Origin of the sequence: Bradyrhizobium sp. CCGUVB4N (assembly GCF_024199945.1) — a bacterium.
Classification (GTDB): domain Bacteria; phylum Pseudomonadota; class Alphaproteobacteria; order Rhizobiales; family Xanthobacteraceae; genus Bradyrhizobium.
Window position 1 is genome coordinate 9025003 of sequence record NZ_JANADP010000001.1, and the last position, 115343, is coordinate 9140345.

The 115343-nt window shown below is 64.4% G+C and carries 96 protein-coding genes (2 of these 96 only partly in view); 45 read left to right on the top strand and 51 right to left on the bottom strand.

The features are described from left to right. The 9 genes from soxZ to NLM31_RS42150 all read left to right on the top strand — a co-directional run. Positions 1-168: the 3' portion of a thiosulfate oxidation carrier complex protein SoxZ gene (soxZ, locus tag NLM31_RS42110; RefSeq protein WP_254135025.1), read on the top strand. Its footprint begins 144 nt before the window's first position; 168 of the gene's 312 nt are visible here — the last part of the coding sequence; its start codon lies beyond the left edge, outside the window; its stop codon occupies positions 166-168. Then, the gene (gene soxA / locus NLM31_RS42115) at positions 168-1031 is read left to right on the top strand and encodes a sulfur oxidation c-type cytochrome SoxA (protein ID WP_254196011.1); all 864 of its coding nucleotides are present in this window, start codon (positions 168-170) and stop codon (positions 1029-1031) included. Before soxZ ends, soxA begins: the two co-directional genes overlap by 1 nt. Then, positions 1028-1333 carry a hypothetical protein gene (locus NLM31_RS42120; RefSeq protein WP_254196012.1) on the top strand — a complete coding sequence of 102 codons (306 nt, stop codon included), beginning with the start codon at positions 1028-1030 and terminating at the stop codon, positions 1331-1333. The genes soxA and NLM31_RS42120 overlap by 4 nt, the downstream gene beginning before the upstream one ends. Before the next feature lie 54 nt (positions 1334-1387). After that, entirely contained in the window at positions 1388-3133 is a 1746-nt protein-coding gene (gene soxB / locus NLM31_RS42125) for a thiosulfohydrolase SoxB (protein ID WP_254196013.1), read from the top strand. 5 nt (positions 3134-3138) lie between these two features. Beyond that, positions 3139-3594 carry a hypothetical protein gene (locus NLM31_RS42130; protein WP_375167525.1) on the top strand — a complete coding sequence of 152 codons (456 nt, stop codon included), beginning with the start codon at positions 3139-3141 and terminating at the stop codon, positions 3592-3594. Between the two features lie 318 nt (positions 3595-3912). Then, positions 3913-4953, top strand: coding sequence for an MBL fold metallo-hydrolase (locus NLM31_RS42135; RefSeq protein ID WP_254196014.1), 1041 nt, complete (start codon positions 3913-3915; stop codon positions 4951-4953). 87 nt (positions 4954-5040) lie between these two features. Then, entirely contained in the window at positions 5041-5202 is a 162-nt protein-coding gene (locus NLM31_RS42140) for a hypothetical protein (protein WP_254135030.1), read from the top strand. Between the two features lie 312 nt (positions 5203-5514). Next, entirely contained in the window at positions 5515-6723 is a 1209-nt protein-coding gene (locus NLM31_RS42145) for an MFS transporter (RefSeq protein ID WP_254196015.1), read from the top strand. A 182-nt stretch (positions 6724-6905) separates the two neighbouring features. Further along, positions 6906-8621: an amidohydrolase family protein gene (locus NLM31_RS42150; protein ID WP_254196016.1), complete on the top strand. Its 1716-nt coding sequence runs from the start codon at positions 6906-6908 to the stop codon at positions 8619-8621. A 206-nt stretch (positions 8622-8827) separates the two neighbouring features. Here the strand turns inward: NLM31_RS42150 and NLM31_RS42155 are convergent, their stop codons facing one another. Then, entirely contained in the window at positions 8828-10165 is a 1338-nt protein-coding gene (locus NLM31_RS42155) for an MFS transporter (RefSeq protein WP_254196017.1), read from the bottom strand. Positions 10166-10308: 143 nt separating this feature from the next. On the opposite strand from NLM31_RS42155, the gene NLM31_RS42160 reads away from it, so the two are divergent. From NLM31_RS42160 to NLM31_RS42175, 4 genes are read left to right on the top strand one after another with little or no spacing between them, the layout of a single operon-like run. Further along, positions 10309-10962, top strand: coding sequence for an ABC transporter ATP-binding protein (locus NLM31_RS42160; protein WP_254196018.1), 654 nt, complete (start codon positions 10309-10311; stop codon positions 10960-10962). Continuing rightward, on the top strand, positions 10959-13421 hold the full coding sequence (locus NLM31_RS42165; RefSeq protein ID WP_254196019.1) for an ABC transporter permease: 2463 nt from the start codon (positions 10959-10961) through the stop codon (positions 13419-13421). Before NLM31_RS42160 ends, NLM31_RS42165 begins: the two co-directional genes overlap by 4 nt. Further along, the gene (locus tag NLM31_RS42170) at positions 13411-14493 is read left to right on the top strand and encodes a lipocalin-like domain-containing protein (RefSeq protein ID WP_254196020.1); all 1083 of its coding nucleotides are present in this window, start codon (positions 13411-13413) and stop codon (positions 14491-14493) included. Before NLM31_RS42165 ends, NLM31_RS42170 begins: the two co-directional genes overlap by 11 nt. Before the next feature lie 26 nt (positions 14494-14519). Then, positions 14520-14906, top strand: a complete 387-nt coding sequence (locus NLM31_RS42175; protein WP_254135036.1) for an MAPEG family protein — start codon at positions 14520-14522, stop codon at positions 14904-14906. A 201-nt stretch (positions 14907-15107) separates the two neighbouring features. Here the strand turns inward: NLM31_RS42175 and NLM31_RS42180 are convergent, their stop codons facing one another. The 3 genes from NLM31_RS42180 to NLM31_RS42190 all read right to left on the bottom strand — a co-directional run bounded on the left by NLM31_RS42180 (position 15108) and on the right by NLM31_RS42190 (position 20991). Then, a complete protein-coding gene (locus NLM31_RS42180; protein ID WP_254196021.1) occupies positions 15108-16298 on the bottom strand; it encodes an ABC transporter substrate-binding protein in 1191 nt (396 codons plus the stop codon). A 311-nt stretch (positions 16299-16609) separates the two neighbouring features. Beyond that, the gene (locus NLM31_RS42185; protein WP_254196022.1) at positions 16610-19777 is read right to left on the bottom strand and encodes an efflux RND transporter permease subunit; all 3168 of its coding nucleotides are present in this window, start codon (positions 19775-19777) and stop codon (positions 16610-16612) included. Continuing rightward, a complete protein-coding gene (locus tag NLM31_RS42190; RefSeq protein WP_254196023.1) occupies positions 19774-20991 on the bottom strand; it encodes an efflux RND transporter periplasmic adaptor subunit in 1218 nt (405 codons plus the stop codon). Before NLM31_RS42190 ends, NLM31_RS42185 begins: the two co-directional genes overlap by 4 nt. A gap of 463 nt (positions 20992-21454) precedes the next feature. On the opposite strand from NLM31_RS42190, the gene NLM31_RS42195 reads away from it, so the two are divergent. The 7 genes from NLM31_RS42195 (at position 21455) to NLM31_RS42225 (ending at position 29941) form a co-directional block, all read left to right on the top strand. Further along, positions 21455-22609 carry an iron-containing alcohol dehydrogenase gene (locus NLM31_RS42195; protein WP_254196024.1) on the top strand — a complete coding sequence of 385 codons (1155 nt, stop codon included), beginning with the start codon at positions 21455-21457 and terminating at the stop codon, positions 22607-22609. 19 nt (positions 22610-22628) lie between these two features. After that, complete coding sequence (locus NLM31_RS42200; RefSeq protein ID WP_254196025.1) at positions 22629-24179, top strand: AMP-binding protein; 1551 nt, start codon at positions 22629-22631, stop codon at positions 24177-24179. Between the two features lie 283 nt (positions 24180-24462). Further along, positions 24463-26061 (top strand): ABC transporter substrate-binding protein, encoded by a 1599-nt coding sequence (locus NLM31_RS42205; protein WP_254196026.1) that lies wholly within the window; start codon positions 24463-24465, stop codon positions 26059-26061. A 39-nt stretch (positions 26062-26100) separates the two neighbouring features. Continuing rightward, positions 26101-27048 (top strand): ABC transporter permease, encoded by a 948-nt coding sequence (locus NLM31_RS42210; protein ID WP_254135043.1) that lies wholly within the window; start codon positions 26101-26103, stop codon positions 27046-27048. Between the two features lie 9 nt (positions 27049-27057). Further along, complete coding sequence (locus NLM31_RS42215) at positions 27058-27951, top strand: ABC transporter permease (RefSeq protein ID WP_254135044.1); 894 nt, start codon at positions 27058-27060, stop codon at positions 27949-27951. Then, the gene (locus NLM31_RS42220; protein ID WP_254196027.1) at positions 27951-28958 is read left to right on the top strand and encodes an ABC transporter ATP-binding protein; all 1008 of its coding nucleotides are present in this window, start codon (positions 27951-27953) and stop codon (positions 28956-28958) included. Before NLM31_RS42215 ends, NLM31_RS42220 begins: the two co-directional genes overlap by 1 nt. Beyond that, positions 28955-29941 carry an ABC transporter ATP-binding protein gene (locus NLM31_RS42225; protein WP_254196028.1) on the top strand — a complete coding sequence of 329 codons (987 nt, stop codon included), beginning with the start codon at positions 28955-28957 and terminating at the stop codon, positions 29939-29941. The genes NLM31_RS42220 and NLM31_RS42225 overlap by 4 nt, the downstream gene beginning before the upstream one ends. Here NLM31_RS42225 and NLM31_RS42230 read toward each other — a convergent pair. The 8 genes from NLM31_RS42230 to NLM31_RS42265 form a co-directional block, all read right to left on the bottom strand. Next, the gene (locus NLM31_RS42230; protein ID WP_254196029.1) at positions 29913-30686 is read right to left on the bottom strand and encodes a hypothetical protein; all 774 of its coding nucleotides are present in this window, start codon (positions 30684-30686) and stop codon (positions 29913-29915) included. The genes NLM31_RS42225 and NLM31_RS42230 overlap by 29 nt on opposite strands. 301 nt (positions 30687-30987) lie before the next feature. Continuing rightward, complete coding sequence (locus NLM31_RS42235) at positions 30988-32985, bottom strand: acetyl-CoA carboxylase biotin carboxylase subunit (protein ID WP_254196030.1); 1998 nt, start codon at positions 32983-32985, stop codon at positions 30988-30990. Beyond that, the gene (locus NLM31_RS42240; protein ID WP_254196031.1) at positions 32982-34598 is read right to left on the bottom strand and encodes an acyl-CoA carboxylase subunit beta; all 1617 of its coding nucleotides are present in this window, start codon (positions 34596-34598) and stop codon (positions 32982-32984) included. Before NLM31_RS42240 ends, NLM31_RS42235 begins: the two co-directional genes overlap by 4 nt. A 121-nt stretch (positions 34599-34719) precedes the next feature. Next, positions 34720-35586: a 3-keto-5-aminohexanoate cleavage protein gene (locus NLM31_RS42245; protein ID WP_254196032.1), complete on the bottom strand. Its 867-nt coding sequence runs from the start codon at positions 35584-35586 to the stop codon at positions 34720-34722. Between the two features lie 195 nt (positions 35587-35781). Further along, positions 35782-36582 carry a helix-turn-helix domain-containing protein gene (locus NLM31_RS42250; protein WP_254196033.1) on the bottom strand — a complete coding sequence of 267 codons (801 nt, stop codon included), beginning with the start codon at positions 36580-36582 and terminating at the stop codon, positions 35782-35784. 274 nt (positions 36583-36856) lie between these two features. Beyond that, a complete protein-coding gene (locus NLM31_RS42255) occupies positions 36857-37513 on the bottom strand; it encodes a glutathione S-transferase family protein (protein ID WP_254196034.1) in 657 nt (218 codons plus the stop codon). Next, positions 37510-38676: an acyl-CoA dehydrogenase family protein gene (locus tag NLM31_RS42260; protein WP_254196035.1), complete on the bottom strand. Its 1167-nt coding sequence runs from the start codon at positions 38674-38676 to the stop codon at positions 37510-37512. Before NLM31_RS42260 ends, NLM31_RS42255 begins: the two co-directional genes overlap by 4 nt. Positions 38677-38688: 12 nt before the next feature. After that, a complete protein-coding gene (locus tag NLM31_RS42265) occupies positions 38689-39825 on the bottom strand; it encodes an acyl-CoA dehydrogenase family protein (RefSeq protein ID WP_254196036.1) in 1137 nt (378 codons plus the stop codon). A gap of 264 nt (positions 39826-40089) precedes the next feature. Here NLM31_RS42265 and NLM31_RS42270 point away from each other — a divergent pair, with 264 nt between their 5' ends. Beyond that, the gene (locus tag NLM31_RS42270) at positions 40090-41640 is read left to right on the top strand and encodes a long-chain fatty acid--CoA ligase (protein ID WP_254196037.1); all 1551 of its coding nucleotides are present in this window, start codon (positions 40090-40092) and stop codon (positions 41638-41640) included. Between the two features lie 74 nt (positions 41641-41714). Next, a complete protein-coding gene (locus NLM31_RS42275) occupies positions 41715-42935 on the top strand; it encodes an ABC transporter substrate-binding protein (RefSeq protein WP_254135056.1) in 1221 nt (406 codons plus the stop codon). Here the strand turns inward: NLM31_RS42275 and NLM31_RS42280 are convergent. Continuing rightward, positions 42932-44449, bottom strand: a complete 1518-nt coding sequence (locus tag NLM31_RS42280) for a glycosyltransferase family 2 protein (protein ID WP_254196038.1) — start codon at positions 44447-44449, stop codon at positions 42932-42934. The genes NLM31_RS42275 and NLM31_RS42280 overlap by 4 nt on opposite strands. Positions 44450-44502: 53 nt before the next feature. Further along, entirely contained in the window at positions 44503-45273 is a 771-nt protein-coding gene (locus tag NLM31_RS42285) for a helix-turn-helix transcriptional regulator (RefSeq protein WP_254196039.1), read from the bottom strand. Between the two features lie 185 nt (positions 45274-45458). On the opposite strand from NLM31_RS42285, the gene NLM31_RS42290 reads away from it, so the two are divergent. The 5 genes from NLM31_RS42290 to NLM31_RS42310 all read left to right on the top strand — a co-directional run bounded on the left by NLM31_RS42290 (position 45459) and on the right by NLM31_RS42310 (position 53048). Beyond that, positions 45459-47720, top strand: coding sequence for a marine proteobacterial sortase target protein (locus NLM31_RS42290; protein ID WP_254196040.1), 2262 nt, complete (start codon positions 45459-45461; stop codon positions 47718-47720). A 176-nt stretch (positions 47721-47896) separates the two neighbouring features. Beyond that, positions 47897-48466, top strand: coding sequence for a class GN sortase (locus NLM31_RS42295; RefSeq protein WP_254196041.1), 570 nt, complete (start codon positions 47897-47899; stop codon positions 48464-48466). Positions 48467-48630: 164 nt separating this feature from the next. After that, on the top strand, positions 48631-49623 hold the full coding sequence (locus NLM31_RS42300) for a glycosyltransferase family 2 protein (protein ID WP_254196042.1): 993 nt from the start codon (positions 48631-48633) through the stop codon (positions 49621-49623). A 155-nt stretch (positions 49624-49778) separates the two neighbouring features. Then, positions 49779-52028 carry an acetate--CoA ligase family protein gene (locus tag NLM31_RS42305; protein WP_375167526.1) on the top strand — a complete coding sequence of 750 codons (2250 nt, stop codon included), beginning with the start codon at positions 49779-49781 and terminating at the stop codon, positions 52026-52028. A 189-nt stretch (positions 52029-52217) separates the two neighbouring features. Further along, positions 52218-53048: an MlaD family protein gene (locus NLM31_RS42310; protein ID WP_254196043.1), complete on the top strand. Its 831-nt coding sequence runs from the start codon at positions 52218-52220 to the stop codon at positions 53046-53048. A 3-nt stretch (positions 53049-53051) separates the two neighbouring features. On the opposite strand, the gene NLM31_RS42315 is transcribed toward NLM31_RS42310, so the two are convergent. From NLM31_RS42315 to urtA, 9 genes are all read right to left on the bottom strand, one after another. Next, positions 53052-56030, bottom strand: coding sequence for an autotransporter domain-containing protein (locus NLM31_RS42315; RefSeq protein WP_254196044.1), 2979 nt, complete (start codon positions 56028-56030; stop codon positions 53052-53054). A gap of 328 nt (positions 56031-56358) precedes the next feature. Then, positions 56359-57399, bottom strand: coding sequence for an aliphatic amidase (locus NLM31_RS42320; RefSeq protein WP_254196045.1), 1041 nt, complete (start codon positions 57397-57399; stop codon positions 56359-56361). A gap of 43 nt (positions 57400-57442) precedes the next feature. Beyond that, a complete protein-coding gene (locus NLM31_RS42325; RefSeq protein ID WP_254196046.1) occupies positions 57443-57820 on the bottom strand; it encodes a zinc ribbon domain-containing protein in 378 nt (125 codons plus the stop codon). 93 nt (positions 57821-57913) lie between these two features. Next, a complete protein-coding gene (gene fmdA, locus NLM31_RS42330) occupies positions 57914-59143 on the bottom strand; it encodes a formamidase (RefSeq protein ID WP_018316778.1) in 1230 nt (409 codons plus the stop codon). A 27-nt stretch (positions 59144-59170) separates the two neighbouring features. Further along, entirely contained in the window at positions 59171-59860 is a 690-nt protein-coding gene (urtE, locus tag NLM31_RS42335; protein WP_254135067.1) for an urea ABC transporter ATP-binding subunit UrtE, read from the bottom strand. A 67-nt stretch (positions 59861-59927) separates the two neighbouring features. Next, entirely contained in the window at positions 59928-60683 is a 756-nt protein-coding gene (gene urtD / locus NLM31_RS42340) for an urea ABC transporter ATP-binding protein UrtD (RefSeq protein WP_027531396.1), read from the bottom strand. A gap of 10 nt (positions 60684-60693) precedes the next feature. Then, positions 60694-61836, bottom strand: coding sequence for an urea ABC transporter permease subunit UrtC (gene urtC, locus NLM31_RS42345; protein ID WP_254135068.1), 1143 nt, complete (start codon positions 61834-61836; stop codon positions 60694-60696). An 18-nt stretch (positions 61837-61854) separates the two neighbouring features. Continuing rightward, positions 61855-62781 (bottom strand): urea ABC transporter permease subunit UrtB, encoded by a 927-nt coding sequence (gene urtB / locus NLM31_RS42350; RefSeq protein ID WP_254135069.1) that lies wholly within the window; start codon positions 62779-62781, stop codon positions 61855-61857. A gap of 132 nt (positions 62782-62913) precedes the next feature. Next, positions 62914-64173, bottom strand: a complete 1260-nt coding sequence (gene urtA / locus NLM31_RS42355) for an urea ABC transporter substrate-binding protein (RefSeq protein ID WP_254196047.1) — start codon at positions 64171-64173, stop codon at positions 62914-62916. A 177-nt stretch (positions 64174-64350) separates the two neighbouring features. Here urtA and NLM31_RS42360 point away from each other — a divergent pair, with 177 nt between their 5' ends. After that, complete coding sequence (locus NLM31_RS42360) at positions 64351-67722, top strand: ATP-binding protein (protein WP_254196048.1); 3372 nt, start codon at positions 64351-64353, stop codon at positions 67720-67722. Further along, positions 67706-68632 (top strand): response regulator, encoded by a 927-nt coding sequence (locus NLM31_RS42365; protein WP_375167527.1) that lies wholly within the window; start codon positions 67706-67708, stop codon positions 68630-68632. The genes NLM31_RS42360 and NLM31_RS42365 overlap by 17 nt, the downstream gene beginning before the upstream one ends. A gap of 242 nt (positions 68633-68874) precedes the next feature. Here NLM31_RS42365 and NLM31_RS42370 read toward each other — a convergent pair whose 3' ends face one another. Next, entirely contained in the window at positions 68875-70377 is a 1503-nt protein-coding gene (locus NLM31_RS42370; protein ID WP_254196049.1) for an NAD(P)/FAD-dependent oxidoreductase, read from the bottom strand. 125 nt (positions 70378-70502) lie between these two features. Beyond that, positions 70503-71261, bottom strand: coding sequence for a trypsin-like serine protease (locus NLM31_RS42375; RefSeq protein WP_254135074.1), 759 nt, complete (start codon positions 71259-71261; stop codon positions 70503-70505). Between the two features lie 94 nt (positions 71262-71355). Between NLM31_RS42375 and NLM31_RS42380 the strand changes: the two genes are divergently transcribed. After that, on the top strand, positions 71356-71991 hold the full coding sequence (locus tag NLM31_RS42380) for an HAD-IA family hydrolase (protein ID WP_254196050.1): 636 nt from the start codon (positions 71356-71358) through the stop codon (positions 71989-71991). 112 nt (positions 71992-72103) lie between these two features. On the opposite strand, the gene mtnA is transcribed toward NLM31_RS42380, so the two are convergent. The 3 genes from mtnA to NLM31_RS42395 all read right to left on the bottom strand — a co-directional run bounded on the left by mtnA (position 72104) and on the right by NLM31_RS42395 (position 74672). Further along, positions 72104-73213 carry an S-methyl-5-thioribose-1-phosphate isomerase gene (mtnA, locus tag NLM31_RS42385; RefSeq protein ID WP_254196051.1) on the bottom strand — a complete coding sequence of 370 codons (1110 nt, stop codon included), beginning with the start codon at positions 73211-73213 and terminating at the stop codon, positions 72104-72106. A gap of 32 nt (positions 73214-73245) precedes the next feature. Then, positions 73246-74121: an S-methyl-5'-thioadenosine phosphorylase gene (locus NLM31_RS42390; RefSeq protein WP_254135077.1), complete on the bottom strand. Its 876-nt coding sequence runs from the start codon at positions 74119-74121 to the stop codon at positions 73246-73248. Positions 74122-74399: 278 nt separating this feature from the next. Continuing rightward, a complete protein-coding gene (locus NLM31_RS42395; RefSeq protein ID WP_254135078.1) occupies positions 74400-74672 on the bottom strand; it encodes a phosphopantetheine-binding protein in 273 nt (90 codons plus the stop codon). A 355-nt stretch (positions 74673-75027) separates the two neighbouring features. On the opposite strand from NLM31_RS42395, the gene NLM31_RS42400 reads away from it, so the two are divergent. The 4 genes from NLM31_RS42400 to NLM31_RS42415 all read left to right on the top strand — a co-directional run bounded on the left by NLM31_RS42400 (position 75028) and on the right by NLM31_RS42415 (position 81281). Next, positions 75028-76242 carry an acyl-CoA dehydrogenase family protein gene (locus NLM31_RS42400; protein ID WP_254135079.1) on the top strand — a complete coding sequence of 405 codons (1215 nt, stop codon included), beginning with the start codon at positions 75028-75030 and terminating at the stop codon, positions 76240-76242. 66 nt (positions 76243-76308) lie between these two features. Next, on the top strand, positions 76309-77289 hold the full coding sequence (locus NLM31_RS42405) for an amino acid--[acyl-carrier-protein] ligase (RefSeq protein ID WP_254135080.1): 981 nt from the start codon (positions 76309-76311) through the stop codon (positions 77287-77289). 36 nt (positions 77290-77325) lie between these two features. Continuing rightward, positions 77326-78201: an acyl-CoA acyltransferase gene (locus NLM31_RS42410; RefSeq protein WP_254196052.1), complete on the top strand. Its 876-nt coding sequence runs from the start codon at positions 77326-77328 to the stop codon at positions 78199-78201. 212 nt (positions 78202-78413) lie between these two features. Next, entirely contained in the window at positions 78414-81281 is a 2868-nt protein-coding gene (locus NLM31_RS42415; RefSeq protein WP_254135082.1) for a PAS-domain containing protein, read from the top strand. Positions 81282-81293: 12 nt separating this feature from the next. Here the strand turns inward: NLM31_RS42415 and NLM31_RS42420 are convergent, their stop codons facing one another. Further along, positions 81294-81758 carry a MarR family winged helix-turn-helix transcriptional regulator gene (locus NLM31_RS42420; protein WP_254196053.1) on the bottom strand — a complete coding sequence of 155 codons (465 nt, stop codon included), beginning with the start codon at positions 81756-81758 and terminating at the stop codon, positions 81294-81296. A 97-nt stretch (positions 81759-81855) separates the two neighbouring features. On the opposite strand from NLM31_RS42420, the gene NLM31_RS42425 reads away from it, so the two are divergent. Beyond that, positions 81856-82224, top strand: coding sequence for an antibiotic biosynthesis monooxygenase (locus NLM31_RS42425; RefSeq protein ID WP_254196054.1), 369 nt, complete (start codon positions 81856-81858; stop codon positions 82222-82224). A 16-nt stretch (positions 82225-82240) separates the two neighbouring features. On the opposite strand, the gene NLM31_RS42430 is transcribed toward NLM31_RS42425, so the two are convergent. Continuing rightward, complete coding sequence (locus tag NLM31_RS42430; protein WP_254196055.1) at positions 82241-83935, bottom strand: bifunctional diguanylate cyclase/phosphodiesterase; 1695 nt, start codon at positions 83933-83935, stop codon at positions 82241-82243. 219 nt (positions 83936-84154) lie between these two features. Between NLM31_RS42430 and NLM31_RS42435 the strand changes: the two genes are divergently transcribed. Then, positions 84155-84415, top strand: coding sequence for a hypothetical protein (locus tag NLM31_RS42435; RefSeq protein WP_254135566.1), 261 nt, complete (start codon positions 84155-84157; stop codon positions 84413-84415). A 6-nt stretch (positions 84416-84421) separates the two neighbouring features. Here the strand turns inward: NLM31_RS42435 and NLM31_RS42440 are convergent, their stop codons facing one another. The 3 genes from NLM31_RS42440 to mtgA all read right to left on the bottom strand — a co-directional run bounded on the left by NLM31_RS42440 (position 84422) and on the right by mtgA (position 86243). Beyond that, positions 84422-85063: a hypothetical protein gene (locus NLM31_RS42440; RefSeq protein WP_254135086.1), complete on the bottom strand. Its 642-nt coding sequence runs from the start codon at positions 85061-85063 to the stop codon at positions 84422-84424. A 152-nt stretch (positions 85064-85215) separates the two neighbouring features. Then, positions 85216-85398, bottom strand: coding sequence for a 50S ribosomal protein L32 (gene rpmF / locus NLM31_RS42445; protein ID WP_007598106.1), 183 nt, complete (start codon positions 85396-85398; stop codon positions 85216-85218). 170 nt (positions 85399-85568) lie between these two features. After that, a complete protein-coding gene (gene mtgA / locus NLM31_RS42450; protein WP_254196056.1) occupies positions 85569-86243 on the bottom strand; it encodes a monofunctional biosynthetic peptidoglycan transglycosylase in 675 nt (224 codons plus the stop codon). Positions 86244-86404: 161 nt separating this feature from the next. On the opposite strand from mtgA, the gene NLM31_RS42455 reads away from it, so the two are divergent. Next, positions 86405-87328, top strand: a complete 924-nt coding sequence (locus tag NLM31_RS42455; protein ID WP_254135088.1) for a polyprenyl synthetase family protein — start codon at positions 86405-86407, stop codon at positions 87326-87328. 9 nt (positions 87329-87337) lie between these two features. Further along, a complete protein-coding gene (locus NLM31_RS42460; protein ID WP_254196057.1) occupies positions 87338-88027 on the top strand; it encodes a DUF1345 domain-containing protein in 690 nt (229 codons plus the stop codon). Between the two features lie 54 nt (positions 88028-88081). Here the strand turns inward: NLM31_RS42460 and NLM31_RS42465 are convergent, their stop codons facing one another. Beyond that, positions 88082-89890, bottom strand: a complete 1809-nt coding sequence (locus NLM31_RS42465; protein ID WP_254196058.1) for a caspase family protein — start codon at positions 89888-89890, stop codon at positions 88082-88084. Positions 89891-90072: 182 nt separating this feature from the next. Then, complete coding sequence (locus NLM31_RS42470; RefSeq protein ID WP_254196059.1) at positions 90073-90501, bottom strand: GFA family protein; 429 nt, start codon at positions 90499-90501, stop codon at positions 90073-90075. A 95-nt stretch (positions 90502-90596) separates the two neighbouring features. Between NLM31_RS42470 and NLM31_RS42475 the strand changes: the two genes are divergently transcribed. The 3 genes from NLM31_RS42475 (at position 90597) to NLM31_RS42485 (ending at position 93714) form a co-directional block, all read left to right on the top strand. Next, a complete protein-coding gene (locus tag NLM31_RS42475; protein ID WP_015689302.1) occupies positions 90597-90971 on the top strand; it encodes a nuclear transport factor 2 family protein in 375 nt (124 codons plus the stop codon). 228 nt (positions 90972-91199) lie between these two features. Continuing rightward, entirely contained in the window at positions 91200-92057 is an 858-nt protein-coding gene (gene bla, locus NLM31_RS42480; protein WP_254196060.1) for a class A beta-lactamase, read from the top strand. 46 nt (positions 92058-92103) lie between these two features. Then, positions 92104-93714: a Na+/H+ antiporter gene (locus tag NLM31_RS42485; protein ID WP_254196061.1), complete on the top strand. Its 1611-nt coding sequence runs from the start codon at positions 92104-92106 to the stop codon at positions 93712-93714. 96 nt (positions 93715-93810) lie between these two features. Here the strand turns inward: NLM31_RS42485 and NLM31_RS42490 are convergent, their stop codons facing one another. The 5 genes from NLM31_RS42490 to NLM31_RS42510 form a co-directional block, all read right to left on the bottom strand. Next, positions 93811-94605 (bottom strand): N-acetylmuramoyl-L-alanine amidase, encoded by a 795-nt coding sequence (locus NLM31_RS42490; RefSeq protein WP_375167566.1) that lies wholly within the window; start codon positions 94603-94605, stop codon positions 93811-93813. A gap of 14 nt (positions 94606-94619) precedes the next feature. Next, complete coding sequence (locus NLM31_RS42495; protein WP_254196062.1) at positions 94620-95516, bottom strand: TauD/TfdA family dioxygenase; 897 nt, start codon at positions 95514-95516, stop codon at positions 94620-94622. A 146-nt stretch (positions 95517-95662) separates the two neighbouring features. Continuing rightward, positions 95663-96946, bottom strand: a complete 1284-nt coding sequence (ispG, locus tag NLM31_RS42500) for a flavodoxin-dependent (E)-4-hydroxy-3-methylbut-2-enyl-diphosphate synthase (protein WP_254135097.1) — start codon at positions 96944-96946, stop codon at positions 95663-95665. A gap of 12 nt (positions 96947-96958) precedes the next feature. Next, entirely contained in the window at positions 96959-97912 is a 954-nt protein-coding gene (locus NLM31_RS42505; RefSeq protein ID WP_254196356.1) for a DMT family transporter, read from the bottom strand. Between the two features lie 35 nt (positions 97913-97947). Further along, the gene (locus NLM31_RS42510) at positions 97948-98442 is read right to left on the bottom strand and encodes a Fur family transcriptional regulator (RefSeq protein ID WP_254135098.1); all 495 of its coding nucleotides are present in this window, start codon (positions 98440-98442) and stop codon (positions 97948-97950) included. A 156-nt stretch (positions 98443-98598) separates the two neighbouring features. On the opposite strand from NLM31_RS42510, the gene NLM31_RS42515 reads away from it, so the two are divergent. The 3 genes from NLM31_RS42515 to NLM31_RS42525 are packed head-to-tail and all read left to right on the top strand — an operon-like array spanning position 98599 to position 101789. Next, on the top strand, positions 98599-99081 hold the full coding sequence (locus NLM31_RS42515) for a MarR family winged helix-turn-helix transcriptional regulator (protein ID WP_212303293.1): 483 nt from the start codon (positions 98599-98601) through the stop codon (positions 99079-99081). After that, positions 99074-100237: an HlyD family secretion protein gene (locus NLM31_RS42520; RefSeq protein WP_254196063.1), complete on the top strand. Its 1164-nt coding sequence runs from the start codon at positions 99074-99076 to the stop codon at positions 100235-100237. Before NLM31_RS42515 ends, NLM31_RS42520 begins: the two co-directional genes overlap by 8 nt. A 4-nt stretch (positions 100238-100241) precedes the next feature. Beyond that, entirely contained in the window at positions 100242-101789 is a 1548-nt protein-coding gene (locus tag NLM31_RS42525) for an MDR family MFS transporter (RefSeq protein WP_254196064.1), read from the top strand. 90 nt (positions 101790-101879) lie between these two features. Here NLM31_RS42525 and NLM31_RS42530 read toward each other — a convergent pair whose 3' ends face one another. From NLM31_RS42530 to pcaF, 5 genes are all read right to left on the bottom strand, one after another. Beyond that, a complete protein-coding gene (locus tag NLM31_RS42530; RefSeq protein WP_254196065.1) occupies positions 101880-102941 on the bottom strand; it encodes an ecdysteroid 22-kinase family protein in 1062 nt (353 codons plus the stop codon). Positions 102942-103034: 93 nt separating this feature from the next. Then, on the bottom strand, positions 103035-103637 hold the full coding sequence (gene pcaG, locus NLM31_RS42535; protein WP_254196066.1) for a protocatechuate 3,4-dioxygenase subunit alpha: 603 nt from the start codon (positions 103635-103637) through the stop codon (positions 103035-103037). 1 nt (position 103638) lies between these two features. Continuing rightward, a complete protein-coding gene (pcaH, locus tag NLM31_RS42540; protein ID WP_254196067.1) occupies positions 103639-104340 on the bottom strand; it encodes a protocatechuate 3,4-dioxygenase subunit beta in 702 nt (233 codons plus the stop codon). A gap of 128 nt (positions 104341-104468) precedes the next feature. Beyond that, positions 104469-105362: a dioxygenase gene (locus NLM31_RS42545; protein ID WP_254196068.1), complete on the bottom strand. Its 894-nt coding sequence runs from the start codon at positions 105360-105362 to the stop codon at positions 104469-104471. A 70-nt stretch (positions 105363-105432) separates the two neighbouring features. Beyond that, on the bottom strand, positions 105433-106641 hold the full coding sequence (gene pcaF / locus NLM31_RS42550; protein WP_254196069.1) for a 3-oxoadipyl-CoA thiolase: 1209 nt from the start codon (positions 106639-106641) through the stop codon (positions 105433-105435). A gap of 216 nt (positions 106642-106857) precedes the next feature. Here pcaF and mutS point away from each other — a divergent pair, with 216 nt between their 5' ends. Next, complete coding sequence (mutS, locus tag NLM31_RS42555; RefSeq protein ID WP_254196070.1) at positions 106858-109596, top strand: DNA mismatch repair protein MutS; 2739 nt, start codon at positions 106858-106860, stop codon at positions 109594-109596. A gap of 130 nt (positions 109597-109726) precedes the next feature. Here mutS and NLM31_RS42560 read toward each other — a convergent pair whose 3' ends face one another. The 6 genes from NLM31_RS42560 to NLM31_RS42585 all read right to left on the bottom strand — a co-directional run. Next, positions 109727-111403: a PAS domain-containing methyl-accepting chemotaxis protein gene (locus NLM31_RS42560; protein ID WP_254135107.1), complete on the bottom strand. Its 1677-nt coding sequence runs from the start codon at positions 111401-111403 to the stop codon at positions 109727-109729. Between the two features lie 286 nt (positions 111404-111689). Then, positions 111690-112406, bottom strand: a complete 717-nt coding sequence (locus NLM31_RS42565) for a hypothetical protein (protein ID WP_254196071.1) — start codon at positions 112404-112406, stop codon at positions 111690-111692. 101 nt (positions 112407-112507) lie between these two features. Beyond that, on the bottom strand, positions 112508-113323 hold the full coding sequence (locus NLM31_RS42570) for a hypothetical protein (RefSeq protein WP_254196072.1): 816 nt from the start codon (positions 113321-113323) through the stop codon (positions 112508-112510). A 42-nt stretch (positions 113324-113365) separates the two neighbouring features. Further along, the gene (locus NLM31_RS42575) at positions 113366-113875 is read right to left on the bottom strand and encodes an OsmC family protein (protein ID WP_063686102.1); all 510 of its coding nucleotides are present in this window, start codon (positions 113873-113875) and stop codon (positions 113366-113368) included. Positions 113876-113929: 54 nt separating this feature from the next. Further along, positions 113930-114715: an ABC transporter ATP-binding protein gene (locus tag NLM31_RS42580; protein ID WP_254196073.1), complete on the bottom strand. Its 786-nt coding sequence runs from the start codon at positions 114713-114715 to the stop codon at positions 113930-113932. Between the two features lie 3 nt (positions 114716-114718). Beyond that, on the bottom strand, positions 114719-115343 hold the 3' portion of the coding sequence (locus tag NLM31_RS42585; protein WP_254196074.1) for an ABC transporter permease. The gene runs 221 nt beyond the window's last position; the window shows 625 of its 846 coding nt (coding positions 222-846); its start codon lies off the right edge, out of view; the stop codon is at positions 114719-114721.

Genomic DNA, 115343 nt, shown 5'->3' on the forward strand with positions numbered 1-115343 from the left:
TTCACATGTAACGGCAAGGACGTCTTCGTCGCCGATTGGGGCACCGCGATTTCCAAGGACCCCTACGTCAAGTTCAGCTTCAAGGGCGCCAAGAAGGGCGATGACCTGAAGATCTCCTGGACCGACAACAAGGGTGGGTCCGACCAGACCACCGCGAAGATTGCGTGATGAAGGCCCGCACCGCCCTCCTGCTTGGCTCGTTGAGCGCCGCGCTGGTCGCGTTCGCACTCGCCTCTCCGCGCGTGGTTGCCGCCGACAAGGTCGATCCCGTCGCTGACGCCAAGGCGTTCCAGAACTTCTTCTTCCAGAAGTTTCCGAACGTGAAGCACGAGGATTTCGTCAACGGTCCTTATTCCATGAACGAGGACATGAAGCGGCAATGGCAGGAGAAGGAGGAGTTTCCACCCTACGAGTTCGCGCTCGACGCCGGCAGGGAGATGTTTGCGACGCCGTTCAAGAACGGCAAGACCTACGGCGACTGCTTCCCGAACCGCGGCATCGGCATTCGCCAGAACTATCCTTACTTCGACACCAAGGAAGGCAAGGTCGTCACGCTGGAGCTCGCGCTCAACCGCTGCCGCGAGGCCAATGGCGAGGCACCCTACTCCTACGTCAAGGACGAGATGGCCTCGCTGACCGCTTATATGGCGGTCACGTCGCGTGGCCAGCTGATGGACATCAAGATCCCCGATGATCCGCGCGCACTGGAAGCGTTCGAGAACGGCAAGCGCTATTTCTACACCCGCCGCGGCCAGTTGAACTTCTCCTGCGCGAGCTGCCATGTGCAAAGCCCGGGCGAGCGCATCCGCGCCGAGATCCTGGCGCCGGCGCTCGGCATCCTGAACGCAATGCCGATCTATCGCTCCGAATGGAGTGGCATGGGCACCACCAGCCGCCGCTTCATCACCTGCAACAGCCAGACCCGCGCGGTTCCGCTGGAGCCGCAGGCCGATGAATATCGCGACGTCGAGTATTTCCTCTCCTACGTCGCGAACGGCCTGCCGATTTCAGGACCGGGAGCGCGGCCATGAAGCGGTCACTTCCCCTCGCCATGTTGCTGGCCCTGAGCTCCGCGCCGATGGCGCGCGCGGCAGACGAGGCAGACTACAAGGCGGCCTATGCTGCCGCGGAGGCTGCGTCCAAGGAGGCAGCCGGCATGCGCAACCAGTGGACCACGACCGTCTCGACGCTGGCGGCCGCCAAGAAGGCGGGCGACGGCGGCGATTTCGACCGCGCCGTGGCCGCAGCAAAAGAGGCTGAAGCGCTGGCGAAAGCATCCGTCTTCCAGGCGACCTCTGAAAAAGAGGCCTGGAAGGCGATGGAAATCCGCTAGACTTGATGACACCGGAACCGTCGAACTGCCGAGAATAGGTGCGGAGAATTGGTGATGGCGATCCGCCGCCGCGATTTCCTGAAGAGCTCAGCCATTGCTGCCGCATCGCTTGCGCTGCCGCGGTTTGCGCGCGGCACCGAAGCCGCGAGCATTTACGACATCGAGCGGTTCGGCAACGCGCGGATCCTCCACCTCACCGACACGCATGCGCAGCTCAACCCGGTCTATTTCCGCGAGCCCAGCGTCAATATCGGCATCGGCGAGATGGCGGGACGGCCGCCGCATCTGGTCGGCCGCGCGTTTCTGGAGCACTTCGGCATCCGGCCCGACAGCGCCGACGCCTATGCTTTCAGCTGTGTCGAGTTCGAGAAGTCCGCTGGACGCTTCGGCAAGCTCGGCGGCTTCGCCCATCTGAAGACGTTGATCGACCGCCTGCGCGGCGATGTCGGCGACAAGCACGCGATGCTGGTCGACGGCGGCGATCTCTGGCAGGGCACCGGCCTTGCCAACATCATGCAGGGCCGCGACATGGTCGAGGTCGCCAATCTGCTCGGCATCGAGGCGATGACCGGACACTGGGAATTCACCTATGGCGAGCAGGCGTTGCGGGAGAATCTCGAGCACTTCAAGGGCGAGTTTCTGGCACAGAACGTCTTCCTGACCGAGGAAGCGGCGTTCAACGACGCACCTGCCTTCGACAAGGCGACGGGGCGCGTGTTCAAGCCATCGACCATCAAGGAGCTCGGTGGCCATCGCGTGGCGATCATCGGCCAGGCTTTTCCTTACGTGCCGATCGCGCATCCCAAGCGCTTCACGCCGGACTGGACCTTTGGCATCCGCGAGGAAGAGCTGCAGAAGCATGTCGATGCGTTGCGCGGCGCCGACAAGGTCGATGCGGTGATCCTGCTGTCGCACAACGGCATGGACGTCGACCTCAAGCTCGCCAGCCGCGTCACCGGCATCGACGTCATCCTCGGCGGCCACACCCATGATGCCGTGCCGCAGCCGATCGCCGTGAAGAACGCCAGCGGTACGACACTCGTCACCAATGCCGGCTCCAACGGGAAATTCCTGGGCGTGCTCGATCTCGCGCTCGACAAGGGCAAGGTCAGCGATATCAGGTATCATCTGCTGCCGGTCTATTCCGAGCTGCTGAAGCCCGACCCTGCGATGGCTGAGCTGATCGGAAAGCTGCGCGCGCCGCATGTGACCGACTGGTCGGAGAAGATCGCAACGCCGGATCGCCTGCTCTATCGCCGCGATAATTTCGCTGGTCCCGTCGACGAGCTGATCTGCACCGCGCTGCGCACCGAGCTCGACGCCGAGATCGCGCTGTCGCCGGGCTTCCGCTGGGGCGTCACCGCCTTGTCGGGCCAGCCGATCACCATGGAGGATGTGCTCGCGGAAACCGCGATCACCTATCCCGAGACCTATGTGCAGGAGATGACCGGCGCGCAGATCAAGGACGTGCTGGAGGACATCAGCGACAATCTCTTCAACACCGATCCCTACTACCAGCAAGGCGGCGATATGGTGCGCGCCGGCGGGCTGAGCTACGCCTGCAGCCCCACCAACGCGATCGGCAGCCGCATCTCCGAGCTCAAGCTCACCAATGGCAAGGCGCTCGGTGCCGACCGGCACTACAAGGTCGCCGGCTGGGCTTCCGTCAACGGCCAGCAGGGCGCCCCGGTGTGGGACGTCGTTGGAAAATATCTGCGCTCGGGCCGGATGTTTCAGGAGCGCCTCGGCACCGGCGTCACGCTCAGGGGCGTCGACGGCAATCCAGGCATTGCAGGATAGGCGTGATGCGGCTGCAAATCTTTCGCACAATGCTGCTGGCGCTGCTCGTCCTCGCCGCGCCGACATTGTCTTCAGCGCAACAAGTGCCGCTTCAGGACAAGCCGTTCGCCGAGCACAAGATCGTGCTGCAGCTCTCCGACGGCGACGCGAAAAAGCAGGCGCTGGTGCTGAGCGTCGCCAACAATCTTCTGAAGGCTTACGACCCCGACAAGATCGCGGTGGAGGTCGTCGCCTTCGGTCCCGGCATCGACCTTCTGCTATCCGGCAGCGAGCGCCGCAAGCAGGTCGAGAGCCTGATCGCGCAGGGCGTGCGTTTCGACATCTGCCTCAACACGGTCGATACGATCGAGCGGGAGACGGGCAAGCGGCCGGAGTTCATTCCCGCCGCGACGCCGGTGCAGGTGGGCGTCGGGCAGATCCTGTTTCTGGCGGAGAATGGGTACACGGTGGTGAGGCCGTAGGGCGGCCGTAGCATAGTGTCACCTCACACCCCGCCGTCGTCCCGGCGAAGGCCGGGATCCATACCGCGTGATCTCGCGTTGGTCGCGGTAGGCATACCGAACGCTGATCTTCGCCAAACCACTCCCTGGGGTTATGGGTCCCGGCCCCCGTGCGCAATTGCGCACTAGGCCGGGACGACATCGAGTTTTGGAGACCCGCCTGAGACCGTAAGCCGCAATAAAAATCTTCTAAATTTTCTTATTTCAACAGCACATTACTTCTCTTATCGGCCTCCGGCGTAGTAGAATCGTCGAAACCAGTCCACGCCGGGTGTTGCCATGATCTTTCGCCAGCTCTTTGACAGCGTTTCGGGCACCTACAGCTACGTCCTTGCCAGCCGCCCCGGTGGCGAGGCGCTGATCCTTGATCCCGTGCTGGAGAAGGTCGATCGCTACTGCCAGCTGCTGCGCGAACTCGACCTCAAGCTGGTCAAGGCCGTCGACACCCATCTGCACGCCGACCACGTCACCGGCCTCGGCGAGCTGCGCGACCGCACCCATTGCATGACCGTGATGGGCGATCAGACCAAGGCCGACGTGGTGGCGATGCGGGTCGCCGACGGCGACAAGGTCACCATCGAAGGCCTGTCGCTCGACGTGATGTACACGCCGGGCCACACTGACGATTCCTATTCCTATCTGATGGGCGACCGCGTCTTCACCGGCGATACGCTGCTGATCCGCGGCACCGGCCGCACCGACTTTCAGAACGGTTCGTCGCGCGCGCAGTACGAATCGATCTTCAACCGGCTGCTCAAACTGCCCGACGAGACGATGGTGTTCCCGGCGCATGACTACAAGGGCGACACCGTCTCCACCATCGGCGAGGAGAAGCGCTACAATCCGCGGCTGCAGGTGCGCTCGGTCGACGAATATATCGAGCTGATGGCGAACCTGAAGCTGCCCAATCCGAAGATGATGGACGTGGCGGTGCCCGCCAACATGCGGGTCGGCCTGCATCAGGAAGAGCTGGAAAAAGAGGGCCGCGCGCTCAGCGCAACCGAGGCGATCCGCTCACTCCATCGGCCCGACATCCTGCTGGTGGATCTGCGCGAAACCAATGAGCGGATGAAGCATGGCATGCTCGAAGGCGCGCTGCACACGCCGTATCCGAGCGTGGAGGAAAGCCTCAAGCCCGGCGGCATGCTGCGCGAAGTCGCCGCCGCCACCGGCCGCCGTGTCGTGTTCTTTTGCGCCTTCGGCGAGCGCTCCGCGATGGCTGTTGCGGCTGCCAAGGAGGCCGGCCTTTCCAACACCGCGCATATCGCCGGTGGCATTGACGCCTGGAAGAAGGCGGGCGGGCCGGTGGTGCACGCCTGACGCTATCGTCGCAGCCTTGAGATAAGTCAGGAACCGCTTAGATCTTGCGGTGAGAATCGGGTGACGCATCACCATCCGGGATCAGTCATGGCCAAATCCGCCAAGCCGAGCGAACCGCCGAAAACGAAGCCCGCAGCCGACAAGGCCAAAAAGCCCAGGCCGCCGCGCGACACCGACGACGACTACGAGGATGGCGACATCGCCACCCCGAAGCGCGATCGCGATGGGAATGACGACGAGCCGTTGTGAGGGGGGCACTCTCGCCTCACGAACGGTGCGTCCCCTCCCCCCTTGCGGGGGAGGGTTAGGGAGAGGGGTTCTCACGGGGACTCCATCGATCTTTTCCTCTTGATGACCGACACAATTTTTCCTGGGCTACCCCTCTCCCCCGCCCTCCCCCGCAAGGGGGGAGGGAGCGCAGTGCGCCTCACTGCACCACCGAATAATCCCTCAACGCGGCAGCGCCCCCACCCGCACTACCTGCCATGCGCCTGCGTTCATGGACAAATAACCGGTGTCCCCGATAGTTTGCGCGCTTCCTGAGACTGAATCGGAACTGCAATGGTCGACGTTCTCGCCGCACCGCAACAAGGCAAGGCGGACAGCGCGCTGCGCACGCTGACCGGGATTTCGATCGCGCATTGGGTCAGCCATTTCCATCTGCTGGTCCTGCCGATGCTGTTCCCGTTCCTCAAAGGGCAGCTTGGCGTCGGCTATGTCGAGCTCGGCTTCGCGCTGACCGTGTCCGCCGTCGTCTCCGGGCTGACGCAGGCGCCGACCGGCTATCTCGTCGACCATTTTGGCGCGCGAAGAATCCTGCTTGGCGGACTGACGCTCGGCGGCCTCGCGCTGATCATGCTCGGCCTGAATCTGAGCTACGCCTCGCTGATCGCCTGCGCCTTGCTGCTCGGGCTCGCCAACAGCGTCTACCATCCCGCCGATTACGCGATCCTCGCCGAGCACATGGACGAGGCGCGGATGGGCCGCGCCTTCTCGATCCACACCTTTGCCGGCTATTTCGGTGGCGCCGTTGCGCCGGCGATCGTCGCCGCGCTGATCACCGTGTCCGGCGGCGTCGGCGCGTTGATCGCATCGGGCGCGATCGGCGTGCTGGTGGCGCTCCTGCTGGTCGCCATGAACATTCCCGATGCCGGCGCGCACAAGAGCAAGCCGGGCAACGCTGACATGCCGAAGCAGGCCGTCATCACGCCGGCGCTGATCACGCTGACCGCACTGTTCATGCTGCTCAGCCTGTCGGTGGCCGGCATCAACAATTTCGGCGTGGTGGCGCTGATGAGCGGCTATGGCGCAACCTATTCCGTCGCCAATGTCGCGCTGACCGCGTTCCTCGGCTTTGGCGCCGCGGGCGTGCTCGCGGGCGGTTTCCTCGCCGACCGCACCGAGCGCCATGGCTATGTCGCCGCTGCCTGCTTTGCCGCGAATGCGGCCATCGTGCTGCTGATCGCGCTGGTCACGCTGCCAGGCTGGGCCTTGACCGCCACGATGGCGACCGCGGGTTTTCTCTCCGGCGTGATCGCGCCGTCGCGGGACATGCTGGTGCGCAACGCCGCGCCTCCCGGTGCAGCGGGCCGCGCCTTCGGCATCGTCTCGACCGGTTTCAATCTCGGCGGCATCATCAGCCCGCTGCTGTTCGGCTGGATCATGGACCAGAGCGCACCGCACTGGGTGTTCGGCGCCTCCGTGATCTTCATGATCGCAACAGTCGTGCTGTCGCCGTTTACCGAACGGAAGACGCAAGCCAAGGCGTAGCTACAAGTTAAGCTGTCGTCCCGGCGAAGGCCGGGACCCATACTCACGAAGCTAGTTGTGGCGCGAGCTGGTTATGACCAGTCTTCGCCAAACTAAGGGTTGTGGTTATGGGTCCCGGCCCCCGTGCGCAATTGCGCACTAGGCCGGGACGACAAGCAAAACAACAAAACGGGAAGAAACGCATGAGCACCCCTGATCTCGTGATCCGCGGCGGCACCGTCGCGGACGGCAATGGCGGCGAGCTGTTCGAGGCTGACGTCGCCATCACCGGCGGCAAGATCAGCGAGGTCGGCAAGGTCTCGGCCAAGGGCCGTGAGGAGATCGATGCGCGCGGCAAGCTGGTGACGCCGGGCTTCGTCGACGTGCACACCCATTATGACGGCCAGGTCACCTGGAGCCAGGACATCACGCCGTCGTCGCAGAACGGCGTCACCACCGCGATCATGGGCAATTGCGGCGTCGGTTTTGCGCCGTGCAAGCCGGCCGACCACACCCGCCTGATCCAGCTGATGGAAGGCGTCGAGGACATTCCGGAGCCCGTGCTGAGCGCCGGCATTCCCTGGGCGTGGGAAAGCTTTCCGGATTACATGGACTGGCTGTCGAAGCGCGATTTCGACATCGACGTCGGCGCGCAGCTGCCGCATGCGGCACTTCGGGTCTATGTCATGGGCGAGCGCGGCGCACGCCGCGATCCCTCGACGGCGGAAGACAACGCTGCGATGGCGAAGCTCGCGGGCGAGGCGGTGCGCTCCGGCGCGCTCGGCTTCTCGACCTCGCGCACGCTCAACCACCGCACCTCGACCGGCGATTTCACGCCCACCTTGAAAGCGGGCGAAGACGAGCTCACCGCCATTGCCTGCGCGATGCACAGCCAGGGCCGCAGCGTGCTGCAATTCGTGCTGGATCTCTCCACCATCCACGAAGATCTGCCGATGATGCTGCGGGTTGCGGACAGCACAAGGTGCCCGATCTCGTTCTCGATCACCCAGAACGACAAGTCGCCCAACCGCTGGCGCCAGACGCTGGACGAGATCAATGCGGCGGCCAAGCGCGGCCTCTCCATCACCGCGCAGATCGCGGCGCGCCCGGTTGGCCTCCTGCTCGGGCTCGAGCTGTCGCGCAACCCGTTCCAGACCCATCCGAGCTACAAGGCGATCGCGCATCTGCCGCTCGGGGAGAGGTTGGCGCGGCTGCATCAGAGCGAGGTGCGCAAGGCGATTTTGAGCGAGACGGCGACGTCGACCGACGATCCGCTGTTCTTCCGTCCGAACTACGACAAGATGTTCCTGCTCGGCGATCCCCCGGATTATGAGCAGCCGCCGGAGAACGCACTGGGCCCGCAGGCGCGCAAGCAGGGCCGGCAGCCGGAAGAGCTCGCTTATGACGCGATGCTGTCGGACGAGGGCCGCGGCATGCTCTATGTACCGTTCCTCAACTATGCCGACGGCAATCTGGACGCGACCCGCGAGATGCTGATCGATCCGCAGTCAGTGCCCGGCCTCTCCGACGGTGGCGCGCATTGCGGCATCATCTGCGACGCCAGCTTCCCGACCTATCTGCTGACGCACTGGACCCGTGACCGCAAGCGCGGCGAGAAGCTCTCGATCCCCTTCGTGGTCGCGGCGCAGTCGCGCAAGACCGCGCTGTCGGTCGGGCTGACCGATCGCGGCTTGATCGCGCCCGGCTACAAGGCCGACGTCAACGTGATCGACTACGACCGGCTGCATCTGCATCCGCCGAAGGTGCACTACGACCTGCCGGTCGGCGGCCGTCGGCTGCTGCAGGATGTCGATGGCTATGAGGCCACGATCGTGTCGGGCGTGGTGACGCGGCGGCACGGCGAGGCGACAGGACGCCGGCCGGGGAAGCTGATCCGGGGTGCGCAGGGGGTGAATTAGGCGGAGTACGAGGCGCGAAGGTCGCGCCTCAATCTCTGCTGTCGTCCCGGCGAAGGCCGGGACCCATACGCCGCAGCAATCGTTTTGCGAAGACTCGGAGTTGCCAGCCTCGTCCCAAACCACTCCCTGTGGTTATGGGTCCCGGGCTCGCGCTACGCGCGCCCCGGGACGACAGCTGTGATTGGAGCGGGCTGCTTGCCCGTCGCTTACGTCGGTGACACCGCGCCCTTCAGCCCGGCCTCCCGCGGCGCCGCGCCACGGGTCAGGCGGGCCTTCTCCGTGTTCGGCCAGAGCAGCAGCAGGCCGATGACGCCGGAGCCGACCATCACCACTGCGTTGATGGTGAAGCCGGTCATGTAGCCGTTCAGCATGCTGCCGGCGCGCTGGATCACGGTGCCCATCACCATCGGTGCGATGATGCCGGAGAGCGTGTAGAGCGCCCCGTAGATCGCGATGATGGCGCCGCGCTGCGAGGCCGGGGTGAATTCGCCGAGCATCGGCGGGCAGACCACATAGATCGCGCCGCACAGGCCCGAGCCGACGACGAGCAGCGCGATTTGAAGGCCCGAGCCCTGAACGTGCGGCATCGTCGCCAGGATCAGGCCGCCGATGATCAGCGGCACCGAGCCGAGCACACCGCGCGAGATGCGCGTGGAGTAGCCGCGCGCCATCATGACCTGCGAGATCCAGCCGGTCAGGATGACGATGGTGGCACCGAACACCCAGGGCAGGATCGAGATGTAGCCGGCCTGCTCCTGCGAGAAGCCGAGACCGGTGATGATGAACGCGGTGAACCAGGTCAGCCCGAGCGACAGCGCCCAATAGGCGCCGAAGGTCGCGATCACGCAGCCGAGGAAGGTGCGCGAGGTCAGTAGCTGGATGTAGGGAATTTTCGGCTCATTGGCAGCGAGCGCCTTCGTGTCCTCGAGCGGGCCTTCCTTGCCGAGCGCCAGCCAGGCACAGACCCAGATCAGGCCGACGACACCGAGCGCGCCGAAGGCGTAATGCCAGGAGTGATTGACGATGACCCAGTTCAGCGCCGGCACGGCGAGGATGACGCCGAAGGCCGAGCCCTGCGACAGGATCGCGGTCGGCAGCGTGCGCTTCTCATCCGGGAACCATTTGTAGATCGCGTGCGCGGCGACCGAAAAGGCCGGGCCTTCGCCGGCGCCAAGCACGATGCGGCAGATCAGCAGCGTGGTGAAGGAGACGGTGCCGACCATCGGAAACTGCGCCAGCGCCCAGATCACCGCCAGCGTCAGCAGCACCCAGCGCGTCGGCACCTTGTTGACGATGAAGCCGACCACGATCGCCGAGACCGAGAACAGGATGAAGAACGAGGAGCCGAGCATGCCAAATTGTGCAGGCTCGAGCTTCAGATCGGTCATGATCGGGACGCCGGCGAGGCCGACGACGATCTTGTCCGCGAAGTTCACCACCATGAAGAGAAAGAGGAGAAAAGTGACGGTCCAGGCGCCCTTCGGCGTTTCCTTAGTTACCCCTGCCGTCTTAGCCGCCGCGGACGGCATTCCCTGAGCGCTCATCATTCTCCCCGTATGTCTTTTTTCGGCACTTTTGATCCGGCCGTCTCGTGAGCTAACAACGGCTTGAACGGCAACGCAACCCCGGCATTTCCACAGTAAGTGTGCTACGCAGCATGGAGTTAATTCCGTCCGGCGCATTGATCTTGCTGAGCATCCGCAACCTCTCCAAAACCTTCTCATCGGCCGCAGAGCCGGTCCATGTGCTGCGCGGCGTCGATCTCGACCTCAAGGCCGGCGAGCGCGTCGCGCTGACCGGCGAGTCCGGCAGCGGCAAGAGCACGCTGCTGCACCTGATCGCCGGGCTGGATGCCGCCGATGGCGGCACGATCCGCCTGGAGGACACCGAGGTCACGAAGCTCTCCGATGCCGGCCGCGCCGAGCTGCGACGAGACCGGATCGGCCTGGTTTTTCAGCAGTTCAACCTGATCCCGAGCTTGTCGGTCGCCGACAATCTCGCCTTCCAGGCGCGGATCGCCGGCCGGCACGATGCGGCCTGGACCAGGGAGCTGACCGAACGGCTTGGGCTCGGCAGCCTGCTCAAGCGTTATCCAGAGCAATTATCAGGCGGACAGCAGCAGCGGGTCGCGATCGGCCGGGCGCTGGCGACGAAACCATCGCTGCTGCTCGCGGACGAGCCCACCGGCAATCTCGATGAAGCCACCGCCGACGACGTGCTGGCGCTGACGCGCGACCTCGTCGCGCGCACCGGCTGCGGCTTCCTGATGGTGACGCACAGCCTGCATCTGGCCGGCACGCTCGACCGTCACATCGTCCTCCATGCGGGACGAATCGCATGAGACGCGCGCTGTGGGTGCTCGCCGTACTGCTCAGCCATTGGCGGCGACACCGGATGCAGTTCGCAACGCTGCTGATCGGCCTGATCGCGGCGACAGCGCTGTGGAGCGGCGTCCAGGCGATCAACCAGCAGGCCCGCAGCGCCTATGACCGCGCGGCCGCGACGTTCGGCGGTGTCCGCACCGCGATGCTGGTGGCACCGAACGCGGCGACGTTTCCGCAAGAGCTGTTCGTCAAACTCCGCCGCGCGGGCTGGCCGGTCTCGCCGGTGCTGGAAGGCCGCGTTCAGATCAATGGACGCTCGGTGCGCCTGCTCGGCATCGAGCCGGTGACGCTGCCGGCCGACGTCGGCAACGCGCCGCGCCTCGGCGCGGCCGATCTCGGCAGCTTCGTTGCCGCGCCCGGCCAGACGCTGGTGGCGCAGGAGACGCTGGGCGATTTGCACGAGCAGGACGGCGCGACGCCCGCGATCAGCAGCGGCGCAAAGCTGCCGCCGCTGCATGTGCTGCCCCAGCTCGTGCCCGACGTGCTGGTGGTCGATATCGGCGTGGCGCAGCTTCTGCTGAACAAGCCGGATCAGGTCTCACGCCTCTTGATCGGCAAGGCGAAGGGCAAGCCCGCGCCGCTCGCAAGCATCATCGGCGACCAATTGCAGCTGATAGAGCCGACCGCGGAGACCGAGCTGGAGCGACTGACCGACAGTTTCCATCTCAACCTCACCGCCTTCGGCCTGCTGTCCTTCTTCGTCGGCCTCTTCATCGTCAATTCGGCCGTCGGCCTTGCCTTCGAGCAGCGGCTGCCGATGCTGCGGACCTTGCGCGCCTGCGGCGCCTCGGCGCGACTGGTCAACAGCGTGCTGGTGATCGAGCTGGTGGCACTGGCGCTGGTCGCCGGCCTGATCGGACTCGTCTGCGGCTATTTCATCGCGGCGGCGCTGTTGCCCGACGTGGCGGCGTCGCTGCGCGGGCTCTATGGCGCACAAATCCCCGGGCAGCTCACGCTCCGGCCTGAATGGTGGCTTGCCGGCATCGGCATCAGTGTGGCCGGCGCGATCGTGGCGGCCGCAACCAGCCTGATCAAGGCGATCAGGATGCCGGTGCTGGCGACCGCGCAGCCGCATGCCTGGCAGCAGCGACAGCGCCGCTGGCTGATCCTGCAAAGCGTCGCCGCCTGTGCCGTATTCGCGGTCGCACTGCTGCTGCTCCAATACGGGCAATCGCTGATCGCGGGCTTCGGCCTGCTGGCGGCGCTGATGCTTGGCGCGGCGCTGATCCTGCCTGCCTTCCTCGAGATCCTGCTGCTCGCAGGCCAGCGGTTTGCGCGCGGGCCGTTGGCGCTGTGGTTCTGGGCGGACAGCCGGCAACAGCTGTCGGGATTGTCGCTGGCGCTGATGGCGTTGCTGCTCGCGTTGGCCGTGAATGTCGGTGTGTCTACCATGGTGGAAACGTTCAGCCGCACCTTCGTCGGCTGGCTCGATGGACGGCTCGCCGCCGACGTCTACATCAGCGCCGCCGACAATGCGCAAGGCGCAGCGATCCGCAACTGGCTGAAGGACCGCAGCGAGGTTTTGGCGATCCTGTCGGGCGGGCGCGCGGAGACGCTGGTCGCGGGCCAGCCGGTGGAATTGCTCGGCCTGACCGATCACGCGCTCTATCGCGAGCGCTGGCCGCTGCTGGAGACCGCGCCGCGCGCCTGGACGCGGCTCGTGCCGGGCAATGCCGCCTTCATCAGCGAGCAGCTCAGCCGCCGTCTCAACGTCCGCGTCGGCGATGTCATCGAGGTGCCGGCGCCGGGCGGGACCTGGGAGCTCGACATCGTCGGCATCTATGCCGATTACGGCAACCCCAAGGGACAGCTCGCGGTGAACGTCGCGGCGCTGATCCGGCAGTTTCCGCAAACGCCGCAAACGCGGATCGGGCTGATCGTCCCGCGCGACAAGATTCCCGGATTGATCGCGGCACTGCAGAAGCAGTTCGCGCTCGACGACCGCACCGTGGCCGACCAGGCGACGGTGAAGGCGGAATCGATCCGGATCTTCAACCGCACTTTTGCGGTGACGTCGGCGCTGAATGCCTTCACGCTCGGCGTCGCCGGCATCGCGCTGTTGACCAGCCTGCTGACGCTGGCGAACTCGCGCCTGCCGCAGCTTGCCCCGCTCTGGGCGATCGGCATCACGCGGCCGCGCCTTGCCGCGGTCGAGCTGACCAAGACGCTGTCGGTGGCGCTGTTCACCTCGCTGCTCGCCGTGCCGCTCGGCCTGCTGGTGGCGTGGTGCCTGATCGCGATCGTGAACGTCAAGGCGTTCGGGTGGCGGCTGCCGTTCCATGTCTTCCCGCTGCAACTGGTCGAACTGGTCGCCGTCGCGCTGATCGCCTCGCTGCTCGCGGCGCTGCTGCCGGTGCTACGCCTGGCGCGGATGCAGCCGGCAAGCCTCGTCAAGGTGTTTGCCAATGAGCGCTGACAAACTTTCGCGGCGCGCCTTTGCCGGCGGCATCGCCGCGCTCGCCCTCGCGCGTCGCGCACATGCGCAAGGCTATGCCGGGCTCGGCGAGACCGCCGACGGCTTTGCGAAGGTCACGCCCGGAAAGGCGTTCGCCTTCCCCGGAGATCACGGGCCACACCCGTCATTTCGTATCGAGTGGTGGTATCTCACGGCGAACCTCGTCGACAGCAGTGGCGCGGCTTGCGGGCTACAATGGACGCTGTTTCGCCAGGCGGCAAAGCCGGGACCGCAAGCCGAGGGCTGGGCCAATCAGCAGATTTGGATGGCGCATGCCGCGGTGACGCGTGCCGACACCCACCGCTTCAACGAGCTGTTTTCCCGCGGCGGCATCGGGCAGGCCAACGTCGAAGCAAAACCGTTCGCGGCGTGGATCGACGATTGGGAGATGAAGGGTTCTGAGCGCACCGACGATCGTACCCTGGCGCCGATAACGCTGAAGGCATCCGGCACCGATTTCAGCTACGCGCTCACGCTTGAATCGGATCGCCCCGTCGTCTTGCAAGGCGACGGCGGCTACAGCCGCAAGTCGGAACGCGGGCAAGCGTCCTATTATTACAGCCAGCCGTTCTACCGCGCGCGCGGCACGCTCACCATCGACGACAAGCCGGTCGATGTATCCGGCCAGGCCTGGATGGATCGGGAATGGAGCAGCCAGCCGCTCGACACCGACCAGACCGGTTGGGACTGGCTGTCGCTGCACCTCGCCTCCGGCGACAAGCTGATGCTGTATCGGCTGCGCCAGAAGGACGGCAAGGATTATCCGTTCGGCAACTGGATCAGCGCCTCAGGCGAGACGCAGATGATTGCGGGCAGCGACATCCAGATGGTTCCGAAAGTCACGGCCGAAGTTGCCGGACGCAAGCTGCCGGTGGAATGGCAGATCGCGATCCCGTCACGGTCCTTCTCGATTGCCTGCAAGCCGCTCAATCCGCGGGCGTGGATGGGGACCGGCTTTTCCTACTGGGAAGGACCGATCAGCTTCGCCGGCACGCATGACGGCGTTGGCTATCTCGAGCTGACCGGCTATTGAGCTGCATCTGACTGCCGGAGGCTTCGATGTATCATCTCACCGCCCTCGTCACGCTGCTGGCGATTGCATTCTATCTCTTCGTCACCATCAACGTCTCGCGAGCGCGTTCGAGGACGGGCATCAAGGTGCCGGCGACATCGGGCCATCCGGATTTCGAGCGCGCCTTTCGCATCCAGGCCAACACGCTGGAATGGATGCCAATTGTCCTGCCGTCGCTCTGGCTGTCCGCGGTCTATATCGGCGATACCGTCGCAGCCGCGCTCGGCGCGGTCTGGATCATCGGCCGCGTCGTATACTTCATCGGATATTCGAAGGCGGCAGCGAAGCGCGGCCCGGGGTTTCTGATCCAGGCGCTCGCGGCGCTTGCGCTGTGGGTGGGGGCGCTGGGCGCGGTGGTGTTGCGACTGGTGTGAGGCAGACGGTCTCTACGGATTCCGCCGTCGTCCCGGACAAGCGTAGCGAAGCGGAGCGCCGATCCGGGACCCATACCCACAGGGAGATATTTGGCGAAGACTCGGAGTTACCAGCTCGCGCCACACTCCTCCCTGGGGTTATGGGTCCCGGCGTGCGCCGGGACGACAGCAAGGGTGTGGCGCTAGCGTTGGCTTATCGCCTCACTTCGTCAGCGGGCAGCCGCTTTCCTTGGCGGTGAAGAACGCCTTGTCGCCGGGGACCGTCGCGATCTCCTTGTAATAGTCCCACGGCTTCTTCGATTCCGAGGGCTTCTTCACCTCGAACAAATACATGTCGTGGACCATGCGGCCATTCTCGAGCACCTTGCCCTTGGCGAAGGCATCGTCGACCGGCAGCTCCTTCAGCTTCTTGGCGACGGCTTCGGTGTCCTTGGTGCCGGCGGCCTTCACCGCCTTCAGATAGCTCAACGTCGCCGAATAGGTGCCGGCGTGGATCATGCTCGGCATCCGCCCGGTGCGCTTGAAGAAGCGCTCGGAGAACGCGCGCGTGGTGTCGTCATGATCCCAGTAGAAACCTTCGGTCAGCACCAGGCCTTGCGCCGCCTGCAAGCCTAGACCATGCACCTCGGCGAGCGTCATCAGGAGCCCTGCGAGCTTCTGGCCGCCCTGCACGATGCCGAATTCGGCCGCCTGCTTGATCGAGTTGGTGGTGTCCTGGCCGGCATTGGCGAGACCGACGATCTTCGCCTTTGAGCTCTGCGCCTGGAGCAGGAAGGAGGAGAAGTCCGACGAGTTGAGCGGCACGCGGACCGAGCCCAGCACCTTGCCGCCATTGGCGGTGACGATCTCGCTGGTGTCCTTTTCCAGCGCGTAGCCGAACGCGTAGTCAGCCGTGAGGAAGAACCAGCTGTCGCCGCCGGCCTTGGTCAGCGCGCCGCCGGTCCCGACCGCGAGCGCGTGGGTGTCGAACGCCCAGTGGAAACCATAGGGCGAGCACGCAGACCCGGTGATGCTCGACGTGGCCGCGCCGACCACGATGTCGATCTTCTTCTTTTCCTTCGACAGGTCCTGCACGGCGAGCGCCACCGACGACGTCGTCAGTTCCGTGATCATGTCGACACCATCGGCGTCATACCAGCGCCGCGCGATCGACGTCGCCAGATCTGGCTTGTTCTGGTGATCGGCGGTGACCATCTCGACCTTCTGGCCGAGCACGTCGCCGCCAAAATCCTCGATCGCCATCTTGGCTGCCTCGACCGAATACTTGCCGCCGTAATCGGCGTAGACGCCGGACTGATCGTTCAGGATGCCGATCTTGACGCCTTGCGCGGAGGCCGGCGCGGCCAGCAACAGAGCCGACGTTGCGACAGCGGCCAAAAGTGCTGATTTCATCTGTTAACTCCCAGCAGTGTTCTGTTTTGAAATCGCGCGGATACTAGTGAAGAACGGCGCGCGTGCCCATTGGTTTTGCGTAGGCCGTTAGTATGGGCGGCTGTGCGTCACACAACCGCTGTCGTCCCGGACAAGCGAAGCGCAGATCCGGGACCCATAGCCACAGGGAGATGTTTGGCGAAGACTCGTGGTTACCAGCCTCGCCCACAACTCCTCCCTGGGGTTATGGGTCCCGGCCCCCGTGCGCAATTGCGCACTAGGCCGGGACGACACTGGGGGCGTTGATGCACTTTCTGGCCCCGGAGGCAGCCTTAAGCCACCGCCCCCTCCGGCTTCCCCTCGTTCTTCCCCTCGGCCAGGTTCCGCACCACCACATAGAAGATCGGCGTGAACAGCAGTCCGAACAACGTGACGCCGATCATGCCGAAGAACACGGCGACGCCGACGGCCTGGCGCATCTCCGAGCCGGAGCCGGACGAGATCACCAGCGGCAGCACGCCGAGGATGAAGGCGAAGGACGTCATCAGGATCGGCCGCAGTCGCAACCGACAGGCTTCGATCACGGCCTCGAGCCGCGGCTTGCCTTCCTTTTCGATATCGCGTGCGAACTCGACGATCAGGATCGCGTTTTTCGCCGCCAATCCCACCAGAACGACGAAGCCGATCTGGGTCAGGATGTTGACGTCCTGGCCCATGATGCGCACGCCGATAGTGGCCGCGAGCAGACACATCGGCACGATCAGGATCACCGCGAACGGCAGCGTCCAGCTGCCGTATTGCGCGGCGAGCACGAGATAGACGAATAGCACGCAGATCGGGAACACGTAGAGACCGGCATTGCCGCCGGTGACCTGCTGATAGGACAGGTCCGTCCACTCGAACGTAAACCCGCTCGGCAGGATGTCGTCGGCGAGCTTCTTGATGGTGTTGAGCGCGGTGGTCGAACTCGTCCCCGGCGCCGGCTCACCCTGCAATTCGGACGCCGCGTAGAGATTGTAGCGCGCGACGCGGTCCGGTCCCGAAACATCCTTGAAGTCGACCACGCTGCCGAGCATCACCATGTCGCCGGAGGCATTTCGCGTGCGCAAGCGCGCGAGATCGGCGGGCTCTTTCCGGAACGGGAAATCAGCCTGCGCGGTGACGTGATAGGTACGGCCGAACAGGTTGAAGTCGTTGACATAGGTCGATCCGAAATAGGTCTGGATCGTGTCGTTGATGTTGGCGATGGGCACGCCGAGCTTCTGTGCCTTGGTGCGGTCGATGTCGACGAACAGCTGCGGCGTGTTGGCCGAGAACGGCGAGAACACCGTGGGGCCGAGCAGCAAGGGCGATTTGCGCGCAGCGGCGACGAGTTCGTCGGTCGCCGATGCCAGCAGCTCGGGCCCGCGGCCCTGGCGGTCCTGGATGCGGATGGTGAAGCCGCCGCCGGTGCCGATGCCGGGCACGGCCGGCGGCGGAATGACGATGATGAAGGCGCCCTGGATCGCGGAGAGACGCTTGCGCAGCTCGCCGGTGATCGCGTTCGCCGTCAGCCCCTTCTTCAGCCGCACCTCGGGTTCCTCGAACACCGGGAACAGTGCCGCCGCGTTGCCGGCCTGCGTGCGTGTCGCGCCGGAGAAGCCGGCGAAGGCGGCCACGCGGACGATGCCCGGCGTATCCAGCGAGATCCGCTCGATCTCGCGCACGATCTCGGTCGTGCGCGCCAGCGATGCCGCGCCTGGCAATTGCACCGAGATGATGACGTAGCCGCGGTCCTGTGCCGGGATGAAGCCCTGCGACGTGGTCGCGATCAGCCAGCCGGCGCTGCCGATCAGCACGACATAGATCAGGATCATCACCACCGCGTGTCGGATCACGAAATTGGCGAGGCCGGCATAGCCGTGCGCCAACCGGTCGAACAGACGGTTGAAGGCACCGGTGAAGGCGTTCCAGCCACGCGCGAGCAGATTCCAGGCGGCAGGTGGCCGCTTCTCCTCATGCGGGGTGAGGATCTGCGAGGCCAGCGCCGGCGACAGCGTCAGCGAGCAGAAGCAGGAGATCGCGGTCGCAACCGCGATGGTGACAGCGAATTGCTGGAAGAATTGCCCGGAGATACCGCCCAGGAACGCCGTCGGTACGAACACCGCACAGAGCACCAGCGCAATCGAGACCAGCGCACCGCCGACCTCCTCCATCGTCTTCAGCGCAGCGTCGCGCCGGCTCAAGCCGTGCTCGAGATGCCGTTCGACATTTTCGACCACGACGATGGCATCGTCGACGACGATGCCGACCGCGAGCACGAGCCCGAACAAAGTGAGATTGTTGATGGAGAAGCCGAGCGCCGCCATCACCGCGAAGGTGCCGACCAGCGAGACCGGGATCGCGATGATCGGAATGATCGCGGGACGCCAGCCCTGCAGGAACACCAGCACGACGATGACCACGAGCAGCATGGCTTCGTAGATGGTCTTGATCAGCTCGTGGACGGACTGTGCGATGAACTCGGTCGGATTGTAGCCGATGTTGTAGTCGAGCCCCTTCGGAAAGCTCGTCTTGAGCGTCGCCATCGTGTCGGAGATGTTCTTTGCCGTCGCCAGCGCATTCGATCCCGGCCGCTGCGTCACCAGCATGGCGACCGCGGATTTGCGCAGCAGGAAGCTGTTGGTCGAATAGGCGAGAGCACCGAGCTCGATACGGGCGACGTCGCGCAGCCGCACCGTGCGGCCGTCGGAGCCGGCCTTGATCAGGATGTCCTCGAACTGCTTCTGGTCCTTCAGGCGTCCGGTGAAAACCAGATTGGGTTGAAAGGCGCGGTCGGCGATCGGCGGCTCGGCGATCTGGCCGCCGGCGATCTGCACGTTCTGCGCACGGATCGCGGCCAGCACCTCGGTCGAGGTCAGGCCGAGATTGGCGATGCGGTCGGGATCGAGCCAGAGCCGCATCGAATAGTCGCGCGCGCCGAAGATCTGGATGTCGCCGACGCCGTCGATGCGCAACAGTTGGTCGCGGACCTGGAGCAGCGCGTAGTTGGAGATGTAGAGCTGGTCGAACGTGTCGTCAGGCGACAGCATGAACACGACCATCAAAATGTCGGGCGAGTTCTTGCGGGTGACGACGCCATTGCGCTGCACCTCGTCCGGCAGCTGCGGCTGCGCGATCGCGACGCGGTTTTGCACCAGCACCTGGGCCTTGTCGAGGTCGGTCCCCAGCTTGAAGGTGACGGTGATGGTGAGCTGGCCGTTCGAGGTCGCCTGGCTGTAGAGATACAGCATGTCCTCGACGCCGTTGATCTGCTGCTCGATCGGAGCGGCGACGGTGTCGGACACGGTCTGGGCCGAGGCGCCCGGATATTGCGTGGTGACGACGACGGTCGGCGGCACCACTTGCGGATATTCGGAGACCGGCAGCGTCGAATAGGCGAGCGCACCGACGATCAGGAGCACGATCGACAGCACCATCGCCAGAATGGGCTGGTTGATGGAGAGACGGCCAAGATTCATGACTTGCCACCAGCCGGCGCTTGAGCGGTCTTCGGGGCGACCTTGGCGCCGACGCGGGCGCGCTGGATGCCGTTGACGATGACGCGGTCCTCCGCCGTCAGCCCTTCGCGGATCACGCGCAGGCCGTCGTCGAGGGGACCGAGCACCACCGGCCGCGCTTCCACCGTGTCATCGGGCTTCACCACGAACACGATCTTGCGCGACTGGTCGGTCGCCACCGCGACATCGGGGATCAACAGCGCCTCGTAAGGCGCGCTGCCGATCAGGCGGACGCGGCCGAACTGGCCGGGCAGGATCGAAAGATCGGTGTTCTTGACCACGGCGCGGCTGCGCAGCGTGCCCGTGGAAACATCGAGCCGGTTGTCGAGGAAGTTGATGGCGCCGTCATGCGACGGCTTGGTCTCGCCGGCCAGCGTCACCTGCACCGGGTTCGCGGTATCGCGCGAGCTCGGACGCTTACCCTCGAACCACAGCTTGCTGTATTTGATGAAGGTCGTCTCATCCATGTCGAAATAGATGTAGATCGGGTCGAGCGAGACGATCGAGGTCAGCAGCGTCGAGGTGCCGGTGTCGCTGCCCTGCACGAGGTTGCCGGGGCTGACGAGATGGCGGCTGACACGGCCGGTGAGCGGCGCGGTCACATGCGTGAACTCGATGTTGAGCCGGGCGGCCTTCAACGCGCCTTCGGCCTGGGTCTCGGCAGCGTGCGCGGCCTGCAAGGCCTGGCGGCGCTGGTCGACGACCTGTTCGGACACCGCGCTGGTCTGCACCAGGTTCAGACCGCGATCGAGCTCGCGCTTGGCGAGCTCCACCTTGGCGCGGGCGTCGGAGAGCTGGCCGTCCGCCTGCTCGGCCACCGCCTCGAACGGGCGCGGGTCGATGACATAGAGCAGGTCGCCCTGATGCACGATCGCACCGTCCTGGAACTCGACGGAGTTGACGAAGCCGCCGACGCGGGGGCGCACCTGCACCTCCTCGACCGCCTCGAACCGGCCGGTGTACTCGTCCCAATCGGTGACGGTGCGCTTGACCGGCTGGGCGACAGTCACCGGCGGAGGCGGAGGTGCTGCCGCTTGCGAGCTCGGCTGCCCGCAACCGCTGAGCGCGAAGGCGGCGGCGAGAAGGCCGGCTATGGCGTAAGGCGCAAGATGGGGCCTGGGCTGAACGAAATCGTGCGTTTTGACAAATTGCTCGCTTCCGTCCGGTCCACTCATCCCAGGTCCTCGCATAAAAGCCGCGGAAAATGCAGGGTAGTCCTCCACCCGCGGGCGGCACAAGATGGGTCGCGATGATGAACTCTTCAAGACTACACCACGCGCAATGCTCAAGAGAATGCCCTGGCCTGATGGCGGGTTGACTCCGGGATAGCCGACCTCGCACGCAGACAGGTGTGCTTAAGGTTGGCGATGAACGTGCCGCATTCTCCACCCTCCCCTGGAGGGGGAGGGTCGGCTCACATTGAGCGCAGCGAAATGTGAGACGGGGTGGGGTGACGGTCTCTCCGCGTCCAACAGTGCCGGTGTGGAGAGATCACCCCACCCCGCTCGCGCTTCGCGCGATCGACCCTCCCCCTCCAGGGGAGGGTAAAGAGCCAGCGTCTTCGCACATGACGCGGGACGGCCGCTCGGCTAGATTACCCCTTACAAAAACAAGACGAATTGTCCGGGGAGGACAGGCGTGCATCAGGGACGTGTCGTTTACGGCGCGATCGAGGAGGTCGTATTCGGGCATCCGGCGACTGAGGCCATTGTCGCGCAGATGGACCGGCTGGGAACGCGCTGCGCCTTCCTGATGGTCTCGGGCACGCTGAACCGGGAGACCGACGAGATCACAAAAATCGTCCAGGCGCTGGGGCCGCGCTGCGCCGGGCTGTTCGATGCCATGCCGGCGCACACGCCGCGCGAGGCGGTGATCGCCGCGACCAATGCGGCACGCGAGGCCGGCGCCGACCTGATCGTCACCGTGGGTGGCGGCTCGATCACCGACGGCGCCAAGGCGGTACAGCTCTGTCTCGCCAACGGCATCGACGACATTGACGGCATCGACCGTGTCCGCGTCCACAAGGGCGTCGCACCGGAGATGACGGCACCGACCGTGCGCCAGATCAGCGTGCCGACCACGATCGCCGGCGGCGAGTTCTCGTCAATCGCGGGGGTCACCGACCGCAGCACCCATGTGAAGCAGATGCTGCGGCATCCGCTGACCGTGCCGCGCGCGACCATCCTCGATCCCGCCATCACCGTGCACACGCCCGAATGGCTGTTCCTCTCGACCGGCATTCGCGCCGTCGACCATTGCGTCGAGGCGATCTGCTCGCGCGAGACCCACCCTTACGCCGACGCGCAGTCGGTGAAGGGCCTCGCCATGCTCGCCGATGCGCTGCCGCGGGTGAAGGCCGACGCGAGCGATCTCGACGCGCGGATGGATGCGCAGATCGGCACCTGGCTGTCGATGGGCGCACTCGCCGCCGGCGTGCCGATGGGTGCGAGCCACGGCATCGGTTACGTGCTCGGTGCGGCCTTCGACGTGCCGCATGGCTACACCTCCTGCATCATGCTGCCGGCGGTGATGCGCTGGAACGCGAGCGCCAACGCCGAGCGCCAGATGATCGTCGCTGCCGCCATGGGCTTTCCCGGCCACAACGCCGCCGACGTGCTCGACGCCTTCATCCGTTCGCTCGGCATGCCCCGCAGCCTCGCCGACGTCCGCGTCTCGCCCGAACATTTCGATGCCATCGCCGAACAGGCGATGCGCACCAACTGGATCCCGCGCAATCCGCGCAAGATCGAGGCGCCTGCACAGGTGCGCGAAATCCTGCTTCTCGCCGCATGAGTTCAATCCCGGAGGACTGATGTACCCAGGTCTGCACGCCTGTCTGCGCCCGCTGCAACCCGCCTTCATCATGGCGACGACGGGCGAGGCCGTCACCTATCGCGAGCTCGATGCACGCAGCAACCGGCTGGCGCACCTGTTTCGCAAGCACGGCTTGAGGCGGCTCGATCACTACTCGATCTTCATGGAGAACAATTCCCGCTATCTCGAAGCCTGCGGCGCGGGCGAACGGTCCGGCCTCTACTACACCTGCATCAACTCCTTCCTGACGCCCGGTGAGCTGGCCTATCTCCTCGTCAACAGCCAATCGAAGATCCTGATCACGTCAGTGGCGAAGCTGGACGTCGCGCGCGAAGCGATCCAGGCCTGCCCTGATATCAAGCTCTGCATCGTTGCCGACGGCCCCGGCGAGAGCGACCGCATCGTCGGGCTCGCGGATGTCACCGCCGATCTGCCGAAGACGCCGGTCGCGGATGAATGGCTCGGCACCGCCATGCTCTATTCGTCCGGCACGACCGGACGGCCGAAGGGCATCATTCGGCCGCTGCCGGAAGAACCGCCGAAGCACAATCTGCCGCTGTTCGATTTCCTGCACAAGCTCTGGCATTACCGCGAGGGCATGATCTATCTGTCGCCGGCGCCGCTCTATCACTCGGCGCCGCAGGCCGCCGTGAACCTCACCATCCGCCAGGGCGGCACCGTCGTCATCATGGAGACGTTCGATCCCGAACGTTACCTCCAACTCGTCGAGCAGTGGGGCATCACCCACAGCCAGCTGGTGCCGACGATGTTTTCGCGCATGCTGAAGCTGCCGGAGGAGGTGCGCAATCGCTACAATCTGTCCTCGCTCGAGATCGCGATCCATGCGGCCGCGCCCTGCCCGGCGCTGGTCAAGGACGACATCATCAAATGGTGGGGGCCGATCATTCACGAATATTACGGCGCCACCGAAGGCCTCGGCTTTACCGCCTGCAACAGCGAGGAATGGCTGAGCCACCGCGGCACCGTCGGCAAGGTGCTGCTCGGCGACCTCCACATCCTAGACGAGGACATGCGGCCGTGCCCGACCGGAACGCCCGGCCAGGTCTGGTTCAAGACGGGATCGCCCTTCGAATATTTCAACGATCCCGAAAAGACCAAGGAGGCGCGCTCGGCTGATGGCAGCATGAGCACCGTCGGCGACGTCGGCTATGTCGACGACGACCGCTTCCTCTATCTCACCGACCGCGCCACCTTCATGATCATCTCCGGTGGAGTGAACATCTATCCGCAGGAATGCGAGAATTTGCTGATCACCCATCCGAAGGTCGCCGATGCCGCCGTGTTCGGCGTGCCCAATGCCGATCTCGGCGAGGAGGTGAAGGCCGTGGTGCAGCCGATACCGGGCGTGCGGCCCGACGAAGCGCTCGCGGAGGAGCTGATTGCCTTCTGCGGGGCGTCACTGTCGCGGCAGAAAGTGCCGCGTTCGGTCGATTTCGAGAAGGAGTTGCCGCGGCTGCCGACGGGAAAACTGTACAAGCGGCTGCTAAGGGACCGCTACTGGGGCAACAAGACGTCGAGGATCGTGTGAGAAGCTTGGGCAGTCTCGCGCCTCACTCTCGGTGTCGTCCCGGCCTAGTGCGCAATTGCGCACGGGGGGCCGGTGTTTGTTCGTGCAGTGCTGCACAACATCACGACGGAACCGCCCTTCGCACCTGCACTCTCACATTGTGAGATTATGAAACTCCTGCGGCGTTAAGTCATCCGAATTGCCAAGCCCGCTGAGCAGCTTCGCCCGTTGCCTCCCTCCGCGCGCGTCGGCTATCGTCCGCTCAAACAGGCCGTCAACGGCTGATGTCCAGGGAGGACCGAGGATGCGGAGCGTGTGGGCGCTCGCCGCGACGGCGGCGCTATCTTTGCTGGCGTTTTCGACCAATGCCTTCGCCGGCGAGCCCAAACAGGGCGGAATCCTGCGGATGTATCACCGCGACAGCCCCGGCAACGCCTCGATCCATGAAGGCGCGACCTACTCGCTCAATGTTCCCTTCATGCCGGTCTTCAACAATCTCGTCATCTACAAGCAGGACGAGCCCCAGAACACGATGAACAACATCGTGCCGGAACTCGCGGAGAGCTGGGCCTGGGTCAACGACAACAAGACGCTGACCTTCAAGCTGCGCCAGGGCGTCAAATGGCACGACGGCAAGCCGTTCACCTCGGCGGACGTCAAATGCACCTTCGACATGCTGATGGGCAAGTCGCAGCAGAAGTTCCGGCAGAACCCGCGCAAGAGCTGGTACGACCAGGTCAACGATGTCTCGACCAATGGCGACTTCGAGGTCTCCTTCAATTTGAAGCGCCCGCAGCCGTCGCTGCTGGCGCTGCTCGCCTCCGGCTATACGCCGGTCTATCCCTGCCACGTCTCGCCCGGCGACATGCGCACGCATCCGATCGGCACGGGCCCGTTCAAGTTCGTCGAGTTCAAGGCCAATGAATCGATCAAGCTGACGCGCAACACCGACTATTGGCGCAAGGGCCGGCCCTATCTCGACGGCATCGAGTTCACCATCATCCCGAACCGCTCGACCGCGATCCTCGCCTTCGTCGCCGGCAAGTTCGACATGACCTTCCCGACCGAGGTGAGCATTCCGCTGCTGAAAGACGTGAAGTCGCAGGCGCCGAACGCGATCTGCGAGGTCGAGCCGAACAACGTCGCGACCAACATCATCGTCAATTCATCGGCGCCGCCGTTCGACAACATCGACATCCGCAAGGCCATGGCGCTGTCGCTGGACCGCAAGGCGTTCATCTCGATCATGTTCGAGGGCCAGGGCGATGTCGGCGGCACCATGCTGCCGCCACCGAACGGTCTATGGGGCATGCCGAAGGAGATGCTGGAGACCATTCCGGGGTACGGTCCCGACATCAACGCCAACCGCGAGGAAGCCCGGAAGCTGATGCAGAAAGCCGGCTACGGGCCGGACAAGCACCTCGCCGTCAAGGTCTCGACCCGCAACATTCCGGTCTACCGCGATCCGGCGGTGATCCTGATCGACCAGCTCAAGAGCATCTATATCGACGGCGAGCTCGACGTGGTCGAGACCGCGAACTGGTTCCCGAAGATCGCGCGCAAGGACTACATGCTCGGCCTCAACCTGACCGGCAACGCCGTCGACGATCCCGACCAGTCGTTCTACGAGAACTATTCCTGCGGCTCCGAGCGCAACTACACCAATTACTGCAACAAGGAGATCGAAAAGCTGTTCGACGTGCAGTCGCAGGAGACCGATATCGCCAAGCGCAAGAAGCTGGTGTGGGACATCGACAAGAAGTTGCAGGAGGACGTCGCCCGCCCGATCATCTTCCACGCGCGCACCGGCACCTGCTGGCAGCCCTATGTGAAGGGCGTGACTGTGATGACCAACAGCTCCTATAATGGGTACCGGTACGAAGATCTTTGGATGGACAAGTAGCGCGGCGAACGGGCGAGACAGCTCGGCGGGAGGGCGCGAATGTTTGCCTATCTGGTACGGCGCCTGTTCCTGATGCTCGTGACCCTGTTCGGGATCTCGGTCGTCATCTTCTTCCTGTTGCGCATCGTGCCCGGCAACATCGTCGACATCCTGTTCGCGGCGGCCGGTTATGTCGATCCCGCCGACAAGGCCAATCTGGAGAAGGAGCTCGGCATCGACCAGCCGCTGGTCGTGCAATACTGGCACTGGATCAGCGGTTTTCTGCGCGGCGACTTCGGCTACTCCTATGTGTCGGAGAAGCCGGCGCTGCAGGAGATTTTGCCGCGGATCCCGATCACCGCGCGGCTTGCCGGCCTCGCGCTGCTGTTCTCGGCTTCGATCGGCATTCCGCTCGGCGTCATCAGCGCGGTCAAGCAGGGGACACGCCTCGATTACGCGCTGCGTGTTGTGAGCCTGAGCGGCTTGTCGTTGCCCTCATTCTGGCTCGGCCTGCTGATCCTCACCGCCGCCGTGGCGATGTTCGGCCAGATCCCGATCTTCAATCCCAACCCCGCGACGTGGCTCGAGGCGTTCGCGACCTATGCCGTGCCGGCCGCTGCGGTCGGCTTCCGCAGCGCCGCGCTGACCATGCGCATCACGCGTTCCTCGATGCTGGAAGTGCTGCGGCAGGATTATATCCGCACCGCGCGCGCCAAGGGCGCATCTGACGCCGCCGTGAATTATCACCACGCGCTGAAGAACGCGATTTTGCCCGTGATCACCGTGATCGGCATCGAGGCGGCGTTCCTGATCGGCGGCCTGATCGTCACGGAGACCGTGTTCAATATCCCGGGCGTCGCCCGCTTCCTGGTCGAGGCGATCCGCTGGCGGGATTATCCGATCGTGCAGAACCTCGTGATGCTGATTGCCGTCGTGGTGGTCACCGCGAACTTCATCGTCGACATGCTCTACGCCGTGTTCGATCCACGCATCAGATACACGGATTAGGAGATCAGCTTGGCCGCGATCGACTTCGACGTCGAACTGAGGCGGGCCGGCGCCCATGCGACCGGCGGCTGGCGGCGTGTGCTGTTCCTGGCGCAGCGGCACGTGCTGGGCGCGGCCGGGCTCGTGATCATGACGCTGTTCGTGCTGACGGCGATCTTCGCCGACTTCATCGCACGCTATGACCCGCTGAGCGTCGATTCCGCCCACGCGCTGATGCGGCCGAGCCTCGCGCACTGGATGGGCACGGATTCCTTCGGCCGCGACGTGTTCAGCCGCATCATCCACGGCGCGCGGATTTCGCTCGCGGTCGGAATCGGCTCGACCGCGCTCGGCGGCACGATCGGCGTGATCGTCGGCCTCACCTCCGGCTATCTCTCCGGCTGGGTCGACCTCGTGTTCCAGCGCGTTTCCGACATCCTGCAGGCGCTGCCGCTGCTGGTGCTGGCCCTGATCATGACGGCGGCACTCGGCCCATCGCTGCCGAACGTCATCCTCGCCATTGCCATTCCCCTGATCCCGACCGTCTCGCGCGTCACCCGCGCCAACACGCTGGCGCTGCGCGAGCAGCCGTTCGTGGAAGCGGCGAAATCGATCGGCATGAGCGAAGTGCGTATCGCGCTGCGTCACGTGCTGCCGAACACGCTGGCGCCGCTGATCGTGCTGGCGACCGCCCAGCTCGGCTCGACCATCCTCACCGAAGCCTCGCTCTCCTTCCTCGGCCTCGGCATTCCCGAACCTTATCCGTCATGGGGCCGCATGCTCTCCGAGTCCGCCGCCGAATATGTCCGCACCGCGCCGTGGCTGGTGATCTTCCCGGGTATCGCGATCAGCCTCGCCGTGTTCGGCGCAAACCTGTTCGGTGACGCCTTGCGCGACATCCTCGATCCCCGGCAGCGCGGCTGATGGCTGACACCTCCGATCTCGTGCTCGACGTGAAGAACCTGAAGACGGTGTTCTTCACCAATTCCGGCCTGTTCAGGGCTGTCGACGATGTGTCGTTCACCGTGAGTCGCGGCGAGACACTGGCGATCGTCGGCGAATCCGGCTGCGGCAAGAGCGTCACCGCGCTCTCCCTGATGCGGCTGGTGCCCGACCCGCCGGGTCGCATCGTCGGCGGCACCGTCACGCTCGAAGGCACCGATCTTTTGGCGCTGAGCGAAGCGGAGATGCGCAAGATCCGCGGCAATCGCATCTCCATGATCTTCCAGGAGCCGATGACCTCGCTCAATCCGGTCATGCGGATCGGCGACCAGATCGTCGAAGCAGTGCGGCTGCATCGGAACCTGCCGACCAAGGAGGCGCACAACATCGCCGTCGAGATGCTGCGGCTGGTGCGCATCCCCGAGCCGGCGCGGCGCGCGCGCGAATATCCGCACCAGCTCTCCGGCGGCATGCGCCAGCGTGCCATGATCGCGATGGCGCTGGCCTGCCGGCCGGCGCTGCTGATCGCGGACGAGCCGACCACCGCGCTCGACGTCACCATCCAGGCGCAGATCCTGGCGTTGATCCTCGATCTCCAGAAAGAGCTCGGCACCGGCCTCGTGCTGATCACGCATGACCTCGGCGTCGTTGCCCAAACCGCGCAGCGCGTGATCGTGATGTATGCGGGCCGGAAGGTCGAGGAGGCCAGTGTCGAGGCGCTGTTCGCCGCACCAAAACATCCGTACACGCGCGGGCTGATGGCTTCGATCCCGGCGGTGCCCGCGTCCGGCATCGCGGCGCAGGAGCGGCTGAACGAAATTCCCGGCACCGTGCCATCGCTGGTGCGACTGCCGAAGGGCTGCGCTTTCGCGCCGCGCTGCAAGCTCGCAGTGAAGCGCTGCGAAGCCGAATATCCGCCGCTGACCGATTGGGGCGGCGGCCATCTCGCCGCCTGCTGGCGCGCGGCCGAAGTGGCGGAGGTGGCATGACCGAGCGACTTCTCGAAGTCACCGACCTCAAGAAGCATTATCCGGTGCGCGCCGGGGTGCTGCGCCGACAGGTCGGCACCGTGCACTCGGTCGACGGCGTCTCGTTTTCGCTCGGCGCGGGCGAAACGCTGGGCCTCGTCGGCGAATCCGGCTGCGGCAAATCGACCGTGGCGCGCAGCGTGCTGCGGCTGGTCGAACCGACCTCGGGCCAGATCCGCCTGGACGGTGAGGACATCACGCATTTGTCCAAGACGGCGCTGCGCCGGCATCGCCGTTCGATGCAGATCGTATTTCAGGACCCGTTCGCCTCGCTCAACCCGCGCATGACGGCGGGCGATATCGTCGGCGAGCCGATCGCGGTCCACGGTCTCGCGACAGGCAAGGCACTCGAAGCGCGCGTCGCGAAGCTGTTCGAGCAGGTGGGCCTCCGGCCCGACCAGATGCGCAATTTCCCGCATCAATTTTCGGGCGGACAGCGGCAGCGCATCTGCATCGCACGGGCGCTGGCGCTGGAGCCGCGCCTGATCGTCTGCGACGAGCCCGTGTCCGCGCTCGACGTCTCGATCCAGGCGCAAGTGATCAACCTGCTGATCGATTTGCAGAAGCAGCACGGCTTCTCCTATCTCTTCATCGCGCACGACCTCGCCGTGGTCGCGCATATCAGCCACCGCGTGGCCGTGATGTATCTCGGCCGCATCGTCGAGATTGCCGACAAGGACGAACTGTTCCGCAACCCGCGCCATCCCTACACGCAGGCCCTGCTCGCCTCGGTGCCGATCGCCAACCCGCTGGCAAAAAAGCTCGCCCCGCTGGTCGACGGCGACGTGCCGAGCCCGGTCAATCCCCCGCCCGGCTGCGCATTTCACACACGCTGTCGGTTTGCGGTGGCGCGGTGCAAGACGGAGCGGCCGGTGCTGATGGACGCAGGCGACGCGCATCAGGTGGCGTGCCTGCTCAACGAGGGGACGGGACGGAGTCCGTAGGCCGCAACGCACGGATCACCGGCCACGCCGCCAGCGCGGCAGCCAGATGCTTCAGCGTATGGCCCGAGACGAGGTGCCCTGTCGCTTCGAACACGGCCACGTCGCCAAGTTCAAAAAGCTTGGCCAGCACATAAAAGAAGATCACGCTGCCCAGCGGCACGCCAAGCGCCCCAGGCAGGGGCCGTGTCAGCGCCAGTGCCACGGCAAGCGCCATGCCGCCGAACTGCACGACCACCCATGGCGTAAGGTTGTCGTATGCCACCCAGGCCGCGAGCAGGCCCGCGACCGTCACCAGCACAACCACCGCCTGACCGGCGCGCACGCTGATGCGGTCGCCTGTCGCGATGCCCAGAAAGCCCGCGAACGCCACCGCCATGCCGAGACGATCGGCCACGAGCCGCTCCGGCGCGTCGGGATCCAGGTGATAGAAGCATGACCCCACGCAAGTGAGGATCAGTCCTATGAAGAACCAGCGTGCACCCACGGGCCCGTCACCGCGGGCGCGCAGCCGCACCAAACCCCAGATGGCCATCGCCAGGAAGAGAAGATTGCTGAGCACGTCGCCGGCGTTGGGAACACCGAGCCAAGTGCGGGTGTCGACGAAATGCGGTGTGTGCCATGCGGAGGCTGGCAACGCCGGCGCCAATAGCGCCGCCAGCGTCAGGACAATGAGCGCGCCGATCAGATACTTTTCGCGAGCCTGCAGGGGCGCGAACGTGAAACGGGGGGACACTGACAGGAGCATGGCGTCGATCTCCGGGCGTGTGTCATCAGCATACAACTTGCTGACCACCACGCGTAATTTGAACGCTGTTCAATATCTATATTTCAGAAATGAACAATGTTCAATATATTTCGTCGGAGAGTACTCGCCGCTGGTGATGCTCGAGGCAGTCCACGGCACGTTGGGACAACATCACATTGAAATTATTTTGATTTCCGGATTTTCGACCGCTGCGCCGTAGGGTGGGCAAAGCGGAGCGTGCCCACCGTTCGCGCCCAATCGCCAATGTTGGTGGGCACGGCGCTTTGCGCCTTTGCCCACCCTACGAGACCGCGCTCGCAGCCCCAGCCGCCCCGATCTCCGCTACGATCCGCCCGGTCGTCACCTGCTCGCCCTCGGCGACATCGATCGCGGCGACCACGCCGTCGATGCCGGCCTTGTGGACGTGCTCCATCTTCATCGCTTCCAGCGTGATCACCGGTTGGCCGGCGGTGACGCGGTCACCCGGCCTGACGAGAACGGCGACGACACGGCCGTTCATGGCGGCGCGGACCTTTCCGTCGCCGCCATTGCTTGCTGCGGCTTTCGGTGCAGCGAGCGTGAGATCGGTCACCGCAAGCGGGACGCCGCGGTGCTGGACGTAGAGCCGGTCGCCATCGCGGAGGAATTTTGCGCTGTCCGTCACGCCGTCATGGCGGAAGCGGATCGAGCCGGAATCGAGCTGATCGATCTCGAATTTGTCCTGGCGACCGCCAGCGATGACGGTGTAGCTGCCATCGCGCTCGCGGGTGATTTCCAGTTCATGCGTATGGCTCGCGATTTCGAGCTTGGCAGGTAGCGGGAACGTCGCCGACAAGCTCCGGCCACTCCGCCACGCCGGCGCGCGCGGATTAGTGACGTAGAGCAGCACGCCCGCCAATGCCGTGTCGAAGGCAGCCTCCACGCGCGGCGCCAACAGTTCGTCGCGATGCGTGCCGATGAACGCCGTCGTCGCCTCGCCCCTGGCAAAGCCGGGATGGCGCAGGCACGACATCAGGAATGCCTGGTTGGTGGTCACGCCGAACGCCGTGAGTTGCTCAAGTCCGACGATCAGCCGTCCCCTCGCCTCCTCACGTGTCGCGCCATGGCTGATCACCTTGGCGATCATGGAATCGTAGAACGGCGGGATCTCCGAGCCCGATTGCAGCGCATGCTCGACACGAATGCCATCAGGCACCTGCCAGCGCGCCATGCGGCCAGACTGCGGCATGAAATCCTGCGCGGCGTCTTCCGAGCAGAGCCGCACTTCGATGGCGTGACCGGAGAACTTGATGTCCTGCTGCTTCACTGGCAGCGGCTCGCCGCGCGCGACGCGCAGTTGCAGCTCGACGAGATCGAGCCCGGTGATCGCCTCGGTCACGGGATGCTCGACCTGAAGACGCGTGTTCATTTCCATGAAATAGAACTCGCCGCTGGCATCGAGCAGGAACTCCAGCGTGCCGGCGCCCTCGTAGCGCAATGCCTTCACGGCTGCGACGGCGACCTCGCCCATTTTCGCACGCAGTTCGGCCGTCACCGCCGGCGACGGCGCCTCCTCGATCAGCTTCTGGTGCCGGCGCTGCACCGAACAGTCGCGCTCGCCGAGATGGATGGCGTTGCCGTGGCTGTCGCCGAACACCTGGATCTCGATATGGCGGGGATTTTGAATTGCGCGTTCGAGAATCACGGTGGGATCGCCGAACGCCGCCTTCGCCTCCGACCGTGCGCTGCGCAGGGCATCGCCGAACGACGCAGCGTCGGTCACGAGCCGCATGCCGCGCCCACCACCACCCGCGACGGCCTTGATCATGACGGGAAACCCGATCTTCTTGGCTTCCGCGAGCATGACCTCGTCGCCTTGGTCGGCACCTTGATAGCCGGGCACGCAAGGCACGCCGGCCTTCTTCATGATCTCCTTGGCGCCGGCCTTGTTGCCCATCGCCTCGATCGCCTGCGGCGACGGGCCGATGAAGACGAGACCAGCATCCTTGCAGGCTTGTGCAAAGTCTTCGTTCTCGGCGAGGAAGCCGTAGCCGGGGTGCACGGCATCCGCGCCGCTGGCTTTCGCTGCGCCAATGATCGCGGGGATGTTGAGATAGGATTGCGCCGGCAAGGCTTCGCCGATCCGCACCGCCTGATCGGCCTGCTTCACGTGGAGCGCATCGCGATCGGCATCCGAATAGACCGCGACGACGCCAAGCCCAAGCTGCCGCGCACTGCGCATCACACGCAGCGCGATCTCGCCGCGATTGGCGACCAGGACCTTGAAGAACGGACGGTGCTGCACTGATCCGTTCCTCATGGCCGGGCCACCGAGAATTGCATGCGCTGTGGCGACCGCGAATCGCCTTCGCGGCAGATCGCCAGCACTTCGGAAAGGACCGCGCGCGTATCGCGCGGATCGATCACGCCGTCGTCGAGCACGCGCGCGCTGGTCGAGAACACGTCCATCTGGCCGTCGAACACGCCGATGATCTGCGCCTTCATGGCATCGAGCTTCTCCTTCTCCACCGGCTTGCCGCGGCGCGCTGCGGCGGCCTCGGTCACGATCGCCATGGTCTCGGCGGCCTGCTCGCCGCCCATCACGGCGGTCTTGGCATTGGGCCATGAGAAACAGAAGCGCGGATGGAAGCCGCGCCCGCACATGCCGTAATTGCCGGCGCCGAACGAGGCGCCGCAATAGATGGTGATCTGCGGCACCGTCGCCGAGGTCACCGCCTGGATCATCTTGGAGCCGTGCTTGATCATGCCGGCTTCTTCATAGGCTTTTCCGACCATGTAGCCGGTGGTGTTGTTGAGATAGAGGATCGGCGTACGGGTCTGGCAGCAGGCCTGGATGAAATGCGTTGCCTTGTTGGCGCCGGCGGGATCGAGCGGACCGTTGTTGGTGATGATACCGATCGCCTGGCCTTCGATGCGCGCATGGCCGCAGACGGTGGCCGGGCCATAGTTCGGAGCCATCTCGGTGAAATCTGAATCGTCGATGATGCGCGCGATCACCTGCTTCATGTCGACCGGGCGCTTGTGGTCCATCGGCATGATGCCGAGCAGCTCGTCCTGGTCGTAGCGCGGCGGCTTGAATTCCGACGCCACCCGGCCCGGCCGCTCCCATTCCAGCGCCGCCATGATCTCGCGCGCGATGCGCAGCGCGTCGCGGTCGTCCTCAGCAAGATAGTCGCCGAGACCGGAGATTTGGGTGTGCATCTCGGCGCCACCGAGCTCTTCTTCCGTGGCGATCTCGCCGGTTGCGGCCTTCAGCAGCGGAGGGCCGGCGAGAAAGGCACGGGTGCGGCCGCGGACCATGACGATGTAGTCGGACAGACCGGTCTGATAGGCGCCACCCGCGGTGGACGAGCCGTGCGTGACGGTAACGACCGGCAAGCCGGCGGCCGAAAGCCGCGCAAGATTGCGAAAAATGTTGCCACCGCGGACAAAATCCTCAACGCGGTAACGCAGCAGATTTGCACCGGCGCTTTCGACGAGCTGCACGTAAGGCAGCTTGTTCTCCAGCGCGAGCTCCTGAACGCGGATGGTCTTGTCGAGGCCGTAGGGCTGCAGCGCGCCGGCATCGATGCCGGCATCGTTGGCGCTGACCATGCAGCGAATGCCCGAGACGAAGCCGATGCCGGCGATGACGCCACCGCCCGGCACGCTCTTGCTCGCATCCGGCACGTCGAACATGTAGCCGGCGAGCGTCGACAGCTCGATGAAGGGCGCGCCGGGATCCAGCACCAGCGCAACGCGCTCACGCGGCAGCAGCTGGCCGCGCTTGTGGAAGCGATCCTTGGCCGCAGCCGACGCCAAGCGCGTGCGCTCTTCCAGCCCACGCATGCGGTCGATCAGGCCGAGCATGCCGTCGCGGTTGGCACGGTAGGCGGCGCGGCCGGGGGAGATGGTGTTTTCGAGAATGGACATCAAAGCTCCTGCCCGTCATTCCGGGGCGCGCGGAGCGCGAGCCCGGAATCCATACTCCCGATCGTGGTTATGGATTTCGGGCCTGGCCCTTCGGGCCATCCCGGAATGACCGAGTGTGTAACTACCTGTTCGTCCCAAAGATCTTCCGCGCCTCGGCGGGGCTGGCGATGTCCCGGCCGGCGCGACGGGCGCAGGCGGCGATGGCCTCGATCAGCTGGCCGTTCGACGTCACCTTCTTGCCGTCGGCGAGATAGAACGCGTCCTCCAGACCGGTGCGTAAGTGACCGCCGAGCTCGGCGCAGCGCTGGTGCAGCGGCCAGATCTCCTCGCGACCGATCGCGGTGACCTGAAATTGCGCTTCCGGCCGCTTCAGCTTGATCAGGATCGGCAGCAGCTCCGGGTCCGACGGCATCCCCGATGCGACACCCATGACGAAATTATATTCGAGCGGACCTTTGTACATGCCGACCTGGTGGTACATGCCGACGCAGCGAACGATGCCGACGTCAAAGCATTCGAACTCGGGGATGGTGCCGACCGCGTTCATGACGTCGAGATAGTCCTTCACCTTCTCGACCGCGTTGTCGAACATCATCGGCGGCCAGGCCCAGGTGTTGTCGGCCTTCACTTTCAGGTAATTCAGCGAGCCGGCGTTGCAGGCGGCGATCTCCGGCCTGGTCTCGCGGATGCAATCGAGCGCGCCGCTGTAGTTCGGCCCAGATACCCCCGAGGTGTGATTGATGATGACGCCGGGGCAGGCTTCGCGGATCGCCTGCTGGATCTCCTTGCTGACGGCGACCTCCCAGGACGGCAGATGCCCCTTGTCCGGCGCCTGCTGGCGCAGATGGATGTGCATGATGGACGCGCCCGCATCGAATGCAGCCTTGGCCTCGCGCGCCATCTGCTCGGGCGTCACGGGCACGTTGTGCTGCTTCGGGTCGGTGAGCACGCCGTTCAGCGCGCAGGTGATGACGGCCTTGTCGCTCATACCACTGATGTCTCGCACGTTGAGAATTCAACGTGGGTGATCATGTGATGCAGGGCATGCGGCTTCTTGCGCGGAGAAGCTAGCTAAAGACGAGCTATCGTAGGGTGGGCAAAGCGAAGCGTGCCCACCATCTTTGCCAATTGCCGAGAGGTCGTGGGCACGGCGCTTTGCGCCTTTGCCCACCCTACGAGAGTGTCAACTCGCCTCCGCGAGCCTCACCGTCTCGCTGCTGCGATAGATCGCGAGGTCGCGCGAGCCGACGAAGATCGCGCGTGGCTTCAATCCGTAGAAGCGGCGGATCGAATGGCTGAAATGGGTGCTATCGGGATAGCCGATATCCTGCGCGAGATGAGCGAGGTTGAGATCCTGGTTGGCGAAGTGCAGCAGATGCCGCGCACGCTTCCAGGCCCGGAAGGAGCGGAACGAGATGCCGGTCTCTTCCTTGAACAGATGCAGGAAGCGCGAGGCTGACAGACCAGCTTCGGCCGCGCAGGTGTCGGCGGTTACCGGTTCACCCGAGAAGCGCTCGATGCGGGCGACGGCGCGCGTGACGCGCGGGTCGAGCACACGGCGCGGCAGCGCCTCGCCAAAGCACATCTCGTCGAATTCGGCGGTGCTGATGTCGCCATAACGGCGCTGGCGCAGCAGCGCGTAGGCGGCGAGGATTTTTCGGGCATAGACCGCACGGTCCGGTCCCATCAGTCGCTGGGCCAAGGCCTCGATCACGCCGTCCGGCATGCTTTCGGGCTCGAGCGTCACGCTGATTGCAGTGCGGTAGTCGCTGGCGATGGAGTGCCGCTGGTTCGGCAGGGTGACGAACAGTTCGGCAGTGGCGAGAACGTCGTCGATGGTCAGATGCAGGCTGCCTTTCACGGCGACATAGACGTGGCAGCAACCTGGAGTCCGCTTGCGGGGCCTGCCGAGCAAGCCGGCATAAAACACCCGCTCCGGCGTGATCAGCATCAGATGGTCGGATTCGCGACCCTTGTCTTCCATTGGGTTCCTCCTCGCGCGGCTCTTTGGCCGCTGCGGACGGAGGTCACCTTAGCGGAAATTTGGGCGCTGTCACGGCGGGATAGCGCTGTCATGGAGCGCAAAAAATTACCATTCCGGGACGACGATCAGTCGCCCCGGAACTCTTCGTCGTCCCGGCGAAGGCCGGGACCCATACCGCGAGGTCTATCGATGCGGATGGCACTAATTCCGAATGACCAATCTTCGCGAAATTTCTCCCTGTGGTTATGGGTCCCGGCCTTCGCCGGGACGACCACTACGCCCGCACGCGCGGCGCAACATTCTGTTCAGTGCCGGCCTTCTGCTCCGCAGCTACCGCGCGCTTGAAGCCGTCGCGCTGCTGCAGGCGCGCCCAATAGGCTGCGACATTCGGCCCGAAATCCTTGGCAAGCCCGATACTCTCGGCAAGCCGGAGCGCGTAACCGATGACAATGTCAGCGGCGGTGAAGCGTCCCGCGCACAAGCTTTCGGCATTCGCTGTCGCTGCCTCGACGGCGCGCAGCCTCCCTAAGAACCATTTGGCGTAGTCGGTGGCGACCTGCGGGTTACGGCGCTCCTCCGGCTCGAGCTGGGTGTAACGAAGCACCAGCGTTTGCGGGAAGGTTAACGTGGCGTCGCTGAAATACATCCAGTTCAGGAAGGCGCCGTAGGCGGGATCCTCGGAGCGCAGCATCAGCGGCGTCGGACCGTATTTGACACCGAGATAGTGGCAGATGCCGGAGGACTCCGTCATCTTCGTCTCGCCATCGACCATGAAGGGAATCGTGCCGAGCGGATTGAGCGCAAGATATTCCTTGGCGAAGACCCGCGGCGGGAACGGCAGCATCTTCAGCTCATACGGCAGTCCCATCTCCTCCAGCATCCAGAGCGGACGAAACGAGCGCGCGGCGTCGCAATGATAGAGCGTGATCATGATGCCTTCCCCTTACTTCCCGGCAGTGTGCCCATCATCTTGCACAGAACCATCAGCATGACCTCGTCGGCGCCGCCGCCGATCGAGGTCAGGCGGCTGTCGCGATAGGCGCGGCTGACCGGCGTCTCGTTGGTAAAGCCCATTCCGCCCCAATATTGCAAGCAGGCGTCCGTGAGCTCGCGGCCGAGCCGGCCGGCTTTCAGCTTGGCCATGGTCGCAAGTTTGGTGACATCCTCGCCGGCGACCAGTTGCTCGGCGGCGCGATAGATCAGCGCGCGCAGCAGCTCGACCTCGGTCTGCATCTCCGCGAGCTTGAAGTGCACGATCTGGTTGTCGAGGATGCTCTGGCCGAAGGCTTTGCGGTTGCGGGTGTATTCAATGGTTTCGTTGATGATGTATTCGTGCGCCTTCAGGCAGGCCGCCGCGCCCCAGAGCCGCTCCTCCTGGAACTGGATCATCTGGTAGGTAAAGCCCTTGCCCTCCTCGCCGATCCGGTTGCGCTTGGGCACGCGGACATTGTCGAAGAAGATCTGCGCGGTGTCGGACGAGCGCATGCCCAGCTTGTCGAGCTTGCGGGCGACGGTGACGCCCTTGCTCTTCATGGGCACGCAGATCAGCGATTTGTTGCGGTGAACGGGGCCGTCGCCGGTATTGGCCAGCAGGCAGATCCAGTCGGCCTGGGTGCCGTTGGTGATCCACATCTTGCCGCCGGTGATGAGGTAGTCGTCGCCGTCGGATTTCGCGGCGGTCTTGATCGAGGCGACGTCCGAACCCGCGCCGGGCTCCGAGACACCGATGCAGGCGACGTAGTCGCCGGAGATGGACGGGCTGAGAAACTCGCGCCGGACCTCATCCGAACCGAACCGCGCCAGCGCCGGCGTTGCCATGTCGGTCTGCACCCCGATCGCCATCGGTACGCCGCCGCAGGTAATGGCGCCGAGCTCCTCCGCCATCATCAGCGCATAGGAATAGTCGAGGCCGGAGCCGCCGAACGCGACAGGCTTGTTCAGGCCGAGGAAGCCGAGGCTGCCCATCTTCTTGAACAGCTCGTGCGCCGGGAAGATATCGGCCTTCTCCCATTCATCGACATGCGGATTGATCTCGTTGGCGATGAATTTCTGCAAGGAACGACGGATCTCGTCGTGGTCGGCAGTGAACAGCATTTACTTTCCTCGTCACAACCCCATCTGCCGGCTGGCGAGATCCTTCATGATCTCCTCGGTGCCGCCACCGATGGCGTTGACCTTGACCTCGCGGTAGATGCGCTCGGCCTTGATGCCGCGCATGAAGCCGGCGCCGCCGAAAATCTGCACGGCTTCCGAGGCGCAGAACGCCATGGTCTGCGTCGCCTGGTTCTTCATCATGCAGATTTCGGCGACCGGGCTCTCGCCCTGCTCCAGCCGCCAGGCCAGCAGTTCCAGCATCGCCTGCGACGCCGCGACCTTTTGCGCCATGTCGACGATCTTGTGGCGGATGACCTGGTGCTGAGCGAGCGGCTTGCCGAAGGTCTTGCGTTCCTTGGCGTAGGCGATCGCTTCATCGAGACAGACCCGCGCGAAGGCGGTGCAGCCCGCAGCCATGCCCATCCGCTCGCTGTTGAAATTCCGCATGATGATCTTGAAACCCTGGCCCTCCTCGCCGATCAGGTTGTCGGCCGGCACACGGCACTCGTCGAAATGCAGCGTCGCCGTGTCGGAGGCCCACCAGCCCATCTTCTTCAGCTTGGTGCGCGACAGGCCGGGCGTATCGCCCTCGATCAGGAGCAGGCTCACGCCACCGGCACCCTCGCCGCCTGTACGCACCGCAACGGTCAGATAATCGGCGCGGACGCCCGAGGTGATGAAGGTCTTTTCACCACTCACGACGTAGTGATTGCCGTCACGCCGCGCCCTGGTGCGGAGGTTCGCAACGTCCGATCCACCGCCCGGCTCGGTGATGGCGAGCGCGGAGATCTTCTCGCCGGAAAGCACCTGCGGCAGCACCCGCGCCTTGACCTCGGGCCGCGCTGCGCGAGCGATCGGCGGCGAGCCGATGGTGTGGCTCATCAGGCTGGCGCTGACGCCGCCGGCGCCTGCCCGCGCCAGCTCCTGGCTGGCCACGATCTTCATGAACTGGTCGGCGGCGATCCCGCCATATTCCTCGGGGAATCCGAGCCCCAACAGGCCGATCTCGGCCGCCTTGCGATAGAGCGCACGGGGGAATTCGCCGGCTTCGTCCCATTCATGGGCGAACGGCGCGATCTCCTTGTCGACGAACCGGCGCATGACGTCGCGGAAAGCGTCGTGCTCGGCGGTATAAAATGGGCTCTTCATGGCGTGCGCGCCTTCCACGACTTGTCTCGTTTCACCATGGCTGGAACATTGGCGGCTCACTTGCGCGGAGTGGCTGGGTGGTTCGTCGCACCTCGCCGGCCCGCGACCTAGCAACTCAACGCAAGACGATTTTCGTCCTCCGCAGGCCAACTCCAAATCAAAAAAGACTGCTGCACAAAACTCCGGCTGGCCTCCCAGGGCCATGCCGGGCATGGTGCACAGCAATAAAATTCAGGTGGCACAAGACCGCCGAGGGAGGGATTTTTGGCCGTTCGTTACTACGACTGGATCGCTCATCATGCGCGCCGCGCACCTCACAGGGTCGCGGCCATCGATCTCGCGAGCGAGCGCCGCTTCAGCTATGCGCAGCTTGACGCCCGCGTCTCGCGCCTCGCCTCGTTCTTCCGCCACACGCTGAATGTCTCGCGCGGCGACCGCGTCGCGGTACTGGCGCTGAACACGACCGACACGCTGGAGGTGCAGTTCGCCTGCGGGCGGCTAGGCGCGGTCTTCGTGCCGCTGAACACCCGGCTCACCGTTCCCGAGCTTCAATTCATCACCGCCGATTGTGCGCCGAAGGTGATGATCCACGACACTGATCTCGCCGAGACGGCGCTCACTGTGGCAAAGCTCTGCAACGTCGCCACCAGCTTGCTGCTTGGCCCCGGCGGCGGCTATGAGGCCGGCATCGCCTCTGCAAAACCGCTCGATCGCGCCGAGGACGTCACGCTCGATGACGTCTCGACCATCATGTACACGTCGGGCACGACGGGACATCCGAAGGGCGCGACCATCACCCATGGCATGACCTTCTGGAATTGCGTCAATCTCGGCGGGCCCGCCTGTATCGGACCGTCCTCGGTGCTGCTCACCGTGCTGCCGCTGTTCCACACCGGCGGGCTCAACTGCTACACCAACCCCGTGCTGCATGCCGGCGGCACCGTGATGATCATGCGCGCGTTCGATCCCGGCATCGCGCTCGGCCTGATCAACGATCCCGCGCAGGGCATCAACGTGTTCTTCGGCGTGCCCGCGATCTATCAATTCATGGCGCAGCAGCCGGCCTTCGCGACAACTGATCTTTCCCGGCTGATCGTCTGCGGTGTCGGCGGCGCTCCGATGCCGGTGCCGCTGCTAAAGGTGTGGGAGGCGCGCGGCGTCGCGCTTCAGCAGGGCTACGGCATGACCGAGACGTCGCCGGCCGTGCTGGTGCTCGACCGTGAGGACGCGGCACGCAAGGCCGGCTCTGCCGGCAAGCCGGTGCTGCACACCGAGGTGCGCATCGTGCGCCCGGACGGCAGCGATGCCGATGTCGGCGAGCTCGGTGAGCTCTGGGTCAAGGGACCGAACATCACGCCGGGCTACTGGAACAGGCCGGAAGCAAACAAATCCTCCTTCACCGACGGCTGGCTGCACACCGGCGATGCGACACGCGTGGATGACGAAGGCTTCTACTACATCGTCGACCGCTGGAAGGACATGTACATCTCCGGCGGCGAGAACGTCTATCCGGCTGAAGTGGAGAACGTCCTGCATCAGCTCACCGCGATCGCGGAGGCAGCCGTGATCGGCATTCCCGATCCGCAATGGGGCGAAGTCGGCCTCGCCATCGTTGCTGTCAAACAGGGGCAGCGATTGACCGAGACTGATGTCCTTGCGCATTGCGCAGCCAATCTCGCGCGCTTCAAATGCCCGCGCCAGGTCCGCTTCGTCGATGCGCTGCCGCGCAACGCCACCGGCAAGATCCACAAGCCGACCCTGCGCAAGGAATTCTCGGTCGCTTCCGAGGTCGACAAGAAAGTCGCCAACGCCTGATCAAAGCGCCCCTCGCGGGCGCTTTCGTTTTTCGACGTGCCTGCTCCAACCCAGAACAATCGCAAGGAAATTTCATGAACAAGAAACTCTCCCTGCTTGCCGCAGCAACCGCGTTGACGCTGCTCACGATCCAGGGCGCGTCCGCCCAGAAGGCGTACGACACCGGCGTCACCGACACCGAGATCAAGCTCGGCAATGTCGAGGCTTATTCGGGACCTGCTTCCGCTTACGGCGTCATCGGCAAGACCGAGGAAGCCTATTTCAAGATGATCAACGATCAGGGCGGCATCAACGGCCGCAAGATCAACTGGATCTCCTATGACGACGGCTACTCGCCGCCGAAGACAGTGGAGCAGATCCGCAAGCTGATCGAGAGCGACGAGGTCTTCCTGGTGTTCAACGCGCTGGGCACGCCAACCCAGACCGCCGTGCAGAAATATCACAACTCCAAGAAGGTGCCGCAGCTGTTCCTTGCCACCGGCGCCAGCAAGTGGAACGATCCGCACAACTTCCCCTGGACCATGGGCTTCCAGCCGAGCTACCGGGTCGAGGCGCGGATCTTCGCCAAATACATTCTGAAGGAGAAACCGGACGCGAAGGTTGCGATCTTCTATGCCAATGACGATTTCGGCAAGGACTACCTTGCCGGCATCAAGGATGTGTTCGGTGACAAGGCTTCGAAGCTGATCGTGGCCGAAGAAAGCTACGAGACGTCGGAGCCGTCGATCGACGCCCATATCGTCAAGCTCAAGGACACCGGCGCCGATACGTTCGTCAACATCGCGACGCCCAAGTTCGCGGCGCAGGCGATCAAGAAGATCGCCGAGCTGGGCTGGAAGCCGATGCATCTGATGACCGACGTGTCGGTGTCGATCGGTGCTGTGATGAAGCCCGCCGGCCTCGAGGCCTCCGAAGGCGTGCTCTCGGCCGGCTATCTCAAGGATGCCTCGGATCCGCAGTGGAAGGACGATGCCGGCATGAAGAAGTTCATGGCCTTCATCGAGAAGTACATGCCCGGCGCGAACATCTCGGACGCCAATCTGGTCTATGGCTACGCCGCAGCCCAGACCATGGTGCAGGTGCTGAAGCAGGCGGGCGACAATCTCACCCGCGAGAACGTGATGAAGCAGGCCGCCAGCCTGAAGGACTTCACCCCCGACACGCTGATTCCGGGGATCACGATCAACACCTCGGCCACCGACTTTGCGCCGATCGAGCAGCTCAAGATGTGGCGGTTCAAGAGCGGCCAGTGGGAGCTGTTCGGCCCCATCATCAGCGCAGAACCGAGCGGCTAGTTGCGATCGGAAATTGCCGACACGCGCGGGATGGCGGTCGAAAGGCCGCCATCTTTTTGATCGCCGTCGCGCACGTCCCGGCTCACATCGATGGCCACGACGGAAAGGCCGAGACGGCGCGCATCGCCAACACCCCTGAGCACGGGGCAGGCCCATGCCAGGGTGGCGACGCCTGATTTCGGCAGATCCAGGCTGAGCGTGTAGCGGTCGCAACCGATCTCGATCGCGGCGGGATCCACACGCGCACCGTCGAGATAGAATTGCGTGCCGATCTTGTCGAGCGGCGCACGCAGCGCAGGGCTTTGGATGCAGACCGTATTGCGCCCAGCCGTTCCCTTGATGCGAACGGCCGCCTGCGGCTCGCTCCAGCGAAATGTGTAGCCGGCCGCCGTCTCCTCGGCGTGAAATCCGATCTGCGCGAGAACGTGATCGCCGAGCAGTTTCGGCGCAGGCCTGACGTGCCCGCGAACGCGACGGATACATTCGAGCCGCTGCAGGCGGATCAGCGATGCGATGTAGCGTTTCATCCAATGGGCGATGGCGTCGCTCGACCCGACCACCGCCAGTCCCGTCAACATCGATCGTGCATGTACGACGGCGAACCGTGCGGCGAGACGTGGACGGATATCGCCGAGCAGCGCCGGCGCGGTCCAGCGCCACATGGCCCGCAGCTTCTCGTCGAACCGCCTCCAGCCCCCGTAGCGCATCAGCGCGTTCAGTGCATGGAGGGCAAGCGCACCATCGAAATTGTACGGCTCGCTCCATTCGCGGGGAATCTCGAGCAGCTCCCAGCCCGGATCGTGTCGATCCTCGCTGAGATAACGGATCTCGCCCTGCACGAAATCGAGCGTGAACGTCTTCAGCTCGCCGATCCGGCCGACGTAATAGTGATGGAAGCGCGCCTCCTCGAGATAGCCGATGGCGTAACCCCGCGCAAAATATCCGGCGGCGAGCACCCATTCGGCGAAATGACCTAGCTCTTCGCGCAGGCCCCCGCACTCCTCATAGACGTCACGCCGCGTCACGAAGCACTGGTCGAGCACCTTGCGCCAGGGATGCTGCTTCATGCCGAACTCGATGTCGGCCTGGTACATCGCGGCCTCCGCCTCCGACAGGCGGTTGTGGCAGATCGGGACCGAGCGGCAGGAAAACCCGGCCCAATCGGGATGATCGTCGATCGCGCGGATGCAGAGCGCAATCACGTCGGGCTCCGGCCGGCAATGCGATTCCGTAAAGAACAGATAGCGGCCGCGCGCCCTGGAGGCGCCGATTGCGCTGAGCCCGATATCGTGAACGGAGTCGGCGAATTCGAGGTGCGCCCGGTCGCCCGCGAGCTGCTTCAGCTCCGCGAGCGCCGTGAAATCGCGCGGCACGACCAGAATAATCTCATAGAGAGACCGGTCCGCCGTCTGCGCCGTCCAGCCGAGCCAGGATTGCTCCCATTGCCCGCGGTGAGATTCGAGCGGGATGATGACGGAGAACAGCGGCCGGTCGGGACCCAAGCCGGATTTCATGCCGGATTTCACCCCTCAACATGATCGCGCGGGACGCCAATTCGGGCGCAGGTTCAGGCAGGCAAAAACAGCGCAAAAGACTCGTCGACGGTACGCCGAAGGTGATCGCGATACAGCTTGTAATTCACCTGGTCCGGTGCGATCCGGCCCACAGCCGGATCGACGATATTCCGTGCCGGCACATAGGCAATGGGTGCCGCGACCGGCGTCAGCTGCGAGCCGGCGCCGGCGCGCAGCGTCGAGATGATGCCATACATCGCGCCGGACACGGTTGGCCGCGATACCGTGATCACGCGATGCTGGCCATGCTTGTTGATGACAAGATAGATGAAACCCGACTGATGCGGCACGGCGACTTCGCCGGTGTGCTCATAGGCCGCATCGGTCCGCTCGCCCTCGCGGAAGACCAGCGAGGAGACCTTCGGCTCCCAGACGATCTCGGTGCGATAGGCAAAGATCGCATCCTTGTCGCCAAAGGACGGCCGCAGCGTGATGTAGACATCTTCCAGCCAGGTCACGGCGCGATGCGAATAGGAGCCGAGGCTGTCAGGCGCGACGTCGTTGCCTGCCACGGGCGCTGGCGTCACCGTGGTCTTGCGCAGGGACACGCCCAGCGCCTGCTCGAGCCGGACCGTGGTCGCCAGGGTAAACGGGCGGCGGCCGCCGAGCGCCTTCTCCAGCGTCGACAGGCTGAGCTTGGCCTGCTCGGCCAGCGCCTGCCGCGAAATCCGGCGCCTTGCGATTTCCTCGCGGATCGTCTCCGCAACCTCGCGGCTTTGTTCGTCCGAAAGCTGCCCGTCGTTGAGTTTATCCGGCGTCTGCATCGTTAACCCTGCTCCACTGCGGCCAGTCTAGCAGGGCGGACAAATCAGCACAAAACCGGACATGGCCGCCAAGACGGCAGCCGGCAAGGCCAGCCGCGGCGGAACATTGCCGATCAATCTGCTCGCGACAACGCCCCCTCCCGACCGATGCTCAGGGGCGTGAAACACTTTCGGGAGCAGGCCAAATGGACAATTACGACGCGGTTGATAGCGACGAACACCCCTGGCTTGGGAGGCTGATCAAGGTCGGCCTGTTCCTTCTGGCGCAAAGCATCGCCGTGCTCCTGGTCAGTTTCGTGGCCCTGCTGGTGAGCTTCGAGACCTCCTGGTCGGCGACGACCGAGCAAGCCGGCCTGCTCCAGCCCGGCGACGCCAAGTCCGGCAGCCTCCTCCTGAAGGAGGACGGCGCCACCACCGAAGCCATCCGTCTCGGGATCGATGTCGACATCACGGTGTCCGGCCCGACGCTGCGCACGCGCGTCACGCAGGTCTTCCGTAACCCGACCAAGGACTGGGTCGAGGCGACCTATGTCTACCCGCTTGCCGCCGACGGCGCCGTCGACACGCTCAAGATGGTGGTCGGCGACCGCGTCATCGTCGGCGACATCAAGGAGCGGCAACAGGCGCGCGTGATCTACGAACAGGCGCGTCGCAACGGACAGAAGGCCGCGCTCACGGAGCAGGAGCGGCCGAACATCTTCACCAATTCGGTCGCCAATATCGGCCCCGGCGAAACCGTGCTGGTACAGATCGAATATCAGGAGCCGGTGCATCAATCCGGCAACGAATATTCGCTGCGCGTGCCGCTCGTGGTCGGGCCGCGCTACAATCCGGCGCCGATCGTGCAGAGCGTCGACTTCCGCAAGGACGGCTCCGGCTGGGGCGCAACCAGTTCCGATCCGGTGCCCGACCGTGACCGCATCTCGCCGCCGGTGCTCGATCCCGCCAAGAGTGCGCCGATCAATCCGACCAGCATCGCGGTGCACCTGAAAGCCGGCTTTGCGCTCGGCGAGGTGAAGAGCCACCATCACAACGTCAAGATCGAGAGCCCGGACAACACGACGCGAGTCGTGACGCTTGCCGACGGCACCGTGCCGGCCGACCGCGATTTCGAGCTGACCTGGAAGCCGGCGGCCGAGAAGGCGCCGTCGGTCGGCCTGTTCCGCGAGCATGTCGGCGACGCCGACTATCTGCTCGCCTTCGTCACGCCGCCGGCCGCCGAGCAGGCAACACAGAAGCCGCTGCCGCGCGAAGTGGTGTTCGTGATCGACAATTCCGGCTCGATGGGCGGCACCTCGATCGAACAGGCCAAGGCAAGCCTGCTCTATGCGCTCGGCCGTCTCCAGCCGAACGACCGCTTCAACGTGATCCGTTTCGACGACACCATGGACGTGCTGTTTCCGACCTCGGTGCCGGCCGATACCGCCCATGTCGGCGAAGCGACGTCATTCGTCAGCGCATTGCAGGCGCGTGGCGGCACCGAGATGGTGCCGGCGATGCGTGCGGCACTGACCGACAAGATCGGCGATACCAACATGGTTCGCCAGATCGTGTTCCTCACCGACGGCGCGATCGGCAACGAACAGCAATTGTTCGAGACCATCACCGCGATGCGCGGCCGCTCGCGCATCTTCATGGTCGGCATCGGCTCCGCGCCCAACACCTATCTGATGACGCGGGCTTCCGAGCTCGGCCGCGGCGCCTTCACCCACATCGGCTCCGTCGAGCAGGTCGAGGAGCGCATGCGCGGCCTGTTCGCCAAGCTGGAGAACCCCGCCGTGACCGGCCTTACCGCAAAATTCTCCGACGCCAAAGCCGACGTCACGCCCGCGATCATTCCCGACGTCTATCGCGACGAGCCGCTTGTGCTCGCAGCAAAGCTCGACAAGCTCGCTGGCTCGCTGGAAATCAAGGGCCGCGTCGGCGACCGGCCGTGGTCGGTGACATTGCCGCTGCAAAATGCCGCCGAGGGCAAGGGCCTGTCAAAGCTCTGGGCCAGGCGCAAGATCGGCGACGCCGAGGTGGCGCGGACGCTCCGCGAGAAGACACCGGAAGACACGGACAAGGCGATCCTTGCGCTGGCGCTCGACCATCAGATCGTCACGCGACTGACCAGCCTTGTCGCGGTCGACAAGACGCCGAGCCGTCCCGAAGGCCAGCCGCTCAAGCTCAGCGAGCTTCCGATCAACCTGCCGGCAGGCTGGGATTTCGCGAAGGTGTTCGGCGAACGGCCGCAGCTGACGCCGACACAGTTGCGCGAGCGCCGCGCCGATGCGGGCCAGCCTGCAGCAAGGCGGCCGGCTCCCGTCACACCGGATGCGATCCGCCTGCCCAAGACATCGACCTCAGCCGCGCTGAAGATGATCGCGGGCCTGATCATAATCGTACTTGCCTTGATCCTGTTCGTGTTCAACCGGCGTCAGTCCTTGCTCACTGACGCCGCTTGAGAGAGGAGCGCCCCGAACTCCTCTTGCTTGGCGCGCGCGGCTGCCCGTCCCGAAACCAACGGCCGCGCGCGCTTTTTTTCTTCTCGTCATTGCGAGCGCAGCGAAGCAATCCAGACTGCCTCCGCCGAAAGACTCTGGATTGCTTCGCTGCGCTCGCAATGACGGTGGAGAGACCAATGCCACGCTTCGTCTCGCCTCTGGTCCTCGTGTTGGTCGGCGCCATCCTGTTCGGCGACGGCGCCTACATCCACGCCAAGGCGTGGCTCGCGCAGATGCTCCTGGTGCGTGCGTTCGACCGGAGTGTTGCGACCGGCCACCCGGTCAAGCCATGGTCCTGGGCCGATACCTGGCCGGTGGCGCGGATCGAGGTCAAGCGGATCGGCGCCAGCGCCATAGTGCTGGACGGCACGAGCGGACAGGCGCTTGCTTTCGGACCGGGCCATCTCCACCAAACGGTGGATGCCGGCGAGCGCGGCGCTGCTGTATATGCTGCTCATCGCGATACACATTTCCGCTTCCTGCGGGATGTTGCCATTGGTGACGTGATCGATGTCACACGCAGTGACGGCAAACGCTTTCGCTATCGCGCGGATTCCTCCGCGATCGTGCGTTTCGACGCATCGGGCATCGATCCCGCAACGCAGGATTTCGAGCTTGTGCTTGCGACATGCTGGCCGTTCGACGCCGTCACGTCGGGCCCCGAACGGTATCTGCTGCATGCCACCCTGATCGGGGATGGTGAATAGCCGTTCGCAATCGCGCCCATCCGGGATCGATCGAGCTCTCGCAAGCCATGCTTGGCGCATGCGACAACCAGCTTTGCTGGAACCGCTGAACTGGTGCAGCCAGCCGAAGACCTATAGAGGGGCCAGCGATTTCTGCAGCCGAGCTGGGCGGGAAGAAGGGGTAAATGGACGAAGAGTTTAGGCAGCGTCTCGACCAGCGATTGGAGCAGCTCGAAAACCGCGTCGCCCTGCTGGAACGGAATCTGGATCTGGTCGCGGCCGGTCAGAGACGCTCCTCGCTTCGCAGCCTCTGGCGGCGTCCACCGATGTGGACGTTCGAGCAATATCCGGCGCGAATGCTCAACCTGAACGCGTTCAACTCCGCACCCGCGATCCCTGCGACAGCGCCGCGGATCGCGATGGTCACGCCAAGCTACAATCACGCGCAATATCTCGGCGCCACGATCGACAGCATTCTGAGCCAGGCCTATCCGAACCTCTATTATCACGTGCAGGATGGCGCCTCGATCGACGGCACGATCGATCTCCTGAAGAGCCGCAGCGACAGCATCAGCTGGAGGAGCGAACCGGACAAGGGTCAGTCCAACGCCATCAATCTCGGCTTTGCCGGCGTCGACTGCGAGATCATGGCCTATCTCAACAGCGACGACGTGCTGCTGCCCGGAACGCTCGCTCATGTCGTCAACTATTTCATGTCGCATCCCGATGTCGACATCGTCTACGGCAACCGCATCTTCATCGATCGCGAAGGACTCGAGGTCGGTCGTGCCGTGTTGCCCCGCCATGACGGCAAGGTGCTGCGATATGCCGACTACATTCCGCAGGAGACGATGTTCTGGCGCAAGCACGTGTGGGACAAGCTTGGTGCGATCGACGAAAGCTTCCACTACGCGATGGACTGGGACTTCATCCTGCGGGCGCAAGCCGCCGGATTCAAGTTCGCGCGGCTACCGCGGTTTCTGTCCTGCTTCCGTATTCACGACGCGCAGAAGACGGCGGCGACCTACGCGATCGGCGTCAGGGAGATGGGCATCTTGCGGCGCCGCGTTCTCGGATTCGATCCGACGCAGATGCAGATCCGGCGCGCCATCGCGCCTTATCTCGTCCGGCAGCTGGCCTATCATTATGCCTACAAGCTGGGGGTCCTGCGATACTGACGCGGACAAGACGCGAGCCGGCGATTGACATTGCCGCTTGCGATCCGCCGCGCATTCCGCCATGCGGCATGCAGCCCTGCCGGTTGCCACTCCACTCAACTCGCCATACAACAAGGTGACGCGCCACCAAGAAGAACAAAAGGTGAGGTCACGCCATGGAAGCCCAGATCTCTAAAGCACTGGTCGCTCAAGCACAGGTCTCTGCCGCGCCGGCTCCTGCCCGCTCATGGTCGCCGCCCCCTGATGCCAGCGGCATCGTCAAGGGCATCCACGCCATGCTGCATCCGCGCAACATCGTGCTGGTGGGCGCGACCGACAAGCCCGGCAACTACGCCGAGCGCATCTGGAACAATCTGGTCAGATATGGCTTCGAGGGCGGGCTCTATCCTGTCAACGCCAAGCGCGAAACCATCTGGGGCGTGCCCTGCTACAAGGATTTTGCCAGCCTCCCCGAGAAGCCAGATCACGTTCTGGTGCTGGTGCCCGCGCGCTTTGCCGTGCAGGTGATCCGCGACGCAGCTGCTGCCGGCGCGCGGTCGGCCACCATCGTCACGTCGGGTTTCAGCGAACTGCAGGATGAGGAGAGCCAGAAGCTTGCCGCCGAGCTGCAACGGGCCGTGCGTGAGACCGGGCTCGCCGTCACCGGCCCGAACTGCCTCGGCAATTTGAGCGCCGGCGAAAAACTCTTCACCAATATCGACGACCGCATCGTCACCATGGAACAGGGCGCGGTGGCGATCGCAGGCCAGTCCGGCGCCATCGTCATGGCAATCCGGCAGGCGCTGGAGGATCGCGGCGTCGGTGTCGGCTACATGGTCACGACCGGCAACGAAACCGGGCTCGAGACACCCGACCTGATGCGCTATTTCGCCGAAGATCCGAGCGTCAAGGTGATCGTGGTCTATCTCGAAGGCGTGCGTAACACCAAGGCCTTTCGCGACGCCTGCAAGGCGGCGCGTGCCGCGAGCAAGCCGGTGATCGCGCTCAAGCTCGGATCATCGGAAGGCGGCCGCGCTGCAGCGATGGCGCACACCGGTGCGCTGGCGGGCTCGATCGAGACGTTCGACGCGATCGCAACCCGCGAAGGCGTGATCCGCGTCGCCGGGCTCGACGAATTGATCGAGACCACCGAATGCTTCGTCCACGCCGCCATGCCCAAGGGCGACCGGCTCGCCGCCGTCACGCTGTCCGGCGGCAAGCGCGGCATGCTGCTCGACGCCTTCTATGCCGAGGGCCTGAATTTCGCGCCGCTCAGTCCACATGTCGGCAGCGAACTCGCCAAGATGCTCGGCCCGGGGTCGATCGTCGGCAATCCGCTCGACGCCGGCTTTGCGGCGGTGGTCGATCCCTCCGTCTACATGAAGTCGATCAAGCTGATGATCGACGACCCGGATATCGACATCGTCATCGTCGACGCCGAATTTCCAAAAGTGCCGCACGAGCAGCGCGAGCGCAATTTGCGCATCGTCAACGAGATGGCGAGCCGAGCCGCAAAGCCCGTGATCTATATCAGCGCGATGTCGATCGGCTTCACCGAGTTCACCAAGGGCCTGCGCAAATCGCTGCCGCACCTCGCGGTGATGCAGGGCATGGACCGCGCGGTGACCGCCATCAAATCGCTGCTCGCCTATGCCAGGCTGCGCAAAGAGGTGCCCGACATCGTCTCGAGCTCGAAGCCCGCGGCGCGCGCCGTGCTGGAGAAGGCGCTGGCATCAGCAAGCGGTGCCGCGCTCGACGAGGTCGCTTCGAAGAAGTTGCTGAAGGCCTACGGCATCCCGGTCTCGAAGGAGGGAATCGCGCAGACTGCAGCGGAGGCCGTGAAGATCGCCAAGCAGATCGGCTTTCCGGTCGTGGCCAAAGTCGTCAGCGCCGAGATCCTGCACAAATCCGATATCGGCGGCGTGGTGCTGAACCTCAACAGCGCAGCCGAGGTGAAGAAGGCTTTTTCCGACATCACCGCGCGGGTGAAGAAGCTGAAGGGCAAACCAAGACTCGACGGCATCCTGATCGCGCAGCAGGTCAAGGCCGACCTCGAGCTCGTGGTCGGCGCGTCGCTCGACGCCGAGATGGGGCCGGTCGTGCTGTTCGGCACCGGCGGCATCGATATCGAGCTGATGAAGGACGTGGCGCTGGCTGGCGCCCCCCTGGACGAGGCCGAGGCGCGGCTGCTGATCGGGCGCACCAAGGCCGGCATCAAGATGCGCGGCTATCGCGGCAAGCCGGCGTTGCATGAGACCTCGGCCGTGAAGGCGCTGGTCGGCCTGTCCAATCTGATCGCGGATGCCGGCGACCGGATCGCGTCGATCGACGTCAATCCGTTCCTGATCAATGCGAAAACCGGTGTCGCGGTCGATGCGCTGATCGTTCTGAACAATGCGGCGGCCAAACGCGCCGCCGGGCATTGATGTCGCGTAGGGCGGATCAGCACTGCATAATCCGCCAATTTTGCACCACTGATGATAGAAGACGGCGGGTTACGCTTCCGCCTTCGCTCTTCGAGCTACGGCGGACAAGTCGTTAACCCGCCCCCGCTACCATTGCGACCATCCGGACTCCTTCCAACTTCCCCGCTTTGGTCGTAAAATCGCTACCCTATGGCACGCGCGAGCAATCTGGTGATCGGAACGACGACGCTGGCGGTGATCGCCGTGGCGTTCGGCGGCCTGCTCGGTGTGCAGAAATGGCGCGCCATCCAGAGCCGCAGCCAGTTGCGCGTCGTGTTCGAAGGCGGTTCCGCGAGCGGCCTGCGCCGCGGCGGCCCGGTCAATTTCGACGGCGTGCCCGCCGGCCAGATCCTGTCGATCAAGCTGGACAGTCCGCGCAAGGTCGTCGCGCTGGTGTCGCTCGACAACACCGCGCCGATCCGCAAGGACACGGTCGCCGGCATCGAGTTCCAGGGCCTCACCGGTGTCGCTGCGGTCTCACTGATCGGCGGCGCCCCGTCCGCGCCGCCGGTGCCGCTGGACTCGGACGGCATTCCCGTGTTGACCGCCGATCTCAGCGATGCCGAATCCATCGTCGACACGCTGCATAGCGTCGATCGCACGATCGTCAGCAACGCGCCGGCGATCAAGGACGGCCTGCGCACGTTCGAAAACTATACCGGCGACCTCAGGGGCAAGGGCGACGAGATCGACGCGGTGATGCTCAAGGTCGACAATGCGTTTGCCGGCTTCGACAAGGCGGTCACCAAGATCGAGGGCGTGGTGCCCGGCTTCGTCGACGGCAAGGCCGACGAGTTGTTCGAAAAGGTGAAGGGGCTGCACGAGCTCGCCGACACCATGAAGAAGAAATCGGCGAGCTTCCTCGAGGATACGCGCCGCTCGCTGCTCGACGTCAGCGAGGCCGCCAACAAGATGAGCGGGACGCCCACGCCTGCCGCCGCTCCGCGTCCGCCGCGCAAACCAACGCAGCCAAAGCGATAGAGCCTACCAGGTGTAGCGCACGACGCCCTTGCCGGCGTAGGAGCGCGTGACGTTCGAGAACTCGCCCTCGAAAGTGGCCGACGCGGACCAGCCGTTCATCCAGTTCATCTGTATCGACGCCGTCGTCAGCGCGGAGTCGCGCGCCAGTGCGGCACCGTTCACGACGAAGGCCGATCCCGGCAGCGTCTGGAACACCGCGCCGATCGTGCGATCCGGATTGAAATCATGCGCCCAGGCGGCGCGGCCGCGCAGCGTCAGCACGCCGCCGGCTGCGGCGAACGATCTGTCGGCGCGCAGGCCGAGCTCGGTGCGGGTGCTGGTCACGTCCTTGGCGGCATAATTGAGCGCGAAGGTGTTGTTGCCGACCACCGCGAATTCCGAATAGCTCGGCAGGCTGAACATCGTGGCCTGGAGCGCGGCATAGGGCGTCAGCCCGATCCACGGCGTTGCCTGGCGATAGCCGCCCTCGATACGGCCTGAAACGGCGTTGGCGTTGAATTGCGCCCGCAGCTGATCGGAGCCGGCCGCGGTGACGATGCGGTTGGTGGTGACATCCTGCCAGCCATAGGCCAGCGCGGCCGTGACATAGGCAGGCCCCGCATTGTGGCGAACGAACGCGCCGGCCTGGAACAGATCCGAGTGGCCCCAGCCCAGTCCGTTGACGCCGAAGCCGGTGCCGCCGCCGGCGAGCGCGAAGCCCGCGACCGTCGAGGGCGAGAAGCGATAGTCAAGGCCGACCGCGGTCCCGTAGACGCTGCTGGTCGTATTGTTGGAGCCGAGTGCCGTGCGACCGTCGGTGGTCTGCGAGCCGCCGTAGCCGGCCGCCCAGACATCCCAGCGCTGCTCGAATGTCGGCGGTGGCGCCTTGCGGTAGATCGAGGCAAGGGCGTCGCTGGGGCGCTTGCCTGATGCGGCGTAGGCAGTCGCACTGGTCTCGTCGGCGTAAGGCGTCGCGCCGCCCTCGCCGCTACGCCCCGAGCCGAACACGTCGGTCAACAGGCTCATGAACAGGTTCATCGCATTGAACGTCGTCTGCTGCGATCCCGTTGCGGATTCACCGGAGGCCTGCGTGAGGCCGGCGGGACCGAGACCCGCGAATTCGGCCGGCAGGACACCATTGGTGTTGAAGAAGTTCTGTAGTGTCGTGGCAACGTTCTGCTGGTTGACGTTGAGCGCGTATTTCGCGCCGTAGTTCAGCGTGAAATCGAGAAAGACCTCGTTCGATCCGACGGTCGTCGTGCCGATGAGGCCACCCGGCGCGGCAACGCTCGTAAAATTACCGGTGGCAGTGCCGAAGAAGTCCATGATCGCGTAGTGCTTCTTCACCATGCTGCCGGGATACAGCGAGACGCCGACGGTGCCGCTCAGCGAAACATTGCCGGCGACGAGCGCATGGCTCGTGCTGGATCCGCTACCCACCTGCACAACATAGACCGAGCCGGGCTGAAGGGTGAGATCGCCCTGGACCTGCATGCTCGAGCCTGGCCCGCCGTCGCCGGGCGCGTAGATGCCGCCGTTGGCGATGAGTGTGTTGCCGACGATGCCGGCGCCATACAGCGCGGCTCCCGCATTCACCGTGGTCAGGCTCGATTGCGAGATGTCGCCATCGACGCGCAGGATGCCGCCATTCACGGTCGTCGTGCCGGTGTAGGTATTGGTGCCGGAGAGGACCAGCGTTCCGCTGCCGACTTTTTCGAGCGAGCCTGATCCCGCGGGACCGCAGCCGCAGGGATTGAAATCGCCGATGACACCGCTGACTTCGGTCGACAAATTGTTGCCGCCGACAACGAGCGTGTTGCCACCACCGATGTAATAGAAGCCGCTGCCTTGGATCGATCCGGCAGTGACGCGGCCGTCGCCGTTCAGGCCGACGCTACCGCCGAAATCGACGATGCCGGTACCGCTGGTGATGAAACGCGCGTTGCCGCCGGTCGAATTGTCGAAGAACGAGGTCTGGCCGCCGCTCTTTGTGATGATCGTGGCATTGCCGGCCGTCGAGAACGCACCGAAATCGGTGATGCCGTTGGCCTCGTTGATGATCGTTGCATTGCCGGCGGTCGCCGTGCTGCCCGGCACGGCGCCGAAGGTCGTGCCGCCAAAATCCTTGTTGACGATGGTCGCCGAGCCCGCCGAGGATTGATCGATGAACGCGGTCGAGCCGCTGTTCTGGTTGGTGATGCTGGCCGAGCCCGCATTGGTCTGGCTAAAGAAGGCGACCAAGCCGCCGTCATTGGTGATGGTCGCCTGTCCGGCGGTCGCGGTATGGGTGCCGGTCCCGGTCGGATCACCGAAATAGATCTGGCCGTTGTTGGTGATCGCCATGGTGCCGGCGGACGTCGCATTGAGAAACATCGTCACGCCGGAGAAGGCGTTCGACAGCGACGTGACACCCGACATGTCGGCGTTGACGATCTTGAAGAAGCCCTCGTTGGTGACGGCGCCGATGATGCTGGCGGTATGGGTCGCGTCACCAAGCTGCAGCGAGCCGCAGGTGCAGATGAACGTGTCGCCGGTATAGGTGTTGGCGCCAAGCAAGGTCAGGAAACCGGGCCCCTGTACGGAGATGCCGCCGGTACCGACGATGCGCGACGCGATCACGGCCGAGGGATCCCCGGTACCGGTCACATCATTGGTGAAGAAGGTGGTGCCGCCCGTGGCCAGCCTGAGGTCACCGCCCTGAATGGTGTAGATCGAGCCATCGCCGGTGAGGTCGAAGCCCACGAGGCTGGTGAGCTGCACGCCGCCCGGCGTGACGGTCACGGTGCCGCCCGTCGCCGGCGTCGAGGGACCGCTGCTGCCGAACAGCGTGCCGGCCGACGCGGGATCATAGGCCGTGCTGGTCGAGCCGAAGAAATCGGTCCAGTTGGTCGTGGTGTTGTCCCAGACGCCACCGCCGCCGTTGACCGAACCGTTGGGTGTGGTCTGCGATCCGTTGAAGATCTGCTGGGCGGACGCGGGGGTCACCACAACGGCCACGCTCATGGCAAGACCGAGCCAGAGTGCCGCGCCAACCGCGGCAACGCTCCGGCGCGCGCAACCCTGCCCGCTCGATGGCAACCCAGCCCCCACCTTCAGCCCCTCATTCACGGCGCTCTCAGCGGCGCCGTGGGGAACCTAAAACATGGGGGTGGCCAGTAGAACTACGGGTGGGTCAGAATCCGCCTCTGACGCCGCAACTTAAGCAGATTCGACACGTGTTGTTGCAACCGGGCCACGTTTTGACACGATCAGCTCCCAGTCCGCGCACACGAAACTGCGTCAGAATGTCCGCCCATGTGTACGGCCATTCACATCTTTAAGCCGGATCGACCTAATAATTGCTCGGCGCAGCCTCGTTCGGGATGCCGTCGATCGGACATTCGGCTGTGCCCGCAGTCGAGCGCGTCATCGCCTCGACCATGTCGCGGGTGCCTTCCGGATCGGCGATCCAGTTCTTGTAGAAATCATAGGGGCAGGCCGCGACGCCGCGCGGGCCTTCACCGGAATTGATCATGCCGGTGTAGCCACGGTGGACCAGCTTGTAGAGATGGTTCTGCGACTGGCCGTTGCGGCGGGCATCGCGGATCAGATGCTTCGAGAGCTGGGCATATTGGATGCCGTACTCCTCCTCACCGCACTCGCCGAGCGTGCGGCCGTCGAAGCCGATAATCGCGGAGTGGCCGAAATAGGAATAGACGCCGTCGAAGCCGGCGGCATTGGCGACCGCGACATAGACATTGTTGGCCCACGCCATCGCCTTTGAAATCAGAACCTGCTGCTCCTTGGCCGGGTACATGTAGCCCTGGCAGCGCACGATCAACTCGGCACCCTTCATGGCGCAATCGCGCCAGATCTCCGGAAAATTGCCGTCGTCGCAGATGATCAGGCTGACCTTCATCCCCTTCGGGCCTTCGGAGACATAGGTGCAATTGCCGGGATACCAGCCCTCGATCGGCACCCACGGCATGATCTTGCGATACTTCTGCGCGATCTCACCCTTGTCGTTCATCAGGATCAGGGTGTTGTAGGGCGCCTTGTGCGGATGCTCCTCGTGGCGCTCGCCGGTCAGCGAGAACACACCCCACACCTTGGCCTTGCGGCAAGCTTCGGCGAAAATCGCAGTCTCTTCACCAGGCACGGCGGACGCCGTCTCGTACATCTCCTTGGAATCGTACATGATGCCTTGCGTGGAATATTCCGGGAAGATCACGAGGTCCATGCCGGGCAGGCCGGCCTTCATGCCCACCAGCATGTCGGCGATCTTGCGAGCGTTGTCGAGCACCTCGGCCTTGGTGTGCAGGCGGGGCATCTTGTAGTTCACCACTGCGACGCCGACGGTGTCGTTGCTGCTGGAAATATCGCCGTGAAGCATTTGGGCCGCTCCTGTCTTTTATTTGTTGAGATTGTCGCGAAGGTCAGTGGCTGATCATCCAGGGCCGCGCCGTCGGGAAACCCTTGGCGCCGCTCTTCGTCTTGGTCACCAGCCGCGCCGGCTTCTTCCTGTCGGTCCCGCCCTTGTCCTTCACGGTCTTGCCCGATGAGCAGCAGCCGCAACCGGGGCCATGCGAGGCCTTGTATTGCGCCAGCGTCTGCGGCGCGTGCGTGCTGCGCTCGTTGACGGCGTGCGCCTTGCGCTTGTCGGCCGGCATGCAGAAGAAATTCGGCGCGGTCAGGATCACGCGCGGCGATGAGACTTCGCAATGCGGGCAATCCTGCGGATCGTCGCATTCCGCCATCGGGCGCAGGTCCTTGAACGGACCGCAATCGTCACAGAGATATTCATAGACCGGCATCGCATCATCCCTACGCTATTGCCTGTGAGAGAACGCCTCGCGGCGGATGCGGGGCGACGAAGCAGCGCCGTCCCGCATCCCGTCGCGCAGGGATTATTTGTCCGGCGAGATCGGCATCTGGATATCGCCGGTGATGTGCTTGATGGGACCCGCCGCCGACGGCATCACGTCGAAGTCGAAGATCTCGGTCGGTAGCCACAGCGTGGCGCAGGCATTGGGCACGTCGACCACACCGGAGATATGGCCCTGGCACGGCGCGGTGCCGAGGATCGAATAGGCCTGCGCACCGGAGTAGCCGAACTTCTTCAGATACTCGATGGCATTGAGGCAGGCCTGTCGATAGGCGATGTGGACGTCGAGATAGTGCTGCTTGCCGGCCTCGTCGACCGAGATGCCTTCGAAGATCAGATAGTCCTTGTAGTTCGGCGTGATCGGCGACGGCTTGAAGATCGGATTCTTGATGCCGTATTTCGACATGCCGTCCTTGATCACCTCGACCTTGAGATGCAGCCAGCCGGCCATCTCGATCGCGCCGCAGAAGGTGATCTCGCCGTCGCCCTGGCTGAAATGCAGGTCGCCCATCGAGAGACCGGCGCCGGGCACATAGACCGGGAAGTAGATTTTTGAGCCGCGGGAGAGATCCTTGATGTCGCAATTGCCGCCATGCTCGCGCGGCGGCACGGTGCGCGCACCTTCCGCGCCGATCTTGGCTTTCACATCGCCCTTGGCGCGGCCGCCATGCGCGGTCGCCGCAAATGGGGGATTCGCAAGGCCGGGCACACGGGTCGGGTTGGTCGAGATCAGCTCGGCCTCGCGCTTGTTCCAGGTCTCCAGCATCTTCGGATCGGGCAGACAGCCGATCAGGCCGGGATGAATGAGGCCTGCGAAGTTCACGCCGGGCACGTGGCGCGACGAGGTATAGAGGCCCTTGATGTCCCAGATCGACTTCTGCGCCAGCGGGAAGTGGTCGGTGAGGAAGCCGCCGCCGTTCTGCTTGGAGAAGAAGCCGTTGAAACCCCAGAGGCTCTCCTTCATCGGACCGACGTCGAGCAGGTCCACCACCAGGAGGTCGCCGGGCTCGGCGCCCTTGACGCCGATCGGACCGGAGAGGAAGTGCACGATCGACAGGTCGATATCGCGCACGTCATCGGCGGAATCGTTGTTCTTGATGAAGCCGCCGGTCCAGTCATAGGTCTCGATGATGAAATCGTCGCCGGGATTGACCCAGGCCACGATTGGGATGTCGGGGTGCCAGCGGTTGTGCACCATGTCATTTTCGTAAGCCGACTTGGTGAGATCGACCTTGATCAGTGTCTCTGGCATCGAGATGCTCCCCTTTACTACGGTTGGTTAGACGGACAGATATTTCGAGACCTGCGCGGCATCGACGCTGTCGCGTGGGTCATCGCGCACGATCGCGCCGTTCTCGATGACCAGCACGCGGTCGGCGATATCGAGCGCGAAGCTCAGAACCTGCTCGGACACGACGATCGACAGGCCCTTTTCATCGCGGATGCGCTTGAGCGTCCGTGCCATGTCCTTGATGATCGACGGCTGGATGCCTTCGGTCGGCTCGTCGAGCAGCAGCACCTTCGGTTTGGTTGCGAGCGCACGGGCGATCGCCAGCTGCTGCTGCTGACCGCCGGAGAGATTGCCGCCACGGCGACCCTTCATCTCCAGCAGAACCGGAAACAGCTCGTAGATATCGTTTGGCACCTCGGAGCCGCCGGAAACGACGAGCCCGGTCTCGATGTTCTCCTTCACCGTCATGGTGGAGAAGATCATGCGGCCCTGGGGGACATAAGCGAGGCCCTTGGCGACGCGTTCATAGCTCGGCAGGCCGCCGAGCTCGGCGCCGTCCATGGTCACCGAGCCGCTTTTGGCGGGAAGGATACCCATCAGCGATTTCATCAGCGTGGTCTTACCCATGCCGTTGCGGCCCATGATCGCAACGATCTCGTTGGGTGCGACCTTGACGTTGAGCCCGTGCAGCACCTCGCTCTGGCCGTAGGCGACGTGGAGATCCGAAATAGCCAACATGCGCCGCTCCTTATTTCTTGCGCGTGATCTTGTCCGGAAACCGGACGCCACTTTCCGGGATCATGCGCTAGTGACCGAGGTACACTTCAATGACCTTGGGATCGTTCTGCACCTTCTCCATCGTCCCCTCGGAGAGGATCTGGCCCTGGTGCAGCACGGTGACCTTGTGCGCGATGTCCTCGACGAACTTCATGTCGTGCTCGATCACCAGCACCGACCGATTCTTGATGATGCGGTTGAGCAGCTCCGCGGTCTTGGTCCGCTCCGACACGCTCATGCCGGCGACCGGCTCGTCGAGCATCAGGAGGTCCGGATCCTGGATCAGCAACATGCCGATCTCGAGCCATTGCTTCTGGCCGTGACTGAGCAGGTCGGCGCTCATGTTCAGCCGATCCTTCAGGAAGATCATCTCGGCGACCTCGTGTACCCGGTCGCGCACGGCGGCGTCACGGGTGAAGGTCAGGGCGCCGAACACCGAGCGTCCGCGCGGATAGGAGATCTCCAGATTCTCGAACACCGTGAGATCGTCGTAGATCGACGGGTTCTGGAATTTGCGGCCGACGCCGGTCTTGACGATCTCGTTCTCCTTCATCCGCGTCAGCTCCTTGCCGCGGAACTGGATCGAGCCTGATGTCGCTTTGGTCTTGCCGCAGATCAGGTCGAGCACCGTGGTCTTGCCGGCGCCGTTCGGACCGATGATGACGCGGATCTCGTTCTCGTCGACATAGAACGAGAGATCGTTCACTGCCTTGAACCCGTCGAACGAGACGGTGAGCGCCTCGACGGCAAGCAGGAACTCTTTTGGCTGGTGACCTACGAGCATGATGATCTCCTCACTCGGCCGGGGCGCCGTCGGCAACCGAGCTGTCGGTCCAGCCTTCGGGCTTGGGTTTGCGCGACGAGATCAGGCGATCGATGCGCGGCTGCACATAGTCGCCCCAGATCCCGGCAAGACCGTTCGGGAATGCGAGCACAACGGCGATGAACAAGCCGCCGAGGCCGAACAGCCACAATTCTGGGAACGTTTCCGACAGGCTGGTCTTGGCGAAATTGACCAGCAGCGTGCCGTAGATGGCGCCGAGGATCGACAACCGGCCACCGACCGCCGTGTAGATCACCATCTCGATCGACGGCACGATGCCGACGAAGGAGGGCGACATGAAGCCGACATTGAGCGCGAACATCGCGCCGCCGATCGCGGCAAATACGGCGGCGATGCAGAAGGCGAAGATCTTGAAGTTCGCGACGCTGTAGCCGGAGAAGCGGACCCGGTCCTCCTTCTCGCGCATCGCCACCAGAATACGCCCGAGCTTGGAGTGTCGGACGAACTGCGCGATCATGATGCAGACGAACAGGCATCCGACCTCGAAGAAGTACAGCACGACTTTCGCGTGATCGGGCCGGATATCCCAACCCTTCAAGGTACGCAGGTCGGTCATGCCGTTGATGCCGCCGGTGTAGCCCTGCTGGCCCACGATCAGGATGGTGAGGATCGCCGCGACCGCCTGGGTGATGATCGCGAAATAGGTGCCGCCGACGCGGCGCTTGAACATCGCGGTACCGATGATCAGGGCGAAGATGCCGGGCACCAGGATGATGGCGGCGATGGTGAAGGTGAGGCTGTTGAAGGGCTTCCAGAACAGCGGCAGCGCCGTGATCTGATTCCAGTCCATGAAATCCGGAATGCCGGGGGTCGACTGGATCTTGGTGTTCTCCACGCTCGATGCCTCGAGCTTGAGGAACATCGCCATGCAGTAGCCGCCGAGACCGAAGAACACGCCCTGTCCGAGGCTGAGAATGCCGCCATAGCCCCAGCAGATCACCAGCCCGAGCGCGACGAAGGCATAGGTCAGATATTTCGCGACCAGATTGAGCCTGAAGACATCGAGCGTGAGCGGCAGCACCACCACCAGGAAGACCGCGAGCACCAGAATTCCGATGAGCTCCGATCGATTGAAGAACCGATTGTCGGTCATTGCATCAGCCTCTATTTCTCACTTGCGGACCTTGAGGGCGAACAGCCCTTGCGGCCGCAGCATCAGGATTCCGACAACGGCGAGCAGCGTCAGCACCTTGGCCATCGAGCCCGACATGAAGAACTCGAGGGTGGATTGCGTCTGCGAGATCGAGAAGGCCGAGGCGATGGTACCGATCAGGCTCGCGGCGCCGCCGAACACGACCACCAGGAACGTGTCGACGATGTAGAGCTGTCCGGAGGTCGGACCGGTCGAGCCGATCATGGTGAAGGCGCTGCCGGCGACGCCGGCGATGCCGCAACCGAGACCAAATGTGTAGCGGTCGACTTTTTCGGTGTTGATACCGACGGCGCCGGCCATGATCCGGTTCTGCACCACCGCGCGCACCTGGCGCCCCCAGCGCGATTTGTACATGACATAAGCGACGCTGATCGTGATCAGCACGGTGAGGCACATCACGAAGACGCCGTTGATCGGGACTTCGATGCTGTCGGTGACGTGCAGCGAGCCGAGCATCCATTGCGGCAACTCGACACCGACCTCACGCGCGCCGAACACGGAGCGATAGGCCTGCTGCAGCATCAGGCTGAGGCCCCAGGTCGCAAGCAGCGTATCAAGCGGACGCTTGTAGAGGTGCCGTATCAGCACCCATTCCACCAGCATTCCCAGCGCACCTGATGCGACAAAGGCGAGGATCATCGCGAGGAAGAAGTAGCCGCTGAACAGGCTCGGCAAGTAGGTCTGGAAAAAATTCGAGGTCATCCAGGTGACGTAGGCCCCGAGGATCATGAACTCGCCATGGGCCATGTTGATGACGCCCATCTGGCCGAAGATGATCGCAAGACCGAGCGCCATCAGCACATAGACAGAGAACAGGATCAGTCCTGCAAAGCCCTGCATGACGAAGATGGAGCCAAGGTCACCAAGCGAATAGTCGCCGAACATCGATGTCCTCCGTCAGGGATGAGGTCCCGCGTCGCGAGCGAATTCGCGACGCGGGGGTCTTGGGCGTGGAGTTGCAATCCACGCCAGGGAGAGGCTTGAGCTTTACGGAGAGAGCGGCGATCGCCGCGCTTCTTACTGGTAGCCCTTCGGGAACGGATCCGGCTCGACGAGATCGGCGGTCTCGTAGATCAACTCGAACTGACCATCGAGCTTGGCGCGTCCCACGCGGGTCTTCGACCAGAGGTGATGGTTTTCGTGGATGCGCACATAGCCTTCCGGCGCGCCCTTGAACTCGACGCCGGGCGAAGCCGCCGCGATCTTGTCGACGTCGAAGGAGCCGGCCTTCTCGACCGTCAACTTCCACAGCCACGGGCCGAGATAGGCAGCCTGGGTGACGTCTCCGATCACGGTCTTCTCGCCCCACATCTTCTTGAACGCGGGCACGAAGGCCTTGTTGTTCGGATTGTCGAGCGACTGGAAGTACTTCATGCAGGCATAGGCGCCCGCGATGTTCTCACCGCCGATGCCGTCAATTTCGTCTTCGGTGACCGAGATCGTCAGCAACGCCTGCTTGGAGAGGTCGATGCCGGCGGCCTTGAGCTGCTTGTAGAAGGCGACGTTGGAGCCGCCGACGACGTCGGTGAAGATCACGTCGGGCTTGGTCAGCTTGATCTTGTTGATGACCGAATTGAACTGGGTGTTGCCGAGCGGATAATATTCCTCGCCGACGACCTTGCCCTTCAGCACGTTCTCGACGTGCTTGCGCGCGATCTTGTTGGAGGTGCGCGGCCAGATGTAGTCGGAGCCGATGAAGAAGAACGTCTTCGCGCCCTTCTCCTTGGCGATCCAGTTCAGGCCGGCGAGAATCTGCTGGGTCGCTTCCTGGCCGGTGTAGATCACGTTCTTGGACTGCTCGAGGCCTTCATAGAAGGTCGGGTAATAGAGCATGCCGTTGTACTGCTCGACGACCGGCAGCACCGCCTTGCGCGAGGCCGAGGTCCAGCAACCCATGATCGCCGCGACCTTGTCGTTGACCAGCAGCTTCTTGGCCTTCTCCGCAAAGGTCGGCCAGTCGCTGGCGCCGTCTTCCTGGATGAACTTGATCTTGCGACCGAGCACGCCGCCGGCGGCATTGATCTGCTCGATGGCGAGCTTTTCGGCTTCGATCGAGCCGGTTTCGGAGATGGCCATGGTGCCGGTCGCCGAATGCAGGATGCCGACCGTCACCTCGGTGTCGGTGACGGCGAGGCCGGTGGTGTTGACCGCCGAGGTCGCCGGGGCCTGTGCGAAGGACACCCGCGGCAGCATCGTGATGGCCGGGACGGCGGCCATTCCCATCAATAGTTTGCGCCGGAGCGGCGACAACAGGCCCTTGTTGGTTTCGTCTGACATGAGCACCCCACTGTTTGTTCGAGGACACGCGATTGGTGCCGTGAGGATGGCTCGAATTTGTGCACCGCAAGCATACGCAAGATCGCGTATACTGCACCGCAAAATACCGACGTAGGCTTTTGGTACGGGATTTGCGAGGTCGCGAGAGGTTCGGACGAGTTCGGGAGTGGGGTGTAAGTGGCAGGGCGGCAGCGAATAGACCGCGTCAGGCGCCAGTACAATCAATGGGTCGCCAACCAGACGCTGGAAGACTACGCGCTGCGCTTCACCGCCAAGAGCGCGCGACGCTGGTCCGCCGCGCGCGTCGCCAATACCGCCATCGGCGCCATCTCCTTCCTGGTGCTGGAGGCGATCGGCGGCACCATCACCCTCAATTACGGCGTCACCAACGCCGCCGCCGCGATCCTCGTCGTCTCCACCATCATCTTCTTCTGCGGCGTGCCGATTGCCTATTATGCAGCCAAATGCGGCATCGACATTGACCTGCTCACACGCGGTGCGGGTTTCGGCTATATCGGCTCAACCGTCACCTCGCTGATCTACGCCTCCTTCACGTTCATCTTTTTTGCAGTCGAGGCGGTGATCCTGGCGACCGCGCTGGAGATGTGCTTAGGGATCCCCCGTCCGATCGGCTACCTCATCAGCGCCGTCGCGATCATCCCGCTCGTGACCTACGGCATCACGCTGATCAGCCGCTTCCAGCTCTGGACGCAGCCGCTCTGGATCGTCCTGCACATCCTGCCCTTCGCCGCGATCGCGTGGGCCAGCCCGCACTCCTTCACGGAATGGCACAAATTCGCCGGCGAGCACGGCGACCTCGGCGGCCATTTCGATCTGCTGCTGTTCGGCGTCGCGTCCTCCGTGGTGTTCTCGCTGGTGGCGCAGATCGGCGAGCAGGTCGACTTCCTGCGATTTTTGCCGCGCGACCGCCGCACCTCCAGGGCGTCGTGGTGGATCGCCCTGATGAGCGCCGGGCCGGGGTGGATCGTGCTCGGTGCGCTGAAGCTGCTGGCCGGCTCGTTCCTCGCCTTCTTCGCGCTGAGCCACGGCGTGCCGCCCGAAGAGGCGGCCGAGCCCGCCCACATGTATCTCGTGGCCTTTCGCTACGTGCTGTCGGACCCGGACCTCGCGCTGGCGCTGACCGGCTTCTTCGTGGTGCTGTCGCAGATCAAGATCAACGTCACCAACGCCTATGCCGGCTCGATCGCCTGGTCGAACTTCTTCTCGCGCCTGACACACAGTCATCCCGGGCGTGTGGTCTGGCTGGTGTTCAACGTGATGGTGGCGCTGCTGCTGATGGAGATCGGCGTCTACAAGGCGCTGGAACAGACGCTCGCGCTCTACTCCAACGTCGCGATTGCCTGGGTCGGCGCGCTGGTATCCGACCTCGTGATCAACAAGCCGCTCGGGCTTCGTCCGCCGCAAATGGAATTCAAGCGGGCGCATCTCTACGACATCAACCCGGTCGGCGTCGGCGCGATGACACTCGCGATCATCGTCTCGATCGCAGCGTTCTACGGCCTGTTCGGCCCGACCATGAAGGCGCTCGCCGCCTTCGTCGCGCTGACGGTGGCCTTCGTCACCGCGCCGATCATCGCGTGGCTGACCGACGGCAAATTCTATATCGCACGCAAGCCGAAGCGGAGCTGGGCCACCATCGAGGCGATCCAGTGCTGCATCTGCGAGCACAGTTTCGAGCCGGAGGACATGACGTCCTGCCCCGCTTACGCCGGCCCGATCTGCTCCCTGTGTTGCTCGCTCGATGCACGCTGCCACGACCTCTGCAAACCGCATGCGCGGGCGCAGGTGCAATTCTCGGACGCGCTCGGCAAGATCCTGCCGCAACCGATCTACGCGCGCATCAATTCGCAGTTCGGGCACTATATCGGCGTGTTCGTGGTCTCCGCCGGCCTCGTCGCATTGGTGCTTGGGCTGATCTATCTGCAGACCTCGGCGAGCGTGCATGGCGAGAATGCGCTCGTCTCCAACGTGCTGTGGAAGGTGTTCTTCTCGCTCAGCATCATCATAGGCGTGGTCGCATGGCTGTTCGTGCTGGCGCAGCAGAGCCGTCGCGCGGCCGAGGCAGAGACACGGCGGCAGACGGCGCTGCTGATCCAAGAGATCGACGCGCACAAGCGCACCGATGCCGAGCTCCAGCGCGCCAAGGAAGTTGCCGAGTCCGCCAATCTCGCCAAGAGCCGCTATGTAGTAGGGCTGAGCCATGAGTTGCGCTCGCCACTGAACGCGATCAGCGGCTACGCGCAACTGCTCGAGCAGGACGCGACGCTCAACACCAAGCCGCGCGATCAGGTCCGCGTCGTCCGCCGCAGCGCCGATCATCTTTCCGGCCTGATCGACGGCATTCTGGATATCTCCAAGATCGAGGCGGGACGGCTTTATCTCTCCCGCGACGAGGTCCGCCTGAGTGAGTTCCTCGATCAGCTCGTCGGCATGTTCCGTCTCCAGGCCGGTGCCAAAGGGATCGACTTCGTGTTCCGGCGGCCGGCGACATTGCCGACGGTGGTCTATGCCGACGAGAAGCGGCTGCGGCAGGTGCTGATCAATCTCCTCTCCAATGCCATCAAGTTCACGCAGACCGGCAGCGTCCAGTTCGTCGTGCATTACCGCAGCCCGGTCGCCGAGTTCGAGGTGATCGACACCGGACCCGGCATCCAGTGCGACGATCTCGAACGCATTTTCGCGCCGTTCGAGCGCGGCGCGCTCGGGGTCTCGCAGCCGCAAACGGGCACGGGACTTGGGCTCACCATCAGCCGGCTGCTGGCCGGCGTGATGGGTGGCGACATCAAGGTTGCCAGCACCGTCGGGCGCGGCAGTACGTTCAAGGTGAAGATGCTGCTATCGGAGGTCAGCAACCCCAGGCGCATCGCGCCGGTGGAGGCGCCAGTCTCCGGCTATCATGGCGCACGCAAGACCATCCTCATCACCGACGACGACCCGGTGCATCGCGATCTCCTGCGTGAGGTCCTGACGCCGCTCGGTTTCATCTTGCTGAGCGCCACGGACGGCCCGGGCTGTCTCGCGCTGGCGCAGCATTGCCGGCCCGACCTGTTTCTGCTCGACATCTCAATGCCGGGCATGGACGGCTGGACCGTGGCGGAACAGCTGCGCGCCGACGGCCACCACCAGGCCCGCATCCTGATGGTGTCGGCGAGCGCGCTGGAGGCGCACGGCGCACCGCTCGCGCAGCCCTTCCACGACGGCTATCTGATGAAGCCGATCGACATTCCGCGGCTGCTGGAGACCGTTCGCCAGTTGCTCAAGATCGAGTGGCAATACGGCTCGGACGACATCGTCGTGCCACTGTGGCGGCCGGACGGCGGCTCGCGGCCGCCGGTCCGACACATCGAGGCGCTGATCGGGCTCGGCCAGATCGGCTACGTCAAAGCGATTCAGCTGAAGCTGGACGAGATCGGCAGCGAGCATCCCGAGCATGCCGACTTCGTCGCGGAGATGCGATCGCTGGTCGATCGCTTCGATCTCGATCAATACATGACAACATTGAAAACACTGCATGCTTATGAGCATTGAGACGAAAAAGCGCGACGTCGCGCTCGTGGTCGACGACTCTCCCGAAACGCTGCGGTTGCTCACCGATGCGCTCGACGGCGCCGGGATGACGGTGATGGTGGCGCTCGACGGCGCGAGCGCGATGCGCATCGTCGACCAGATCACGCCCGACATCGTGCTGCTCGACGCCGTGATGCCCGGGCTGGACGGCTTCGAGACCTGCCGCCGGCTCAAGCGCGACGCGGGCCTGGCCAATGTCCCCGTGATCTTCATGACGGGCCTCGCCGAAACCGAGCACATTGTACGCGGGCTGGAAGCCGGCGGCGTCGACTACGTGACCAAGCCGATCGTGATCGAGGAGATGCTGGCCCGCATCCGCGTCCATCTCGGCAATGCACGGCTGACCCAAAGCGCGCGCACTGCGCTCGACGTCTCTGGCCGTTTCCTGTTTGCGGTCAACCGCCAGGGCCACATTCTCTGGGCGACACCACAAGCGCAGAAGCTGCTGGACGATCATCACGGTGCGCAGGCCGACGACTTCGTCCTGCCGCCGTCGCTCTTGCAATGGCTCGAGCAGGCCAAGGGCAAGAGCAGCGCGAAGTCACAGGCTGCTTCGCTGCCCGACAATCCGCAGCTCCGGTTCTATTACATGGGCGAGACCGCGCCGAACGAGTTCCTGCTGCGGCTCTCCAAGGAATCCGGAACCGCGCTGCCGCCGGAGTTCACCAGCGAGCTCGGCCTCACCACCCGCGAGGGCGAGGTGTTGGCCTGGCTCAGCAAGGGCAAGACCAATCGCGACATCGCGCAGATTCTGGGGTTGAGCCCACGCACCGTCGACAAGCATCTGGAGCAGATCTACGCCAAGCTGGGCGTGGAGAACCGGACGGCGGCGGCGGCGATTGCCACGAATGCGACGCGGAGGAATTCGTAACGACGATATTGATGAGTTGCGACACAGCTAACCCAACACGCAGTGTCGTCCCGGCGAAGGCCGGGACCCATACCGCGTGATTTCTCGATTCCAGAAGTAGCCGTACAGAACGACGAGTTTTCGCCAATCAGCTCCCTGGGGTTATGGGTCCCGGCGCCCCGTGCGCAATTGCGCACTAGGCCGGGGACGACGGCGGAGGACGTGGCGGCAGCTGTGATTACACAACGACCCGCGAACACCCCTCACCCATACACGAACGCCTTGTCGTCCAGATCCGTCTTTGGAATCTCGTCCTTCTCGGTCCAGTAATCCTGGCTGTGCTGCCATTCCGGCTTGTCGCCACGTTTGGGCAACAGGTTCATATGGCGCGTGATGTAGCCGGGGTTGAAGTTTTCCGGATCGATCCATGGCAGGATCGGCATGTTGTGGTCTTCGGCGCGCAAGGCCACCTCGACCTTCTTGCTGCCCTTCGCCTTCATGTGGCCGAGCAGCCGGCAGACAAAGTCCGCGACGAGATCCACACGCAACGTCCAGCTCGCGCGGAAATAGCCGAACACCCAGACCAGGTTCGGTACGCCTGTGAACATCATGCCGCGATAGGTGACGGTGTCGCCGAAAGCCAGCGGCTTGCCGTCGATCTCGAAGGCGATGTCGCCGAGCGCCGACAGGTTGAAGCCGGTCGCGGTGACGATGACATCGGCCTCCAGCAGCTTGCCGGATTTGAGCTGGATGCCGTTCTCGACGAAACATTCGATCTCGTCGGTGACGACGGAAGCCTTGCCGCTGGCAATGCCCTTGAAGAGGTCCGCATCGGGCACGAAGGCGATACGCTGCCGCCACGGGCGATAGCTGGGCGTGAAATGCGTCTCGACGTCGTAGTCCGCGCCGAGCACGGCGCTGATCTGGCCGATCAGCTCCTTCTTCACCTGCTCCGGCTTCGACAGGCAGAGCTTTGTAAATGCATCCTGCTCGAACAGAATCTTGCGGCGGACGATCTCGTGAATCCAGGCCTCGTCGACCTGAAGCCGGCGCAATTCCTCGGCGATCTCGATCGCATTGCGCCCCAGGCGGAAATAGGTCGGCGAGCGCTGGAGCATGGTGACATGCGCGCATTCGTCCGCGATGTTCGGCACCAATGTCGCAGCCGTCGCGCCCGAGCCGATGACGACGACCTTCTTGGCCTTGAGATCGATATCGTCAGGCCAAGTCTGCGGATGGACGATGCGACCCTTGAAGCGATCCATGCCCTTCCATTCCGGCGTATAGCCTTCCGAATGGCGGTAGTAGCCCTGGCACATCCAGAGGAAGTTCGCGGTGAAGATCCGGGCTTCGCCGGTATCGGTCGTCACCGCCTCGATGGTCCAGAGGTTCTGTTCGCTCGACCAGCTCGCCGCATTGATCTTGTGCTTGTAGCGGATATGGCGAGCGATATCGTTGTCGTCGATCACCTCGTTCATGTAGGCGAGGATCTCCTCGGCCGTCGCGATCGGCGGCCCGACCCAAGGCTTGAAGCTGTAGCCGAAGGTGTGGAGGTCGCTGTCGGAGCGGATGCCGGGATAGCGATGCGTGCTCCAGGTGCCGCCGAACGTCGCCTGCGTTTCCAGGATGACGTAGCTCGTGCCCGGAAGCTGCTTCTCGATATGGTAGGCGCTGCCGATACCGGAGATACCGGCGCCGACGATCAGCACGTCGAAATGTTCCGAAGCCTGTTTGGTGGTGGCGTGACTGCGAACAGCGACATTCATTGTTGTTTCTATGCCTTGCTTGTTTTTGTGGCCGCCCTTGATCGGACGACGCGTTTCCTCCGCGACAGGCATGGTTGCCAACCGCGCTTCCTCAGCAAAATGACATAGATCAAGTCGCGATCAAACTACAACGCCGCGCCCCAGCTCCGCGCTGTCTGCAAGATCCAGTCGCGATAGAGCGTCAGCGGCGTGACGCCCGTCAATCCGCCGCAGCCGGCGGCACCATTTGGTCCCGTCGACCAGCTGATGACGCCGACAAGCACGGCGCCATTCGGCTTGTCTTCGAACACGGGACCGCCGGAATCACCGGTGCAGGCGCCGATTCCGTCGCGAACACCGTTGGTTACGGGATCGACCAGGCGGATCTGGAACGTGCCGGGCTGACCTGTGGCCGCGAGACTGGCAACGCGAATCGCGCCGCCGCTCTTGCCATCGCCGCGCACGGTGACGCCGATACCGGCGATGGTAAAGCGGCTGCCAACCTGGATTGGAATATTCGGCATGCCGACCGACACTGTCGATTTTCCCTTGAGTGGAATTTCCAGTTGCAGCAATGCCACGTCGGCGGTGGCACGATGCGCCAGCATCGCCTGCATGTTGAAGCCTGGATGGATCGCGACAGTACGCACGTTCAGCAGTTGCGGCGCGCCGTCCGCGCCGCGATCGACGATCTTGTAGTCCGCGCCGGGCTGCACACAGTGCGCGACGGTGAGCACCAGTTTGGGTGCGATCAGGCTGCCGGTGCAGAAATTGCCGCGCGAGCCCACGATGGTGACGACCGCACGCGCGACGCCATCGGTCTGCGGCGTGCCGCCGCCGACGATCGCATGCGCGGGCGTGGCGAGCAGCAGCGCGGATACGATGAGAGTTGCAAGCTTCTTCATGGGAACACGCTCTGGCGTCAGCATCGGCTTCGGACTGGCCCTTGCCGATAGCGCATGCTAGCCCTCTTGGAAAGGAATTGACGAGGGCAGGATAGTGACGATCGAGGCTGTGATCTTTGATTTTGGCGGCGTGTTGACGAGTTCGCCGTTCGAGGCGTTTTCGCGGTTCGAGACCGAACGCGGCCTGCCCGTCGACATCATCCGGCGCACCAACGCCGCCAATCATCTGGAGAACGCCTGGGCCAAGTTCGAGCGCGCCGAGGTCGACGTCGACACGTTCGACAAGCTGTTCGCAGAGGAGTCGCGTGCACTCGGCGCTGAAGTACGCGGCCGCGAGGTGCTGCCGCTGCTTCAAGGCGATCTGCGTCCCGAGATGGTCGAGGCCCTGAAGCGCATCAAGGCCAGGTTCAGGACCGGCTGCATCACCAACAATTTGCCGGCCAACGCCATCGGCAGCATGACCGGGCGTTCGCTCTACGTCGCCGAGGTCATGGTACTGTTCGACCACGTCATCGAATCCGCCAAGATCGGCCTGCGCAAACCGGACCCTCGGATTTACCAGCTGATGGTCGAGACGCTGAAGGTCGATCCGAAGACGTGCGTTTATCTCGACGACCTCGGCGTCAATCTGAGGCCCGCGCGCGAGATGGGCATGACCACGATCAAGGTCGCGAGCGGCGCGCAAGCGATCGCCGAGCTCGAGGCGGCGACGGGGTTGAAGCTGGGGTAGGCAACTCGTTGTTGCGAGGCGTAGCGCCGTGGGGTGGGCAAAGCGGAAGCGTGCCCACCACAGGCAGATGGTGGGCACGGCGCTTCCGCGCCTTTGCCCACCCTACGAGAGCCTACTCTGCTGCAGCAGCGATCCGCTCCGGAAACGCCGCCGCCAGCGACGCACGATCCGGCTTCAGCACACCACGCTCGGTGATGAGCCCAGTGACGAGCCGCGCCGGGGTCACGTCGAAGCCGTAGTTCGCGACCGGCGATCCCTCCGGCACGATGCGCACGGTCTCCAGCCTGCCGTCCGCGGTACGGCCGGTCATGTCGGTAACCTCTGCCCCGCTGCGCTGCTCGATCGGAATGTCGCGAATGCCGTCATTGACGGCGAAGTCGATCGTCGGCGACGGCAGCGCAACGTAGAACGGCACGTTGTTGTCATGCGCGGCGAGCGCCTTCAGATAGGTGCCGATCTTGTTGCAGACGTCGCCATTGGCGGCGACGCGGTCGGTACCGACGATGGCGAGATCGACCATGCCGTGCTGCATCAGATGCCCACCGGTGTTGTCGGGGATCACCGTGTGCGGCACGCCGTGATGGCCGAGTTCCCAGGCGGTCAGCGACGCGCCCTGATTGCGCGGCCGGGTCTCATCGACCCAGACATGGATCTTGATGCCGCGTTCTTGCGCGAGATAGATCGGCGCGGTCGCGGTCCCCCAGTCGACGGTGGCGAGCCACCCGGCGTTGCAATGGGTCAGCACGTTGACCGTCTCGCCCGGCTTCTTCTTCGCAACGATCGCCTCGATCAGCGCGAGACCGTTGGCGGCAATGCCGCGGTTGATCTCGACGTCCTGCTCGACGATCTCGTCGGCGCGCGCATAGGCGGCTTCCGCCCGCTCGACCGGATCGATCGGCGCGAGCGTCGCGCGCATTTCGTCCAGCGCCCATTTCAGATTGATCGCGGTCGGCCGCGTCACCACGAGCGTATCGTAGGCGCGTTTCAAGCCCGCGTCGGAGGCGTCCTCGCGCATCGCCAGCGCCATGCCATAGGCCGCGGTGGCACCGATCAACGGCGCGCCACGCACCAGCATATCGCGGATGGCGACCGCGGCGTCCTCGCACGAGGTCAGCTTCGCAACAACGAACTCATGCGGCAGCCTGCGCTGGTCGATCGCGCCGACCGACCAGCCGTCGCGCTCGCGCCAGATGCTGCGGAAATGCTTACCGTCGACCTTCATGGCATTCTGCCTTTTCGTCCTTGTCTTGCATCTCAACCGCGCAGGATGCGCCCGGCCACCGCATCGAGCTTCTTCAGAAGCTCGGGATCGCGCGCCTCGGGCGCGGTGATCAGCGCGGTGTCGAGCGCACGGTCCGAGCCGATCGGGCACGGCTCGTGCTCACGGGGAAACTCCCTGGCCAGCCGCGCCACCAGCGCCTTGGCTTTGTCGGCGTTGGAAGTCAGCACGCGGATGATGTCCTGCACCGTGACGGCATCATGATCGGGGTGCCAGCAGTCGAAATCCGTCACCATCGCGACCGTCGCGTAGCAAATCTCGGCCTCGCGGGCGAGTTTTGCTTCGGGCATGTTGGTCATGCCGATCACGGAATAGCCCAGCGTCTTGTACGTCATGCTTTCCGCATAGGTGGAGAATTGCGGTCCCTCCATGCAGACATAGGTACCGCCGCGCGCGATCGCGATGCCCTCGGCTTCGGCCGCAGCGGCCAAATGAATCCGCAGCCGCGGCGAGACCGGATGCGCCATCGAGACATGCGCGACGCAGCCCTTGCCGAAGAACGAGCTCTCGCGCTTGTGCGTGCGGTCGACGAACTGGTCGACGAGAACGAAGGTGCCGGGCGGCATCTCTTCCTTGAAGGAACCACAGGCCGACAGCGAGATCAGGTCGGTGACGCCGGCGCGCTTCAGCACGTCGATATTGGCGCGATAGTTGATGTCGGAGGGCGACAGGCGGTGGCCCTTGTCGTGGCGCGGCAGGAACACGATCGGCAGGCCTGCGATGGTGCCGCGCCGCACCGGCGCCGACGCCTCGCCCCAGGGGCTCCTGATCACCTCTTCGTGCGCGCCTTCGAGTCCCGGCAGGTCGTAGATGCCGGAGCCGCCGATGATGCCCAATACCGCCTGCGTCATGCCTGCTCCACCCTGTCAGCTACGTGCGACATGGTTAAGCTATGCCAGTTTTGCGGCGGTTTTGGAACGGGGTGGTGAGATGATGCCAGTGGTGTGGGGGGCGGCGGCGCTCACCACGCACGAGATGTCGTCCCCGCGAACGCGGGGACCCATACCGCGAAATCTATCGAGGTGGTTGGTCGTAATCCCGAACGACCGATCTTCGTCAAACTTCTCCCTGGGGTTATGGGTCCCTGCGTTCGCAGGAACGACCCAGGAGAGAGAGCGGCGTCCGCGGCTTAAGCCGCGGCCGCCAACTTCAACTGCGTCGCGACCATGCGTTCCAGCGTCTCGACGGACTGGAAATTCTCGGGCGTGATCTCGGTCTGCGGAATGGTGAAGTCGAACTCGGCTTCGACGCCCAGCATCAGATTCACCATGTCCATCGAGGTCAAGCCGGCATCGACGAGCTTCGTCGACGGCGTGACGTCGGCGGTGAGCGAATTCTGCGCGAGGATGCCCTTCACCAGCTTGGTGATGCGATTACGCAAATCGGTATCGAAAGCCTGCATTGGCAAATTTCCATCTGTCCATAAAAGGTCGGCCGGTTGCCGGGTACGATGGGCACGACCGGCCGATCCCGCAATGGGCGGCACCATTACTTCGCGTTTCTTAGTAAACGATGACTCAGATTGTCTGAAATTCGGGCTTCTTCCAAATCCCTAACGTGACATCGGGATTCTCGCCGACGCAAACAACCGGCCCTTAACTGTTCGTCCGGAATTGCGGTTCGTTTACCCTCTATTTCATCGACGAATTTGAATTAAATCCGTAGCCTCAGATCACAAGCAAAGATGGTCGGATGATCGCGAACGGCATCGCAAATGATGCCTGCGGTTTCGAACGGCGAAACGGAGGCGGACGAGCATGAACGTGCGTGAAGCAGTCCTGGCTGTCGACGAGACGCAAGCGAGTCTTTTCGAAGGTCCTTCCTTGATCGAGCGTGCGGCTCGCACCGCCACCGTGGCGGCAGCCGACGCTGACGGCGTCGATCGCGACGCCCGCTTCCCCCACAAGGCTTTCGACACCGCGCGCGAGCAGAAACTGCTCGGCGTCATGATCCCGGTCGAGTTCGGCGGCTTCGGCGCCTCGATCTACGATGTCACCGACATCTGCTACACGCTCGGGCGCGCCTGCGCCTCGACTGCGATGATCTACGCGATGCATACGACCAAGGTCGCCTGCGTGATCCGCCACGGACACGGCATTCCCTGGATGGAGACCATGATGCGCCGGGTCGCCCGCGACCAGTGGCTGCTCGCCTCCTCCACCACCGAGGGTCAGAACGGCGGCAACATCCGCGCCAGCGCGGCCGCGGTCGACCACGCCGGCGACACCGTCTCGCTCGTGCGCGACGCCACCGTGATCTCCTACGGCGCCCAAGCCGACGGCCTCGTCACCATCGCCCGCCGCGCCACCGAGGCTGCGGCTTCCGACCAGGTCCTGCTGGCGCTCGCCAAGGACGATTATTCGCTGAAGCAGACGCAGGGGTGGGAAACGCTCGGCATGCGCGGCACCTGCTCGACCGGCTTCGAGCTGAAGGTTGATTGCCCCGCCGACCGTGTCTTCCCGGAAGCCTATGACAAGATCCACGCCCAGACCATGACGCCGTTCGCGCATCTATGCTGGTCGTCCGCCTGGGCCGGCATTGCCGCGGCCTCGGTCACGCGTGCGCAGGCCTTCGTCCGCAAGGCGGCCCGCAGCTCCGGTGGCCAGATGCCGCCGGCGGCTGCGCACTTCACCGCCGCGAAGATGTCGCTCGCAAAACTGCGCGCGCTGATCGCAGCCAATGTCGACGCCTTCGCCGGCGCCGAGCATGACGAGCGCGCGCTCGGCTCGCTCGATTTCCAGTCATCGATCACGCTGTTGAAGGTCCAGGCCTCCGAGCTCGCGGTCGAAACCGTGATGCATGCGATGCGTACCGCGGGCCTGTCCGGCTATCGCAACGACGGCGAGTTCACGATGGGCCGCCATCTTCGCGACGTGCTGTCGTCCCCGATCATGATCAACAACGACCGTATTCTGGCCAATGCCGCCACCTCGACCTTGATGAGCGGCATTCCGGCAAGCCTTCGTGACTAATAAGCCTTCGCGACCGACGTGCTTTCGAGACCAACAAGAATAATTGCCGATAACAGGAAGTCGAACATGAACATTGCTGTTCTCCCCGTTTCGCCCGAGACCGCACCGCAGGCCACGGATCCGCTCGATCATCTCGCCGACAAGCTGTTCCACCCGATGGGGTCGGACGGCGTCTACGCCCGCACCGCGCTCTATGAGGGCGTTGTTGAACGTCTCGCCGCACTGATCACGAGCAATCGCGAAGCCGGCACCGAGGTGATGCGCTTCCCGCCGGTGATGAGCCGCGCCCAGCTGGAAAAGTCCGGCTACCTCAAGAGCTTCCCGAACCTGCTCGGCTGCGTCTGCGGCCTGCATGGTACCGAACGCGAGATCAACGCCGCGGTGAGCCGCTTCGATGCCGGCGGCGACTGGACCTCGTCGCTGTCGCCGGCCGACCTCGTGCTGTCGCCCGCGGCCTGCTATCCCGTCTATCCGATCGCGGCGAGCCGCGGCCAGCTGCCGAAGGGCGGCCTGCGCTTCGACGTCGCGGCCGACTGCTTCCGTCGCGAGCCGTCGAAACATCTCGACCGGCTGCAATCGTTCCGGATGCGCGAATATGTCTGCATCGGCACCCCCGATGACGTCGCCGACTTCCGCGAGCGCTGGATGGTGCGCGCGCAGGCGATCGCGACCGATCTCGGCCTGACCTTCCGCGTCGACTATGCCAGCGATCCCTTCTTCGGCCGCGTCGGACAGATGAAGGCGGTGAGCCAGAAGCAGCAGCAGCTGAAGTTCGAGCTGCTGATCCCGCTCCGCTCGGAAGAGCAGCCGACCGCCTGCATGAGCTTCAACTATCACCGCGAACATTTCGGAACGACCTGGGGCATCCAGGACGCCAATGGCGAGCCTGCGCACACCGGCTGCGTCGCCTTCGGCATGGATCGCCTGGCGGTCGCGATGTTCCACACCCACGGCACCGATGTCTCCGCCTGGCCCACCAAGGTGCGGGACATTCTTGGCATGCAGCCGCAAGTCGCGGCTGACGCTCACGGCGAAGGTTGGCGCTAAGGTAAGGGGCCTCCCATTTCCACGGGTAAGACGAGCGTGATCCACACCAAGGTCCGATGTCGCGAGATCACTGAAGCCGACGTCGATGCGGTCGCGGACCTGTTGACGCGCGGCTTCGTCGGCCGCTCGCGCAATTACTGGATCCAGGGCCTGCGCCGACAGGCCTTCCGGCCGGTGCCGGACGGCTATCCGCGCTTCGGCTACATGCTCGACAATGACGGCGCGCCGGTCGGCGTGCTGCTGCTGATCTACACGACGCGCAAGGATGGCGAGGAGACCGCCATCCAGTGCAATCTGTCGAGCTGGTATGTCGAGCCGGCTTACCGCAATTACGCGCCGCTGCTGACCAAGATCGCGCAGCGGCACAAGCACGTCACTTACCTCAATATCAGCCCGGCGCCGTGGACCTGGCCGCTCATCGAGACGCAGGGCTTTCGCGCCTATTGCCGCGGGCTGTTCGTCTCGGTGCCGGCACTGTCGCGCGCACCACGCTGGAGCAAGATCGAGGTCATCTCGCAGCATACCAAGCAGATCGAGGGGCTCACCGATGATGAGACCGAGCTGCTGACGCGGCATGCACGCTACAATTGCCTGAGCCTGGTCTGCCGCACGCCGAAGGGCGTCTTCCCCTTCATCCTGCAACCGGTGCGCATCCGCCGCGGTTTCATCGCGCCGCCGGCGATGCAGCTGATCTACTGTCGCAATGCTTCCGAATACGCCGCCTGTGCCGGCCGTATCGGCCGGCTGCTATTGCGGCTGGGCAAGATCTCGGTTTTCGTCGATTCTAACGAGCCCATCCCCGGCCTGGTCGGTATTTATACCGAGCGGCGCGGCCGCAAATATTTCAAAGGTCCGCACCGCCCGCGGCTGGCTGATCTCACGGATACGGAACTCGTACTCTACGGGCCGTAGGGACGGTACGCTCTTACAGCAAAGACGGTGTGGTCCCGGCCTCCGCCCGGACGGCACCTAGATTTGTTGCGCGATTCCGGACACTCGCTCTCTTCATTACCAGTCACCCTCCGTAAACTACGGCGCTTAAGGGAATTTTCCCGCCTCTTCGCTACGCTCAGTGGCTGAATGACGTTGCGTTAAGTCTATTTCCGCCGAGATCCACTGATCCCATGACGTCGACAAGCGACAGCGAGCTCGGTGCACGCCGCGAGCAAGGCCAGGACGGCCTGCTTGGGCTGAGCCAGCTTGCACTCGATGGCATGGAACAGGGCGTCTGTGTCTACGACGCCGATAACCGGATCGTGCTGGTCAATACACGCTACCTGACGCTGTTCAACATGTCGCCCGACATCGTTCGGCTCGGAACGAGCTATCGCGACGTGCTTGCCCACAGCATGGCGCGCGGAAACATTCCAGCGGATGAACTCGACGCGCTCTATGCTTCACGGATCGCATTGATCGCGGCCGGCAAGCCGTTCCAGACCCGGCAAACGCTCGCCAGCGGCCTTGTCATCACGCTCGAACTGAAGCCGCTTCCCGGCGGTGGCTGGATGACGATCTGCGACGATGTCAGCCGCCTCGCCCGACTTGAGACCGAGCTGCAACTCCAGACCGAACGCAGCCAGCATGCGCTCGCGCACATGTCGCACGGCCTGATCATGTATGATGCCAATAGCCGCATCGTCGTCTGCAACGAGCGGTTCTTGCAATTCTACAACCTCGACCGCAACGTCGTGAAACCGGGTGTCGCGCACAGCACCGCCATCGACCACTGGCTGTCGCGCGGCAACAGAGCGGACATGTCCGGAGAGGAGTTCCGCGATGCCCGGATCAACGACGTCCGGACCAGGAGCCCGAAAACCGTTCTCGTGACGCGCTATGACGGCCGCAGGGTCCAGGCCGTATCCCGGTTCATGCCCGACGGCGGCTGGGTTACCGTGCATGAAGACGTCACCGAGCGGCTGCAGCACGAAGAGACGCTGAAGCAGCAGAACCTCATGCTGGATGCCGCGCTCGAAAACATGGCGCATGGGCTCGCGTTCTACGACAGCGACATGCGCCTGCGCACCTGTAATTCCACCTACCAGGAGATCTACCGGCTGTCGCCGGAGGAGAGCAAGCCCGGCACACATCTCGCCGAGCTGATCGAACGCTCGATGGCGAACGGCGCCTTCTCCTCCGAATACAGCCCGCAGCAGATCCTGGAAACCGCCCGCACCCGGATCGCGAACCGCGATTCCTCGCCGATGCGGCGAAGCATGACCAACGACACGGTGATCTCGGTTCGCTATTGCGCGCTGCCCGAGGGCGGCTTCGTCGCCACCTATGAGGACATCACCGAGCGCGAACGCGCGGTCGAGGAGCTGAGCGAGCAGTATCGCCGCTTCGACGCGGCGCTGAACAACATGAGCCAGGGCCTGTGCATGCTCGATGCAAGCCTGCACGTGATCGTCTGCAACCGCCGCTACATCGAGATGTACGGCCTGTCGCCCGACATTGTGAAGCCCGGCGTCTCGATGCGCGAGATCATGGAGCACAGCTGCGATCTCGGCATCCATCCGAACACCACCGCCGCCAAGATCTATGCCGACTATGTCGAGCGGCTGCGCGAGGGCGAGCACACGCTGCACCGCCATCTGAGCGACGGCCGCATCATCAAGCTGAACCACAAGCGGATGGAGCATGGCGGCTGGGTCGTCACCTATGAGGATGTCACCGAGCGTCACAAGGCCCAGGCCCGGGTCGCGCACATGGCGCAGCACGATTCCCTCACCGACCTGCCCAACCGCACGCTGTTCCGCGAGAAGATGGGCGAGGGGCTGAACCAGGTCGCGATCGCCGGCGGCGCGATGGCCGTGCTCTGCTTCGACCTCGACAATTTCAAGACCGTCAACGACCGGCTCGGCCACGCCGCCGGCGACCGCCTGCTGCGCTGGGTCGCAGCACGGCTGAAGGAGAATGTCGGCGAGCACGACACTGTCGCCCGTCTCGGCGGCGACGAGTTCGCCGTGCTGCAGCGCGGACCGCAGCCGCAATCCGCGGAGCGGCTTGCTCGACGCCTGGTCGAGATCATCGGCCATCCGCCGCCGCTGGAGAGCCAGTCGATCCATGTCGGCGTCTCCGTCGGCATCGCGATCGCGCCCGACCACGGCCTCGACGCCGACGAACTGATGAAATGCGCCGATCTCGCGCTCTACCAGGCCAAGGCCAAGGGGCGCGGCGCCTATCAGCTGTTCGAGCCTGAAATGGAAGAAGAGGCGCGCAGCCGGCATGCGCTGGAGCACGACCTGCGCGGCGCGCTGGAAGCCAACCAATTCCATCTGGTGTTCCAGCCGCAGGTGCGGCTCGACACCACCGAGCTGACCGGCTTCGAGGCGCTGCTGCGCTGGAAGCATCCGTCGCGTGGCCTGGTCTCGCCGGCCGAATTCATTCCGATCGCCGAAGAGAACGGGCTGATCGTTCCGATCGGTGAATGGGTGCTGCGTACGGCCTGCGCCACGGCGGCCTCGTGGCCGGATGTCACGGTCGCGGTCAATTTGTCGCCGGTGCAGTTCCGTTCGCGCGGACTGGTGGCGATGGTGACGAGCGCGCTTGCAGAAGCCGGCCTGCCGCCGCAGCGGCTCGAGCTCGAGGTCACCGAGACGGCGCTGCTCGATGACAGCGAGGCGACGATCGAAATCCTGCACCAGCTCCGTGCCCTCGGCGTGCGCGTCAGTCTCGACGATTTCGGCGTCGGCTACTCTTCGCTGAGTTACTTGCGCAAATTCCCGTTCGATCGCATCAAGATCGACCGCTCCTTCGTCGGCACGCTCGGCGAAAGCCCCGAGAGCGTCGCCATCGTTCGCACCATCGCGAGCCTCGGCTCCGTGCTCGGCGTCGAGACAACGGCGGAGGGTGTCGAGACGGTGGAACAGCTCGAATTCGTCAGGGAATGCGGCTGCACCGCGGTGCAGGGATACTATTTCGGCAAGCCCTGCCCGGCAGCCGAGGTAGGACTCACCATCGAGACGCTAGGCGCGGTCCGCCGCGTGGCGTGAGGCGCGACGCAATCAGTCCTCGCCGGCTCCGCCGAGCCGATCGCGCAGAACACTGATCACGCGATGAGTCGTCTCGATCTCCTTCACTGACAAGCCATCTGCCAATCCATTGACCCACGGAACCTGGAGCCGACCGGCTGCATCGTAGACCTGCCTGCCCTTGTCGGTGAGCACCACGAGCTGTGCCCGGCGGTGATGCGGATTGGTCTCAAACTCGACGAGGCCGTCCCGGGCGAGGTCGTTGACGATCCGCTGCACGTTCTGGCGGTTGGCGCCAAGATTGCGCGCCAGCCAGGCCACCGGCTCCGGGCGCTCGGCACCGACGATCGCGCCCAGGATCTGCCAGCGTGCGCTGGTGAGCCCCAGCGAGGCCACCAGCCGGTCACCGGCGGTCAAAAGCAGGCCATTCGCGCGGAACAGATCGAGGATGAAGCCGGTCAGGGCCTCGCCGGAAGGGGTGCGTCTGGTCCTGGTCATTTGTAATGATTACCCCGTATTGACATCATCATGTCAAATATCTATGTCACACCTTGTCGAATTGACATGATGATACCAAATTGAATGGAGTGATGCCATGCCCCAGATGCGTCCGCTCGACCCGAGCTTCCCGATCGACCGCCAGATCGCGCTCGACGCCGGCCCCGTGGTGCTGGTCAATTTGTTCACGCTGGATGCGGCGGATGAACAGAGCTTCCTGACGAGCTGGCAGGACGATGCGGCTTTCATGAAGCGGCAACCGGGCTTCATCTCGACCCAGCTCCACCGTGCCGTCGGCGACAGCCCGACCTATCTCAATTATGCGGTCTGGGAATCCAACGCGCATTTCCGCGCGGCGTTCACGCACCCGGAATTCCGCGCGAAGATCGCGGTCTATCCGGCGTCGGCGGTGGCAAGCCCGCATCTGTTCCAGAAGGTCGCGGTACCCGGGGTCTGCGTGGCGTAGCCGCAAACGTAGGGTGTTAGCTTGCCGCGGGCAGCGCACTGTCCGGCGGCGGGCACCACGGGCGCTCGGCTGACGCCAGCCCGATCAGGCGGCCCTGGATGTAGTCGCAGCCCCAGTCGCGCAGCATGTTGGCGGCCTCCTCGTCCTGCACCCATTCGGCGACGGTCTTGATGTCGAGGCGGCGGGCGAGGTCGATCAGGGTCTGCACGAAGGCGCGGTCGTCGGCGGAATGCGTGATGTTCTGGACGAAGGCGCCGTCGATCTTGACGATGTCCACGCCGAGCTTGCGCAAATTGCGGAACGAGGTGTAGCCGGCGCCGAAATCGTCGATCGCGATTCTGCTGCCGAAATTCTTGAGGCGGCTGACGAAGGCGCGGACGTCGTCGATGTCCTGGATCGCAACCGTCTCGGTGATCTCGACGATCAGCCGCTCGGCGACGCCGGGATGGGCGCGCATCAGCGATTCGATTCCGGCCCACCAATCGGGATCCATCGTGGTGTCAGGCGAGATGTTGAGGCTGAGGCGGATGTCGGGGGCGGCCGCGAGCTCGGCAACCACGAGCTCGAGCACGCGGTGATCGACCAGACGGATGAGGCCGAGCCGCTCGGCGACCGGAACGATGTCGGGCGCGAGCAGCACCTGGCCGTCGCCCTGGTCCATCCGCACCAGGCATTCGTGGAACGCGCCCTCGCGCGTGGCAGCCGATACCACCGGCTCGTAAGCAAGCTTGATGCGCCGCTCGTTGAGCGCGGTGACGATCTCGTCGGTGACGCGAATGTTGACGCGGCGCTGCGCATCGCGCTCGGCATTCGGACGCCAGGTGGCGAACGAGCCGGCGCGACGGCGCTTGGCGGCATCCAGCGTCTCGTGGGCGCGGTTGATGGCCTCGTCGGTATTGCGGGCATAGCGCGGCAGGCTGACCGCACCGATCGAGACGGTGACCGAGACCGGGCCGGATCTGGTCGGCACCACCTCGTCACGGACGCCGGCGAGAAAGCGCTCCGCGGCAACGTTCATGTCGTCGACGGTGCAGTTCTTCAGGATGAGGCCGAACTTGTTGCCGGAGAACCGGCCGAGCACGTCACCACCGCGTAAACGCGCGCGAATGCGCTTGGCGACGTCGAGGATCACGGCATCGGCCACGTCGAAGCCGAAAGCGTCGTTGACGCGGGCAAGATGATCGATGCCGACCAACATGAAGGCTGCGGTCGAGCGGAAGCGGGTCGTTTCCTCGATCGCTTCGGCCAGCGCCGCGATCAGGTGAGAGCGATTGAGTTCGCTCGTGAGGGGATCAAGCCGGGCAAGCTTGGTCAGCTCCTCGTCACGGGCGCGCCGCTCATTGTTGATGCGGACAGAGCCGATCGCGCGCATTGGGCGGCCGTCGGCACCGGCGAACCAGCGGCCGGTCTCCTCGATCCAGACCACAGGATCGGAGGCGCTCATGCGCACGCCATATTCGACCCGGTAGGGCGTGCCGTCGGTGCCGTGCACGGGAGATGTCTGCGCCAGCGCCGCGCTCCGCGCCGTCTGCGCGGGCTCGATCAGCCTGGCGAACTCGGCGCCGGTCGCGAGGCGCTCGGCGGGAATGCCGGGAAAGATGGCGCCGACCTGCTCGCCCCAGACAATGGCGTCGCTCGCGATATCCCAGACGAACACGGCCTGACCGAGAGCGGCCAGGATTTCGGAGGCTTGCGGCAATGCGGGGGTCAAAAGCGCCTCGTTTCGGGACAGCGGTGAGTCCTGAGCCGGCACAGAATACGGCCAGATTCGCCCTCGACCCTAGGCAAAGTTCATAAACAATTTGGAAACCACGTTTCCGGACGCCCTGGAACGGAATAGGCTCGACCGGCATAGGCCTTGCGAGACCATCACATGCACCGGCGCGAGCGTCCCAAAACGCGCCAGTTCAACCGGATCAGCGGTGTTGCGATGGTGAATGCGGACCAGATCGAAGAGACAACGCGGGAAGCGAGTACCGCGCTGGTACCGCTGACGCCCGTTTTGCAGTTGGTCCGCAAGGTACCGCTGACGCGCCCCGATCCGAGCTTCGTCACCCAGCTGATCGCCAATGCCGAGCACCTGCCTCAGGCAAGCCGGCTACGTCGCGGCTCGTCCGAGGACGCGCGCATGGCCTATGGCGGCAAATGCCCGCTTCCCAGCGTCACCTCACGCACGCGTCAGGTCGCGTAACGCCGATCAGCGTGGCTCTTCAGGCGAGGGCGGCGTGCCGTTGCCCGGCTGCAAATGCGGCGAGGGAATTTCCGGCGACGGCATGATGCCCGGCTTCGGCGCGGGATGATCCATCAGAACGGATTCGGCAACCGATTGCGCCGAGGGCGCGGGCGGCGGTTCAGGCTGCGGTGCGGGCACGGGATTGAGCTTCGGCTCGAACACTGTTGCCGGCGGCGGCGCCTCGGCCTGACGCTTCGACTTGCGCGGCACCGCCACCGTCTCCGCAGCGACATAGGTGATACGGCGGCGCGTGCGCTGGGCGATGCCGCCGAGGAAATCGGCCATCGCGAGCAACACCAGCAGGAAGTAGGTGGAGTTGCCGAATTTGGGCCACATCACGAATTCGGCCGCGGCCGCACCGAACAGGATCAGCGACAGCAGGTGATCCATCAGGAACTTTGCGCCGGGCCGCGCGCCCTTGACCACTTCGAGCAGCAGCAACAGCACGCCGAGCGCCAGCAGGAGATCGGCGAGCGTCACCGGCCAGGTCTCGCCGGTGATCATCGGCACCTTGAACAGCACGTCCGAGAAGGACACGCTGGGCATCAGGAAGGCGATGATGTTGTAGACCGCGAGCGGAATCAGAAGCAGCGGGAAACCGACCATCGGCAAAGCGCCTTCTCGATCAATATGTTCGGGCAAGACAATGCGACGGCGAAGCATTTGCTCCGCCGCCGTCACCGTCATATCTCATGGATTGGCCGAAATCAGGCAGGTCACGTCATCCTGATTGAGGATAACCCTGCCTGAGAAGAGTCTCAGGACTCTTTCTTCTTCAGGACCTGACGGCCCTTGTACATGCCGGTCTTGAGGTCGAGATGATGCGGACGACGGAGCTCGCCGGAGTCCTTGTCTTCCACATAGGTCGGCTTCTTGATGGCGTCTGCCGAGCGGCGCATGCCACGGCGCGACGGCGAAGTTTTTCGTCTCGGAACGGCCATTTCAATATCCTCTAGGGATTGGTGTTCATCCGGGCATCGTCCGCGAAGGGACGGCTCAGCACCCGCAAACCGAGGCGAGCTGAATGCCGATCAAGGCCGGGCTTATAGAGGAAGGCTGGCCGTAAATCTAGGGTTCTGGGACGGAAAATGCGCCCGAAAAGGGCCCGAAATCAGCGATTTTCCCGCCAGCACGTCAAAAGCGAGGAGGCCTGTGCCCTCGCCACATAGGTCCCGGCCAGCCGCCGGACGCCCGGTCCCGGGGTCCTGGCGCTGCGTTTGACCGGATTCGGCAGGATCGAGGCCAAAAGGGCCGCTTCCCGGGGCGAGAGGTTGGCAGCCGACTTGCCGAAGGCGTAGGCGCTGCCCGCCTCCACCCCAAACTGGCCCTGCGGGCCGAGCTCGGCGATGTTAAGGTAAATTTCCAGGATCCGCGGCTTGGGCAGCACGAAATCGATCCAGAGCGCCAGCGGGAATTCCAGCGCCTTGCGGACGAAATCGCGTCCCTGCCAGAGGAACAGGTTTTTCGCGACCTGCTGGGTGATGGTGGAGGCACCGCGGAACGGCGTCCCGTCCTCCTTGGCGTCGTCGATGGCCTCGCGCAGCGCGCCCCAGTCGATGCCGTGGTGCTTGCAGAAATGGGCGTCCTCGGCCGCCACGACCGAGCGAGGCACATATGGCGACATCGCCGCCAGATCGATCCATTCCCGATGCATCGGCGCGCCCGTCAGCGAGCGCCAGGCCATCAGCGTCGAAACCGGATGGCCGGCGCGGTAGAATGGCGCGATCACATAGGGCGCCAGCATCGCGACCACGACCATCACCAGCAGGATTTTGACGACGCGCAAATCGACCTTTCCGGCGCAAATTGAAACCTGGCCGCGAATCCCGCCATTAAGTCTGTGATAATTCGGGCCTTTTCCAGCACTTTTTAGGCCTTCCAAACGATTGACTGGGGCCGGCTCATAAAGGATTGTCCCGCCGAATTTTAGTTCTGGAGCCTTTCTTGATGACCGGCACGTCCCCGTCCGATTTCGCCAAACGCCTGGACAAGACCGCTGATGACACCGAAGCCCTGCTCGGGCGCCTCCTGTCGGACGACATCCTGCACGATGAGATCGCCCGTCCCAAGCGACTGATGGACGCAATGCGCTATTCGAGCCTGAATGGCGGCAAGCGCCTGCGGCCGTTCCTGGTGGTCGAGAGCGCGGCCGTGTTCGGCGTTCCCCGCGAAGCGGCGCTGCTCGTGGGTGCCGCGCTCGAGTGTATCCACTGCTATTCGCTGATCCATGACGATCTGCCGGCAATGGACAATTCGGACCTGCGCCGTGGCCGCCCCACCCTGCACAAGCACACCGACGACGCCACCGCGATCCTCGCCGGCGACGGCCTTCTGACGATCGCCTTCGACATCGTCACCCGCGACGAGATCCATCGCGACGCCAATGTGCGGTTGCTGTTGACGCGCGCGCTGGCGCGCTGCGCCGGCATCGGCGGCATGGTCGGCGGCCAGATCCTCGATCTCGCCGGCGAAGGCCGTTTTGGCGGCAACGAGCCGATCGATGTCGCCCGTATTCAGCAGATGAAGACCGGCGCGCTGCTGCGCTATGGCTGCATCGCCGGCGCGATTCTCGGCCAGGCCTCGCAGAAAGAATACCAGGCGCTCGACGATTACGGCCGTGCGCTCGGTGAAGCCTTCCAGATCGCCGACGATCTGCTCGACGTCGAGGGCGATGCGGCAGCGCTCGGCAAGCCGGCCGGCGCCGATGCCGCGCTCGGCAAGACCACTTTCGTCACCCAGCTCGGCATCGAAGGCGCCAAGCAGCGCGTGCGGGATCTGCTCGCCCGCGCCGACAGCGCGGTCTCGATCTTCGGCGATCGCGCCGCCGTGCTGCAGGCCGCAGCGCGCTTCGTCGCCGAACGCAAGAACTGACGCGTATCGATGGCGGCCGAGGGCAAAGAAGACCCCGTCCTCGTCCGCTTCCGCCAGATGTCGCGGCCCATGCGGCTGATCTACGCGCGGCCGCGGACCTTCATCTCGCTCGGCGTCGGCATCCTCGTCTGCCTGCTCGTCCCCGGTTCGAACCGGCTGGTAACGCGGCTGCTGTTCGGCTGGGATGCGCTGATCGCGGTCTATCTCGTGCTGGTCTACAGCATGATGTTGTGCAACGACCATCAGCACATCCGCCGTAGCGCCGCGATGCAGGACGACGGCCGCTTCGTGATCCTGCTGGTGACGGCGATCGGCGCATTCGCCAGCATTGCCGCGATCGTCTCCGAGCTCGGCACGCCGCACCGTGGCGCCGCGGAGCTGACGATCGCGATCGCGACCATCGCGCTGTCCTGGGCCGCCGTGCACACCACCTTCGCGTTGCACTACGCCCATGATTATTACCGCCATCCGGCGGGCGGATTGCAGTTTCCGAGCGGCGACAAGGAAGATCACGCCGACTATTGGGACTTCGTCTACTTCTCGTTCGTGATCGGCATGACCGCGCAGGTCTCCGATGTCGGCATCACCGACAAGACCATCCGCCGCACCGCTACGGCGCATGGCATCGTGTCCTTCATCTACAACACGGCGCTGCTGGCGCTGACGGTGAACATCGCGGCGAGCGCGATTGCGACGTGATCCCCGCGACATTGTCCCGGCTTCGCCGGAACGATGTCAGGGGGAGCAGCGCTCTCAGTTGCAGACCTCGGCATTGGCATCAACGTGAGGGCCGCCGCCACCGCGATACACGAGGTGGCAGCCGGGCTTGACCGGACGGCAGAGCAGGTCGTTGCAGAAAATCTGTCCCCCGCCGCCCGAGGCGCGACCCGCGCCGGCTGCAGCGATGCCGCCTGCCGCTCCAGCGGCCGCGCCACCGGACTGACGACGCTGCCGCGCGGGACGATCATCGCCGTCGTCTCGCTTGGCCGTTGCAGGCTTGGCCGGCTTGGCGGCACGCTGCTTCTCGCATTCATTGTCGTCGTTCAGCACATAGCCGTCGCCGCAGACGATCTTGGTGCACTTGTCACCGTCGGGCTTGAAGCCGTGATCGCAAACCAGCGGGCAGACGCGGGACTGCTTTGACTTGACCGTGTCGAGCGCATCCGTGCTTGCGACCTTCACGTCGAGCTTGGTGCCGGCATAGCGGTTGAACTGCGACAGCGACCGCTGCGAGGACGTGCTCCAATTGCCGTCAGCCTGACCGGAGAAACAGCCGACGCGGCCAAGCTCGGTCTGCACCGAGCGACTGAGATCGGCCGGCGTGGCAGTCGGCGTCAGCGCGGCGACATTGGTGCCGGCAGGGCTCGCCGTGCTGGCCGGCGCAGCGCTCGGTGCCGTGGCGGCGAGATTGACGCGCTGCTGCTCGGCGGCCGCAGCCTGCTGCTGTGCCTGCTCCTTGGCCTTCTGCGCGGCAAGCTGGGCCTGCTCGGCGGCCTTCGCGTCGGCAACAGCCTTGGCCTGGGCATCTTTCTGGGCCCCGAGGGCGGCGAGACGGTCGCGTTCGGCGTCGGCCTGCTTCGCCTTCTCGATCGCCGCCGCATGAGCCTGCTCGGCCTGGATCTTGTCGAGCTGAAGCTTGGCAAGGTTCGCATAGAAGCCGTCCGGGTGCTGGGCCAGGAAGGCCTCCCACGCCGGCTTGTTGCCGACCTGGAGCGCGAGCTCGTAGTCGCGGCGCATATCGGCCTGCGGATTCACGACGGGCGCGACCGCGGCCACGGGCGCGGCTTTCACCGGCACCAGCGGCACGTCTTCGCCGCCGAGCGAACCGTAAACGAACGGCTCCTGCTTGTTGCCGGTCGATTTGAGCACGTCGTCGCGCACGAAACCGAAGGCGCGGCGAACGTCGAGGCCCGGCGTCGTCAGATGCTTCGACAGCGCGATCGTGAACGGGCTGTTGGCGCCGTCGCCATCCTGCGCCGTGAAGCCGGCCTTGGCAGAATAGGCGATCAGCGTATTGGAGCTGGTCGGCTCGACCTGGGCCAGGCCACGGCCGATGCCGCGGGAGGCCAACGTGCGCTTCATGGTCCTGCCGAACGGATTGTCCCGGCAGGCATCGAGGATCACTAGGCGAAGCTGCTTCGCCGGCTCGACTGCGACCAGAACGCGATCGAGCGAGAGCGCCTCGTCATAGACATCGGTGTCGCGCTCGAGTTTGGCATCGACCGGAATCAGATAGTTGGAGCCTTCGACCTCGATGCCGTGGCCGGCATAGTAGACGACGGCGATATCGGCATCGCGGGTTGAATCAGCGAAGTCGCGCAGCACGCGCCGCGTGTCGAGCGCGGTCAGATCGTGACGCGAATCGACGACATCGAAGCCGGCATCCTTCAGCGTCTTCGCCATCACCGAACCGTCATTGACGGGATTGGCGAGCGAGGGCGCGTGCTGATAGGCCGAGTTGGCGAGCACCAGCGCGACGCGCTTTCCGGCGAAGGCGGGCCCGGCGCCGAACATCAGCGCGATGGCGAGGAGAAACGGGCAAAGTCTGAAAAAATTGCGCATGACACGACTTCCAGGAATTCGGGGCAGTTCACACCCTCAGGGACAGCCTTAGCAAAATCCAGCGCCCGCGCTTGTGATGGAGGTCACGAAGACCGCGGCGGCGACCAGCCGAGGAACCTCTTTCATTAGTCGCACCAGGCGGTTGACGGTTCGCCGCCGAAATGCGCGCGGGCCGGCGCTCCCTAGCCATCCCCGATATGCCCCCGGTATTGCGGCAGGTCGTCCGTGATCTCGTGCCACGGCGCCTTGGAGCCCACGAAAATATGGGCGCTGGGGCGGATCGAGGGGGCATCGACCAGGGTTCCCATGGCGACATGGGCCCATTTTCCTTGGCGGACCCGGGAATAGAGCAGCGACCCGCAGCGGGCGCAGTGCGCGTCATGAGTGGTATCGTCCCCGTAGATCATCCGCTGATCCTCGCCCGCAACGAGGCGGAGCTGGCTGTATTCGACGCCGGCGAACGGCTTGAAGGCGGAACCGGTGGTCCGGCGGCAGTTCGAGCAGTGGCAGTTCAGCGCATAGGAAAACGCGTCCGCCACCTCGTAGCGGACAGCGCGGCAATAACATTCGCCGACAAGGATGCGAGCGTTCGATTTTTCTGATCCGGTCATGACGGTGCCCTGGCACAAATTGCGGAGGACACCCATAGCGCAATTCGATGCGTACCACTAAGTTCGCGGCGCGCCATCATTCAAAGGGATGACCCATGAGCCAGAATCGTTCGAGCGTCGAAGCCGTCGTGCAATCCTATTTCGACGGGCTCTACGAGGGCGACGCCGAAAAGCTCGGCGCCATCTTCCATCCGTCCGCCGATCTGCGCTGGGTCGAAAAGGGCGAACTGCAGGTGCTCACCGTGCCCGACTGGCTCGACCGCGTGCGCAAACGCGCCTCGGCCAAGGCGGAGGGCAAACCGCGCGAGGATTTCATCGTCACCATCGACCGCTCGGATGACAAGACCGCCTTCATCAAGGTCAGATGCCAGCTGCCGCCACGCTTCTTCACGGATTATCTGGTGGCCATGAAGCTCGCCGACGGTTGGCAGATCGTGTCGAAATCGTATCGGTATGACCTGAAGGAGTGAGGGACCTTAGCCGACGGATTCTCGTGGTCCTCGGCCCTCCTCTCAAATCCGCCGTCATTGCGAGCCCAACTCTCGCCACACGTCATTGCGAGGAGCTCTTGCGACGAAGCAATCCAGAGTCATTCCGCTGAAAAGATTCTGGATTGCTTCGCTTCGCTCGCAATGACGGCGCGGATAGCGCGTCCCTTGCCCCTCACTCCACCCCCTGCTCTTCCCGAAAGTCCCCCCATGCTGCTCGACCGTCGTTCCCTGCTCGCCTCGCTGTGCTGGATGGCCGCCTCTCCGGCTCTCGCTGCGGACGCGCCGCCTGAACTCGAATCCTACGAGCGCGAAAGCGGCGGGCGGATCGGGGTCTACGCGGAGAATCTCACCACCGGCGCGAAGCTCACCTGGCGGGCCGACGAACGCTTCGTGATGTGCTCGACATTCAAGGCTTCGCTCGCGGCTTGCGTGCTGGCACGGGTCGAACGCGGCGAGGAGAAACTGGCCGCGATGGTCCCTTATGGCAAGGCCGACCTGCTGGAGTACGCACCGGTTGCAAAGCAAAACCTGTCGGCCGGCACGATGTCGGTCGCGGACATGTGCAAGGCGATCGTCGAGCTCAGTGACAACACCTGCGCCAATCTGCTGCTCGCACGGATCGGCGGCCCCGCCGCGCTCACGGCGTTCTGGCGGTCGATCGGCGACACCACCTCGCGGCTCGACCACAACGAGCCCGAGCTGAACCGCTCACCGCCCGGCGATCCCCATGACACCACGACGCCGGCAGCGATGGCCGGCAATCTCAAGCGGCTCGTCACGGGCGAAGCGCTGTCGCCGGCTTCACGGGCCCAGCTCACCGACTGGATGGTGGGCTGCAAGACCGGCGCGAACCGGCTGCGCGGCGGCCTGCCGGCCGGCTGGAAGATCGGCGACAAGACCGGCAACAACGGCAAGGACGCATCCGGCGATATCGCGGTCGCCTGGCCCAAGCCCGATACGCCGATCCTGATCGCGGCCTATACCCAGGGCGGCACGCCGAACCCCACACAGATCGAGGCGGTGTTCACCCGCATCGGGCGCATGGTGGCCGAACGACTGGCGTAAGCCGCTTCGCATTGACCTCTTGGCCGCTTCCGGGCCAAGACAGGCCATGATCGCAGCGAAATTCCAGACCTTTCTCATCCTGCTCACGGTGCTGGCTGGCACCGCGCTGGTCGCACGGCGCTTCAACCTGGCGCCTGCCATTTTGCTGATGCTCTCCGGCGTCGGCCTCGCTTTCGTGCCGGGCATGCCGCCGGTGGAACTGCCGCCGGAACTGGTGCTGCTGATGGTGCTGCCGCCGCTGATCTACTCGGCGAGCGTCGCAATGAGCTGGCGCGAGTTCAGGAACAATCTGCGCCCCATTGTGCTGCTCGCAGTCGGCGCGGTCATCTTCACCGCGGCGCTTGTTGCGGCTGCGACGCATTACGTGATCGGCCTGCCCTGGAGCGTCGGCTTCCTCCTGGGCGCCATCGTCGCACCGCCCGACGTGGTGGCGCCGCTCGCGATCGCGCGCCGGCTGAACATGCCGCGCCGGCTCCTGGTCATCCTCGAGGGCGAAGGGCTTGCCAACGACGCCACCGCGCTGATCCTGTACCGCTTCGCGCTCGCGGCGATCATGGTCGGGCATTTCTCGCTGCCGCTGGCGGCCGGCGAATTTTCCCTCATCGTCGCCGGCGAGATCGCCTTCGGCATCGGCGTCGGCTGGCTTTCGCTGCGCTTCCGCAAATGGTCCTGCGAGCCGCGGGTCGAGCTGACGTTGTCGTTGATCACGCCCTACGTGTCCTACTGGCTGCCCGAACATGTCGGCGGCTCCGGCGTGATCGCCACCGTCGCCTGCGGCCTTTATGTGAGCTGGAACGGGCCGTTGCTGATCTCGGCGTCGACGCGCCTGCAAGGCATCTTCTTCTGGGACCTCATCATCTATCTGATCGAAGGTCTGCTGTTCCTGCTCACGGGCTTCCAGATGCGGGCGCTCTATGAAAAGTCAAAAGCGTTCCCGCTCGACGACATCATGATCGCGACCGTATTGGTCATGACCATCATCGTTCTGGCGCGCTTCACCTGGCTCTATCCTGCGACCTATCTGCCGCGGATGCTGAGCAAATCGTTGCGCAAGCGCGATCCGTCGCCGCCCTGGCAATGGCCGTTCGCACTCGCCTTCACCGGCGTGCGCGGCGCGGTGTCGCTGGCCGCCGCACTGGCGCTGCCATTCACGCTGCCTGATGGCAATGCCTTCCCGTATCGCGATTTGATCCTGTTCGTGGCCTTCGGCGTCATCTTCATCACCCTGATCGGCGTCGGCCTGACGCTGCCGCCGGTGGTCCGCTGGCTCGGCATCGCGGAAGCCGGCCGCAACGAGCATGTCGCCGAGCACGAGGCCGAGATCGCGGCACGGCGCCAGGCGCTCGACGCCGCACTGAAGTCGCTGGATGCGTTGACCGAAGAGAAAGAGGTCTCGGATGAAGTGATGCGGCTGCTGCGCGCGCGCCACGAGATCCGGGTCAACCAGCTTCCTGACTCACTCGATCCCGCCCGCCACGACGTCTCCGCCGCAGGCACCGCACTGACCCGCGAGCTGATCGCCGCCGAACGCAAATTCATCCACGACCTGCTCCGCGACGGCCAGATCACCGACGAGACGCGACGGAGGATCGAACGCGATCTGGATCTGGAAGAGGCGAGCCTGGCGAACCGGGAGTATCAGGGCGCGCCGCTGTAGATTCTCGTCATTGGGAGGATCCAGATTGCTCCCGCGGAAAGATTCTGGATTGCTTCGCTGCGCTCGCAATGACGGGTGCCGCAGCAACGAAGCAAATTACCGTCTTTCGCAATACGCCCGCATTGCCGTCACAACGGCCGTCGCGATCAGCTCCTGCCGCTCCGGCGAGTTCATTGCCATCTCCTCATCGCGGTTGATGATGGAGCCGGCTTCCAGCAGCACCGCGGCACTTCGGGTCTGCGAGAGCACGACGAGCCCGTCATAGCGGTAGACGCCGACATCCTTGTCGAGCAATGGATGCCGGTAACGCCCCATCACCGGCAGGCTGTATTGGGTCGCGTATTGCAGACCCTTCTCCTTCAACTCCCGGCCCAACAACCGGGCGAAGGCGAGGCTGGCGGCAAAACGCGGATTGCGCTCGGACACGAACAGCGAATGGCCGCTGAAGCGATCGCTGAAATAACTCCTGGCGCCTTCGAACTCCCATGGCTCGAGCATCTTGTCCGGCACGGAATCATGGTGGATCGACAGGAAAAAATCGGCATGCGCGGCGCTCGCAGTGCCGACACGCTTGAGCAGGCTTGGCCGCGCCTTGCCGTCGGTCACCAGCACGCGGGTCGCAGCAAAGCCCGCCGACTTCAAGCGCTCTCCGATCAGCCGCGTCAAATGCAGGTTGAAGCCGAACTCCACATCGTTGCGCGCACTGGTCGCGCCCTGCGATTCCGAGGTGTGCCCGACATCGAGGATGATCCTGAATTTGCGCGGCTCGCATGGCTCCGGCGCCGGCGGCTTGATCTTGGCCCTTCCGGCCTTCCGCGCCCCGGCCGCCTTGCCCTGATCAGTTGGCAAAGCCAAAAGCGAGATCAGCGAAACAGCAATAGCGGCGGTGATGCGCCACGATATTTTCACACCGGCCGTTCCCCCTTCACCGTCACGCGCGTGCCCGAGCGCGTATGCGGCCAGTAGTCCCACATCGCGCGGTGCTGGGTGCAGCGGTTGTCCCAGAAGGCGATGGCGTTCTCGGTCCAGCGAAAGCGGCACTGGAACAGCGGGTTTTCGGCGTGCTGATAGAGATAGGCGAGCATCGCATCGCTCTCGTCGCGCGGGATGCCGTTGATGTGGCGGGTGAAGCCGCGGTTGACGTAGAGCGCCTTCTTGCCCGTCACCGGATGGGTGCGCACCACCGGATGCTCGGCATTCGGATAGGACGGACGATCAGCGACGCCGTAATTGGCGTAGAGCCCGCGATAGATCGGCTCGCCGTCATGCAGCGCGGTCAGGCCGTCGAGATAGGCTTTCATGCGATCGGACAGGGCTTCATAGGCCGCGTACATGTTGGCGAACAGCGTGTCGCCGCCGCGCGGCGGACACTGCTTGATGTAGAGGATCGAGCCCATCGGCGGTTCGAGATCGCAGGAGACGTCGGAATGCCAGCCCTCGCCGTTGGCGCGCGGCGAATTCTTGTCGGCATAGATCTTCATCAGCGCGGGGTCTTCATCCTCATGCGGTGCGGCGGGATGAAAATGCAGCTCGCCGAATTTGCGGCCGAAAGCGAGATGCTGCTTCGGCGTGATCTCCTGGTCGCGGAAGAAGATCACGAGGTTTTCGGCGAGCGCGCGGTGGATCTCGTCCATCTGCCGGTTGGAGCGGGCGTCGCCCTCGACCAGCGCGCCGATATCGACGCCGGAGATTTCCGCACCGATGATCGGGGTGAGCTTTTCGACCGCGATGGTCTCGTAAGGAGCACCGTCTTCAGCCGCATGGCGGTAGCGCGGGCCTTGCTTGCCGGATAGCGAGCTCATGGCGGTTCTCCCGATCGTTCTGATTGGGAGCATGGTAGCAATGTAGGGCGGGTTAGCGAAGCGTAACCCGCCACTTCGTCCCGCAAAAAATAAGGCGGATTACGCTTGCGCTAATCCGCCCTACGATTCCGATATGTCGGAGACGATTACTCCGCCGCCGATACCGGCACCTTGGCACCCTGGCCATACTTCTGGTCGATGTAGTCGATCACCAGCGCCTTGAAGTCGGCGGAGATGGTTGGACCACGCAGCGTGCGGAACTTCTTGCCATCGACGAAGACGGGCGCGGCCGGCGCTTCGCCGGTGCCCGGCAGCGAGATGCCGATATTGGCGTGCTTGGATTCGCCGGGGCCGTTGACGATGCAGCCCATCACCGCGACGTTGAGCTCTTCCACGCCGGGATATTTGCTCTTCCAGCCCGGCATCTCGTCGCGGATGAATTCCTGGATCGAGCTGGCCAGCTCCTGGAACGTGGTCGAGGTGGTGCGGCCGCAACCGGGGCACGCCGCAACCAGCGGCACGAAGGTGCGGAAGCCCATGGTCTGCAGCAGCTCCTGGCCGACCTGCACCTCACGGGTGCGGTCACCACCGGGCTCCGGCGTCAGCGAGATGCGGATGGTGTCGCCGATACCCTGCTGCAAGAGGATGCCGAGCGCGGCCGAGGACGCCACGATACCTTTCGAGCCCATGCCAGCCTCAGTCAAGCCGAGATGGATGGCGTAGTCGGAGCGGCTGGCGAGATCCTGATAGACCGCGATGAGATCCTGCACCGCCGAGACCTTTGCGGAGAGGATGATGCGATCCTTGGGCATGCCGAGCTCTTCGGCACGCGCGGCCGAGAGCAGCGCGGACTGCACCATCGCCTCGCGCGTCACCGCGCGCACGTCGCGCGGATTGGCGGACGCGGCGTTCTCGTCCATCAGCTTGGTCAGCAGTTCCTGGTCGAGCGAGCCCCAATTGGCGCCGATGCGGACCGGCTTGCCGTTCTTGTTCGCGATCTCGATGATGTCGGCGAACTGGGTGTCGCGCTTGTCCTTGAAGCCGACATTGCCGGGATTGATGCGGTACTTGGCCAGTGCTTCGGCGCAGGCCGGATAGGCCGCGAGCAGCTTGTGGCCGATGTAGTGGAAGTCGCCGATCAAGGGCGTGGTGATGCCACGCTTGGCCAGGCCGTCACGGATGTGCGGAACGGCGGCAGCGGCTTCCTCGCGGTCCACGGTGATGCGGACCATTTCGGAGCCAGCGCGCGCGAGCGCTGCGACCTGGGCGATGGTGCCGTCGATGTCGGCAGTGTCGGTGTTGGTCATCGACTGCACGACGATCGGCGCGCCGCCGCCGACGGCGACGTTGCCAACCTTGACCTGGGTGGTCCGGTGACGCGGCGCCGGGCCTGCGATGTCGGAATCGAGAGGGTTTTCGAGCTTGTTCATGGGGTCCAAATATCAGGTTTTGGTGACGTTCAGCAATGCATCAGCTGGCGCCGCCGCCGTTTGGCTCGGACGGTTAACCAGAAAAAGCCCAGCAATTACAAGGACGGCTGCCGCCCCGAACGCCAGGCTCAGGTGATCGTGCATGATGAAATAGCTACCCACCACGCCAAACAAAGGGGTGATGAAGGTAAAAGCCGACAATTTGCTGGCCGAATAGGCCTTCACCAGCGCGAACCAAAGCGTGAACGTGGTTCCAACCACCCAGATGGCCTGGAAGGCCATCAAGGCGAACGACAGCGGCGACGGGGTGTGGGTGATGGATTCTCCGGACAGCCAGGCAGCCGCACCCAGGATCGGGATCGAGGTCGCGACCTGATAGCCGAGCGCCTTTTCGGGCGCCGCGAAGCGCAGCCGCGTCGCCTTGGCGACCAGCGTGGTCGCAGCCCAAAGTGAAGCGCCGCCAACAACCATGAGATCGCCGAGCAGAACCTGTGAGTCGACATTGGCCTGCGGCACGCCGATCGCAAGCGCCACCCCGGCAAAGCTGATCCCCAGCCCCAGCCATTGCGTGCTGCCCAGGCGCTCGCCGAGCACCTGATAGGAGCCGAGCGCGACAAAGAATGGCGCAGTGTAAAGAAACACGACAGCGCGTGACGCGGAAGTGAGGCGCAGGCCCTGGAAAATCAGCACGAACTCGATGCCGAACATCAGCCCGGCGATCAGGCCGGGCTTCCATGTGCCGTCACGCTCGAAGAATTTGACGCCGCGCACGGTGCCGATGATGAACAGAACCGGCAGCGCGCCCATCGAGCGGATCATCGCCTGCAGCATCGGTGGGACATCCGGCAGCACCAGCTTGATCGCGATCTGATTGAAGGCCCAAGTCAGGCACAGCATCAGCATCAGCGCAATGGCGCCGGCACTAAGGGGACGTGCGGCGGACAGGTTGGCTTGAGGTGAGGACATTTCTTCCCGGGGTCCGGCTTTGCGCCGTTGTTGCTTCAAGAGGTTTTCTGACAATGGGTGCAAACACCCGTGATCTCCACCACGGACAGCTTTGGTGCGAAGCCCGAGGCGCGCGCCGCGGCGTTGAGTTCCTTGGCAAAGGAGCCTGACGGGATCTCGCCGACCAGACCGCAGCGCTCACAGATCAGGAACGCGACCGCCGAGGTCGCGTCATGGTCGTGGGCGGCGCAGGCGAGATAGGCGTTGCGACTTTCGATGCGGTGCACGAGGCCGTTCGCCATCAAAAAATCGAGCGCACGGTAGACCGTGATCGGCGCCGGTCGCGCCATCGACTTGGCGAGCTCGTCGATCACCTCATAGGCTCCAAGCGGACGATGGCTGGAGAGCAGCGCGCCCAGCACCTGGCGCCGGATCGGCGTGAATTTCTGCGCCCGCTGCTCGCAGACCGCTTCCGCATGCGCCAGCGCGTCCGCGGTGCAGCGGCCGTGATCATGGTCGGGCGTCGGAAATGCCGGCTTTGCGAGGGTCATCCGGCCCGCCTTCTAGCATTTCGGCCGGGGAACCCAAAGCACGACCAATGCGGCGGCGGTCAGCCATGCTTTTGCTGCGGGACAGCATCGCGTTCTTCCGCCATGAAATAATCATAAGCTTGCTTATTATATCCTAGCTTATTGGAGACCAAGCTCATGACCCGCGGGTCTGTCGACCAGAATTTCCTGTTCACGCTCGGCGAACTCTACCGCCTCTTGCGCGTCTATGCCGACAAGGAGGCCTCGCGCTTCGGCATCACCCGCGCGCAATGGGCGGTGCTGGCCAAGGTCGAGCGCAGCGAGGGCATGAAACAGTCGGAACTCGCCGAGCTGCTGGAGATGCAGCCGATCACGCTGACGCGGCTGATCGACAAGCTGTGCGACAGCGACTGGATCGAGCGCCGCAGCGACGCCTCGGACCGCCGCGTCAAGCGCCTTTATCTGAAGAAGGCCGGCCGCGCTCTGCTGGGCAGGATGAGCGGCCTGAAGTCGGAACTCACGGCGAACGCGCTCGACGGCATCAGCCCGGCGGACGCCCACCGCCTTCTCACACAACTCGAAACCATCAAGGAAAACGTGCGTACCGCGATCCAGACGTCTGGAGCGGAACAAGCGCGTAAGGAGCAGCGCTATGGCTGATCAGGTTCTCAAATTCCAGCCCGAGCAGAAGATCGACAGCGGCAAGCCGACCAAGAAGGCCGGTACCGACCCGCGCCGCCGCTTCGTCGCCGGCCTGCGCCGCTATCGCCGCTTCCTGCTGATGGTGGTGCTGCCCGTCGTCGCCGTCATCGCCGGCCTGACCTTCTATCTCCATGGCGGCCGCTATGTCGGCACCGACGATGCCTATGTCGGCGCGCAGAAGGTGCTGGTGACGCCGGACATCTCCGGCAAGATCGAGAAGGTCGTCGTCAAGGAAGGCCAGCTCGTCAAGCAGGGTGACGTGCTGTTCGAGATTGATCCCGTCCCGTTCCGCCTCGCGGTGGACGAGGCCAAAGCGCAGCTGATGCAGGCGCAGACGACCTATGACAACCTGCGCGCCAACATCAAGATCTACGGCGACATGCTCAACCTCGCCCAGCAGGGCGTCGACCTGAAGCAGCGCGACGTCGAGCGCAAGCAGGCGCTGGTGAAGAACAGCTACGGCTCGCAGCTCGATCTCGACAACGCCTCGAACGCGCTGGTCACGTCCGGTTCGATCGCGCAATACGTCAAGCAGCAGATCTCGACCGCCAAGACCCAGCTGCTCGGCGACACCGACCTGCCGCTCGATAAATTCCCGCCTTACGTTTCCGCCAAGTCCAAGCTCGACAATGCCGAGCGCAATCTCGATCATACCGTGGTGCGCGCATCGATGGATGGTGTGGCGACCCAGGTCGAACAGATCCAGCTCGGCCGCTACGTCGCCGCCGGCACAGCTGTGTTTTCCGTCATCGACATCGCCCATCCCTGGGTCGACGCCAATCCGAAGGAGAGCGACCTGACGTTCGTCACCGAAGGACAGCCGGTGACCCTCGAGGTCGACGCGTTCCCGAACCACGTCTTCAAGGGCAAGATCGGTTCGCTCTCCCCCGGCACCGGCGCGCAGTTCGCGATCCTGCCGCCGCAGAACGCCACCGGTAACTTCGTCAAGGTGGTGCAGCGCGTGCCGATCCGGATCTATTTCGACGAGAGCGACAAATACGTGAAGAAGCTGAAGGCCGGCATGAGCGTCTATGCCACCATCGACACCGGCCACCAGCGTTCGCTCGCCGGCCTGCTCGGCCTGTCAGCCACGGCAAATCAAGACAAGGACTGAGTCGATGTCCAATGCCAGCCTGATGGTCCCCGGCCTGCGCCGGAACATGGTGACGATCTGCGCCATGACGGCGACCATCATGCAGGCGCTTGACACCACGATCGCCAACGTCGCGCTGCCCTACATGCAGGGCACGCTGTCGGCGTCGCAGGACCAGATCAACTGGGTGCTGACCTCCTACATCGTCGCCGCCGCCATCATGACGGCGCCGGTGGGCTGGATCGCCAATCGCTACGGCCGCAAGCGCATCTTCATCATCTGTTCGGCCGGCTTCACGCTGGCCTCCGTGCTGTGCGGACTTGCGCAGGACATCAACCAGATGGTGCTGTTCCGCCTGCTGCAGGGCGTGTTCGGCGCGGCGCTGGTGCCGCTGTCGCAGGCGGTGATGCTCGACTATTACACGCTGCAGGAACGCGCGACCGCCATGTCGATCTGGGGCATGGGCGTGATGATGGGGCCGATCATGGGCCCGTCGCTGGGGGCCTGGCTGACCGAGAGCTATTCCTGGCACTGGGTGTTCTTCGTCAACCTGCCGTTCGGCGCGATCACCGTGCTCGGGCTCGCCGTCTTCATGGACGAGACCGACAAGAATCTCAGCCTGAAGTTCGACTGGTTCGGCTTTGGCGCACTGGCGATCGGGATCGGCGCACTTCAACTCGCGCTCGATCGCGGCGAGCAGCTCGACTGGTTCGAGTCGGTCGAGATCGTGACCGAGTTCGTGATCTCGGGCATCGCCTTCTACTACTTCTTCGCGCACTCGTTCACGACGTCGCGGCCCTTCATCCAGTTCGCGCTATTCAGGGATCGCAACTTCCTCACCGGTTGCATCTTCATGACCGTGATGGGCCTCGTGCTGTACTCGACCATGGCGCTGGCCTCGCCCTACCTGCAAAACGTCATCGGCTATCCCATCATGACCGCCGGCGGCCTGCTCGCGAGCCGCGGCTTCGGCACCTTCTTTGCCATGATGATGGTCGGCCGTATCATGCGCTACATCGAGGCCCGCACGCTGATCATCTGCGGCCTGTCGCTGACGGCGGCCTCACTGTTCCAGATGACCGGCTGGACCGACCAGACCCAGGTACCGGAGATCATCATCGTCAGCGTGATCCAGGGCTTTGGCTTCGGCCTGGTCTTCGTGCCGCTCTCGACTGTGTCGTTCCTGACGCTGCCGAATCATCTGCGCACCGACGGCACCTCGATGCTGACACTCTTGCGCAACGTCGCAAGCTCGGTCGGCATCTCCATCGTGATCGCCCAGCTGACGCAGGGCACCCGCAAGACCTACGCGATCCTGTCGGAGCACATCAATCCGTTCAACCACGCGCTCCAGATGCCCGACGTGCGCGGCATGATCAACCTCTCCACCGACGCCGGCCGCGCCATGGCCGACCGCATGGTCAGTGTGCAGTCACAGATCATCGCGTTCGCGCACGACTATCAGCTCGTGATGTTCTTCATCCTCTGCACCATCCCGCTGGCGCTGATGATCGGCTCGACCAAGGCCACGCTGCGCAAGCAGGCGGCGCCGGAACACGCGGTGATGGAGTAGGACGCGGTCGAGCCGCAGTCTCCCCTGTCGTTCCGCCCTTCGCCGGGACGACACCGGAGTTGTTGAACTGCCGTCGTGCTCCAACAGCCCCTACAACAACTCCTCGCAGCCGAGATCCTCGACCGCCATCATCACCCGCTCCAGATTGTTCCACCAGATCCCTGGCGGGACGTTGATCGCCCATTGCCAGACCGGCTTGGTGATGTGCCAGAGCACCGACCAGCGATAATCCTGGTCGAGCGCGCCGCGTGTGTAGCCGGTCACGCCATGTGCGAGCAGCGTCTCGTGGTAGCGATTCAGCAGCGCCCGCTCGAGCGCCTGCCTGCGATCCGGATACCATTGGATCGCCATCATGTAGGCAAGGTCGTTGGTGGGCACATTGATGCCCCACAGATCGAAATCGAAGATGCGCACGGTGTCGGCGACGCCCGCGCGCGGCAGCAGGAAATTCCAGGTATGCGCGTCGCCATGGACAATGCTGATGTGGCGCCGCGAATGATAGCGCTGCGACAGACGGGCCGACTGTTCGATGAGCCGGCGATAGAGAATGCGTCGTTCCTCACTCAGGCGATCGCCGAGTTCATCGGCGAAGCGATCGTAGTGACCGGCGAACGTCTCCAAATGCGCCGCGCTATCCTCGGCGCTTGCCCAGGTGCCGACGGTCTCGCCGAGGTCGGCATGATTCCACCACGTCGCATGCATGCCCGCCAACGTCGTGACGATGGCCGTGGACTGATCTCGCGACGGCGGCAGCGTCGGCACGGTCGCAAGCTCATGACTATCGGTGAGATCTTCAAGCAGGAGATGCCAGTTGAGGGTGTCCTCGTCGAAACGCCCGTCGAAGCAGCGCGGCACCAACCCCCGCGGCATGCGCGGTGCGAGCTTCGTATAGAAGTCCAGCTCGTGCCGGCCGCCATTGGCGAGCGTCTTGGCGAAGTCGGCATGCGGCGTCTTGAGGATCAGCGTCTGCGGCGAGCCGCCGGATTCCCCGACATAGCGCAGGCCGAGCCGGGTGATGTGCGACACGACCGTGTCGCGTTCGTGCAGCACCTTCACCTCGCGCACGGCACCGGCATCCAGCGCGCCGGCCTTGCGCAGCGCGGCCGTGAGGTAACCGGGTTCAGCAACCGCCGGCAGTTGTGAGGATGTCATGAATCGCGCCCCCCGGTGCCGCAGCCATACTGCATGATCACACCGGGAAGCGCCAGCGCGCGACAGCCGCCTTCACAGGAAGACGGCAAGACGTCACACGTCGAAGAACACCGTCTCGTTGTCGCCCTGCAGGCGCAGGTCGAGCTTGTAGACCGCTTTGCCGGCCTCGCGCACCGCGATCAGCGTGGCGCGGCGGTCGGCCGGCACCAATCCCAGCACGGGATCGGCGGCGTTGCCGGCCTCGTCAGAGAAATAGATGCGGGTATAGAGATGCCGCAGCATGCCGCGCGCGAACACCGCCAGAACGACATGCGGCGCCTGCGGCTTGCCATCGGGATCTGGCACCGCACCCGGCTTGACGGTGTCGAAGGAGTAATTGCCGTCCTTGTCGGTGCCGCAGCGGGCGAAGCCGCGGAAGCTGGCGTTCGGCAATGCGCGCTTGTCCTGCGGGTCGGCGTAGCGACCCTGCGCGTCCGCCTGCCAGATCTCCAGCATGGCGTCCGGCACGATGGCACCGTCGCCGTCGAACACCCGGCCCTCGATGCGGACGCGATCGCCCGTGACGTCGGGCGTCAGCGTCGAGTTGGTGAACGCGTCATTCCAGGCGTATTCGCCGGTCGGCGTCATGCCGTATTTGAAGAACGGACCGACGGTCTGCGAGGGGGTGATACCGTTGGGCTTCACAGAGTCCTGCACGTTAGTGGTTCTCCATAGGGGTGGCATCCTTGCCGCGCAGCACGATGTCGAAGCGGTAGCACAGCGCCCATTCGGGCTTGGTATTCTCCAGATCGAATGACGAGACCATGCGCATCCGCGCCTTCTCGTCCGGCACCGAGTTGAAGATCGGGTCGAACGGGAACAGCGGGTCGCCCGGGAAATACATCTGCGTCACGAGGCGCGTGACGAAGGAATGGCCAAACACCGAAAGATGGATGTGGGCGGGGCGCCAGGCATTGTGGTGATTGCCCCAGGGATAGGCGCCGGGCTTGATGGTGACGAAGCGATAGTAGCCGGAGGCGTCGCTCTGGGTGCGGCCCGCGCCGGTAAAATTCGGATCGAGCGGCGCCGGGTGCTGGTCGCGGACATGGACGTAGCGGCCGCAGGCATTGGCCTGCCAGATCTCGACCAGCGAGTTCGGCACGCCGCGGCCGTCTTCATCGCGGACATGGCCGTGCACGATGATGCGTTCGCCGAGCGGCTCGCCTGTGTGCTGGGTGGTGAGGTCGTTGTCGCCGTCGCGCACGGTCTCGTGGCCGTAGACAGGGCCGGTCAGTTCCGACAGCGTGTGCCGCATCGGGATCAGGGGCTTGTTCGGCGCGCGCTTGATCGAGCTCTTGTAGTCGGGCGACAGCGGCAGCGGATGCGCCTTGTTGCTGTCAGTGGGATAGATGAATGTCATTGGCGAACTCCTCCCCGGCCATTTTGGTCCAGCCGGTCAACGCTTCTGCCAATCATTATAGAATATAACTAATCTAGGGAAGCCGGTTTAGCGCCTCCGGCAACCCCGGCAACATCCGTCACCAAGCCTTACTTGATCGGCGCGCGCGGCAGCACGGCCTCCCCTATCTCGAGCCGGTAGGTATGGTCGAGCGAATACCATGGCGTCGAAACGTCACGTGCGATCGGATGCGGCGTCTCGTGCCGCACGAACTTGCCGATCAGCGCCTGTGTCACGCCGAACTGCACGTCGCTGTCGATATGAGGGTCATTGGGATCGTAGACCTGCGAGATCAGCACCTTGAATCCCGGCTTGAAGATCAGGGCGTGGAGATGCGCTGGGCGATAGGGGTGCCGGCTCTGCGCTTCCAACAGGCGGCCGACGACCCCATTGGTCGGAATCGGATAGCCGATCATCATCACCGAGCGAAAGGCAAAGCGCCCGTCGGCATCGGTCGTGAACTTGCCGCGCAGGTTCATGTCGGCCTGCTCAGGATCCTGGTTCTCATAGAGCCCGACCGGCGAGGCGTGCCAGACATCGACCTCCGCGCCCGCGACGGGGCGGCCGTCCTTGTCGACGACACGGCCGTTGACGAACAGCGGCGCGCCAGGCGTTTCGGAGCGGACGATCGATCCGCCATTCTCCACCCGCGGCGAGTTCAGCCGCCAGAACGGGCCGAGCAGCGACTGATCGGTTTCGGTATTGCCGTGATCGCCGTTGTTGAGGAGGCACACCAGCGGCGAGACGCCGAGCGAGCCCGCCATCAGCACGACCTCGTTGTGCGTGTCGGTGGTCATCTTGCCGAGCTCGGCGATCACAGCCGTGGCGTCGCGGAATTCCTTCTCGGTCAGGCGCACGTCGCGGACGAAGCCGTGCAGATGCTTGACCAGCGAGACTATGATCTGCCGCATCCGCGGATCGGACGTCCGCTCCATCACCTCAAGTGCGGCGGCCGTGACATCCTGCTCGCCCTCGATGATCATGCTTGTCTCCCAGCCGTCCGCCGGCTCTCACCTCTCCCCGCAGGAACGGGGAGAGGGAGAGGATAGACCGTCAGTTCAGCTTCTCGATCGCGACGGCAACGCCCTGGCCGACGCCGACGCACATGGTGGCGAGTGCGAGCTTGCCGCCGCGCTTTTCCATGCCGTGGACGGCGGTGAGCGCGAGGCGCGCGCCGCTCATGCCGAGGGGATGGCCGAGCGCGATGGCGCCGCCATGCGGATTGACGAAATCGGCATCGTCGGCAACGCCGAGCTGGCGCATGCAGGCGATGCCCTGCGAGGCGAAAGCTTCATTGAGCTCGATCAGGTCGAAATCAGTGATCTTCTTGCCCAGGCGCTCCATCAGCTTGCGGGTCGCGGGCACGGGGCCGATGCCCATGATGCGCGGCGGCACGCCGGCCGAGGAGAGGCCGAGGATGCGGGCGCGCGGCGTGAGGCCATGCTTCTTCACGGCGGCCTCAGAGGCGAGGATCATCGCGGCTGCGCCGTCATTGACGCCGGAGGCATTGCCGGCCGTCACCGTGCCGGGATTGCGCACGATCGGCTTCAGTTTTGCCAAGCCCTCGAGCGTGGTCTCGGGACGCGGATGCTCGTCCTTGTCGATCGTGACCGGGCCGGCCTTGCCGCCGGGAATGGTGATCGGGGTGATTTCTTCCGCGAAATAGCCGGCTGCGATCGCCTTACCCGCACGCTGCTGCGAGCGGATCGCGAAGGCATCCTGGTCTGCGCGGGAGACCTGGAATTCCTCGGCGACGTTCTCGCCCGTCTCCGGCATCGCATCGACGCCATACTGTGCCTTGAGCAGCGGATTGATGAAGCGCCAGCCGATGGTGGTGTCGAAGATCTCGGCCGAGCGCGAGAAGGCTTCCTGCGCCTTGCCCATCACGAACGGCGCGCGCGTCATGGATTCGACGCCGCCGGCGATCGCAAATTCGATCTCGCCGGAGCGGATGGCGCGGCCGGCAGCACCGACTGCATCGAGGCCGGAGGCGCAGAGCCGGTTCAGGGTCTGGCCGGGAACCGAGTCCGGGAGCCCCGCGAGCAGCAGCGCCATGCGCGCGACGTTGCGGTTGTCCTCGCCGGCCTGGTTGGCGCAGCCAAAGAAGACTTCGTCCACCTGCGCCCAGTCGAGATTGGGGTGCTTGGCCATCAGCGCCTTGATCGGGGCGGCGGCGAGATCGTCGGCGCGCACCTTGGCGAGCGAGCCGCCGAAACGGCCGATCGGGGTCCGCACGGCATCGCAGATAAAGACGTCACGCATCGTTGTTCTCCCTGAATGCCGCGGTTCGGCGGAAATTCTTCAATGTCGGCGGAGTTTTAGGAGGGCGCCCGCGGCAGGTCAATTGACGGTTTCTTGCGTGTTCCGAAGGGTGCGCACGCCGCCAGCGCATGCCGCGGTGCGGACAACGTGGAAAACCCGCCCGGCCCGGCCAAACCGATAGGAGCACGAGGCGAAATTTTGTAGGTTGCGCCGCCCATGACCATGCAACAGCCCATCCCTGTACCGCCCCCCGATGAGACGCCCGCGCAGCCGGCGGAAGCCGTCGCGCGCGTCACGCCGATGATGGAACAGTACCTGGAGATCAAGGCAGCGCATCAGGGCCTGCTGCTGTTCTACCGGATGGGCGATTTTTACGAGCTGTTCTTCGAGGACGCGGAAATCGCCTCGAAGACGCTCGGCATCGTCTTGACCAAGCGCGGCAAGCATCAGGGCAACGACATCCCGATGTGCGGCGTGCCGGTCGAGCGCTCCGAGGATTATCTGCATCGCCTGATCAGCGCCGGCCACCGGGTCGCCGTCTGCGAGCAGACCGAGGATCCCGCCGCGGCCAAAGCGCGCGGCAACAAGAGCGTCGTCCGCCGTGGCGTGGTGCGGCTGGTCACGCCGGGCACGCTGACCGAGGACACACTGCTCGATGCGCGCGCCAACAACTATCTGCTGGCGATCGCGCGGGCGCGCTCGTCGGCCGGCGGCGACCGCTTTGGTCTCGCCTGGATCGACATCTCGACTGCCGAATTCACGGTCACGGAAGTTTCGGGCAGTGAGCTCGCCGCGACGCTGGCGCGCATCAATCCCAACGAGGCGATCGTCACCGACGCGCTTTATAGCGATAACGAGCTCGGACAAACCTTGCGCGAGCTGCCGGCGGTGACGCCGGTGACCCGCGACGTCTTTGATGGCGCTACCGCCGAAAAGCGCCTCTGCGACTACTTTGCCGTCGCGACCATGGACGGGCTGGCGCAGCTCTCGCGGCTCGAGGCCACGGCCGCTGCCGCCGCTGTCACCTATGTCGACCGCACCCAGGTCGGCAAGCACCCGCCGCTGTCACCGCCCGCGCGCGAAGCCTCGGGCGCGACCATGGCGATCGATCCCGCCACCCGGGCCAATCTCGAGCTGACGCGAACGCTCGCGGGCGAACGCCGCGGCTCGCTGCTCGATGCCATCGATTGCACCGTGACCTCGGCCGGTTCGCGCCTGCTGGCGCAACGGCTCGCAGCGCCCTTGACCGACGCGCCGGCGATTGCGCGACGGCTCGATGCCGTCAGCGCCCTCGTCGCGGATTCAGCCACGCGCGAGGACATCCGCAGCATTCTGCGCGGCGCGCCCGACATGTCGCGTGCGCTCGCCCGTCTCTCGGTCGGCCGCGGCGGACCGCGCGACCTCGCGGGCCTCCGTGATGGCATCATCGCCGCCGACCAGGTACTGGCGCGGCTCGGCGAGCTCGACCAGCCGCCACAGGAAATTGCGGCGGTGATGGCGGCGCTGAAGCGTCCCTCGCGCGAGCTCGCGGCCGAATTCGCCAGCGCGCTGGACGATCAACTGCCGCTGATCAAGCGCGACGGCGGCTTCGTTCGTGCCGGCTATGAGCCGGCGCTCGACGAAGCCCGGAACCTGCGCGACGCCTCGCGCCTGGTCGTGGCCTCGATGCAGGCGCGCTACGCCGACGACACCTCCGTCAAGGGCCTCAAGATCCGCCACAACAACGTGCTCGGCTATTTCGTCGAGGTCACCGCGCAGCATGGCGACAAGCTTATGTCCGCGCCGTTGAACGCGACCTTCATCCATCGCCAGACGCTGGCGGGCCAGGTGCGCTTCACGACGTCCGAACTCGGCGAGATCGAAGCCAAGATCGCCAATGCCGGCGACCGCGCGCTCGGGCTCGAGCTCGAAATCTTCGAACGGCTCTGCGCCAAGGCGCTCGAGATCAGCGACGATCTGCGCGCCGCGGCGCAAGGCTTTGCGCTGCTCGACGTTGCGACGTCGCTGGCCAAGCTCGCCGTCGACGAGAACTACGTGCGGCCCGAGGTCGACGGCTCGCTCGGCTTTGCGATCGAGGCCGGCCGCCATCCCGTGGTCGAGCAGGCCTTGAAGCGCAATGGCGAGCCGTTCATCGCCAATGCCTGCGATCTCTCGCCAAGCCCGGCACAAAAATCCGGCCAGCTCTGGCTGCTCACCGGTCCGAACATGGCGGGTAAGTCGACCTTCCTGCGCCAGAACGCATTGATTGCGCTGCTGGCGCAGATCGGCAGTTTCGTGCCGGCCACGCGGGCACGGATCGGCATCATCGACCGGCTGTTCTCGCGCGTCGGCGCCGCCGACGATCTCGCCCGCGGCCGCTCCACCTTCATGGTGGAGATGGTCGAAACGGCTGCGATCCTCAACCAGGCCGGCGAACGCGCGCTGGTGATCCTCGACGAGATCGGCCGCGGCACCGCGACCTTCGACGGTCTCTCGATCGCCTGGGCGGCGATCGAGCATCTGCACGAAAGCAACCGCTGCCGCACGCTGTTTGCAACCCACTACCACGAGCTGACCGCGCTCTCGGCAAAGCTGCCGCGCATGTTCAACGCGACCGTGCGGGTGAAGGAGTGGCAGGGCAACGTCGTGTTCCTGCACGAGGTGCTGCCGGGCTCGGCCGACCGCTCCTACGGCATCCAGGTCGCCAAACTCGCCGGCCTGCCGCCGGCCGTGATCAATCGCGCCAAATCGGTGCTGGCAAAACTCGAAGCCCAGGACCGCGGCCAGACCGCCCGCGCGCTGGCCGACGATCTCCCGCTGTTCGCGGTGCCCTCGCGCGCCGCCGCAGAAGCCGCGCCGCCGACTGAGGCCGAGCTGCTGATGGACGCGGTGAAAGCGCTGCACCCCGACGAGATGTCGCCGCGCGAGGCGCTCGATGCGCTCTACGCGTTGAAGACCAAGCTGCCGAAGCAGTGACGATGCCCTAGGGCCGTAGGGTGGGCAAAGCGTAGCGCGCCCACGTCTTGTGCGTTGATCGAGGGAAAGACGTGGGCACGACGCGCGAAGAGCGCGCCTTTGACCACCCTACGATTCCTGCGCGCTCGGCTTACGCCCTCGCCGCGATCGCCGCGGCTTCCGCCGCAGCACGCTGCATGCTGGTCGACATCTCGCTCGTCACCGTGCTCTGCTCCTCGACGGCGGCGGCGGTCGATGTCACGTATTCGCTGACATTGTTGATCGCCTGCTTGATCGAGCCGAGCGCACTGACGACGTCGCCGGAGATGCCATTGAGGCTGCCGATCTCCTGGCCGATCTTGTCGGTCGCCTGTCGCGCCTGGTTGGCGAGACTCTTCACTTCGGAGGCGACCACCGCAAAGCCGCGGCCGGCTTCGCCCGCGCGCGCCGATTCGATCGTGGCGTTGAGCGCGAGCAGATTGATCTGCCCCGTGATGCTGTTGATCATCTCGATGATGCCGCTCATCGCCTGCGCCGCCTCGGTCAGGCGCTGCGCCTGCGCATCGGCGGAGGCGACCTGATCCACCGCGCTCATCGCGGTCTCGCGCGATTTGGTCATCGCCTCCGAGATCTCCCGCACCGAGGCGTTGAGCTCCTCGGAGCCTGCCGCGACCGATTCCATCATGGCGCGGACACGCTCGTTGCCCATGCGGACCAGCACCTGCCGCGTGGTGTCGGTGGCGTATTTCACGACCTTGAACGGCTTGCCGTTGAGATCGAGGATCGGGTTATAGGAAGCCTGGATGTAGACCTCCCGGCCGCCCTTGCCGATGCGCTTGTACTCGGCCGCCTGGTACTGGCCGCGGCCAAGCGCCGCCCAGAACTCGCGATAGGCCGCGCCATCGCGCTCACCGGGCTCGACGAACATGCTGTGATGCTTGCCCTGGATCTCGGCCAGCGAATAGCCGAGCGTGGCGAGGAAGTTGGCGTTCGCGGTGATGATCGTGCCGTCCATGTTGAACTCGATCACGGCCTGCGCCTTGTCGATCGCCGACATCTGACCGGCGAGATCCGCGTTCTTCAGCTTCTCCGCGGTCACGTCGGTTGCGTATTTGACGACGCCGAACGGCTTGCCGTTCTCGTCGAGCAGCGGATTGTAGGAGGCGAGGATCCAGACCTCGCGGCCACCCTTGCCGACGCGCTTGAACTCGCCGGCCCGGTATTCGCCGCGGTTGAGCCTGGCCCAGAATTCGCGATAGGCCGCGCTGTCGCGTTCGGCCTGCTCCACGAACAGGCTGTGATGCTTGCCCTCGATCTCGGCGAGCGAATAGCCGAGCGCCTTGCAGAAATTCTCGTTGGCGGTGACGATGGTGCCGTCGAGCTTGAACTCGATCACGGCCTGGGCGCGGCTGTTGGCGGCGATCTTCGAGGCGTCCGTCATGCTCCGGATTTTCTTCTCGGTGATGTCGGTCGCAATCTTGGCAACCATCACCGCCTTGCCGTCGCCGTCGAGCACCGGATTGTAGGATGCTTCGATCCAGACCTCGCGACCGCCCTTCGCGATCCGCTTGAACTCGCGCGCCTGATACTCGCCACGGTTCAGCGCGGCCCAGAACGCCTTGTACTCGGCGTTGTCGCGCTGGTCGGCCGGCACGAACATGGAGTGATGCTTGCCCTGGATTTCGTCAAGCCGGTAGCCGAGAGCATCGAGAAAATTCTTGTTGGCCGTGATGATCGTCCCATCAAGTTTGAATTCGATCATCGCCTGCGAGCGGCTGATAGCGGCAAGCTGTGCATCGGCGTTACCGCGGGACTTACGACCAAACATCAAGGGAACTCCATCTCGAAATAATGTCGATGGGACACGCCCATCCAAACCAGGGAATTCAACCGCGGCGGAGTCGCCGTATTCAAATCGACAATCCCGCGGATCCGGAGCGATCAAATCGCCAATTCGTCATCATGACGCACGGATGGAAGCCTGGGCGGGCACGCAATATGAGTCGTAATGGAAAAGATCGAATAAAGTTCTAATGGACGTGTCGAAATTCGGCAGTCGCGGAAGTCCGTAGTCTCACGGCTGGAGCCGCGCCTTGTGCACCGCACGCCGGCCGTCAGCGGCTCGCCCCGGCAAACGGGTCGATCAGCTTCAAGGTCGCGGCGAGGCGGATGCTGCGCTTGCCGGCGAGCGCGGTCGCTTCCATTTCAGCGCCCTTGTCATCGCAGTGGCCGGAGAAGCCGATGCCCACCGCATAGCCCCCGAACAAGGGATGCTCGCTCTTCGCCGGCGTGTGTTCCTGATTGACGAATTCGCCTTTCCAGCGACCGTTCGCCGAAGAATAGGCGCCGAGATAATAGAAGAAGGCATCGCCGCCGAGGATGCGGCCGTCGCGCAGCAACATCACGCCGGTATGGCCACCGGTAATTCCGTCCAGCATCCGGATGTCGATCGAATAGAGTCCGCTGACGATGCCGCCCTCGCCGACAGCACCGGGCGGGGGAACGTCATCGTCGCCGAGCGGCGTCATCACGGCGCGAAACACCGCGGCGTCCTCGACCACTTCTCCCTCGAAGCGGTAGAGCTTGCCCTGCTGTCGACCGCGAATGCTGATTGTAACGGCGTCGGAACTGACCAGCGACCTGTGCTGCGGCGACCGGCTGTGGCGCTTCGTCCGGAGCCTGGCGACGATTTCGCCGTCCACAATCTCGTAGGTGCCGAAGTGGGCGAAGGCCGTGTTGCCGCCAAGCATTTTCCCGGCATGGGCGTACAGCACGCTGCGGCCGGAGCCGTCGTTGATATCGTATTCGACCTTGTACAATCCCTCCACCACACGCCCCGATCTTGCCTGTTGCCAGTCTAGCGGGTCTGCCAGCCCCGGTAACTAACTATCCTGAGTCAGGACTGAGGTCCCAAGCGTAAGCGTACCTCACCTTACGAAGCGCGACGCGGCTCATGCATCGCCCTCTTCCGTCGTCCCATCCACCACAGCGTCAGGTTCCAGCCGATGCAGGTGGCGAGTGCGCAACTCAAGCCGATCACCGAGCCGAACTGCGTGACGGCGACGTGCAGCACGGCAATCGCCATGCCGAAGCCGAGCAGGCCCCAGGCGGAGTTGGCGAGCACGGCCGCGGTCGGCGGGCCGCCGATGCGCGGATGCAGGATCACCATCATGCTGGTGAAGACGATCGGATAGAGCGCGATAACGCCCGAGACGCGCGGGCCGACCCAGCCCGAGGTCGAGACCACGATCGCGACGAGAACTGCGACGAGCGAAGCGCGGAACGGGATATCGTACCAGCGGCGCGTCACCAGCGGCATCTTCACGTGGCGGTACTGCGCAAGCAGCGGAATGCAGATGCCGAAGGCGACAAGGTTGACGGCGAGTCCGGCCATCAGGGTCCAGTCGAACAGACGGATGATGGACGCCAGCACGATCCACACTGCGACCGCGCTTCCGACACTCACCGCGAAGCTGTGCCGCTGCGCCAGCACGACGTAGGTCAGCCCGAGGAAGATCGTCGCGGCGTTGACCGGAAGGCTCGACAGCGCCCCCTGCGCGATGAAAGCGGCATCATGGTCGATCGCGAGGAAGACATAGGAAGGTCCTGCCGAGATCGGCAGCGTCGCCACCAGCGCGCCGATCACCGGGCCGGAGCGCTCGGTGATAACAGACGCCGACACCACGAAGGCGGCCGCAACCGCCATGCGCAGCAGAAGGAAGACGATGTAGGAAAGTTCGGCCGGCATTTTCTTCTTCTTACCCTCCCCTGGAGGGGGAGGGTCAGGAAGTCACATCCGCTGCATCGACACCGAAACCTTCGGGCCATTCTTGATGGTCTGATAAACCACGCAATAGCGCTCGGTGAGCTTGAGCAGCAGATCGAGCTTGTCCTGCGGCGCCGGCGTGTCGACCTCGAAACGGAGACGGATCTCGGCGAAGCCGACCGGGGTCTCCTTGTCGACGCCGAGTGTGCCGCGGAAATCGAGATCGCCCTCGGCGTAGACGTTACCCGTCTTGAGCGGCACCTCGATCGCGGTCGCGACCGACTTCAGCGTGACGCCGGCGCAGGCGACCAGCGCTTCGAGCAGCATGTCGCCCGAGCAGAGCTCGAGGCCGGAGCCGCCGGTGGCGGGATGGAGGCCTGCCATCGCGATGGCGCGGCCGGTCTCGACCTTGCAGGCGATGCCTTCGCTGTCGGTCGAGCCCTTGGCCTTCAGCGTGATCATCGCGGTCTTGGGATCGGTTTTGTAGCGTTCCTTGATCGGGGCCTGCATCTGGCGCAGTTCTGCGGCGTCCATCTTGTTCTCTCCCGGAAAAATCGCCTCTCGATGTACCGGCTCGGAGAGAAAATGTCACCACCACATGGCCTGACCGGGACCCTGGGTTGCGTCACGGTCGGGCACGTTGCGGTCGAGCGAACGGTCGAGTGACGTCAGCACACTTCGCTTGAAATTCTCGAACAGCGGCGAATTGCGGTCGCGCGGTCGGCCGAGATTGATCTCGATCTGGTCGAACAGCCGGCCCGGCCGCGGCCGCATCACCAGCACGCGATCGGCCAGCACCACGGCCTCGTCGACGTCATGTGTGACGAGGATCAAGGTCGGGCGCGTATCGGCCCAGAGGTCGAGCAGATGATCCTGCAGGTCGCGCCGGGTGAAGGCGTCGAGCGCCGAGAACGGCTCGTCGAGCAACAGCACCTCTGGCTGCGGCACCAGCGCGCGCGCGATCGCGACGCGCTGCGCCTGACCGCCCGAGAGCTCGCGCGGCCAGGCCTGCGCCTTGTCGGCAAGTCCCACACGCGCCAGCGCACGCGCCACCTTCTCGCGTCGCTCGGCGGCTGGGAGATCGGCAAGTCCAAACCCGATATTGTCGGCGACGCTGAGCCAGGGCAGCAGCCGCGGCTCCTGGAAGATGATGCCGATCTTGGCATGCGGCGAGGCGATCGCTTCGCTGTCGAGCGTCACCGTGCCCGAGCTGGCGCGGTCGAGGCCGGCGATGGCGCGGAGCAACGTTGATTTGCCGCAGCCGGAACCGCCGATGATGGCGATGATCTCGCCCTGCCTGATCTCGGCGGAGAAGCGCGCCAGCGCCTGCACGCCGTTGGGATAGGTCTTGCTGACCCGGTCGAGCGCCAGCATGGCTTAAGTCCCCTTCGCTCGCCCGAAGGCGTCCTGCCAACGCAGGAACGGCGCAGCCGCGACCTCGATCAGCCAGTCGGTGAGCTTGCCGAGGATGGCAAAGATCACGATGGCGGCGAGGATCTGCGCGGGCTTGCCGAGCTGCTGGCCGTCGAGCAGGAGATAGCCGAGGCCTTCGGAGGCGCCGATCAGCTCGGCGGCGACGACGAACATCCAGCCAAGACCGAGGCCGACGCGCAAGGACACGACATAGGCCGGCAGCACTGCTGGCAGCAGGATGCGGCGGATCATCGCGAAGCCGGAGAGGCGGAAGGTGCGGCCAACCTCGACGATCTTGCGGTCGACCGACAAGATCGCGCCCATCACCCCGAGATAAACCGGGAAGAACACGCCGACCGCGATCAGCGCGATCTTGGAGGTCTCGAAAATGCCGAGCCAGAGGATGAACAGCGGCACCCAGGCGAGCGACGGAATCGCACGCAGGGCCTGCACGGTCGGATCGAGCAGCCGCCGCGCCAGCGACCAATAGCCGGAGATGGCGCCCAGCAGCGTGCCTGCGGCCACGCCGAACGCGAAGCCGAGGCCGACGCGCCACAGCGTCGCGGCGATGTGGCGGACCAGCTCGCCG

Excerpts from the sequence above, each read along its gene's own strand:
- soxA (WP_254196011.1), top strand. The coding sequence starts at position 168 with ATGAAGGCCCGCACCGCCCTCCTGCTTGGCTCGTTGAGCGCCGCGCTG.
- NLM31_RS42120 (WP_254196012.1), top strand. The coding sequence starts at position 1,028 with ATGAAGCGGTCACTTCCCCTCGCCATGTTGCTGGCCCTGAGCTCCGCG.
- soxB (WP_254196013.1), top strand. The coding sequence starts at position 1,388 with ATGGCGATCCGCCGCCGCGATTTCCTGAAGAGCTCAGCCATTGCTGCC.
- NLM31_RS42130 (WP_375167525.1), top strand. The coding sequence starts at position 3,139 with ATGCGGCTGCAAATCTTTCGCACAATGCTGCTGGCGCTGCTCGTCCTC.
- NLM31_RS42135 (WP_254196014.1), top strand. The coding sequence starts at position 3,913 with ATGATCTTTCGCCAGCTCTTTGACAGCGTTTCGGGCACCTACAGCTAC.
- NLM31_RS42140 (WP_254135030.1), top strand. The coding sequence starts at position 5,041 with ATGGCCAAATCCGCCAAGCCGAGCGAACCGCCGAAAACGAAGCCCGCA.
- NLM31_RS42145 (WP_254196015.1), top strand. The coding sequence starts at position 5,515 with ATGGTCGACGTTCTCGCCGCACCGCAACAAGGCAAGGCGGACAGCGCG.
- NLM31_RS42150 (WP_254196016.1), top strand. The coding sequence starts at position 6,906 with ATGAGCACCCCTGATCTCGTGATCCGCGGCGGCACCGTCGCGGACGGC.
- NLM31_RS42155 (WP_254196017.1), bottom strand. The coding sequence starts at position 10,165 with ATGAGCGCTCAGGGAATGCCGTCCGCGGCGGCTAAGACGGCAGGGGTA.
- NLM31_RS42165 (WP_254196019.1), top strand. The coding sequence starts at position 10,959 with ATGAGACGCGCGCTGTGGGTGCTCGCCGTACTGCTCAGCCATTGGCGG.
- NLM31_RS42170 (WP_254196020.1), top strand. The coding sequence starts at position 13,411 with ATGAGCGCTGACAAACTTTCGCGGCGCGCCTTTGCCGGCGGCATCGCC.
- NLM31_RS42175 (WP_254135036.1), top strand. The coding sequence starts at position 14,520 with ATGTATCATCTCACCGCCCTCGTCACGCTGCTGGCGATTGCATTCTAT.
- NLM31_RS42180 (WP_254196021.1), bottom strand. The coding sequence starts at position 16,298 with ATGAAATCAGCACTTTTGGCCGCTGTCGCAACGTCGGCTCTGTTGCTG.
- NLM31_RS42185 (WP_254196022.1), bottom strand. The coding sequence starts at position 19,777 with ATGAATCTTGGCCGTCTCTCCATCAACCAGCCCATTCTGGCGATGGTG.
- NLM31_RS42190 (WP_254196023.1), bottom strand. The coding sequence starts at position 20,991 with ATGAGTGGACCGGACGGAAGCGAGCAATTTGTCAAAACGCACGATTTC.
- NLM31_RS42200 (WP_254196025.1), top strand. The coding sequence starts at position 22,629 with ATGTACCCAGGTCTGCACGCCTGTCTGCGCCCGCTGCAACCCGCCTTC.
- NLM31_RS42205 (WP_254196026.1), top strand. The coding sequence starts at position 24,463 with ATGCGGAGCGTGTGGGCGCTCGCCGCGACGGCGGCGCTATCTTTGCTG.
- NLM31_RS42210 (WP_254135043.1), top strand. The coding sequence starts at position 26,101 with ATGTTTGCCTATCTGGTACGGCGCCTGTTCCTGATGCTCGTGACCCTG.
- NLM31_RS42220 (WP_254196027.1), top strand. The coding sequence starts at position 27,951 with ATGGCTGACACCTCCGATCTCGTGCTCGACGTGAAGAACCTGAAGACG.
- NLM31_RS42225 (WP_254196028.1), top strand. The coding sequence starts at position 28,955 with ATGACCGAGCGACTTCTCGAAGTCACCGACCTCAAGAAGCATTATCCG.
- NLM31_RS42230 (WP_254196029.1), bottom strand. The coding sequence starts at position 30,686 with ATGCTCCTGTCAGTGTCCCCCCGTTTCACGTTCGCGCCCCTGCAGGCT.
- NLM31_RS42235 (WP_254196030.1), bottom strand. The coding sequence starts at position 32,985 with ATGAGGAACGGATCAGTGCAGCACCGTCCGTTCTTCAAGGTCCTGGTC.
- NLM31_RS42240 (WP_254196031.1), bottom strand. The coding sequence starts at position 34,598 with ATGTCCATTCTCGAAAACACCATCTCCCCCGGCCGCGCCGCCTACCGT.
- NLM31_RS42245 (WP_254196032.1), bottom strand. The coding sequence starts at position 35,586 with ATGAGCGACAAGGCCGTCATCACCTGCGCGCTGAACGGCGTGCTCACC.
- NLM31_RS42250 (WP_254196033.1), bottom strand. The coding sequence starts at position 36,582 with ATGGAAGACAAGGGTCGCGAATCCGACCATCTGATGCTGATCACGCCG.
- NLM31_RS42255 (WP_254196034.1), bottom strand. The coding sequence starts at position 37,513 with ATGATCACGCTCTATCATTGCGACGCCGCGCGCTCGTTTCGTCCGCTC.
- NLM31_RS42260 (WP_254196035.1), bottom strand. The coding sequence starts at position 38,676 with ATGCTGTTCACTGCCGACCACGACGAGATCCGTCGTTCCTTGCAGAAA.
- NLM31_RS42265 (WP_254196036.1), bottom strand. The coding sequence starts at position 39,825 with ATGAAGAGCCCATTTTATACCGCCGAGCACGACGCTTTCCGCGACGTC.
- NLM31_RS42275 (WP_254135056.1), top strand. The coding sequence starts at position 41,715 with ATGAACAAGAAACTCTCCCTGCTTGCCGCAGCAACCGCGTTGACGCTG.
- NLM31_RS42280 (WP_254196038.1), bottom strand. The coding sequence starts at position 44,449 with ATGAAATCCGGCTTGGGTCCCGACCGGCCGCTGTTCTCCGTCATCATC.
- NLM31_RS42285 (WP_254196039.1), bottom strand. The coding sequence starts at position 45,273 with ATGCAGACGCCGGATAAACTCAACGACGGGCAGCTTTCGGACGAACAA.
- NLM31_RS42290 (WP_254196040.1), top strand. The coding sequence starts at position 45,459 with ATGGACAATTACGACGCGGTTGATAGCGACGAACACCCCTGGCTTGGG.
- NLM31_RS42295 (WP_254196041.1), top strand. The coding sequence starts at position 47,897 with ATGCCACGCTTCGTCTCGCCTCTGGTCCTCGTGTTGGTCGGCGCCATC.
- NLM31_RS42300 (WP_254196042.1), top strand. The coding sequence starts at position 48,631 with ATGGACGAAGAGTTTAGGCAGCGTCTCGACCAGCGATTGGAGCAGCTC.
- NLM31_RS42305 (WP_375167526.1), top strand. The coding sequence starts at position 49,779 with ATGGAAGCCCAGATCTCTAAAGCACTGGTCGCTCAAGCACAGGTCTCT.
- NLM31_RS42310 (WP_254196043.1), top strand. The coding sequence starts at position 52,218 with ATGGCACGCGCGAGCAATCTGGTGATCGGAACGACGACGCTGGCGGTG.
- NLM31_RS42315 (WP_254196044.1), bottom strand. The coding sequence starts at position 56,030 with ATGAGCGTGGCCGTTGTGGTGACCCCCGCGTCCGCCCAGCAGATCTTC.
- NLM31_RS42320 (WP_254196045.1), bottom strand. The coding sequence starts at position 57,399 with ATGCTTCACGGCGATATTTCCAGCAGCAACGACACCGTCGGCGTCGCA.
- NLM31_RS42325 (WP_254196046.1), bottom strand. The coding sequence starts at position 57,820 with ATGCCGGTCTATGAATATCTCTGTGACGATTGCGGTCCGTTCAAGGAC.
- fmdA (WP_018316778.1), bottom strand. The coding sequence starts at position 59,143 with ATGCCAGAGACACTGATCAAGGTCGATCTCACCAAGTCGGCTTACGAA.
- urtE (WP_254135067.1), bottom strand. The coding sequence starts at position 59,860 with ATGTTGGCTATTTCGGATCTCCACGTCGCCTACGGCCAGAGCGAGGTG.
- urtD (WP_027531396.1), bottom strand. The coding sequence starts at position 60,683 with ATGCTCGTAGGTCACCAGCCAAAAGAGTTCCTGCTTGCCGTCGAGGCG.
- urtC (WP_254135068.1), bottom strand. The coding sequence starts at position 61,836 with ATGACCGACAATCGGTTCTTCAATCGATCGGAGCTCATCGGAATTCTG.
- urtB (WP_254135069.1), bottom strand. The coding sequence starts at position 62,781 with ATGTTCGGCGACTATTCGCTTGGTGACCTTGGCTCCATCTTCGTCATG.
- urtA (WP_254196047.1), bottom strand. The coding sequence starts at position 64,173 with ATGTCAGACGAAACCAACAAGGGCCTGTTGTCGCCGCTCCGGCGCAAA.
- NLM31_RS42365 (WP_375167527.1), top strand. The coding sequence starts at position 67,706 with ATGCTTATGAGCATTGAGACGAAAAAGCGCGACGTCGCGCTCGTGGTC.
- NLM31_RS42370 (WP_254196049.1), bottom strand. The coding sequence starts at position 70,377 with ATGAATGTCGCTGTTCGCAGTCACGCCACCACCAAACAGGCTTCGGAA.
- NLM31_RS42375 (WP_254135074.1), bottom strand. The coding sequence starts at position 71,261 with ATGAAGAAGCTTGCAACTCTCATCGTATCCGCGCTGCTGCTCGCCACG.
- mtnA (WP_254196051.1), bottom strand. The coding sequence starts at position 73,213 with ATGAAGGTCGACGGTAAGCATTTCCGCAGCATCTGGCGCGAGCGCGAC.
- NLM31_RS42390 (WP_254135077.1), bottom strand. The coding sequence starts at position 74,121 with ATGACGCAGGCGGTATTGGGCATCATCGGCGGCTCCGGCATCTACGAC.
- NLM31_RS42395 (WP_254135078.1), bottom strand. The coding sequence starts at position 74,672 with ATGCAGGCTTTCGATACCGATTTGCGTAATCGCATCACCAAGCTGGTG.
- NLM31_RS42400 (WP_254135079.1), top strand. The coding sequence starts at position 75,028 with ATGAACGTGCGTGAAGCAGTCCTGGCTGTCGACGAGACGCAAGCGAGT.
- NLM31_RS42405 (WP_254135080.1), top strand. The coding sequence starts at position 76,309 with ATGAACATTGCTGTTCTCCCCGTTTCGCCCGAGACCGCACCGCAGGCC.
- NLM31_RS42415 (WP_254135082.1), top strand. The coding sequence starts at position 78,414 with ATGACGTCGACAAGCGACAGCGAGCTCGGTGCACGCCGCGAGCAAGGC.
- NLM31_RS42420 (WP_254196053.1), bottom strand. The coding sequence starts at position 81,758 with ATGACCAGGACCAGACGCACCCCTTCCGGCGAGGCCCTGACCGGCTTC.
- NLM31_RS42425 (WP_254196054.1), top strand. The coding sequence starts at position 81,856 with ATGCCCCAGATGCGTCCGCTCGACCCGAGCTTCCCGATCGACCGCCAG.
- NLM31_RS42435 (WP_254135566.1), top strand. The coding sequence starts at position 84,155 with ATGGTGAATGCGGACCAGATCGAAGAGACAACGCGGGAAGCGAGTACC.
- NLM31_RS42440 (WP_254135086.1), bottom strand. The coding sequence starts at position 85,063 with ATGGTCGGTTTCCCGCTGCTTCTGATTCCGCTCGCGGTCTACAACATC.
- rpmF (WP_007598106.1), bottom strand. The coding sequence starts at position 85,398 with ATGGCCGTTCCGAGACGAAAAACTTCGCCGTCGCGCCGTGGCATGCGC.
- NLM31_RS42455 (WP_254135088.1), top strand. The coding sequence starts at position 86,405 with ATGACCGGCACGTCCCCGTCCGATTTCGCCAAACGCCTGGACAAGACC.
- NLM31_RS42460 (WP_254196057.1), top strand. The coding sequence starts at position 87,338 with ATGGCGGCCGAGGGCAAAGAAGACCCCGTCCTCGTCCGCTTCCGCCAG.
- NLM31_RS42465 (WP_254196058.1), bottom strand. The coding sequence starts at position 89,890 with ATGCGCAATTTTTTCAGACTTTGCCCGTTTCTCCTCGCCATCGCGCTG.
- NLM31_RS42470 (WP_254196059.1), bottom strand. The coding sequence starts at position 90,501 with ATGACCGGATCAGAAAAATCGAACGCTCGCATCCTTGTCGGCGAATGT.
- NLM31_RS42475 (WP_015689302.1), top strand. The coding sequence starts at position 90,597 with ATGAGCCAGAATCGTTCGAGCGTCGAAGCCGTCGTGCAATCCTATTTC.
- bla (WP_254196060.1), top strand. The coding sequence starts at position 91,200 with ATGCTGCTCGACCGTCGTTCCCTGCTCGCCTCGCTGTGCTGGATGGCC.
- NLM31_RS42485 (WP_254196061.1), top strand. The coding sequence starts at position 92,104 with ATGATCGCAGCGAAATTCCAGACCTTTCTCATCCTGCTCACGGTGCTG.
- NLM31_RS42495 (WP_254196062.1), bottom strand. The coding sequence starts at position 95,516 with ATGAGCTCGCTATCCGGCAAGCAAGGCCCGCGCTACCGCCATGCGGCT.
- ispG (WP_254135097.1), bottom strand. The coding sequence starts at position 96,946 with ATGAACAAGCTCGAAAACCCTCTCGATTCCGACATCGCAGGCCCGGCG.
- NLM31_RS42505 (WP_254196356.1), bottom strand. The coding sequence starts at position 97,912 with ATGTCCTCACCTCAAGCCAACCTGTCCGCCGCACGTCCCCTTAGTGCC.
- NLM31_RS42510 (WP_254135098.1), bottom strand. The coding sequence starts at position 98,442 with ATGACCCTCGCAAAGCCGGCATTTCCGACGCCCGACCATGATCACGGC.
- NLM31_RS42515 (WP_212303293.1), top strand. The coding sequence starts at position 98,599 with ATGACCCGCGGGTCTGTCGACCAGAATTTCCTGTTCACGCTCGGCGAA.
- NLM31_RS42520 (WP_254196063.1), top strand. The coding sequence starts at position 99,074 with ATGGCTGATCAGGTTCTCAAATTCCAGCCCGAGCAGAAGATCGACAGC.
- NLM31_RS42525 (WP_254196064.1), top strand. The coding sequence starts at position 100,242 with ATGTCCAATGCCAGCCTGATGGTCCCCGGCCTGCGCCGGAACATGGTG.
- NLM31_RS42530 (WP_254196065.1), bottom strand. The coding sequence starts at position 102,941 with ATGACATCCTCACAACTGCCGGCGGTTGCTGAACCCGGTTACCTCACG.
- pcaH (WP_254196067.1), bottom strand. The coding sequence starts at position 104,340 with ATGACATTCATCTATCCCACTGACAGCAACAAGGCGCATCCGCTGCCG.
- NLM31_RS42545 (WP_254196068.1), bottom strand. The coding sequence starts at position 105,362 with ATGATCATCGAGGGCGAGCAGGATGTCACGGCCGCCGCACTTGAGGTG.
- pcaF (WP_254196069.1), bottom strand. The coding sequence starts at position 106,641 with ATGCGTGACGTCTTTATCTGCGATGCCGTGCGGACCCCGATCGGCCGT.
- mutS (WP_254196070.1), top strand. The coding sequence starts at position 106,858 with ATGACCATGCAACAGCCCATCCCTGTACCGCCCCCCGATGAGACGCCC.
- NLM31_RS42560 (WP_254135107.1), bottom strand. The coding sequence starts at position 111,403 with ATGTTTGGTCGTAAGTCCCGCGGTAACGCCGATGCACAGCTTGCCGCT.
- NLM31_RS42570 (WP_254196072.1), bottom strand. The coding sequence starts at position 113,323 with ATGCCGGCCGAACTTTCCTACATCGTCTTCCTTCTGCTGCGCATGGCG.
- NLM31_RS42575 (WP_063686102.1), bottom strand. The coding sequence starts at position 113,875 with ATGGACGCCGCAGAACTGCGCCAGATGCAGGCCCCGATCAAGGAACGC.
- NLM31_RS42580 (WP_254196073.1), bottom strand. The coding sequence starts at position 114,715 with ATGCTGGCGCTCGACCGGGTCAGCAAGACCTATCCCAACGGCGTGCAG.